The organism is Bradyrhizobium sp. SYSU BS000235 (assembly GCF_049747295.1).
GTDB lineage: Bacteria > Pseudomonadota > Alphaproteobacteria > Rhizobiales > Xanthobacteraceae > Afipia.
In genome coordinates this window covers 1-113,040 of record NZ_JBMHJM010000002.1, presented here as the reverse complement: position 1 = coordinate 113,040, position 113,040 = coordinate 1, and the positions used below count along the sequence as shown (strand labels likewise).

At 57.0% G+C, this 113,040-nt stretch carries 101 protein-coding genes and 5 pseudogenes (1 of these 106 only partly in view); 54 read left to right on the top strand and 52 right to left on the bottom strand.

All coding sequences use genetic code 11. The features are described from left to right. The 4 genes from ACP0KA_RS25840 to ACP0KA_RS25825 form a co-directional block, all read left to right on the top strand. On the top strand, positions 1–973 hold the 3' portion of the coding sequence (locus ACP0KA_RS25840) for a tetratricopeptide repeat protein (protein ID WP_424631817.1). The gene continues 1,073 nt to the left of window position 1, outside the view; 973 of the gene's 2,046 nt are visible here — the last part of the coding sequence; its start codon lies beyond the left edge, outside the window; the stop codon is at positions 971–973. A gap of 34 nt (positions 974–1,007) precedes the next feature. Further along, complete coding sequence (locus tag ACP0KA_RS25835) at positions 1,008–3,212, top strand: glycoside hydrolase family 99-like domain-containing protein (RefSeq protein ID WP_424631816.1); 2,205 nt, start codon at positions 1,008–1,010, stop codon at positions 3,210–3,212. 14 nt (positions 3,213–3,226) lie between these two features. After that, positions 3,227–4,150 (top strand): glycosyltransferase family 2 protein, encoded by a 924-nt coding sequence (locus ACP0KA_RS25830; protein ID WP_424631815.1) that lies wholly within the window; start codon positions 3,227–3,229, stop codon positions 4,148–4,150. 307 nt (positions 4,151–4,457) lie between these two features. Beyond that, the gene (locus tag ACP0KA_RS25825) at positions 4,458–5,672 is read left to right on the top strand and encodes a glycosyltransferase family 92 protein (protein WP_424631814.1); all 1,215 of its coding nucleotides are present in this window, start codon (positions 4,458–4,460) and stop codon (positions 5,670–5,672) included. Positions 5,673–5,883: 211 nt separating this feature from the next. On the opposite strand, the gene rfbB is transcribed toward ACP0KA_RS25825, so the two are convergent. Beyond that, positions 5,884–6,951, bottom strand: coding sequence for a dTDP-glucose 4,6-dehydratase (gene rfbB / locus ACP0KA_RS25820; RefSeq protein WP_424631813.1), 1,068 nt, complete (start codon positions 6,949–6,951; stop codon positions 5,884–5,886). A gap of 15 nt (positions 6,952–6,966) precedes the next feature. After that, positions 6,967–7,842 carry a glucose-1-phosphate thymidylyltransferase RfbA gene (gene rfbA / locus ACP0KA_RS25815; protein ID WP_424631812.1) on the bottom strand — a complete coding sequence of 292 codons (876 nt, stop codon included), beginning with the start codon at positions 7,840–7,842 and terminating at the stop codon, positions 6,967–6,969. A 109-nt stretch (positions 7,843–7,951) separates the two neighbouring features. On the opposite strand from rfbA, the gene rfbC reads away from it, so the two are divergent. Together rfbC and rfbD are read left to right on the top strand one after the other, a co-directional pair. After that, positions 7,952–8,506 carry a dTDP-4-dehydrorhamnose 3,5-epimerase gene (gene rfbC / locus ACP0KA_RS25810; protein ID WP_424631811.1) on the top strand — a complete coding sequence of 185 codons (555 nt, stop codon included), beginning with the start codon at positions 7,952–7,954 and terminating at the stop codon, positions 8,504–8,506. Then, complete coding sequence (rfbD, locus tag ACP0KA_RS25805; RefSeq protein ID WP_424631810.1) at positions 8,506–9,420, top strand: dTDP-4-dehydrorhamnose reductase; 915 nt, start codon at positions 8,506–8,508, stop codon at positions 9,418–9,420. The genes rfbC and rfbD overlap by 1 nt, the downstream gene beginning before the upstream one ends. 82 nt (positions 9,421–9,502) lie before the next feature. On the opposite strand, the gene ACP0KA_RS25800 is transcribed toward rfbD, so the two are convergent. Genes ACP0KA_RS25800 through ACP0KA_RS25790 form a run of 3 tightly spaced genes read right to left on the bottom strand, consistent with a single transcriptional unit; the run spans position 9,503 to position 15,197 of the window. Then, positions 9,503–11,821, bottom strand: a complete 2,319-nt coding sequence (locus ACP0KA_RS25800; protein WP_424631809.1) for a glycosyltransferase family 2 protein — start codon at positions 11,819–11,821, stop codon at positions 9,503–9,505. Between the two features lie 35 nt (positions 11,822–11,856). Then, the gene (locus ACP0KA_RS25795; RefSeq protein WP_424631808.1) at positions 11,857–14,286 is read right to left on the bottom strand and encodes a glycosyltransferase family 2 protein; all 2,430 of its coding nucleotides are present in this window, start codon (positions 14,284–14,286) and stop codon (positions 11,857–11,859) included. Between the two features lie 47 nt (positions 14,287–14,333). Next, a complete protein-coding gene (locus ACP0KA_RS25790; RefSeq protein WP_424631807.1) occupies positions 14,334–15,197 on the bottom strand; it encodes a hypothetical protein in 864 nt (287 codons plus the stop codon). Positions 15,198–15,791: 594 nt separating this feature from the next. On the opposite strand from ACP0KA_RS25790, the gene ACP0KA_RS25785 reads away from it, so the two are divergent. Beyond that, complete coding sequence (locus ACP0KA_RS25785) at positions 15,792–17,108, top strand: glycosyltransferase family 4 protein (protein WP_424631806.1); 1,317 nt, start codon at positions 15,792–15,794, stop codon at positions 17,106–17,108. A gap of 240 nt (positions 17,109–17,348) precedes the next feature. On the opposite strand, the gene ACP0KA_RS25780 is transcribed toward ACP0KA_RS25785, so the two are convergent. Both ACP0KA_RS25780 and ACP0KA_RS25775 read right to left on the bottom strand, forming a co-directional pair. After that, positions 17,349–19,532: an ATP-binding protein gene (locus ACP0KA_RS25780; RefSeq protein ID WP_424631805.1), complete on the bottom strand. Its 2,184-nt coding sequence runs from the start codon at positions 19,530–19,532 to the stop codon at positions 17,349–17,351. 330 nt (positions 19,533–19,862) lie between these two features. Then, positions 19,863–20,114, bottom strand: coding sequence for a hypothetical protein (locus ACP0KA_RS25775; protein ID WP_424631804.1), 252 nt, complete (start codon positions 20,112–20,114; stop codon positions 19,863–19,865). Positions 20,115–20,262: 148 nt separating this feature from the next. On the opposite strand from ACP0KA_RS25775, the gene ACP0KA_RS25770 reads away from it, so the two are divergent. Continuing rightward, positions 20,263–21,240, top strand: a complete 978-nt coding sequence (locus ACP0KA_RS25770) for an acyl-CoA desaturase (protein WP_424631803.1) — start codon at positions 20,263–20,265, stop codon at positions 21,238–21,240. Positions 21,241–21,430: 190 nt separating this feature from the next. Here the strand turns inward: ACP0KA_RS25770 and ACP0KA_RS25765 are convergent, their stop codons facing one another. From ACP0KA_RS25765 to ACP0KA_RS25745, 5 genes are all read right to left on the bottom strand, one after another. Further along, entirely contained in the window at positions 21,431–21,838 is a 408-nt protein-coding gene (locus ACP0KA_RS25765; RefSeq protein WP_424631802.1) for an ATP-binding protein, read from the bottom strand. A 14-nt stretch (positions 21,839–21,852) separates the two neighbouring features. Further along, positions 21,853–23,520, bottom strand: a complete 1,668-nt coding sequence (locus ACP0KA_RS25760) for a Mu transposase C-terminal domain-containing protein (RefSeq protein ID WP_424631801.1) — start codon at positions 23,518–23,520, stop codon at positions 21,853–21,855. 62 nt (positions 23,521–23,582) lie between these two features. Further along, a complete protein-coding gene (locus ACP0KA_RS25755) occupies positions 23,583–24,434 on the bottom strand; it encodes a hypothetical protein (protein WP_424631800.1) in 852 nt (283 codons plus the stop codon). Positions 24,435–24,538: 104 nt separating this feature from the next. Continuing rightward, positions 24,539–24,682, bottom strand: a complete 144-nt coding sequence (locus ACP0KA_RS25750) for a hypothetical protein (protein WP_424631799.1) — start codon at positions 24,680–24,682, stop codon at positions 24,539–24,541. Positions 24,683–24,964: 282 nt separating this feature from the next. Continuing rightward, entirely contained in the window at positions 24,965–25,513 is a 549-nt protein-coding gene (locus ACP0KA_RS25745; protein WP_424631798.1) for a hypothetical protein, read from the bottom strand. A 269-nt stretch (positions 25,514–25,782) separates the two neighbouring features. Between ACP0KA_RS25745 and ACP0KA_RS25740 the strand changes: the two genes are divergently transcribed. Next, positions 25,783–26,874 carry a hypothetical protein gene (locus ACP0KA_RS25740; RefSeq protein ID WP_424631797.1) on the top strand — a complete coding sequence of 364 codons (1,092 nt, stop codon included), beginning with the start codon at positions 25,783–25,785 and terminating at the stop codon, positions 26,872–26,874. Positions 26,875–27,109: 235 nt separating this feature from the next. Here the strand turns inward: ACP0KA_RS25740 and ACP0KA_RS25735 are convergent, their stop codons facing one another. The 4 genes from ACP0KA_RS25735 to ACP0KA_RS25720 all read right to left on the bottom strand — a co-directional run bounded on the left by ACP0KA_RS25735 (position 27,110) and on the right by ACP0KA_RS25720 (position 31,202). Beyond that, a complete protein-coding gene (locus ACP0KA_RS25735; protein ID WP_424631796.1) occupies positions 27,110–29,245 on the bottom strand; it encodes an AAA family ATPase in 2,136 nt (711 codons plus the stop codon). 55 nt (positions 29,246–29,300) lie between these two features. Continuing rightward, a complete protein-coding gene (locus ACP0KA_RS25730) occupies positions 29,301–29,624 on the bottom strand; it encodes a DUF6634 family protein (protein ID WP_424631795.1) in 324 nt (107 codons plus the stop codon). A gap of 12 nt (positions 29,625–29,636) precedes the next feature. Further along, a complete protein-coding gene (locus ACP0KA_RS25725; protein ID WP_424631794.1) occupies positions 29,637–29,903 on the bottom strand; it encodes a hypothetical protein in 267 nt (88 codons plus the stop codon). A 519-nt stretch (positions 29,904–30,422) separates the two neighbouring features. After that, positions 30,423–31,202 carry a metallophosphoesterase gene (locus ACP0KA_RS25720; RefSeq protein WP_424631793.1) on the bottom strand — a complete coding sequence of 260 codons (780 nt, stop codon included), beginning with the start codon at positions 31,200–31,202 and terminating at the stop codon, positions 30,423–30,425. A gap of 241 nt (positions 31,203–31,443) precedes the next feature. On the opposite strand from ACP0KA_RS25720, the gene ACP0KA_RS25715 reads away from it, so the two are divergent. Continuing rightward, positions 31,444–31,854 carry an MbcA/ParS/Xre antitoxin family protein gene (locus tag ACP0KA_RS25715; RefSeq protein WP_424631792.1) on the top strand — a complete coding sequence of 137 codons (411 nt, stop codon included), beginning with the start codon at positions 31,444–31,446 and terminating at the stop codon, positions 31,852–31,854. Between the two features lie 131 nt (positions 31,855–31,985). On the opposite strand, the gene ACP0KA_RS25710 is transcribed toward ACP0KA_RS25715, so the two are convergent. Both ACP0KA_RS25710 and ACP0KA_RS25705 read right to left on the bottom strand, forming a co-directional pair. Beyond that, entirely contained in the window at positions 31,986–32,708 is a 723-nt protein-coding gene (locus ACP0KA_RS25710; protein ID WP_424631791.1) for a sensor histidine kinase, read from the bottom strand. Between the two features lie 43 nt (positions 32,709–32,751). Further along, a complete protein-coding gene (locus tag ACP0KA_RS25705; protein ID WP_424631790.1) occupies positions 32,752–34,356 on the bottom strand; it encodes a GMC family oxidoreductase in 1,605 nt (534 codons plus the stop codon). Between the two features lie 370 nt (positions 34,357–34,726). Here ACP0KA_RS25705 and ACP0KA_RS25700 point away from each other — a divergent pair, with 370 nt between their 5' ends. From ACP0KA_RS25700 to ACP0KA_RS25690, 3 genes are all read left to right on the top strand, one after another. Then, the gene (locus ACP0KA_RS25700) at positions 34,727–37,513 is read left to right on the top strand and encodes a PAS domain S-box protein (RefSeq protein WP_424631789.1); all 2,787 of its coding nucleotides are present in this window, start codon (positions 34,727–34,729) and stop codon (positions 37,511–37,513) included. Between the two features lie 10 nt (positions 37,514–37,523). Then, positions 37,524–37,895, top strand: coding sequence for a response regulator transcription factor (locus ACP0KA_RS25695; protein ID WP_424631788.1), 372 nt, complete (start codon positions 37,524–37,526; stop codon positions 37,893–37,895). A gap of 72 nt (positions 37,896–37,967) precedes the next feature. Beyond that, positions 37,968–38,597, top strand: coding sequence for a response regulator transcription factor (locus ACP0KA_RS25690; RefSeq protein WP_424631787.1), 630 nt, complete (start codon positions 37,968–37,970; stop codon positions 38,595–38,597). Positions 38,598–38,726: 129 nt separating this feature from the next. Here the strand turns inward: ACP0KA_RS25690 and ACP0KA_RS25685 are convergent, their stop codons facing one another. After that, entirely contained in the window at positions 38,727–39,194 is a 468-nt protein-coding gene (locus tag ACP0KA_RS25685; protein ID WP_424631966.1) for a carboxymuconolactone decarboxylase family protein, read from the bottom strand. A 467-nt stretch (positions 39,195–39,661) separates the two neighbouring features. Here ACP0KA_RS25685 and ACP0KA_RS25680 point away from each other — a divergent pair, with 467 nt between their 5' ends. From ACP0KA_RS25680 to ACP0KA_RS25655, 6 genes are all read left to right on the top strand, one after another. Then, on the top strand, positions 39,662–41,065 hold the full coding sequence (locus tag ACP0KA_RS25680; protein WP_424631786.1) for an aldehyde dehydrogenase family protein: 1,404 nt from the start codon (positions 39,662–39,664) through the stop codon (positions 41,063–41,065). A 324-nt stretch (positions 41,066–41,389) separates the two neighbouring features. Then, positions 41,390–42,370 carry a nitrilase-related carbon-nitrogen hydrolase gene (locus ACP0KA_RS25675; RefSeq protein WP_424631785.1) on the top strand — a complete coding sequence of 327 codons (981 nt, stop codon included), beginning with the start codon at positions 41,390–41,392 and terminating at the stop codon, positions 42,368–42,370. 34 nt (positions 42,371–42,404) lie between these two features. Continuing rightward, positions 42,405–42,797, top strand: a complete 393-nt coding sequence (locus ACP0KA_RS25670) for a hypothetical protein (RefSeq protein ID WP_424631784.1) — start codon at positions 42,405–42,407, stop codon at positions 42,795–42,797. 319 nt (positions 42,798–43,116) lie between these two features. Further along, positions 43,117–43,515 (top strand): cupin domain-containing protein, encoded by a 399-nt coding sequence (locus ACP0KA_RS25665; RefSeq protein WP_424631783.1) that lies wholly within the window; start codon positions 43,117–43,119, stop codon positions 43,513–43,515. 67 nt (positions 43,516–43,582) lie between these two features. Further along, positions 43,583–44,005: a GFA family protein gene (locus tag ACP0KA_RS25660; RefSeq protein WP_424631782.1), complete on the top strand. Its 423-nt coding sequence runs from the start codon at positions 43,583–43,585 to the stop codon at positions 44,003–44,005. Between the two features lie 68 nt (positions 44,006–44,073). Continuing rightward, a complete protein-coding gene (locus tag ACP0KA_RS25655; RefSeq protein WP_424631781.1) occupies positions 44,074–44,706 on the top strand; it encodes a cysteine hydrolase family protein in 633 nt (210 codons plus the stop codon). Positions 44,707–44,739: 33 nt separating this feature from the next. On the opposite strand, the pseudogene ACP0KA_RS25650 reads toward ACP0KA_RS25655, so the two are convergent. Then, a pseudogene (locus ACP0KA_RS25650) lies at positions 44,740–44,880 on the bottom strand (heat-shock protein); the annotation flags it as partial. A 356-nt stretch (positions 44,881–45,236) separates the two neighbouring features. On the opposite strand from ACP0KA_RS25650, the gene ACP0KA_RS25645 reads away from it, so the two are divergent. Next, positions 45,237–45,464, top strand: a complete 228-nt coding sequence (locus ACP0KA_RS25645) for a hypothetical protein (protein ID WP_424631780.1) — start codon at positions 45,237–45,239, stop codon at positions 45,462–45,464. 1,146 nt (positions 45,465–46,610) lie between these two features. On the opposite strand, the gene ACP0KA_RS25640 is transcribed toward ACP0KA_RS25645, so the two are convergent. Further along, positions 46,611–46,823 carry a cold-shock protein gene (locus tag ACP0KA_RS25640; protein ID WP_424631779.1) on the bottom strand — a complete coding sequence of 71 codons (213 nt, stop codon included), beginning with the start codon at positions 46,821–46,823 and terminating at the stop codon, positions 46,611–46,613. Between the two features lie 269 nt (positions 46,824–47,092). Between ACP0KA_RS25640 and ACP0KA_RS25635 the strand changes: the two genes are divergently transcribed. Both ACP0KA_RS25635 and ACP0KA_RS25630 read left to right on the top strand, forming a co-directional pair. Continuing rightward, positions 47,093–47,332, top strand: coding sequence for a hypothetical protein (locus ACP0KA_RS25635; RefSeq protein ID WP_424631778.1), 240 nt, complete (start codon positions 47,093–47,095; stop codon positions 47,330–47,332). 1,295 nt (positions 47,333–48,627) lie between these two features. Further along, a complete protein-coding gene (locus tag ACP0KA_RS25630) occupies positions 48,628–48,837 on the top strand; it encodes a cold-shock protein (RefSeq protein ID WP_424631777.1) in 210 nt (69 codons plus the stop codon). A 678-nt stretch (positions 48,838–49,515) separates the two neighbouring features. On the opposite strand, the gene ACP0KA_RS25625 is transcribed toward ACP0KA_RS25630, so the two are convergent. The 5 genes from ACP0KA_RS25625 to ACP0KA_RS25605 form a co-directional block, all read right to left on the bottom strand. Further along, a complete protein-coding gene (locus tag ACP0KA_RS25625; RefSeq protein ID WP_424631776.1) occupies positions 49,516–49,704 on the bottom strand; it encodes a hypothetical protein in 189 nt (62 codons plus the stop codon). 535 nt (positions 49,705–50,239) lie between these two features. Continuing rightward, on the bottom strand, positions 50,240–50,521 hold the full coding sequence (locus tag ACP0KA_RS25620) for a hypothetical protein (protein ID WP_424631775.1): 282 nt from the start codon (positions 50,519–50,521) through the stop codon (positions 50,240–50,242). Between the two features lie 73 nt (positions 50,522–50,594). After that, a complete protein-coding gene (locus tag ACP0KA_RS25615; RefSeq protein WP_424631774.1) occupies positions 50,595–50,861 on the bottom strand; it encodes a hypothetical protein in 267 nt (88 codons plus the stop codon). A 201-nt stretch (positions 50,862–51,062) separates the two neighbouring features. Then, positions 51,063–51,401, bottom strand: coding sequence for a hypothetical protein (locus tag ACP0KA_RS25610; protein ID WP_424631773.1), 339 nt, complete (start codon positions 51,399–51,401; stop codon positions 51,063–51,065). A 66-nt stretch (positions 51,402–51,467) separates the two neighbouring features. Continuing rightward, positions 51,468–51,923: an Hsp20 family protein gene (locus tag ACP0KA_RS25605; RefSeq protein ID WP_424631772.1), complete on the bottom strand. Its 456-nt coding sequence runs from the start codon at positions 51,921–51,923 to the stop codon at positions 51,468–51,470. Positions 51,924–52,270: 347 nt separating this feature from the next. On the opposite strand from ACP0KA_RS25605, the gene ACP0KA_RS25600 reads away from it, so the two are divergent. The 3 genes from ACP0KA_RS25600 to ACP0KA_RS25590 all read left to right on the top strand — a co-directional run bounded on the left by ACP0KA_RS25600 (position 52,271) and on the right by ACP0KA_RS25590 (position 55,784). Further along, complete coding sequence (locus ACP0KA_RS25600; RefSeq protein WP_424631771.1) at positions 52,271–52,888, top strand: response regulator; 618 nt, start codon at positions 52,271–52,273, stop codon at positions 52,886–52,888. 623 nt (positions 52,889–53,511) lie between these two features. Continuing rightward, positions 53,512–54,030 (top strand): DUF2231 domain-containing protein, encoded by a 519-nt coding sequence (locus ACP0KA_RS25595; RefSeq protein ID WP_424631770.1) that lies wholly within the window; start codon positions 53,512–53,514, stop codon positions 54,028–54,030. An 893-nt stretch (positions 54,031–54,923) separates the two neighbouring features. Next, positions 54,924–55,784, top strand: a complete 861-nt coding sequence (locus tag ACP0KA_RS25590) for a universal stress protein (RefSeq protein ID WP_424631769.1) — start codon at positions 54,924–54,926, stop codon at positions 55,782–55,784. On the opposite strand, the gene mnhG is transcribed toward ACP0KA_RS25590, so the two are convergent. From mnhG to ACP0KA_RS25560, 6 genes are read right to left on the bottom strand one after another with little or no spacing between them, the layout of a single operon-like run. Further along, positions 55,781–56,143 carry a monovalent cation/H(+) antiporter subunit G gene (gene mnhG, locus ACP0KA_RS25585; RefSeq protein WP_424631768.1) on the bottom strand — a complete coding sequence of 121 codons (363 nt, stop codon included), beginning with the start codon at positions 56,141–56,143 and terminating at the stop codon, positions 55,781–55,783. The two genes, ACP0KA_RS25590 and mnhG, sit on opposite strands and share 4 nt — an antisense overlap. Further along, positions 56,140–56,421: a K+/H+ antiporter subunit F gene (locus ACP0KA_RS25580; RefSeq protein WP_424631767.1), complete on the bottom strand. Its 282-nt coding sequence runs from the start codon at positions 56,419–56,421 to the stop codon at positions 56,140–56,142. The genes mnhG and ACP0KA_RS25580 overlap by 4 nt, the downstream gene beginning before the upstream one ends. Continuing rightward, positions 56,418–56,906: a Na+/H+ antiporter subunit E gene (locus ACP0KA_RS25575; RefSeq protein WP_424631766.1), complete on the bottom strand. Its 489-nt coding sequence runs from the start codon at positions 56,904–56,906 to the stop codon at positions 56,418–56,420. The genes ACP0KA_RS25580 and ACP0KA_RS25575 overlap by 4 nt, the downstream gene beginning before the upstream one ends. Then, complete coding sequence (locus ACP0KA_RS25570) at positions 56,903–58,531, bottom strand: monovalent cation/H+ antiporter subunit D (RefSeq protein WP_424631765.1); 1,629 nt, start codon at positions 58,529–58,531, stop codon at positions 56,903–56,905. Before ACP0KA_RS25570 ends, ACP0KA_RS25575 begins: the two co-directional genes overlap by 4 nt. Further along, on the bottom strand, positions 58,528–58,869 hold the full coding sequence (locus tag ACP0KA_RS25565) for a Na+/H+ antiporter subunit C (protein ID WP_424631965.1): 342 nt from the start codon (positions 58,867–58,869) through the stop codon (positions 58,528–58,530). The genes ACP0KA_RS25570 and ACP0KA_RS25565 overlap by 4 nt, the downstream gene beginning before the upstream one ends. Then, entirely contained in the window at positions 58,869–61,790 is a 2,922-nt protein-coding gene (locus ACP0KA_RS25560; RefSeq protein ID WP_424631764.1) for a monovalent cation/H+ antiporter subunit A, read from the bottom strand. Before ACP0KA_RS25560 ends, ACP0KA_RS25565 begins: the two co-directional genes overlap by 1 nt. A 799-nt stretch (positions 61,791–62,589) precedes the next feature. Here ACP0KA_RS25560 and ACP0KA_RS25555 point away from each other — a divergent pair. From ACP0KA_RS25555 to phaP, 3 genes are all read left to right on the top strand, one after another. Then, positions 62,590–62,955 (top strand): GreA/GreB family elongation factor, encoded by a 366-nt coding sequence (locus ACP0KA_RS25555; protein WP_424631763.1) that lies wholly within the window; start codon positions 62,590–62,592, stop codon positions 62,953–62,955. Between the two features lie 11 nt (positions 62,956–62,966). Then, complete coding sequence (rnk, locus tag ACP0KA_RS25550; RefSeq protein WP_424631762.1) at positions 62,967–63,386, top strand: nucleoside diphosphate kinase regulator; 420 nt, start codon at positions 62,967–62,969, stop codon at positions 63,384–63,386. A 1,169-nt stretch (positions 63,387–64,555) separates the two neighbouring features. After that, the gene (phaP, locus tag ACP0KA_RS25545; RefSeq protein ID WP_424631761.1) at positions 64,556–65,152 is read left to right on the top strand and encodes a TIGR01841 family phasin; all 597 of its coding nucleotides are present in this window, start codon (positions 64,556–64,558) and stop codon (positions 65,150–65,152) included. Between the two features lie 69 nt (positions 65,153–65,221). Here the strand turns inward: phaP and ACP0KA_RS25540 are convergent, their stop codons facing one another. Together ACP0KA_RS25540 and ACP0KA_RS25535 are read right to left on the bottom strand one after the other, a co-directional pair. Then, a complete protein-coding gene (locus tag ACP0KA_RS25540; protein ID WP_424631760.1) occupies positions 65,222–65,989 on the bottom strand; it encodes an HD domain-containing protein in 768 nt (255 codons plus the stop codon). Positions 65,990–66,223: 234 nt separating this feature from the next. Continuing rightward, the gene (locus ACP0KA_RS25535) at positions 66,224–66,637 is read right to left on the bottom strand and encodes a cupin domain-containing protein (RefSeq protein ID WP_424631759.1); all 414 of its coding nucleotides are present in this window, start codon (positions 66,635–66,637) and stop codon (positions 66,224–66,226) included. Between the two features lie 481 nt (positions 66,638–67,118). Between ACP0KA_RS25535 and ACP0KA_RS25530 the strand changes: the two genes are divergently transcribed. Next, complete coding sequence (locus ACP0KA_RS25530; RefSeq protein WP_424631758.1) at positions 67,119–67,955, top strand: outer membrane protein; 837 nt, start codon at positions 67,119–67,121, stop codon at positions 67,953–67,955. Positions 67,956–68,346: 391 nt separating this feature from the next. Here the strand turns inward: ACP0KA_RS25530 and ACP0KA_RS25525 are convergent. The 4 genes and pseudogenes from ACP0KA_RS25525 to ACP0KA_RS25510 all read right to left on the bottom strand — a co-directional run bounded on the left by ACP0KA_RS25525 (position 68,347) and on the right by ACP0KA_RS25510 (position 70,258). After that, positions 68,347–68,930 (bottom strand): annotated as a pseudogene (locus ACP0KA_RS25525) (HD domain-containing protein). 214 nt (positions 68,931–69,144) lie between these two features. Beyond that, a complete protein-coding gene (locus tag ACP0KA_RS25520; RefSeq protein WP_424631757.1) occupies positions 69,145–69,354 on the bottom strand; it encodes a cupin domain-containing protein in 210 nt (69 codons plus the stop codon). A 5-nt stretch (positions 69,355–69,359) separates the two neighbouring features. Then, positions 69,360–69,683: a DUF3147 family protein gene (locus ACP0KA_RS25515; protein ID WP_424631756.1), complete on the bottom strand. Its 324-nt coding sequence runs from the start codon at positions 69,681–69,683 to the stop codon at positions 69,360–69,362. Further along, positions 69,683–70,258 carry a phosphatase PAP2 family protein gene (locus ACP0KA_RS25510; RefSeq protein ID WP_424631755.1) on the bottom strand — a complete coding sequence of 192 codons (576 nt, stop codon included), beginning with the start codon at positions 70,256–70,258 and terminating at the stop codon, positions 69,683–69,685. Before ACP0KA_RS25510 ends, ACP0KA_RS25515 begins: the two co-directional genes overlap by 1 nt. Before the next feature lie 530 nt (positions 70,259–70,788). Here ACP0KA_RS25510 and ACP0KA_RS25505 point away from each other — a divergent pair. The 6 genes from ACP0KA_RS25505 (at position 70,789) to ACP0KA_RS25480 (ending at position 74,737) form a co-directional block, all read left to right on the top strand. Further along, a complete protein-coding gene (locus tag ACP0KA_RS25505) occupies positions 70,789–71,427 on the top strand; it encodes a cysteine hydrolase family protein (RefSeq protein WP_424631754.1) in 639 nt (212 codons plus the stop codon). Beyond that, positions 71,424–71,648, top strand: a complete 225-nt coding sequence (locus ACP0KA_RS25500; protein WP_424631753.1) for a hypothetical protein — start codon at positions 71,424–71,426, stop codon at positions 71,646–71,648. The genes ACP0KA_RS25505 and ACP0KA_RS25500 overlap by 4 nt, the downstream gene beginning before the upstream one ends. A 125-nt stretch (positions 71,649–71,773) precedes the next feature. After that, positions 71,774–72,031 carry a hypothetical protein gene (locus tag ACP0KA_RS25495; RefSeq protein WP_424631752.1) on the top strand — a complete coding sequence of 86 codons (258 nt, stop codon included), beginning with the start codon at positions 71,774–71,776 and terminating at the stop codon, positions 72,029–72,031. 55 nt (positions 72,032–72,086) lie between these two features. Beyond that, positions 72,087–72,698 carry a cell envelope biogenesis protein TolA gene (locus ACP0KA_RS25490; RefSeq protein ID WP_424631751.1) on the top strand — a complete coding sequence of 204 codons (612 nt, stop codon included), beginning with the start codon at positions 72,087–72,089 and terminating at the stop codon, positions 72,696–72,698. Between the two features lie 185 nt (positions 72,699–72,883). Further along, a complete protein-coding gene (locus ACP0KA_RS25485; RefSeq protein ID WP_424631750.1) occupies positions 72,884–73,393 on the top strand; it encodes a DUF72 domain-containing protein in 510 nt (169 codons plus the stop codon). Positions 73,394–73,567: 174 nt separating this feature from the next. Beyond that, positions 73,568–74,737: a zinc-dependent alcohol dehydrogenase gene (locus ACP0KA_RS25480; RefSeq protein WP_424631749.1), complete on the top strand. Its 1,170-nt coding sequence runs from the start codon at positions 73,568–73,570 to the stop codon at positions 74,735–74,737. Between the two features lie 62 nt (positions 74,738–74,799). Here the strand turns inward: ACP0KA_RS25480 and ACP0KA_RS25475 are convergent, their stop codons facing one another. The 5 genes from ACP0KA_RS25475 to ACP0KA_RS25455 form a co-directional block, all read right to left on the bottom strand. After that, complete coding sequence (locus tag ACP0KA_RS25475) at positions 74,800–75,339, bottom strand: DUF4142 domain-containing protein (protein ID WP_424631748.1); 540 nt, start codon at positions 75,337–75,339, stop codon at positions 74,800–74,802. Positions 75,340–75,674: 335 nt separating this feature from the next. Beyond that, entirely contained in the window at positions 75,675–75,857 is a 183-nt protein-coding gene (locus ACP0KA_RS25470) for a hypothetical protein (RefSeq protein WP_424631747.1), read from the bottom strand. 867 nt (positions 75,858–76,724) lie between these two features. Continuing rightward, positions 76,725–77,471 (bottom strand): 50S ribosomal protein L11 methyltransferase, encoded by a 747-nt coding sequence (locus ACP0KA_RS25465; RefSeq protein WP_424631746.1) that lies wholly within the window; start codon positions 77,469–77,471, stop codon positions 76,725–76,727. A gap of 425 nt (positions 77,472–77,896) precedes the next feature. After that, positions 77,897–78,823 (bottom strand): Ku protein, encoded by a 927-nt coding sequence (locus tag ACP0KA_RS25460; RefSeq protein WP_424631745.1) that lies wholly within the window; start codon positions 78,821–78,823, stop codon positions 77,897–77,899. A gap of 150 nt (positions 78,824–78,973) precedes the next feature. Continuing rightward, entirely contained in the window at positions 78,974–79,132 is a 159-nt protein-coding gene (locus tag ACP0KA_RS25455; RefSeq protein ID WP_424631744.1) for a hypothetical protein, read from the bottom strand. Here ACP0KA_RS25455 and ACP0KA_RS25450 point away from each other — a divergent pair. Then, the gene (locus tag ACP0KA_RS25450) at positions 79,131–79,259 is read left to right on the top strand and encodes a hypothetical protein (RefSeq protein ID WP_424631743.1); all 129 of its coding nucleotides are present in this window, start codon (positions 79,131–79,133) and stop codon (positions 79,257–79,259) included. The two genes, ACP0KA_RS25455 and ACP0KA_RS25450, sit on opposite strands and share 2 nt — an antisense overlap. Positions 79,260–79,839: 580 nt before the next feature. On the opposite strand, the pseudogene ACP0KA_RS25445 reads toward ACP0KA_RS25450, so the two are convergent. Continuing rightward, positions 79,840–80,887: pseudogene (locus ACP0KA_RS25445) on the bottom strand (IS110 family transposase). A 1,708-nt stretch (positions 80,888–82,595) separates the two neighbouring features. On the opposite strand from ACP0KA_RS25445, the gene ACP0KA_RS25440 reads away from it, so the two are divergent. From ACP0KA_RS25440 to sdhD, 4 genes and pseudogenes are all read left to right on the top strand, one after another. Beyond that, entirely contained in the window at positions 82,596–82,817 is a 222-nt protein-coding gene (locus tag ACP0KA_RS25440) for a hypothetical protein (RefSeq protein WP_424631742.1), read from the top strand. 368 nt (positions 82,818–83,185) lie between these two features. Beyond that, on the top strand, positions 83,186–84,025 hold the full coding sequence (locus tag ACP0KA_RS25435; RefSeq protein WP_424631741.1) for a succinate dehydrogenase iron-sulfur subunit: 840 nt from the start codon (positions 83,186–83,188) through the stop codon (positions 84,023–84,025). Further along, positions 84,022–84,405: pseudogene (gene sdhC, locus ACP0KA_RS25430) on the top strand (succinate dehydrogenase, cytochrome b556 subunit); the annotation flags it as partial. The gene ACP0KA_RS25435 and the pseudogene sdhC, both read left to right, overlap by 4 nt. A gap of 43 nt (positions 84,406–84,448) precedes the next feature. Further along, positions 84,449–84,835 (top strand): succinate dehydrogenase, hydrophobic membrane anchor protein, encoded by a 387-nt coding sequence (sdhD, locus tag ACP0KA_RS25425; RefSeq protein WP_424631740.1) that lies wholly within the window; start codon positions 84,449–84,451, stop codon positions 84,833–84,835. A gap of 19 nt (positions 84,836–84,854) precedes the next feature. On the opposite strand, the gene ACP0KA_RS25420 is transcribed toward sdhD, so the two are convergent. Next, entirely contained in the window at positions 84,855–85,430 is a 576-nt protein-coding gene (locus ACP0KA_RS25420) for a DUF488 family protein (RefSeq protein WP_424631739.1), read from the bottom strand. Between the two features lie 165 nt (positions 85,431–85,595). Between ACP0KA_RS25420 and ACP0KA_RS25415 the strand changes: the two genes are divergently transcribed. The 8 genes from ACP0KA_RS25415 to ACP0KA_RS25380 all read left to right on the top strand — a co-directional run bounded on the left by ACP0KA_RS25415 (position 85,596) and on the right by ACP0KA_RS25380 (position 97,959). Further along, a complete protein-coding gene (locus ACP0KA_RS25415; RefSeq protein ID WP_424631738.1) occupies positions 85,596–85,811 on the top strand; it encodes a DUF2945 domain-containing protein in 216 nt (71 codons plus the stop codon). 45 nt (positions 85,812–85,856) lie between these two features. Further along, entirely contained in the window at positions 85,857–87,584 is a 1,728-nt protein-coding gene (locus ACP0KA_RS25410) for a molybdopterin-dependent oxidoreductase (RefSeq protein ID WP_424631737.1), read from the top strand. A 44-nt stretch (positions 87,585–87,628) separates the two neighbouring features. Next, positions 87,629–88,003, top strand: coding sequence for a hypothetical protein (locus ACP0KA_RS25405; protein ID WP_424631736.1), 375 nt, complete (start codon positions 87,629–87,631; stop codon positions 88,001–88,003). Between the two features lie 998 nt (positions 88,004–89,001). Beyond that, complete coding sequence (nhaA, locus tag ACP0KA_RS25400; RefSeq protein WP_424631964.1) at positions 89,002–90,342, top strand: Na+/H+ antiporter NhaA; 1,341 nt, start codon at positions 89,002–89,004, stop codon at positions 90,340–90,342. Positions 90,343–90,634: 292 nt separating this feature from the next. Further along, the gene (locus tag ACP0KA_RS25395) at positions 90,635–91,024 is read left to right on the top strand and encodes an NUDIX hydrolase (RefSeq protein WP_424631735.1); all 390 of its coding nucleotides are present in this window, start codon (positions 90,635–90,637) and stop codon (positions 91,022–91,024) included. Positions 91,025–92,192: 1,168 nt separating this feature from the next. Next, the gene (locus ACP0KA_RS25390; protein WP_424631734.1) at positions 92,193–92,723 is read left to right on the top strand and encodes a PRC-barrel domain-containing protein; all 531 of its coding nucleotides are present in this window, start codon (positions 92,193–92,195) and stop codon (positions 92,721–92,723) included. Between the two features lie 355 nt (positions 92,724–93,078). Beyond that, positions 93,079–94,248: an ATP-binding protein gene (locus tag ACP0KA_RS25385; protein ID WP_424631733.1), complete on the top strand. Its 1,170-nt coding sequence runs from the start codon at positions 93,079–93,081 to the stop codon at positions 94,246–94,248. Positions 94,249–95,592: 1,344 nt separating this feature from the next. Further along, positions 95,593–97,959: a PAS domain S-box protein gene (locus ACP0KA_RS25380; protein WP_424631732.1), complete on the top strand. Its 2,367-nt coding sequence runs from the start codon at positions 95,593–95,595 to the stop codon at positions 97,957–97,959. A 440-nt stretch (positions 97,960–98,399) separates the two neighbouring features. Here the strand turns inward: ACP0KA_RS25380 and ACP0KA_RS25375 are convergent, their stop codons facing one another. From ACP0KA_RS25375 to glgX, 3 genes are all read right to left on the bottom strand, one after another. Then, positions 98,400–99,311, bottom strand: a complete 912-nt coding sequence (locus ACP0KA_RS25375; protein WP_424631731.1) for an NAD(P)/FAD-dependent oxidoreductase — start codon at positions 99,309–99,311, stop codon at positions 98,400–98,402. 121 nt (positions 99,312–99,432) lie between these two features. Then, on the bottom strand, positions 99,433–101,409 hold the full coding sequence (locus tag ACP0KA_RS25370) for an AI-2E family transporter (protein WP_424631730.1): 1,977 nt from the start codon (positions 101,407–101,409) through the stop codon (positions 99,433–99,435). Positions 101,410–101,864: 455 nt separating this feature from the next. After that, positions 101,865–104,090, bottom strand: coding sequence for a glycogen debranching protein GlgX (glgX, locus tag ACP0KA_RS25365; RefSeq protein WP_424631729.1), 2,226 nt, complete (start codon positions 104,088–104,090; stop codon positions 101,865–101,867). Positions 104,091–104,144: 54 nt separating this feature from the next. On the opposite strand from glgX, the gene ACP0KA_RS25360 reads away from it, so the two are divergent. From ACP0KA_RS25360 to ACP0KA_RS25335, 6 genes and pseudogenes are all read left to right on the top strand, one after another. After that, a complete protein-coding gene (locus ACP0KA_RS25360; RefSeq protein ID WP_424631728.1) occupies positions 104,145–104,513 on the top strand; it encodes a DUF2934 domain-containing protein in 369 nt (122 codons plus the stop codon). Positions 104,514–104,609: 96 nt separating this feature from the next. Further along, a pseudogene (locus tag ACP0KA_RS25355) lies at positions 104,610–105,501 on the top strand (SDR family oxidoreductase). A gap of 216 nt (positions 105,502–105,717) precedes the next feature. Then, the gene (locus ACP0KA_RS25350; protein ID WP_424631727.1) at positions 105,718–106,194 is read left to right on the top strand and encodes a DUF2231 domain-containing protein; all 477 of its coding nucleotides are present in this window, start codon (positions 105,718–105,720) and stop codon (positions 106,192–106,194) included. Then, positions 106,191–107,531: a PQQ-dependent sugar dehydrogenase gene (locus ACP0KA_RS25345; protein ID WP_424631963.1), complete on the top strand. Its 1,341-nt coding sequence runs from the start codon at positions 106,191–106,193 to the stop codon at positions 107,529–107,531. The genes ACP0KA_RS25350 and ACP0KA_RS25345 overlap by 4 nt, the downstream gene beginning before the upstream one ends. Before the next feature lie 203 nt (positions 107,532–107,734). Beyond that, complete coding sequence (locus ACP0KA_RS25340) at positions 107,735–108,187, top strand: YidB family protein (RefSeq protein ID WP_424631726.1); 453 nt, start codon at positions 107,735–107,737, stop codon at positions 108,185–108,187. A 25-nt stretch (positions 108,188–108,212) separates the two neighbouring features. Continuing rightward, complete coding sequence (locus tag ACP0KA_RS25335) at positions 108,213–108,473, top strand: GlsB/YeaQ/YmgE family stress response membrane protein (protein ID WP_424631725.1); 261 nt, start codon at positions 108,213–108,215, stop codon at positions 108,471–108,473. Positions 108,474–108,716: 243 nt separating this feature from the next. Here ACP0KA_RS25335 and ACP0KA_RS25330 read toward each other — a convergent pair whose 3' ends face one another. The 4 genes from ACP0KA_RS25330 to ACP0KA_RS25315 all read right to left on the bottom strand — a co-directional run bounded on the left by ACP0KA_RS25330 (position 108,717) and on the right by ACP0KA_RS25315 (position 112,063). Next, entirely contained in the window at positions 108,717–108,908 is a 192-nt protein-coding gene (locus ACP0KA_RS25330; protein WP_424631448.1) for a DUF3606 domain-containing protein, read from the bottom strand. A gap of 133 nt (positions 108,909–109,041) precedes the next feature. Then, complete coding sequence (locus ACP0KA_RS25325) at positions 109,042–109,371, bottom strand: CsbD family protein (protein ID WP_424631724.1); 330 nt, start codon at positions 109,369–109,371, stop codon at positions 109,042–109,044. 221 nt (positions 109,372–109,592) lie between these two features. Beyond that, a complete protein-coding gene (locus ACP0KA_RS25320; protein ID WP_424631723.1) occupies positions 109,593–110,120 on the bottom strand; it encodes a hypothetical protein in 528 nt (175 codons plus the stop codon). A 1,643-nt stretch (positions 110,121–111,763) separates the two neighbouring features. Beyond that, positions 111,764–112,063, bottom strand: coding sequence for a hypothetical protein (locus tag ACP0KA_RS25315; RefSeq protein ID WP_424631722.1), 300 nt, complete (start codon positions 112,061–112,063; stop codon positions 111,764–111,766). Positions 112,064–113,040 lie beyond the last annotated feature (977 nt).

The following is a 113,040-nucleotide window of genomic DNA, read 5'->3' as shown; positions in this document are numbered from 1 at the left end:
GAATATCCGTCAAGCTGCGAAATGGTTCGAACGCGCGGCCGAGAGCGGCCACGCGACCGCCGCGTTCAACATCGCCGTCCTTTATCTCAACGGCTCGGGGGTCGAACGCAACGTAGAGACCGCGATCAAATGGTTCGAGCGTGCCTCCGAAGGCGGCATCAGCGCCGCGCAGGTGCAACTCGGGAGGCTCTATTCGGCAGGCAACGGTGTTCCGCGTGATCACAAGCTAGCAGGGGAATGGCTGAGCAAGGCCGCTGTCGGCGGCGATCCTAACGCCAAGACGGCTTACGCGCTTTTTCTACTCCATCAGGATGGTTCGACGGAGCAGCTTGAGCAGGTGCGATCGCTGTTGACTGAAGCTGCGGAAGCCGGACACGCGCCGGCCGCATTCCAGCTCGGTGCGTTGCGGATGGGCAGGTTCGGCGGCGAGGCTGCGGACGCGCAAGCTGCTGTCCCATGGTTCACATCCGCGGCCACTGCCGGTCATGTCGAAGCCCAGTACACACTGGCGCTTCTGTATCTCGATCCGAACAGCACCGTGAGCGATGCGAAAGCGGCGGTCTCATGGATGACGACGGCCGCGCGCGCAGGCCATGCGGGCGCGCAGTTCCAGCTTGCGGTGATGTATTGCGTCGGTACCGGCGTGGCCGGGGATCTCGCTCAAGGCGTGAGCTGGTACGAGGCCGCCGCGCAGCAGGGGCATACGGTGGCGCAGTACAATCTCGCGGTGATGCTCGGAAAAGGGCAGGGATGCGAGGCCGATCCGAAGAAGGCCGCCGAATGGTTTCAGAAAGCGGCGGAGCAAGGCATGGCGGAAGCACAGCTTGCGCTGGGAGATGCGTTGATGTCGGGCCTCGGCATTGCACAAGACAGGGACACGGCGGTGCACTGGTATCAGCAGGCCGCGCGGCAAAATAATGAAGGTGCCACGCGGCGGCTGAGCGCGATCGGCGTAACGCCGGTCGATAGTTGAGTTTGTTTGAGGGCGAGTGGGAGATCGGGGCGCAATGAATAAGAATGTTGAACGCAGCGTCAAGGATGCGAAGGACGCGCAACCTGTCACCAGTCCCCTTGCACAGGAGGACAATCTCCAAAGCCTGTTCCTTGATCCCGATTTGAGCGATCTGGAATCGGGTGCCCGTTTGCGCGGCGCGATACTCGAGTATTCCGGCCGGCAAATCTCGGGTTGGATCGTCGATGGCCGGTCGCCTGCCGCATCTGTTAACCTTTCTCTCTTTGTCGGTTCTCACGCGATCGAAGAGGCGAGAACGGGCCGCGCGGCTCCCGCGGGGATTGGTTCGCGCAAGGCGATTGGTCGCCCCGGCTTCCGTATCGATCTGGCGAATCCGGGAGCCCGCCGGCGCCTGGCACGGGCTCTCAGAAACACGCTGGCGGACGGCGATCAGCCACAGCTCTATCTTCGCGTCAGCCTGGACGATGGGGAATACTTCGAGATTCCGCTCTTCGATAATCTCGCGCCCGACGAAGTGATCGTTGCCTTGGGATTTTCCAGCACCGATTACAGCGACCTTCTGATTCCGAATAACAACGGGGTTGTTGCGCCGCCTGCGGATCCGGCCGACAAACAGGTGCGCAATGTTTGCTTCTATCTTCCTCAGTTTCATTCGTTCGCGGAAAACGACAGATGGTGGGGGCCTGGTTTCACCGAGTGGACGAACGTCTCCCGCATGCGTCCTCAATTTCCGGCGCATCAATCTCCCTGGCTGCCGGCAGATCTCGGCTTTTATGATGCGAGATTGACGGAGACCCGTCGGCAACAGGCCGATCTGGCGCGCCGCTACGGCATCCACGGCTTCTGCTACTATGTCTATTGGTTTCAAGGGCGCAGACTTCTTGAAAGGCCGCTGGAACTCCTTCTGGAAGATGGCGAACCGAATTTGCCGTTCTGCATCTGCTGGGCGAACGAGAACTGGTCACGTCGTTGGGATGGCTCGGATGCCGAGCTTCTGCTCGGGCAAAGCCATTCTCTGGAGGACGATGTTCGTTTTATCGATGACATGGCGGAGCTCTTGCTCGACGAGCGCTATATCACGGTGGATGGCCGCAAGATCATACTCATCTATCGGCCGTCATTATTGCCTGATAAGCAGCGCCTGTTCGAGGTCTGGCGCGCGCGGGCAATGGAGTTGGGGATTGGGGAGATTCTGATCTGCAACGCCATGACGTTCGGCGAATTTGATCCGCGAGATGTGAGCTGCGATGCTGCGGTGGAATTTCCTCCGCATACCGTCTCGACGATGGAGCTGCCGCTCTCGGATATGGAAGCTCCGGCCGCCTTTACGGGAAAGGTCTACGACTACGTTGATGCGGTGCGTTCGTCGTTGGGAAAGACATATGATTTTCCGTATTTTCCAGCCGTTATGCCGCGCTGGGACAATACGCCTCGCAAGGGATCGAGAGGGCACGTCTTCAACAGGTCGAGCCCGGAGGCGTTCGAAGTGTGGCTGCGGGATGCAACCCGCCGAGCGCGAAACAGCGCATTTGCAGAGCCGATCGTTTTCATCAATTCCTGGAATGAATGGGCCGAGGGGGCTCATCTGGAGCCGGATTCGCGATACGGACGCGCATTTCTCGAAGCGGTGAGAAGGGTGGCTTCGTCCGAGCCGATCTCGATCCAGGTGCGCTCGAATCCGGAGCTGCTCGACTGCCTGAGCCGGCAGGAGCTTGAGCAGGCGATGAAGGAAACAACCACGCACGTCGAACTGCTCGCCAATCTTCATCGATCGGAGATGGTCTATTCGGGCTTGCAGCATACGAGAAATGGGATTCCCGCGGAAATGGAAGGTGCATCTGAGAACCTGGCGGGGTCCTTGCTTGTCATTGAGAACATAAACTCTCAAACGGGCGAACGCGTGGTGGTCGACCCGCGATCGGGTATTCTCGTGCGAGGATGGGTCTGCCCAGGCGGCGGCTTTGAGGCAGGCAGGCAGAGGATGGGCTTCCTGATCCTAGTCTCCTCGAACCCTGAAAAGCAGGATCAGAATAGTTACTGCTTGATCGTGGACTGGCACGAGCGCCTCGATGTCAAGGAATACATGAGGGCAGAAAGCAAAGACTGCTACTTTGGCTTCCAACTTTCATTTCTCGCTCGCGACATACCCGATGGAGAGTACAGGCTCGCAGTTCTGGAGGTCGGTGAGGGAAGCCGTGCGTTCATTATGTCGAGTCATTCGATCATCGTGCGGCGTTGAGCTGAGGATTCCAGATGTTAGTCAGCGTCGTCATCGCTTGTTATAAGCATGAAGCGTACATTGAAGAGTGTCTTGAGACGGTCTATCGCCAGACGTTCCCGGACGTCGAGTTGATTGTTGTTGACGATCATTCGCCCGACAAGAGCTTTGAAATCGCGCAGCGGCTCTTCAAGAAGAAGTCTTTCTGCAAGCGGTTTGTGTCTTGCACGCTCTTGAGGAACCCTCTCAATTTAGGAGCGCACTACACCTGGAACAGGGCGCTATCCCTTGCCAAGGGAGACATGATCTTCTTCCTGAATTCGGATGATGCCTTTTCAAAGGATCGCATTCAGATATTCGCGAGCCAACATGGCGACGAGAAAATGTTTTTCGGCTTTTCGGCTGTTGAACCGATCGATGAACGCGGCACGCCGATAACGACTCATCAATTTCCAACGAGCCTTCGGTATGCGATCGACCGGGCTCGGGTTGCGGGTTCTCCGCTATCCTGGACGTTCCTGGATTCGCAGATTGCTGCTTCCACCGGCAATTTCGTGGTGAGCCGCGAGTTGCTGCGGCAGATCGGATGGCTGGCTGACTTGAAATACTGCCACGACTGGGAATTCGCCTTGCGTGCCGTAACCGTGGTCGAGCCCAAATACGTGGAGGCGGATCGTTATATGTATCGGCTCCATTCCACGAACAGCTTTCGAAATCTGAGCAACGTGGCCGAAAGCGAGACAAGAGCCTGCATGTCGTCGTATTGTATAAACGCAATAGCCCGACGGCCGATCAACAGGACTTGCCTCAGTCCTCTAAATTTTGGCGATGCATTCTACAAATTGATCAGGCTTCATCCCAATTTCAATTACTGGGTGAAGCAATTGTATGCGCCTTATCAGCCGGATCATCGAACTGTTGAATGGAATGATCGGACGATGCCGCTCAACTGGCGATGACCCGGCTTGGTCAGTGTCAGATCAAGCAAACATTCCTCGATCATCGCTTGTTGTAACATTACACAAAATGTGCGTGTTATTGTATCGTTATCGGATTGATTTTCCTTCAGGCAACTTTACAACGATACAACATGGAGTTCACATTGGAGCCGGAGCGGTGATCGTCAACGTAAATCATGCCGTATTTTCGCGGGATCAAGGAACTCCACCGAAGAGTTTCCGATGTGAATCAATGTTAGGGATTCTTTGATCAACTTTGGAGCGCTGTAGGTTGGACACGAAAACTCCGACACGGCCAAGCTTCAGCTTGGACCAGGATGTCAGTGCGTTCTCGCCGAACGAGATCGAGCGAACATTGAGGGAATTCTTTTCCGGCCGCATTGCGGATCCAAATCCGGAAAAGCTCATTCATGCGGTCAAGGAGCTGGAAGGGCGCTTTAGCGGGTTCAGCGAGTATCAGTTCGCAAAGGCTGCGGTTCTTATGCAAGCCTGCGATTTTGCGACAGCACGAGAAATTCTGGTGCGTCTTGGCAAACAATTGCCTTCCGATTCTCGCATTTTGCATCGACTTGCCATTGCTCATTTGAACCTGAATTCGGCTCCGGAGGCGCAAGACACCTATCTTGCCGCGCTAGCCGTGGCTCCCCAGAGCGAGAACCTTCGCCGAGAATTTTCCGGTCTCCTGCGAGTCGTGGAGGCGGGGAAGCTGTATGCGGGAGTGGGCCGCAAGAAGCACAGATTGTCCGTGGTGTGTGCGTTAAAAAACGAGGCGGACGATCTGCTCGAATGGTTGCATTTCCACAAGCTCGTTGGCGTCGATCATTTCTATTTGTACGATAACGAGAGCACCGACGAGACACGAACAGTTATAGAATCATTTCCCTGGCCGGACATGATCACCTATCACTATGTCGAGGGTGACTTCGGTCAGATGCGCGCATTTCATCACGCCATCGACAGCTATCGTAACGGCTCCGAATGGTGCGCGTTTATCGATGCCGACGAGTTTCTCTACCCCGTCGAAGGGGATAGTATCAACGACGTTTTGGAAGGTGTTGGTTCCGCGCCGGCCGTTGCCGTTCACTGGTTGAATTTTGGGTCCAACGGCCACGAAGAGAAGCCGCAGGGCCTCTGTATCGAGTCGTTTTCGCGACGTGCGCCTGACGATTTTCCGGATCACTATGTCATGAAATCGATCGTGCGGCCCGATGCGATCGTGGCCTATCTTCATCCCCATCAATCGCTTGTTCTGGGATGCTATGTCCAGGAAGACGGCGCCCCGGTTTTTCCAATTGGCGGGCGCTGTTCAGTTTCAAAGCACCGGAAGTTGGCTATCAATCATTATTATACGAAGTCCCGGCAGCAGCTTTTGAAGAAGCGGGAGCGTGGAAGGCCCTTGGCGGAGGGCGACCCTCAGCGAATTCGAGCGATGGAATTCTTTACACTTCGAGACCGGAACGATGTCGAGGATTTGACGATCCAGAAGTTCCTGCCTGAACTCAAAAAGCTCGTTCGTAGCTGACCCACGTGAAATAACCGCGGGATGGCCTCTGCGGCATATGTTTTTCCAGAGTGGAAGAAATAACGGTGCCGTCAGCCGTCGCAATTTTTTGCTCGAGACCCCGTGCGGGCGTGTTGCCCACTCCATCACGATCGCCGGCGCATCCGTGCCGCGGTCCTAGGTTTCCGGTCATGAGAGGGAGAGGACGAGCCGCTCCAGGGAGAGCGCTGCGTTACTGGTTGAGGCCCACGCGCTTCGCCGCATAGCCTCGCTCCAGGATTGCCCGCCACCAGAATTGTTCGTCGACATACCAGCGCACAGTCTTCTCGATGCCGCTTTCAAAATTCTCCTGCGCGCGCCAGCCGAGCTCACGCTCGAGTTTTGATGCGTCGATGGCGTAGCGGCGATCGTGGCCAGGGCGGTCGGCGACGAAGGTCATCAGGTGGCGGCGTGCACCTGTTGCGCTCGGCGCGACATGGTCGAGGAGATCGCAGATGCTTTCGACCACGTGAAGGTTGGTACGCTCGTTGCGGCCGCCGACATTGTAGGTCTCGCCGACCACGCCGTGCGCGAGCACCAGTGCGAGCGCCTTGGCGTGATCCTCGACATAGAGCCAGTCGCGGATGTTCTTGCCGTCGCCATAGACGGGCAGCGGCTCGCCGGCGAGGCCCTTGATGATCATGTGCGGGATCAGCTTCTCAGGGAAGTGATAGGGCCCGTAATTGTTCGAACAATTGGTGATCAGTGTTGGCAGGTCATAGGTCTCGTGCCAGGCGCGCACCAGGTGGTCGGAGGAAGCCTTGCTGGCCGAATAGGGCGAGTTCGGCGCATACGCGGTTATCTCCGTGAAAAAGCCGTCATCACCGAGCGAGCCGAACACCTCATCGGTGGAGATGTGGAGGAAACGGAATTGCTCGCGCTTCTCGGGTGAGAGTGACCGCCAATGACGCAACGCCTCCTGCAGGAGGGTGAACGTTCCGACGATATTGGTCTGAATAAATTCGCCGGGGCCGTCGATCGAGCGATCGACATGGCTTTCGGCGGCAAGGTTCATCACCGCGTCCGGCTGGTATTTTTCAAAGAGGCGGCGCAGGCCGAGGCCGTCGCAAATGCACTGTTGCTCGAAGGCGTAGTTCAGGTTCTCGTTTGTCCCAGGCAGTGAGTTGAGGTTTGCGGCATAGGTGAGCTTGTCAATATTGACCACACGGGCATGGGTATTCTGCAAGAGATGGCGAATCACAGCCGAGCCGATGAATCCGGCGCCGCCGGTTACAAAGATAGTCGAAGCTTTGAAGTGCATGGTCGGGTCCGTGCATTAAGCGTATTGTGAGCGTGCAACCGACTTCAGGTATTCGCCGTAGCTGCTTTTCCCATTCTTCTCAGCCGCTATCTCGAACGCCTGAAGCGAGATGTAGCCTTGCCGTAGTGCGATTTCCTCGGGGCACGCGATGCGCAAGCCCTGCCGCTGCTCCAGGATCTGGACGAAGTGGCTGGCCTCGACCAGCGAGGAATGCGTGCCGGTATCGAGCCAGGCAAAGCCGCGGCCAAGCACCTCGACATAGAGGTTGCCGCGCTCGAGATAGGCGTTGTTGACGTCGGTGATCTCGATTTCGCCGCGTGCTGATGGCTTGATGCGCGCGGCAATGTCGACGACGTCGTTGTCATAAAAATACAGGCCTGTGACGGCTATGTTTGATTTCGGCTGTTTCGGTTTCTCTTCGATCGAGAGTGCGCGGCCGGTGTTATCGAGCTCAACCACTCCATATTGTTCAGGTGTGTTGACGATATAACCGAACACCGTCGCGCCTTTGTTGCGGGTGGATGCGGCTGACAACATGTCGGGCAGTCCGTGACCGTGGAAAATGTTATCTCCTAACACAAGGGCAACCGAGTCCGAGCCTATGAACTCGCGGCCGACGATGAAGGCGTCCGCCAACCCGCGCGGTGTTTCCTGCGTGGCATAGCTAAAGCGCATGCCGATCTCGCCGCCATCGCCGAGCAGCCGCTGAAACAGCGGCTTGTCCTGCGGCGTCGAAATCACGAGAATATCGCGGATTCCGCCCAACATCAGCGTAGAGAGTGGATAGTAGATCATCGGCTTGTCGAAAACGGGCAGCAGCTGTTTTGAGACGACGGTCGTTACTGGGTAAAGGCGTGAGCCCGTCCCGCCGGCAAGAATGATACCCTTCATGATCCCCTCACACTCAATGATAACAAAACATAACATATAGTGTTAAGTGCGCAAGTCTGTTATCGAAATGGAGTCGGTGTGTGAGTCTAGAAATTCAAAGTGTCGTAAAATGAATATCGTTCGGACCGAGCTTCCTGAAGTCATCATCATCGAGCCCAAGCTGTTCGGCGATCAGCGCGGCTTTTTTCTCGAAACTTATCAGTTTCACCGTTACGTCGAGCAGGGCGTCAGTCGCCCGTTCGTGCAGGACAACATGTCCCGCTCCGTCTATGGTGTATTGCGTGGGCTGCACCTGCAAAATCCTGTTACACAGGGAAAGCTGGTGACCGCGCTACGTGGCAAGGTTTTGGACGTTGCCGTCGACGTGCGCGTCGGTAGCTCAAATTTCGGACGTCACGTTGCCGTCGAATTGAGCGAGGAGAACAGGCGACAGCTCTGGGTCCCCCGTGGCTTCGCGCATGGTTTTGTCGTTCTGTCCGAGACTGCGGATTTTTTCTATAAGTGCGATGATCTCTACAGTCCGAAGGATGAAATCTCGATACGCTGGGATGATCCAGCAATCGGTATCGACTGGGGCGTCGAGAAGCCGTCGTTATCGACCAAGGATGCCGATGCGCCGCTGTTGACCGACGTGAAGAACCTTCCAGTCTATGGGCAGATCTGATGCGGATATTGTTGACAGGAACCAATGGTCAGGTGGGTGGGGCGCTGCGGCCGCTGCTGGCAATGCACGACACGGTCATCGCTCCGTCACGTAGCGAGTTCGATCTGTCGAAGCCGCAGACGCTTGACGAAGCGCTCGATGGCTTCAAGCCCGACCTGATCATCAACCCCGCGGCTTATACTGCAGTGGATCGTGCCGAGGACGAGCGCGAGCTTGCCTTTCTCGTCAACGCCAAGGGTCCCGAGGCAATCGCGAAATGGGCGGCACGGCATCGCGTGCCGCTGATCCATTTCTCCACCGACTATGTCTTCGATGGATCAGGTGACAAGCAGTGGCGTGAGGATAGCCCCGTGGGCCCGTTATCGGTCTATGGAGCAAGCAAGCTTGCCGGCGATTTGGCCGTCGAGGCGGCGGGAGGGGCGCATCTGATCGCGCGCACCTGCTGGGTCTACGCGGCGAGCGGAGCCAATTTTCTGCGCACCATCGCGCGGCTGGCTGGCGAGCGCACGGAATTGCGCATTGTCGCCGACCAGATCGGCGCCCCGACCGCAGCAAGAACGATCGCCTCTGCCGTCGCCGGCATCGTGAAATTGAATGCCTCGAACCTGGAAGGACTGTTCGCGCGCAACGGCGGCGTGGTCAATCTTGCCTGCGCGGGCGAAACAAGTTGGCACGGCTTTGCGAAAGCCATCGTCGCCGGGTTGAAGTCGCGTGGTGTGCGCGTCGCGGTGGAGACGATCACGCCGATAGCGACAGCCGATTTTCCCACCAAAGCGAAGCGGCCCGGTAACTCCAGGCTCGACCTGTCGCGTCTGAAAGATCGTTTCGGGGTGGCCACGCCGGCCTGGCAGGTCGCGCTGCAGTTGGAGCTCGACACCTTCGTCGCCTTGCAAAGCGAGCCGGCGACTCGATAAGCCGCACTCGGTCACCTCAGGAGAGATGCAATTCCGCGTTGTGGCAGTGCCTTAACCGAGAGAAAATGCTTCTGGCACGTCGTCAGAATCCCAATGGCAGATCGCGCGCGGTCGGCGGGCGATGATAGCGAGGGCTTCGTCGTCCCGGAGGCCAGGCCAGACCGCTATAGGGGACGCTATCGCGTGACAGTTGTGGATTGTAGGCCGGGTCGTCGTTCAGCACGTCGCCCCAGCGCGCGCGCAGCAAATCAAGTTCATGTTCAAACCGGTCTCGCCGATCGACGCGATTGTCCTTTCCACGGCTGGCGGATTCGGCGTGAACCAGCTTCGCGTGCGGCGTGAAGACAACGCGCTTGCCGGCTTCACGCAGTCGCAAACAATAGTCGACATCGTTAAGCGCCACCGCGAAGCGGGCTTCGTCCATTCCGCCGATCGCGAGATAATCGCTGCGTCGGGTCGCAAGACAGGCCGCGGTCACCGCGCTGCATTCGTGCGCCACAAGGAGCTGATTGAGGAAGCCGGGATCATCAGCGAATCGGTCGGTGAAGGCGTGGGCGACCGAAAAGTTCATACCCAGAACGATGCCGCCGTGCTGCACGACGCCGCCGGGCCAGGTCAACAGTGCACCGACGGCGCCGACATCCGGTTCGGTCAGTCGCGTCAGCATCTCCTCGAGCCAGTCGTCGGATGTTGCCTCGATATCGTTGTTGAGAAGACAAAGGACGTCGCTATCGAGCATCGCGGCGGCCCGATTGTTGAGCCTTGCGAAGTTGAACGGCCCTTCGATCCGCAATGTCCGGATGCCGCGCCGGGGCAGGTCCGCAAGAAAGCCGACCGTCTCCGGATCGGTGCTGTCGTTGTCGACGACGAGGATATCGGCGTGGCAGCGCTTGACCGCAGGCGCGATGCTGTCAAGGCAGCGGCGCAAGAGAGAAACGCGGTCGCGCGTCGGGATGATCACGCTTACGCGGTCTTTCGGAATGGGCCGCTTGATGCGGACAGCGGGAAAGAGATGGCCTTGCTGCTCGGTCACGTCCGCTTTGATGCTGCGCGCGCGCAGGTGCGTGCGGCTCGCAGCGGAAAGGTGCGAGGCGGCCTTGGCTGGATTGAGCTTGGGCATGGTCGCCAGTGTTCCGGGCAAATGGAGGATATTTGCCTGCGTCGGAGCGATGTGATCGAGCAGGCAGTTGAAGAGGCGATAGAGGTTGTCCGGACGCGCCTCAAGGGCCGCGATCAGGGCATCGCGGCGCACCGCGAACAGGTGGGCGCAATACCCTTGCTCAAGCATTCTCTCGTAGTCGAACGCCGGAAAGGCAAGCGGCCAGAGGCGGCCGTCGTCAGCGAGAAAGTCGAGATCGCCGTAGAGTGCGACCGCATCCGGGTAGGCATCGAAGGCAGCCGCAATGCGGGCCAGCGCGTTCTGTTCGAGGGACATGCCGGCCATGGTCACGACGACGTGGCGCGCATCGGCTGCGGCATCGTCGAGAAACGCCAGCAGGGCATCGCTGTCGATCACGAGCGGCTGGCCGTCCATCGCACCCGCGGTCCAGTTCTCGTGGCTTTGCGCCTCCAGGGTGGCAAGCGTCTGCCGAGCACCGGCGCTGCCGGCGACGACAATCGCCAGTTGAAGCGCGCTTGGTGCCGGCTTCGGCAGCGGAAAGCGGTCACGCCAATCGGCATAATCGGCGAGCGGGAGTGAAGCGGGAATAAGCCGATCATATAATTTGCCACGCAGGCGCTCGGCGTCGTGGCCGCCGATGGCATCGATCATTCCGGCGAGGCCATCGGGAAAGGCAACGAAGACGGCCGTCGCCGGAAGTTGTTCGCCGTCCTCTTTGCGCAGGACAATCCGATGGACACGTCCGTCTGCAAAGCGTTGCGGGACGTGGACATCAAACGCGCGGGCGTTGCGCGATGCCTGCCCCTCGGCCTCGCCACTGATATGCGTCCAGGCCGTGGCGCGCACCTGTGCGACGGGTTCGCCATCGACGATTGCTTCCAGCGTGACAACGGCATCGCCGTCGATCCAGCCCTCGAAATGCAGGCCACCCAACCAATGCAGCTTGCAGGTCGGCCGCAGATCGGCGGGGTCCGTGCTTTCAGTCTCAAGGTCGATCGGATCTCCCACGGGGGTCCCGAGATTGGCGAGACGCGCCTCAAGAAGACTCGCCGTACGAAGCAGTTCGGGCTCGACGGTCACCGCAAAGCCGCACGTGCTGTTCTGGCCTTGCTGAGTGAGTTCGGGGACAAAGGCATCGGCATAGGTCGTCTTCAGCACCAGGCCATCGAGCAGGATGTCGACCGTAAAGCGGCGCTCCGTGGTTTGTGGATCGAACACGAATCCCGAAACCGTGCCGTCCTGCGCGAGCATCAGCCGGCTGATCAGCTTGGGCTTGGCCATTGGTTCTGTGCGGGCTCGGATGACACGCGCCATGTTCAGCGTCCGATCCACGCAATGACGGCATCGACAAGTGTCGGCTCGTCCACATCGGCAGGAATGGCAAGGTCGCCTTTGCGCGCTTTGGCCGATCCGGCGGACCAGTCGCGATATGCGACAGGGATCGAGGCCTGCCTTGTCATCTCAATGACAGGATGTCCGAAGACCGGTTTGTCGAAATCGATGAGCAGCCAGCCTGGATGATGCGGCGCCAGGACATCGCCAATCTCATCGGCCGCGACGGCGCCCGTGATGAAGACGTTCGGATACGACATCAGGCGGTCGTCGTCACAGGTGGCACCGGCGACGACGATCGATCTGGATGGATCCTGTTGCCCGAGGCGATCCGCCAACCTTCTCATCACGCGCAAGGCGGCGGGCGAGGGCGCGGACGGAACGACGGCAAGCGATTTGCTTGCGCCGGAGATCGGCGCCAGCGTCAAGGGACGGGTGGGCCAATCCTGCAGAATGATGTTGCGGCCGGGCCAGCGGGCTTGCGCAAACGCCTTGGCCGTCTTGCTGGGAACAAAAATCGGCGTGGCCTCGGGAAGTGAGGTGACTGCCTCGCCAAGACCACCTGCTGTCAGCCAGGGATGGGCGGGAATGCCAAGTTTCCGGATCAGCGCGATCAACTGCGGAAGCGGATTCGGTTCGACGATCTCGACGCGGCCAGCGTGCAGCCGTGCAAGGACCGTGGCGGCGTCGGCGATGGCTGCCTCGGTGTCGAGCTTCAACTGGACAGCCTGTGGACTGGTCCCGTCGGCGGCTTTGAGGTGAAAGACATCGCGGTCCCGCAACAGGACAACAGCGCGTTCGCCGCGCTCGCGGAGATGGCGCGCTCGTTCCTCGGCGATGGCGGCGAAGCTCCGTTGATTCCCGACAAGGAGCACGGAGGGCTCGGAAGGCCAGGGTAGGGCGCGATCGAGTCTTTCGCGCGCCGGCCGCAATGGATCGGCGATCTCGAACGCACGACATTCCCGCCGGTAGTTCGGGAATCGCCGGTCCAGAATGTCGAGATTGCGAAGCACCAGCCCCCGCTTCTCGTGCTGAAAGGATTTCGAGCCGTGATGTCCGACATAGACCGACGGGGCGCAGACGTTGCGAAAACCTTTCGCGCGTGCGCGCAAGCAGAGATCGACATCCTCGAGATAGCCTCGTTCAAAATTTTCCGAGAGCCCGCCAATGGCGTCGAGACAGCGACGCGTCATATAAAGACAGAAACCGATGCCGCTCGGCACGTCGATCGCATCACCAGCATGGGCAGTGCTCGCGATCCGATCGATCCCGAGGATCTGCTCATAGCCCTGCATCGGATTGACATCGTTCGGCGTCGGAAACGAAAAGATGTCGCCGTTGTTTGACAGCGGCGTGACGGTTCCAATGTCAGGCGCGGAATGCGCGACCGCTGCCAATCGCTCGATGAAGCCGGGCGGCACGATTGTGTCGGAGTTGAGCAACAAGACGTCGCCCGCGGGCACTTTCTTCAGCGCGCGATTGACCGAACCGACAAAACCCAGATTAGCCGCGTTCACGAGAAGATCGATCGTCCCGGCGGCGGCAAGCGCGTTGAGATCGTGCCGCAACTCCGGCTCCGGGCTGGCATCGTCGATCGCCAGGATGCGGAATTCATTCGAAGCCCGTGCCTTGATGAGGCTGTCAAAGCAGGCAAGCGTTGTCCGTGCATCCCGGTACACCGGAACGATAACGGTGGGTGCGATGTCGGATCGTGGCGCAGCAGAGCGGGGCGCGTCATCTCGCAACTGGGGCGGCAAGGACAGATTGGGAGCCAGCCGCCGAACCTGGAAAATCTCTCCGTCGCTTTTCAACGTCAGCGTCTGAGGCGTTCTGGACGGCGGCCGCCGAACCAGAAAGGCGGTGGCCTGAACGTCCATCCCGGCCAAGGGGTGAAACGAATTGGGTTCGAGCAGGCTGGTGAGAGTGCCGTGCTCGGTTGCAAGGCTGGCTTCGATCGTGGTCGCGCTGGTCCAGGCGACCCAGCCTGTCACGTGATTGTCAAACACCGAGCAGGCGGCCCAGTGCTGCTCTCCTGCACGCCGGAGTTCTGCTATAGCAGCCCGGAGGATCGGCGGATTGCCGTCACGACTGATCAAATTGGCGGCCGCGGTTCGCCGCCGATCGCCCGTGGCCCAGGTGAACATGCGGCGGTTAGCGCCAAGGTCGGAGGGATCGACACGCAGTGCTTCGGCGAGGTCCGCCAGTGCTGCGTCGTTGCGTGCGAGCCTCCAGTTCGCTTCCGCGCGGAGAACAAAGCAATGCGCGGCCGCTGGTGGTTCGACACGGCAACGTCGATCCGCGTATTTGAACGCTGCAGGAAAGTCGTGAGCCGTCAGTGCCTGTGCGGCCAGGCGTTCGAGCGTGATATGTGAGTGAGATCCGACAAGGAGCGGAGGGGCACTGCCGAGAACCATCTGACGGTGCCCCGACCGGTTGCGTCCATTTCATCGGACATGATTTATCAAATGGCGTTCGCTTGGCGCAGCCGGCTGCGAAAGACTCGGACCCGCGCCGGACCGGCGGGCTTCCGCGACCCTGCGGGTGGTGCGATCTGTTCCGCGGTTGCGATGCGCTCGATGCCGATACGAAGACCGACCAGCGGTTCGCGACTGGTCGGACCCGACAGCACCACACGCTTGCCGACCGCGTGCAAGGTCGGTGCATTCAAAAAGCCTGCGTCCGCGACAAACTCCAGGTCATCGGTGCCGCTCATTTCGAGAACCACGCCCGTGAGGGGCAAGGCCTGTCCGCGGGTGCCGGCATAGGTCCCGAGCGGCATCATCCTGCCGCTGCCCGCCTGACCGTTGGCGAATTGGACTGCATAGCGAATATCGACACCCGGCGGCTTGTCCGGCCATTCCAGAGCCACACCTTCCACGCGAGACGGCGCGGTCGGACCCGCGATCCATGCATTGGGACCGACAATGACGTCGCCGCGACCTGCCACGTGGCCAAGTAGCTTCAGGCCTTCCGTTGCAACCAGCGTGTGTAATCCGATGCCATTGCTTGGGTTGGTGGACAGTCGGCCGGCGTTGATGGGCTCGATACGCACCACGGCAGCTTGCGATCCTCCAAAGCTCCTCGGCTGAACCCGGACCTGCAAAGTACCGGGCGTATTGACACGCACCACCAAGCCGGAATTGGGCTCCCGCAGCGTCGCCTCGGTTGCGTCGGGATGCAGGATGATCTCCATGCGCCGCTCATGCCCTTCGGCCGGGGCGACCGTCACATGAGGTGGTGAGAGGGAATCCTCCGCGCTCTTATAGTTTATGAAGAACAATCCGCGGTCGAGACTCGCCATTTTCTGTTGCTCAGCGCTGTTCATCAAACTCTCCGGAACAGATTCATTTTGCGAATGGCAGGGCTCATGACCCGCTCACTCAAGACAATCCGAGAAATGCCTTCGGGTGAGAGGCGGCCACCAGGTTGGCAGCCGGCGAAAGAGAACGCCGAATGTCCTCGGTTTCCATACTGAGCGACACAGCCATCTTGCGAAGCCTGTCGTTCTCTTCTCGCAACAATGCAATGGAGTCTGCGATATTCTCAGCGCTGCTTAAATCGAGATGCTGGATTTGCGCTTGGTCGCCTGAAGGACCTTGTGTGAGTCTGACTCTCATCTCGCGCTTGCCCTTGCATTCCCAGTACGACGCTTACTTTTGAATTCGCGTTCTTGTGATGACAATTGATCAACGACTTTTAGGGCAGGAAGATGTCAGAAAAACGCGAAAGCGCGATGAAGTGCAAATTGCACGGTATTGCAATTCTGCTCTGCAGCGCGCGAAGGGTTAGAAGGAGACGCCACTGAAATCTTCACTGTCGAAAAATTTTTGCTGTAAACGTGGTGCTGAAGCTTCATTGTGTCCTCAATCGACCGCGATATGAAGCGTTGAAGTAGGACGTCGTCTTCGATGAAGATTCTATGTCGATGAAAATTTTATTCGTTCACAATAATTTTCCGGCGCAGTACCGCAATCTGGCGGCGGCGCTGGCTCATGTGCCTGGCGTCGAGCTCGTTGCCATTGGAGCGTCGAATGCGCATCCGATGCCTTCGGTCAAGTTGATTAAATATGCACTTTCCCATGCCGATGTCTCTGCAACCCACCCGTTCGCCCGACGTTTCGATCTGGAGTGCCGCCGTGCCGAGCAGGTCCTGTACAGCCTTTCGACATTGGCGGCGTCGGGGTTTGCGCCGGATGTGATCTTTGCTCATCCCGGATGGGGCGAGACGTTGCCTCTGCGCACGATGTTTCCCAAGGCGAGATTGTTCGTCTATTGCGAATTCTTTTACGGAGCCGAGAGGCGCGACATCGGATTCGACCCGGAATTTCCGATGTCGGGGCTGGACGGCCATATCGGTCTGCAGCTTAAGAATGCGACGACGTTGCTCGCGCTCGCCGATTGTGAACTTGGGATCTCGCCCACCAATTGGCAGCGTTCTACTTTTCCCTCGCACTATCAAAGCAAGATCGAAGTTATCCACGAGGGAATTGATACCTCGCGCGTGCGGCCGAATCCGCAAGCGCGCCTGATGCTCCCGAACGGCCGGCAAGTCAGCCGTTCAGATGAGATCGTGACGTTCGTGGTGCGCAATCTCGAACCGCTGAGGGGGTATCACATCTTCATGCGCGCGCTTCCCGAAATCCTGAGGCGCCGGCCCGAAGCGCAGATTGTGATTATCGGGAGGGATGGGTTGTCCTATGGCCTTCCTCCGCCGGTGGGCAACACGTGGAAGTCGATCTTCCTGGAAGAAGTCCGCGATCGATTGGATCTGTCGCGCGTCCATTTCATGGGCGGCGTTCCATACGACACTTTTATTTCAACTCTTCAGGTGTCATCGGCGCATGTCTATTTGACGTACCCCTTTGTGCTGTCCTGGTCCATGCTGGAAGCGATGAGCGCGGGATGCCTGGTGATCGGGTCTGACACGCCGCCGGTACGCGAGGTCATCAACTCCGGCGAGAACGGCCTGCTGGTTCCGTTTTTTGCAGTCGATGAGCTTGCCGAACGGGTCGTCGAGGCGCTTCAGGGGCCTGAACGGTTCAACGCAATCAGGGACGCCGCCCGTCGCTTCGTGATTGATCACTACGACGCAGACAAAATCTGCGTGCCGCGAGTGCGGCAGCTTTTCGACCTTGAGGCCGCCTCGGCCGCGCCGCGAAGCGTTTGGCCGGGACGACCGGCATCGGAATGGTCAAAAGCCAAGAAACGCGTATCCCGCAAGTCGTCCGCTGTTTGACGCATCTACGTCGCGGAGAGCGAGCGCGCAGACAAATACAAGTGGGACGGGTGTATGAAACGGACGTTTTGGCTCGCTTGGACACTTTCGACATGTCCATCCCGCCGTGGGGCAACGTCACACTTAATAACGTCACACTTAATAACGTCGCACGTAATGTCTTCGCGCGAGGGCAATAGAGTTCGCGTCGACAATACAAACAAGAGCGACATCGACTTAAGATTTGCGAAGCTTGCGTGATCAATCGTCGTGCAGGATCGATCGTAAACGCGCTGCCAATTCCGACATGTAAAATGGTTTGTCGATAAGCGGAAATTCGCCCACCGCTTTATGTCGTTCCAACACTTCTCCCGCATAGCCCGAGACAAGCAGGACCTTGATTCCCTTATTCAATCGTCTCGCTTCCCGCGCAAGCTCAATGCCGTTGATCCCGTTTGGCATCATGATGTCACTTAGCAAGAGATCAAAGTCTTCTGCCTTGAGCATCCGAAGGGCTTCAGCACCGTTCTGGGCGCAACGAACCTGATAGCCCGACTGGGTCAGCATCGTCGACATGAGATCCAGCAGATCGTCGTTATCCTCGGCAACCAGAATACGCTCCGAGCCCGCCACGATCCCTTGGGGCCGGACGTCTTCCATCTCTACGTCGGACTTTTGCGTGGCTTTCGGCAAGTAGAGCGTGACGGTGGTTCCCACTCCAGGCGTGCTTTCTATTTCAACATGCCCCTCGGACTGACGAACGAAGCCGTAGACCATGCTAAGGCCGAGCCCCGTACCTTTGCCAACTTCCTTCGTTGTGAAGAAGGGCTCAAACACCCGAGCCCGAACCTCGGGGGGCATTCCAGAACCAGTGTCTTGAATAGACAGCCTGACGTACGATCCTGGCGAGCATCCCACGACGGCTCCTTCGTTCACGATGATGTTCGCCATCTCGATCTCAAGCAGGCCGCCATCCGGCATGGCGTCGCGCGCGTTCAGGGCGAGGTTGAGGAGCGCGGTGTGAAGCAGCGCCGGGTCGACGTGGCAGAGCCACAATCCATCATCAGTCCGTACCTTAATCCGGCACGTCTCTCCGACGGCTTTGCGAATGAGCCCCTGAAACTCACAAACAAGCTGGTTGACGTCGACGGGTTTGGGATTCAAGACCTGCCGTCGCGAGAAGGCGAGAAGCTGCGCCGTTAGCTTTGCCCCCCGATCGACAGCACGTCGTGCACCCGCAGCGAAGCGCCGGGCTTCGCCAATATCCCGGCTAGCCTCGATAAGTTCGAGGTTCGCGGAGGCGACCGTAAGCAGGTTGTTGAAGTCGTGCGCAACGCCACCGGTGAGCTGGCCGACGCTCTCCATCTTCTGGCTCTGATAAAACTGCTCCCTCGCTTCGGACAATTCGTCGTCGCGGTGCTTCAGCGCATCGGCCATGGCGTTGAATGCCCTGGCGACCCGTGCGATTTCCGAGCTGCCCGGAATGTCCAAACGCTGGCCGAATTCGCCGAGCCGCCAACGGTTCGCTGCGTCAACCAATTGCGCAAACGGGCGCTGGATGAACCGTTCGGCGCCCCACGCCGTCAGGATCAAAACAACCAGGGCACTCGTCAGAATGAACAACACGTCGCGCTGCGTGCGATGTTGGATCTTGGCAAACGTCTGCGCTCTGCCGACGCCAAAGCTGACAAGAAGATCTTTCCCTACCGCGGCGAAGCCGAGAGTTCGTTGCACGCCGTCAACGCCAACCTTGTCCACAACAGTGCCGTCGTAGAGCCTTGGATCTCTGCGGCTGGCCAGGTTCTTGCCGGCGAACCGGGCATTGTCAGGATAGCGAGCCAGACAGATGCCGTTGCGGTCCGTGATGGCGATCGCGGCTCCCTCGGGAACGCCCTTTTTCGCAATGTAGTCAGCGAGCCAATCGAGGCCGAGAGCTGCTACGATGACACCGCCCATGCGGTTCTTGTCGTCGTAGAATGGCAGCGCAAACTGGAGGACGGTGCGACCGGTGTTTCGGCCGATCGCGAACTCTCCGATCGTGAATTTCCCGGTCTTCACGACGCTCGCAAAGTAGGCACGTCCAGCGGCGGTCGATTGCGTATGCTTGCTGAAAGAGTCGCAGAAGGAGTCGCCATTGATATCGACCACGATAAACGCGATGAATTCCGGGTATCGTTTCTTGATCCTGGAAAGGTAGGCATTGCATCCCTCGACGTCCTTCTCCTTGATCGCGGGAAGCTCCGAGAGGGCAATCATCGCCTGACGAACTCCCTGGACGATCTGCTGCTGCTCGGCGGCAGCGAGCTTGGCGAGGCCGCGTACTTCCTCCTGGACTTCAACTTGACGTGTGCGACGCAGGTCGACTTCGTTGTACGCCTGTATCGCGATTGCCGGCAGCATAGCGGCTGCGACCAGCGCGAACAGGCGTGATAAGAGGCTGTTCATTTCGACCTTTTCCTACGCGCGATCGGGAGCAGGCCGACGATGCTCGTTTCACCGACAAATGCATTCCACAAACCGCAATCGGAAAATGATGCCATCAGGCGGTGGCGCTATTGCGAGCTTTCATCGACCTGTTGATCACGTCAAAGCGACCCCAAGCTGGTGCCCGTGGCCGTGCAGACGGGTTGGCTGATGTCGATGCAAGAGGAGGGCAGGGCAAAAGACTGGCGGCAGGTGAACTCACGGCGGCGCCGGTCGGATTGCAGCCTTGCGAACTGAGTTCCACGGCCCAGTGCAGCGTCCTCGGACCGGGCACTCGACATCGCTGAACCCTTATGGCGGTCGGCTGGCCCTGTAGGTGCGCGCTTCCGTGTGAAAATCGAATGTTGCGCTGTCAATCGCGTTTGCGCTTTGCATGTTGAGGCGCCGATAAGAGAATTGTGGCTGAACCTGTTGTCCCGCCACCAATCTTTTGCCCTGCTGCTGATCTTCTGAAGCAGAAACTAGATTGGCCGTATTGCAGATCTGTTTCAGTTCGTTGGCAAAAGATTGCGATTGTAGCCAAGCGACTACGGCGTCGAGCATAGGGCGTCCCTTAGAATTGGCTTCACCTTCATCTGCTCGTGTCTTTTTGGGGCACGGCTCCGCGCCGTGCAGCCGGGTTGAGTCCTTGCCGGAAACAACCCGCACCTGTACCGTTGCGGAAGAATTTTCTATGGGTGGATCATCTAAAATGACCGTGATGCAGAGTTCGGTGCCGGATGAAAGCGTCGGGAGCCTGCCGCCAGGCGTCCTCGTCGAAGGTCCGCTGGTCGATGCCAAGCTTCGCGAATCCTACGTCGTATTCGGGATTTTGATCGCAGGTTCGATCGCAGGGTTGGTCTGGGCATTCACGCAAGGCATCGGCTGGGTGGAGATCTGGGTATTCCTCGGCATGTTTTCGCTGACCACGGTCGGGATCGGCGTCGCCATGCATCGCCTGCTTGTGCACCGGAGTTTTCGCTGCGGTCCGGTCATGAGGGCGTTCTTCTGCGCGATCGCCACGATGGCGGTGCAGGGCTCGGTGCTGAAGTGGGTTTCCAATCATCGCCGGCACCATCTTCACGCTGACAAGCCCGGCGACGTTCACAGCCCTTATTATGACGGCAGCGGCAACCGCTTTGTCAGCTTCGCCAAGGGGATGATGCATGCGCAAGGCGGCTGGGTGTGGGACCATGCCACCACCGATGGCGAATACTACGCCAAGGATATTCTGGCCGACCCGATCGCCATGTTCTTCACCCGGACGCGCTGGTTCTGGTACGCGCTGTCGGCGGTGTTCATTCCCGGCGCCATCGGCTACGCGTTTGGCGGCGTGCACGCGATGATCGGCTGCGTCTTGTTCTCCGGCCTGTTCCGCAGCTACGTCATGACCTTCTCCACCTCGCTGGTTAACTCGGTCTGCCACAGTGACGGTCGCTACGGTTATCGCCGCTTCGAGACCAATGACGGCACGACCAATGAGATGGTGACGAATATTCTCACCTTTGGTGAAGGGCTGCACAACAACCATCATCGGTTTCCGCGGGACGCCTACCTTTCGCACGCCTGGTACGAGGTCGACATCAATGGCCTGATTATTCTGGGGCTTGGGAAACTCGGGCTCGTGCACGACATTTTCGCGGGCGGCGCGCATCAACAGGCTCGACCGGATAGACTTGGCGAGTCGTAAGGCTTCGAGAGAGTGTTTTGAGTAGGCGGCGCTTAATATGCGTCGCCGCAGCGGCTGCATCGTCGTCATTGGCGTATTGGTGCGCCGAAAGCAGAAAACCCGCCGTTTCCGGCGGGTTTTGTTTCTGTCGCCGCGGGTGCAGCGACACGTTGGGATGATTTGTGGTGCTCGTTGGCCGAGTCCGGCCATCCTAGTCGAGACCGTCCAGAATTTCCTCGGCAATGAGTTTCAACGTCGAGGGGCGCGGGGCCTTGATGCGGAGAATTGGCACAGTCTCCGTCATCCCGGTTACGCGCGGTTGGAATTCAGGTCGCGCGGCAATCGCGCGGCCGATACTTCTGGACTTTCCTGCTCCAGTCTCGCCGATCACCGCGAGGCATCGCCGCTCAGATTGAAATCCTGCGGCGGAAACAGCGGCTCCGCCGATCAAAAGTTTTAGCTCCGTCTCGATGTTTTTGTCTCGTTTGGTAGAAAGATAGCGAGAATTGATTTCCGCCATGCGCGTTGCCAATTGGAGCGCGTCAGACTCCATGCGGTCCACGAGGTGGGAGTCAACGATCTCAATGTCATCGGGAAAAAAGTCAGTGTTTCTGTCCATGTATCAATCCTTCCTTAGTTAGAGGTCCATTCGGATTCGCTTCCAAAGCCGTGATCGGTGAGGTAAAGATCATCTTGGGGCGATTGAGTATTTTCCGTGTCCTGGCTGACAGGCCCATTCGATTGATTGGCCATGACAAGGTCCGGGGCAGGCAACGTTCCGTCGGACAACACCAGTTCATCGCCCCATTCGCCGTCATCGGCGAAAGTCAGGCCACGGAATAGGGTGCCTTCCAGTGTTTGGAAGGTCCCCGCATTTACAATCGGATTTTTGATCTCGGCGCGCTTCACGGCCTCGGCCGCTGCGTTGGACAAGTTGCGCACGGCATCGATAACGAAATGTCGTGAGGCGGCCGCCAAATCGACATTGCGTCGACGCAAGTCGCGGATGGCTTCCGTCCATTGCCAGAGGGATACTCCCTCGAGCCCCTTATAACGAGCATTGCAGACGATCCAACCGCGAGAGGTCTTCACGGAGATGCTGGACAAGTCGAACCGGTCGACGCGGATTTCAATAGGTTTCTGACGCGCCTCTCGGCGGAAAAGCTGAAGCGCTTTAGATTGATAGCGAATTCCCAGAACACGAACGCCTGCGTCGCCGATGCGGCGCTGACACGAGACGCCCATGACATGCCGAAGTACGTCGCGATCAGGTGGAAGCGGCAGACCATACTCCTTGCTCAGGCGCAACATGCACTGATACGGAGTTTCGTTAAGCAAACCCTCGTGTGGGTGGTGATGGTAAAGGTCAAGAACACCCCGGAGAAAGCAACGGTTTAGTTCCTCGACGTTAAGCGAAGCATTTGCACTAGAGTCGTAGTCTCCCTTCTCAAGGATGTTGGAGAAGGTTTGCCCGGTAAAATGGGATACGATTTTGGTCTTGAGCGTGCCGAAAAGACGCTCGATACGTGCTCGCATTTCAGCGAGGCCGGCGGGCGGATAGTGGGCACTAATTCCCAGGCGTACGATCCGCGCCATAACGTCATTGGCGGTGTAGTTAGATCCGTTATCCATGGCAATCGATCGCGGCTTTGCGTGAATGTAGGTCGGACTGGCGCCGACGTGCTCCGCGATCCGAGACTTGTCCCTCATTGCAAGCTCAATTGTTGCGAGTGCGCTTTCAATGCAGGGGTCACTGTCAAGAAAGCGCATCGCGACGATCATGCGAGTCCGGGCATCGATGGCGACCGAAAGCCATACGCGTTTTCGCTTGACGGCAATCTTTTTCTTTTCATCGAGCATTTCCCACACGCCTGCATCGACCATAAGGGTCATGAGGCTGACCCTCCATTCATCCATCTCGAGGCGTTCAAACGGCTTCTCAACATCGAGGCCCGTGGTGAGAATTCCCCACTTTCGCAGTGCGACCTCGCGTCCTTCGCGTCCAAGGCAGACGAAGAATGGGTCAAGACGATCGATCATCTTCTCGAAGGCGCGCCGCTTAAGGCGGCGGAGTGGGGCTTTTCCCTCAGCCAAACGAACTTTGTCCGCATCCTTTAGAGCCCCTTCCAATTGGAGAAAGAGAAATGCTTTCTTTGGCTTGTTTCGGCTGGCGTACTTCATCGCGTATTCGTGATGAAGGGCATACGAATCGGCATCCAGCGTCACGCGAATGGTGCCGGGGCCATTGTACCGGTCGATCAGTGCATCGCGATCGAAATCAGCCTCCTCGTAACGCTTCACCCATCGGCGATCGGAACATTCTGCTCAGTTTCTGCGTGTGTGTTCATGTCGGCTCCTCTGATTCAGTGTGGTTTGGAAAGGCCGCTCGCGGGACGGAGGAGCGTCGTCGGACCAATCCGCTCCTTACGAGTGAATTGAAGAATGCCATCGTCAACGAGGCACAGGAGTGCGGTGCGACCGCGTGGCCCGAGTCGACTTGCTTGAACCAGATGATCGAGCATCACTCCGCCGCGAATTCGGCTGATCAATCCGGAAACAATCTGAACGTCGGCTTCGTTGCGGGATTCGCGTGCGTCGAGAATTTCGATCGCGTTGCGAATTTTTGCCTTGGTCACAAAACGTTCCGTAACGATGAACGCGTTGTCGGCGAATCCATGAAGACTTTGCTCACGGATGCACCGGATAGCAGTCCTTAATTGTTCGTCGACGTCGGCTTCTGGGCGAATAGCGTATGCGCTGGTGGAGCCATTCCATTCGTCGATAAGATAGTCGAAGGTGTGAGCGTGCTCCGATCCGTCTCGCAGTTTGTAGTGGCGCGCTGGAGGTTGATCCCAGATACGGTTATGACGGCTCTCGGCGCGCTTGATCAGACGGAATCCCTCTTCGATATTGGATTCTGCTACAAGTTCTCGATTGTCTTCATGATCGTAAGAGCGGATACGAAATGAGCGTTTCGTCCGTTGCGAGATATTTCGCGAAGCGGTGGTCGGTTGACACTCAATCCAGATGAAATCCTCACGATCATGTTCGCCGGGCGTAGGACATTCGTTTGGATTGCCATCGACACGCTCAAAGCGGCCTGCGAACGGTTTGTCGGGCGCCAAATAGATCGGAGTATCGGGCACAGGCTTCAGATAGGAACTGACGCCTGCCTTTCGTTCGTGCAGATATTGGATAACGGTCTTTTCGTTCACGCGTGAGTCCTCGCTCGCCCGCGCCACCATTGTCGCGGGGGGTAATTCAGGCTTTGGCGAAGCCCGAGAGCAGATGACGATGCGGACTGCTGTCCGCTGAGGTGTCAGCTGGCTATGGGCGAGGGGATGCTGGCCGTGCGATGCGCATAGTCATGGGCATCGATCCGAAGCCAGTAAGGCAAAGAAAACGACGTGGAGAACTTGCGCAGATCCGAGGAGTGTTCCTGTGTGTGGTCAAGCGACGTCATGGCGATCTCCGGGCAAAGATGGAGCGCTCCGGGAAACGACTTCCCGGCAACGCGGATCGCTTTTCGGGATCAAGCGATCGAAAGGGCAGTGAGATTGCGGACGTATCCGCGACTTCAGCGCGCTATGAGGTCGTCAGTTAGAGCGGTGAACGTGATCATGGACGTATTCTCCTCACGCCGACGCGGGAGTGCGTCGGATAGCTATCTCTCGGAAGAGGTAATCTTCGGGGATCACCCATGGCCGTGCTGGCGGCGAGCCGCCAAACGATCGGGCCGATATATTTAGAAGTCCGACTTACAGCCTCCTGCCTTGGCAATGGAATTTTTGTCGGAAACGACCATTGCCAATGCTCCGATGGCGTTTTCTGCGTCCCCTCGCGATGTCACGCGGAAGCCAAGGACGCAGCGCGTCGCGACGTCGAGTACCAGGCAAACCTTCAGACGTTCCTTCTTAAGGGCCTTCCGGCCTTCTTCGGTAAGATCATCGGCCAAGCCGAGGTCCGCCGCGATCGTATGAAGCTGGATAGACCATTCGTCGATCTGCACTTGCAGAAGCCGGCGGGGCATGTCCAGTCCCGTACTGGCAATGGCGTACTTCGCGCGAGCCTGGGAGTTACCGTGGCGGCTGGCATACACCTCGAACTGGTTGAGGGCCTTGATCTTGCGAGACAAGGTGGCCTTTGCCGGGCAGATAAGGCGAGGAAGTCCGCTCACTTCGCGTTGGATGTTGAGGCTAGTGATCTCGGCCGCCATCTTTTCGTAAACAGCACTCATGGAAGGGCGACGCACGTCGCAATAAGAGGCCGCATACGTGCTCAGAAGGCGGTGCACGTCGGGATCAATGTTGGAGTAGGGGCTTCCACTGTTACGGTACCCAGTCCGCAACCTCGCGCCCGTCAAGAACGGATCACTTCGGACTCACTCGCTGTCGGAGAGCGGGCCACGTGACGCCCACCCACTCCACCAGCGAGGGATAGCGCCAGCTCCCGCTCACTCACTGACATTAATCTGCTGGCCCCAGCTAGCGCTGGTGGACTCGGATCCGTCTTCAGAAAACCCAACGAAATGCCCTCTTCACCAGAAACTTTGCAGGAGTCGCCGTGACCAAGATGAACATCAGCCCACTCGACCGCATCACCATGGGAGCCGCCGAACTTCGCTTCATTTCCAACTCTGACGACGGATACGTCTTGGCACGTGTTGGATCCGGCCCGGAATTGCACGAAACCTTCTCGCACGACCAGATCAAGCAGATGATCGCCTCAGGGACAATCCGTATTGACCGCAATTGGCACGAAAAAGGACATGCGCGCACCCGGCTGATCGCCGGGGTTAATAGCCTCTCTGATCTTTCGCGCGGAGAAGCTGAGAAACTCATGCGCCGTAAATACTTCATCACCGAGTTCCTGAAGCGCGAGCAAAACGATAAGAACGTCAAGCGCACTGATGCGTCCATTACTGTCGCGCTTCTTTCAATCGAGACATCCCGCACGCTGCGCAATGCGCGTTGCGATCAGACGGTCACCTACAAGAAGCCGCCCTCCGCCCGCACGTTTCGCCGTTGGCTGTCCGCTTACGAGAACGGAGGGTTCGATGCTCTTACGTTGGCATTGGTGATCAAGCGAAGTGAACGACCGTCCGGTAAAATCGGGAATCAGGCTCGTATGCATAGTGCCGAACACTCGCTCGATGTGTCCACGGAGACGCGGCAATCCGGCGGGGGCATTTTCGTATCCCGCCTTGGCAGCGGGGTTCTTGTCGGCAACGATTGCGACAGGAGCTTCAGTGGGTTTAGAAAAGTCCATGACGACCTCCAAGTAAAGGTGGAGCGCTCCGGGAAACGACTCCCCGGCAACGCGGAACGCTTTTCGGGATCAAGCGATCGAAACGGCGGTGAGATCGCGGACGTATCCGCGACTTCAGCGCGCTATGAGGTCGTCAGTCAGAGCGGTGAGGGTGATCATGGACGTAATCTCCTCTCGCCGACGCGGGAATGCGTCGAGCGTCGTCGTCCGGGAATAAGGGGAATTCCCGCATCGGTACGAGATGGTGCTTGGCGGCAAGCCGCCAAAAACGTCAGGCCGATATGCCGAAGAACGCTGAGGATGTACGCGAAGAATTGCAGCCGGAGGCGCATGCGAATGAATTCAACATTTCGAGCCTCCTTTAGTTGGGATCATCATCGGAGATGATCGGGCTGCAGTGCGTTTCGCAGGATGCGAAATAGACCAAACGAGTGCGTTTGGCAGACGGCTCGTATACGGCTCGAAGGGCGTCGGCACAAGATCTGATTCCGTCGGGATGGCGCGTGTTGCCACGTTGGCTTAACGTGAGCTAAAGGCGAAAACTCAAAAACCTAGAAAATTGAAAATGATGTGATTCATCGGCCGAGCACGCGATATGTTGTGATAAGCATTCGAAGAAGCGTTACTCAGTCGACGAATATTCTGTTACGTTAATCTTCGCGAGGTGCGAGGCGCGCTGTTGGCTCATGATCTGCGCTATCGTAGATCTATCCAAATAACCGTTGCGCTTGAGGGCATCTGCAATTGCGAGTGTAGTCGCCCGATTAGATTGAATGATTGCCTGAGCTCGCTGGCGACAATCATTCAGGCGGCGCTTGATGGTCGTTCGCACTGACTTGTCGAGAAGCATCTTTTCCCTAGAAATTGCGGGCAGATGCAACAGGCCATGCTCGCCGAGACCGAAAGCGGATTCGATATTTAGGGCGATCTCTGTAGCGCGTGCCAGATCGGAGTTGTTGCCGCCACCAGCACCGATGGTGACCTCGGTTGGATCTAGAAATGTTCGTTCGGCCGCGCGCCCAGCAAGGAGCGTTGTAATCAGGTTATCCAGTCCGGCCAACGTGTAGACATCGGAGGACTCAAGTCGTCCGCTGGTGCGCCCGCCAACTTGGTTAAGCCAAACCATGTCGGGCTGGTAACAGCCGAGGATCGTGCCGACGATCACATGACCACTTTCATGGATGGCGATCGCATGGCGCAGTTGGGATGGGATATCAGGGTGATGTCCTCTGATCTCCTGCAAGATGTCTTCCGCCGTTAATGAGCGGTTCCGGCGTCGCGCGAGGGATCGGCTGCGGCGGACCCAGGCTTCGACGTCGGCTCCGGTACCGCCACGACCGGCCAGCGCAAGCGGCACGAGGTCAGCGTCGGCAAGGTCTTGCTTGAGATGAAAGCGAATGATTTTGCACAGATCATCTGTATCAGGCCGCTCAATCGTGACAGTTCTATCAAGACGGCCAACACGGCGGATAGCGGGATCAATGCGATCTGGATGATTGGTCGCCCCGATCACGACGACGCCCGAGCGCTCGTCGATTCCGTCCAGAAGTTCGAGTAATAGGTTAACGATCTGGGACCAATACTCGACGTACTCGCCTTGAAGGCGTGCGCGGTCTGAGATTCCATCCAGTTCGTCAACGAATAAGATCGAGGGTGCGAGCTTCGTCGCGCGCGCGAAGTCAGTCCGCATGGCCTGAAGCGTACCTGATAAATGGCTGGCCGCATTCCACTGGGCGACCGACGTTGCTACGATTGGCACGTCGGCGCTGCGTGCTAGCGCTTTAGCGAACTGCGTTTTCCCGACGCCGGGTGGGCCATCCAGCAGGAGGCCCTTGTCGATAGACGCCCAATCCAGCCGACCGCGCTTGTACGCTGCGAGATCAGCCGCCAGGTTTAGTCCCCAATCTTTCGCCTTACCGTATCCGGAAAGTTCCTCAAGCTTTGGGCCGCCGTCATCAGAAATGCGCTTGTTGCGGATGATTTCACTGAGACGCTTCAGGCATTCCTCTGGACTCTGGCGTTTTCTGATCGCGAGGGGGAGGTCGCCGACATCGACGACGCTCACCAGGTCATGATCAATCGGGCCGGTCGGTGTCGTGCCGGTGACAGCCTCGATGACCAGGCGGAGAGCGCTTTCATCTAGATTACCAAGGACTAGGTGTAAGTCCGCGGCGCGCATCAGATCGCGCGGCAAATAACGTTGCGGCTCGGGAGCAATCCCAATTATCTGCCTCAGTTCGTGAATGGCGGATACGACTAGCTCGTTGCCTTTGTCTGGTGTGTGACCACGCTCTGTCCCATCCCTTACGAGCGTGAGCCGCGGGGCACGCTTTCCGCACGACGCAAGGTGTTGCTTTGGCGAGGTATGGACCTCCGTCGCAAATACGCACGTCCGAAGGACCCTGGCGACAAGTCCAACCAGTTCAGAATTGCGGGTCGCAATCGTGACGGAAAGGGTGCCGCAACGCATTTCTTCAAGCAGGCCAGGTTCGGCCTCAATACTCCGGGCCAAGAGGACCGCAACGGCTGCGAGATCAGAACGTACCGTCAATCTATCAGCTGGAACAACGACGGCGGACGGGTCATACGAAATTGTCGCGAATGGATCGTCAGGAATTTCGATACCCGGAAATAAGTTGTCTTCGGCGATAGAACTCCTTGCAAGCTGTTCGAGGAAAACGCGCGCGAGCGCATCCGACGATGGTATGGTGCTTGTGCCTGTCGGGCTGGTGCTGCTTGTAGCTTCCGAAGACCACATATCGAGGTCCGTCCTTGGCTAGTTTTGATGCTGAACTGGAAATCTTCCACCAGATTTAGTGGCGCGAAGCGCCTCGATGCCGCCTCCCGAGGCGATAGAACCTGGACCACGTGCGGGCCCATCCACCCTCTGGGTCGAGCGCGAGAAGCTGGCTGGTGTGAACCCGGGGACGATCGCCCAGTAGAGGATGACCAGTTACTTCGCCAATCAGGCACGGCGTGTACACGGCTGCGAAGGACCAGTCCTCGAGATGAGGCGCGTCAACTAGAGACGATGGACTTGGTCGACCACGAACACAGAGGTCATTGATGTCATCAGAAATGGTGGCCAAAGCATTTTGAAGATCGATGAGGTTCCGGAATGGCGTCTCGATTGTCATTCATCTCTCCAATCAGACAGTGGCAATCAACCATTGGTCGCTGAGCAAGCGGCAGCTGGGATCAATTTTTGACCGCCTCCTCAGTGCGGAAGAGATGAGAATTCCTGACGTGACATCGTGGTCGAGGGCACAGGCAAGCATGGCTGAGAGAGCCAAATCGATCTCAGGATGATCGATGGGGCGAGCCTTAAGACGCCTGACAGCAATATTGATCGCGGTGGTCACTTTACCAATCACTGCATCAGACCAGTAAGCCTCTCCGGCCATACGGTGCTGCATCAAAGTCCATCGCAGGACAGCGACGTCTTTCCCGGTGAATTCGCTCGGAGCCCGCGTTCTCCACCAGATCAACGGGCCATCCGAATGGTTCTCGCCGCCCGAGAGTGCGGCCGCCGGCGTCCTTGTAATCGGAGGCGATCCGGAACACTCGGCGACATCGAAGGTGCGATTGGTCGTTGCGCGCATGCGTCATCCTCCCATTAAACAGGATCGAAAGGGCTGGTTTCAGTGTTGCAAGAACGGGTAGGGATAGTCGGTGATGAATCCTGCCGCACGGACGGAGGCCCAGGCGTCGCCGTTGCTATTTAAGGATTCAAGATCAAAGCAGTTTGTGTCGTCGAGTTGTCGATGTTGATTTCGCCCGCCCGGCCGAAGGATTCATCAAACTTGAGACAAACTATACCATGTCCGTCGACGCAACGCCGGAGGGGTTCCGGGAATATGGTAAACGGCAGGCCGGCTATCTAAAGGTTCCGGCCACCTCTGAGCCTCTCGGGCGATCGGTGCAGCAAACGTCGCTCAGCGCATCTGAGTCCAGGCGGTACCCAGGCCCCGGTCGATGCATACCGGTTCTACCTGTACGACAGAGCCGTATTCGTCGGTCGAAAAGAATTCAATCGTCTCTCGCGCGATATCAAATGTTGCCATCGAGAGGATATCCGTATCCCATGCGTGGGTATCCAGCGAGATTCGATTTTCGGTGATCACCGGGCGCGGTGGAGTGACAGGGGTATGTCCATGAACGATAACGTGTGACAAAATCCCGACGTGATCGAGAAATCGGCTCCGAATCTGAATGCAGTCCGGCAGTTGCTGCTCTGGTATGGGTACGGCTGGGTCGATCCCTGCGTGGACAAAACCATATGGGCCGAACGTTTCGATTAAGGACGCTTCGTGGAGTACACGTACGTGCTCCGGGAAATCATCTCGGATAGAGATCAAGATCTCTGAAGGATCGTATTCGGGTGTTCTCGAGTAAGAGGCGAGCGTCTCCTGACCTCCATTTCGAAGCAGCCATTTGAGAATATCGTGCCTCTGTACCGTCAACGCGTCCCGGAACATGTAATCGTGATTTCCCAAGATCAGCCGACTGCCGGGCCAGCGTTGGATAGTGTCACACACGATTTTCATGGCACCGCAGCTGTCGGGCCCTTTGTCCACGATGTCTCCAAGAAAGAAAACAAGTGGCCGGCATTCGCGGTTCAGTGCATCCTGTTGAACGAATGCAACGATGCGGTCCAATAGGTCGGACCTGCCATGGACATCGCCAATGGCATAGATCGTAGATGCGTCGCGCAAGAGTTGGATGCCTCCGAGTTTGACGGCAATTTAGGGATGGGCTGTGAACAAATCGTTTGAGTGGCGTCGAGGCTGCCGGGCATCGCCATATTCCGCCGCCTGATCGACCTGCTCATGACACCTTTTGGTTTCAAACTCGTTGAACTATATTTCGGACGTCTGGCGGCTATGCATGACGGCCTTGAGCAAAGCGCGCGCAACCTAGTTTGAGCCGAGCAACTCAATAGATTAGGGCCTGCTTATGGTGCACGAGATTCAACAATCAGTTGCGTCGCCTGAGACGGGGAGGATTACAGGGGTCGAAGCAGAGGCGATGGCGCGCGCCGTGGTCAGATTATTCAACAAATGGAGATTAGGTGACGGAGATGCGCGCGAAATTCTTGGCGGATTGTCGGCGCGGACTTACGCGCGATGGAAGGCCGGCAACCCTGGACGCATTGACAGGGATCTTGCAACGCGCCTGTCGCTCGTGATGGGCATCCACAAGCGGCTGCGCGTCATCTTCACGAGCCCTGAGCAGGGGTACGATTGGATCGGAAAACCGAATTATGTATTCGGCGAGCGTTCGCCTAGAGAGATTATGGGGCAGGGCGATATGTTTTCTTTGGCTCGCGTGCGCGCTTATTTGGACGCAGAAGGTGGCGGCGGGTAATCAGAAAAGGCCAATCCGTCGCACAACAGTCGTTATGGCTCGGAACGTTCAGTTGAAGACAAGGCCATCTGCGCGGAGCTCCGCGTCAAATCGCTGCGGAGTCCTGAACGAAACTGATGGCCGCGCGCAGACTATCTGGTTGCGCCAGCATCTCCTGGAGCCGGTCTCGTTCTCGTCGCACTGGCGTCGATAAATGGTGCCTCACCCTGCACAGGGAACCTCAGTAAGGATGTGGCGCCCTCAGGTCCGAATTTATGGCTAACCGAGCCCCCTAGTTCCTGCGCTAACGCATCAATGATCTTCAGTCCGTGGCCGATCCTGCATGGACGTCGAACCGAGCCACTATCCCTGACACAGCATTCCATCGACGAATCTGAAGCAGATAGCAGAACCTCAATGCGGCCGCCTCGATTGCCAAAGGCGTGCCGGGCGCTGTTTGTGATCAGCTCCGAAATGATCAGACCTAGCTTCCAGCAACGCTCTGAGCTCAACTTGAAGGGGCGCGACACGAGCACGAGTTCAATTCCTTGAGGATCGAGCCGCGCGCGCTTCAGTGAATGACAGAGCGCGCTAACATATGCAGATGCGTCAATCTCCAAACTGTGCGATGGCATCTGCAAAGCCCGATGCACTTCTGCAAAACAATGGAGGACGGTTGTTAGCTGGGCGATCGCTGACTTGACTTCATGAGAAGTCGAGCGGTTAGCAATCGATCCGGCGAGCCCTATCACTGATGTGAACTCATTGTTCACCCGATGGGTAAACTCTCGGACGAGGAGGTGCTCGATGGAAGCTGATGCGAGGGAAAAGTCAGCGCTCGTTTGGGCGCCACGGGGGGAATGGATCGTCTGCATATGCTCGACCTCCTCAAATATGAATTTGATATAAAACTCGGGCTTACGAGCTCGCTCGGATCAAATCCGCAGCCTTCTCGGCAATCATAATGGTGGGAGCATTGGTGTTGCCGCCGACTATGGTTGGCATGATGGACGCATCGACCACGCGTAACGCGTCAACGCCCCGTACCCGAAGCCTTGCGTCCACTACGGCCGTCGGGTCGCTATCCGGGCCCATCTTGCAGGTGCCGACCGGGTGATACTGCGTGTCAGCACGGCGGCGAATATCCTTTTCTATGCCGGCGACATCGTCGACCCGCGTCGGGTAAAGCATTTTCCTGCGGAACCGCTCGAAAGGAGGAGATTCGATAATTTTCTGTTGGACTTGGGCTCCCTTGACCAAGAGCTTCAGATCGCGCTCGTCGGAAAGGAAGTTGGGATCGATACGGGGCGCATCCCGGGGGTCTGGGCTGTCTAATCCTACGGTGCCCCGGCTGTAGGGGCGCAAGACATCAACATGACAAGAGATGCCATGACCTGTGTGGAGTTTGCGCGCGTGATCGTCGACGATCGCGATGACGAAGATCAATTGAAGGTCTGGAATTGAGACTTCCGGCGACGAACGAAGGAAGGCTCCCGCCGTGCCGTAGGTGGTTGTCACGAGGCCGGTACGTTTCTTATTCCATTCGAATGCCGCGCGTGCGAGCTTCAACGCTCCTCGAAGTGAAATGCCAACCGTTTCGGTATCGCTTGGCACGTGCCACGATTGAACGTAGTCGATATGGTCCTGCAAATTTTTGCCGACGCCAGGCAGGTCATTCACCACCGCAATGCCAAATTTTTTTAACTCGTCGCCGGGACCGATGCCGGAAAGTTGCAGCAGCTGCGGCGAACCAAACGTTCCACTTGCTAGTATCACTTCTCGTCTGGCTTTAACTTCCTTCAGATCTCCTTCCTGGTAGTAAGACACGCCAGAGGCACGGCGATCTTCCAGTATTATTCTTGCAGAGAGAGCACCGGTGAGAACCTTGAGGTTTTTGCGTGACAGGTTGGGAGTAAGATAAGCCTTGGACGCGCTGCAGCGTTCGCCGCCCTTATGGGTGACCTGGTACTCGAACGCACCCTCTTGCTCGACTCCGTTGTAGTCGGGATTTAGGCGAATTTGATGCAGCGTTGCGGCTTGGAGGAACAGCTTAGTGAGCGGGCTCTCGTGTCGTGGATAAGTAACGTTTAAGGGACCGCCTTGTCCGTGGAAATCATTCTCAAATTGTTCGTTGTTTTCGGCTCGCTTGAAGATCGGTAGGACGTCATCATAAGACCAGCCTTGATTTCCAAGGGAGGCCCAGTGGTCGTAATCCCATCTATTTCCTCGCACGTAGAACATCGCGTTGATCGAGCTTGAGCCCCCGAGGGTCTTGCCGCGCGGCTGATATCCGCGGCGGCCGTTTAAGGCTGGCTGCGGTACAGTCTGAAACGCATAGTTATTAATTTTCGTTGGCACCATCGCAACTAAGGCCGCGGGGGCGTGAATCAAGACGCTCGTATCTTGCCCACCAGCTTCCAGCAAGCAGACTGTAATGTTCGGATCCTCAGTGAGACGCGAGGCCAACACGCACCCAGCAGAACCCGCGCCAACGATAACGTAGTCAAACTCGCTCTGGTCCATGGACCACTCCAGCAGTTAAAGTGTTTCGACTCGGCTTAGGGAAAAGAACGACATCGAGACGTTGTCTCGTCTGTTGACTCCAAGTCGCGCAAATCGGCCCGTGAATCCATTGCACCAAGGTGTCGTCGAGAATTCGTTTCAAGTAACTTCTGGCGCGAAACCGTTGCGGTGTGTCCACGTCGCGAGCCAACTCTCACAGCGACAAATGTCGGAGCTAGCGAGCGAAATCGTCTGTCGATCGATCGGGTTGGAGAGTAGGGTACTCGACGGTAGCTAGGTGCCAGTCGTCCAACCGACACCAAGGTATCATCGACGGTCGGTCGTAATCTGGCGCATTGTTTTGGCACGCGACTGTCAGGAAAGGGCCCCGATGGAGAAAGACCTCAGTCCACTCCTTGATGAGCTTCCCGGTCTGGTTTGGACAGCGCTACCCAACGGACATTTGGACTTCGCAAGCCTTCCTTGGTGTGAGTACAGCGGACTTGGGCTTGGTGAGCTGTATGGAGAAGGTTGGCAGCGTGCGATCCATCCGGAAGATTTACCCGAGCTGCTCAAACGCTGGCGATCCATTCTGTCAGCCGGCGAGGTGAATGCGATGGAAGCGCGCCTGCGACGCTTCGATGGGGGGTATCACTGGTTCACTTTTCGAGTTCGACCATTGATCGATGCGTCCGGAAGGATCGTCAAATGGCTCGGACTGAATGTCGATATAGAGGATCGAGGGCGATCTGGTCGTGCGAGCGAAGGTCTTTATCGCTCGATCACTGACACTATTCCGGCGATGGTCTTCTTTATGACGCCAGCCGGCGAGCTAGAGAGCGTCAACCAACACGTCCTGGAGTATGCCGGCAAGACGCTTGAAGAGCTGAAGGATTGGAGGTCGGGAAATTTTGTTCACGCCGACGATCTTGCGTCAGTGATTGCCGCCTGGGATCGATCGGTAACCACGGGGGAACCTTACGATATCGAGCAGCGCATGCGCCGTGCTGACGGAATCTATCGATGGTTTCATGTGCGCGGAATGCCTCGAAGGGACGTGCGGGGAAATATCGTTCGATGGTACATGATCGAAACCGACATAGATGACCGAAGACGAGCTGAAACTCTGCTCACGGGAGAGAAGCATCTGCTGGAAATGACGGCCGCGGGCAGTTCGATGTCAGATATTCTCGCGGAGCTCTGCCGATTTGTCGAAGCATCGACGGACGGATGCTACTGCAGCGTTGTCCTCTTAGACGCCGACGGAGCCCGGCTTGAACAGATATCTGCACCGAGCCTTCCAGTCGGCTTCATCAACTCAATCATTGGTGGGCCTGTAAATATCGAGTCAGGGCCCTGCGCTATGGCAGCGTATTTGAACGAGCAGGTGATTGCTCCTGACCTCGCGTTGGAGACCCGCTGGGCGTCGCACGCGTGGTGTCCTATGGCTGTAGCACATGGACTTCGGGCGTGCTGGTCAACGCCGATCTTATCAACGATGGGTAAGGTCGTGGGCGTTTTCGCGATTTATTACGACACACCCCAGACACCCACGCCGGAGCAACAGCAGCTCGTTGCCCAGTTCTCGCACGTCGCAAGCATAGCCATTGAACGCGCGCAAAGCGACGCAAAGCTGAAGCAAGGCGAGGCCCGCAAGGCCGCGATACTGAACGCGGCGCTCGATTGCATCATTACGATAGACCACGAAGGGCGGGTCATCGAGTTCAATCCTGCTGCTGAACAGACCTTCGGCTATCCCCGCAACATGATTGTGGGGCGGCAACTGGCGGATGCCATCATTCCACCAGCCATGCGGAGGAAGCATCGGCAGGGAATGGCCCGATACATAGCTACGGGCGAAACGCGATTGATCGGCCGAAGGGTTGAGATGACTGCACTACGCGCCGACGGCAGCGAGTTCCCGGTCGAGCTTGCGATTTCTCGCATCCCGCTTGAGGGAGCGCCGTCGTTCACCTGCTATCTGCGTGACATCACGGAACGCAAGCAGTCGGAAAACGAGCTTCAACGAAGCGGGGCGTTTCTTACCGAAGCCCAGCGTTTAAGTCGAACCGGTAGTTTTTCATGGTGCGTGCCGACCGGGGAGATCATCTGGTCAGAACAGGTTTATCGCATTTTCGAGCTTGATCAGGCGATTCCCGTTACGCTCGATCTGATTGGCGCGAGGGTTCACCCTGAGGACATCCCGTTGATGCGGGACATGGTTGCCCGGGCGGAGGCGGAAGCGGAAGACTTTGAGTACGAGCACCGGTTGCTGTTGCCTGATCGGTCGGTCAAGTACCTTCACCTTGTGGCCCATGCAACGCGGAACCGAACCGGCCAGATTGAATACATCGGCGCCGTGCAGGACGTGACCAAGCGACGACTTTCCGAAGAAGCACTCGAGGAGGTCAGATCGGAGCTGGCGCATGTTGTGAGGATCGCGAGCCTCGGGGTTCTAACGGCATCGATCGCGCATGAAGTAAACCAACCATTGTCAGGCATCCTAACGAATGCCAGCACCTGCCTGCGGATGTTGGCCGCCGATCCTCCCAACATCGATGGAGCGCGTGAAACTGCGCGGCGCACGATACGCGACGGTAATCGTGCCGCTGACGTAATTGTTCGACTGCGAGCGCTCTTCGGCAAGAGAAAGCTTACGATGGATCCGGTTGACCTGAATGAAGCGACGCAAGAGGTCATCGCCCTGTTGACGAACGAACTCAGGAGAGACCGAGTCAACGTTCGGACGCAACTTTCCGATGAGCTTCCGCCTGTCTTGGGCGATCGCGTTCAGATTCAACAGGTTATCCTGAACTTGGCCCGAAATGCACTAGATGCAATGGTTGATGTCGATACTCGGCCTAGAATGTTAGTCGTCAGAACCGAACGAGATACTGACGATGGCGTTCGCCTAACCGTGCAAGATGCGGGGGTGGGGTTCAATTCGATGGACGCCGACAGAATGTTCGATGCATTCTTTACGACGAAAGAGAATGGCATGGGCATCGGCTTGTCAGTTAGCCGCTCAATTATTGAGAGCCACCATGGTCGGATCTGGGCGCAGCCGAATGACGGCTATGGTGCTTCATTCTCATTTTCCATTCCTCGTCGCCTTGAGAATCCGGATAACCACGAGCATCGTATCAATTCGGGACCTGCTGTGGGGGGTAGGACATGAAGGAGTCGTAATGGTGGTTCGGTTGCTCGTCTGTATTGTCGATGATGATGAGTCTGTACGTGAATCGCTCCCAGACTTGGTCAGGGAGTTCGGATTCGCGGTAGAAGCGTTCTCGTCGGCTGAAGAGTTTCTTGTTTCGGATCATGTTGGTAAAACCAGTTGCTTGATCCTCGATATGGCTATGCCAGGAATGTCTGGGCCGGACCTCCAGCGAGAGCTTAAGCTGCGCCAGCAAGACATTCCGATCGTTTTCATCACCGGTCACGGCGACGAGACAACTCGCCCCCGCGCTCTGGTGGAAGGCGCCGCGGAATGTCTTCTCAAGCCGTTCAGCGACGCCTCGTTACGGGAGGCGCTGGACGCTGCGCTTAATATAAGGTGAACGTTACACGGTGCACTTACTGCAAAGAAAGCACGTAAAGCCATAGACCCATGTTTATTGGAGTCAACATCCATGTCGAACATCATGCCGATTGTATTCGTTGTCGACGATGATGTTTCGGTCCGAGACTCGCTGGAGCTGATGATCAGCTCATCTGGTTGGAAGCCGGAGATATTTTCTTCGGCGAAGGAGTTTCTTTCCAGTCCACGGGTACAGGCTCCCAGTTGTCTCGTGCTTGACGTCAATCTGCCGGATCTTAATGGCCTTGATCTTCAAACGCGTCTCGCTGGGGATCGGTTTGATATGCCGATCATCTTCATCACGGGATATGGGGACGTTCCGATGACGGTGCGCGCAATGAAGGCGGGTGCGGTCGAGTTTCTAACAAAGCCATTCAGCGACGATGTATTGTTGGGCGCAATCAGTCACGCCATCGAACGAAGTCGCGCCATACTTTTGCACGAGGCGGAAATAGAGAGTCTTTCCGATCGCTATGAAACGTTGAGCTGTCGCGAACGGGAGGTGATGGCCTTGGTCGTAACCGGTCGACTGAACAAGCAGGTCGCTTATGATCTGGGTATCAGCGAGATCACGGTGAAGGCGCATCGAGGTCGGGTAATGCATAAGATGCAGGCAGGGTCTCTCGTCGATCTTGCATCAATGGCCGAGAAACTTCGCCTGTCACAGGCGCCCCGATGTTGACTGCGGTTGCGCTACAGCCGCTTGTGCCGCGTCGACCGCAAGCTTTCCGATGGTGCCTCTTGCAAATCTGAGAGAGGGCGCATCTTAAGGCGTCCCCTCAGCAGATCGTTTGCGGTTACGTTCAATGATTTATGCCGCGCTTTTTGCCTCAGCGACGGCCGCAGGCGGTGTGCGGAACGAAATTGACAGCCGATTGAAGGTGTTTATCAAGCCGATTGCGTAGGTTAGATCGGCAAGCTCTTTGTCGCTGAATTCGCTTGCAGCCGATTCATAGTCTACGTCGGGAATTCCTGTTTCGGCGACATTCGTCACCGTCTCCGCCCAGGCGAGCGCTGCGCGTTCCCGGATGCTGAATAATTCCCCTGCATCGCGCCACACCGGTATTAGCACAAGCTTGTCGACCGGGACGCCGAACTTGAGCAGATCGCGAGAATGCATGTCGATGCAATAGGCGCAGCCATTTATCTGTGAAACACGCAGATAAACCAGATAAATGAGATCTTTTGAAAGGCCGCCGTTCAGTAGGGAGACGTGTAGTCCTCCTAGAGCCTTGTAGCCTGCGGGTGACACGTTGGCATAGTCGATTCGGTTGGTCATGATGGTTCCTTTCATTGATGCATTTCTATGGTCTGATCCATGCGCTGCCCCGTAAGCGGGGAAGCCTCCATTCTTGTCCTGTAGACGGCGTCGTCCAATCGTCTGGCGATAGCAAGAAGGTTCGCTCTTAATCGGCTGAGTAGTTGCACATGATTTTAGCGTCCGGGAATAGTGGACCATTATTGCGCAGCGTCGATTGTCCTTTGGTGCCGGTTCTTGGCGGGTAGATGCTTTGCTTAAGCAGTCTTGTCCGAGTTCGACGCCGATCGGCCGCGAGTGATCTGTCGGGACGGTGAGGGGGCCGTGAAGTCGTGCCAGGCAATCCTAAGGGGTCGGCGACACCTTGGTCTGATAGGGCCGTCGCCAATTTGATGTCATCACGTGTGTGTTGAACCTCGCGAGAAGACTTCGTCGCCGGAGTCGCCATCGCCAATTCCGATTAGCTCTAACGCGATGAGGAGAGAGCAATGAGAGAATTCAATTTACTGATCAACGGACAACTCGTATCAGGTGCCGCAAGGCTGAATGTTATCAATCCTGCAACCGAAGAGGTGCTCGCACAGGCGCCGCGAGCTGATCTCGCCCAACTTAACGAGGCAATCGCCGCCGCAAAGGCGGTGTTTCCCGCTTGGTCGGCCAAGCCAGTTCACGAGCGCGGCGCGCTGCTGGTCAAATTGGCGGATGCATTAGAGGCGAGAAAGGACGAGTTCGTGCGGTTGCTAACTCTTGAACAGGGTAAGCCGCTTTCTGAGGCGCTTTGGGAGATCGAATTTACCATTGAGATTATCCGTCACCATGCGACGCTCGATCTGTCGGACAAGGTCTTAAGGGAAGACGCTTCACATAAAATCGTGCGGCAGAACATGCCCCTCGGCGTGGTGGCGGCTATTGTGCCGTGGAATTTCCCGGTGCTTCTGCTCGTCATTAAATTGGCGCCGGCGCTGCTTGCCGGCGACACTCTGATTGCGAAGCCAGCGCCGACAACGCCGTTAACAACGCTTCGGTTTGGGGAAATCTGTGGTGAGATCCTGCCGCCAGGCGTGGTCAACGTCATTGTCGACAACAATGATTTGGGTGATGCGCTTTCTAGTCACGCCGACGTGGCCAAGGTTGCTTTCACCGGCTCCACAGCGACCGGTAAGAAAGTGATGAGCGGAGTGGCTGGTTCGCTGAAACGGCTAACCTTGGAGCTAGGCGGCAACGACGCCGCGATTGTGCTTGATGACGTCGATCCGATCGAGGTCGCTCCCAAATTGCTCAATGCTTCAATGATGAACGCTGGTCAAATATGCCTTGGCGCGAAACGGATCTACGTCCATGAGTCGCAGTATGGTCAAATTTGCGAAGAGCTTGGACGTTTGGCAAGCGAGTGCGTAGTCGACGACGGACTTAAGCAGGGCACGCAGATGGGGCCGCTCCAGAACAAGGCTCAGTTTGAGAAAGTCAAAGGCTTCCTCGAGGATGCCAAACAGAACGGGAAGATCGTTGCTGGGGGCGAGGTGCTCAATCGCAAGGGCTATTTCATTCGGCCGACGATCGTTCGAGACATAGCCGATGATGCACGGCTCGTGAGAGAGGAACAGTTCGGACCGATCGTTCCGATACTGCAGTATTCTGACATTGAGGACGCGATAGCGCGTGCCAACAACTCGGATTATGGGCTCGGTGGAACGATATGGGCGAAGGACCTCGATCGCGCGTTTGAAGTGGCAACCAAAATCGAAACCGGCATTGTCTGGATTAATACGTTTCTGGATGTGTCGCCCGACATCGCTATTGGCGGTGCCAAACAATCAGGCATCGGCTCTCAATTGTGTCGGGAAGGGCTTGAAGCATTTACGCAATCCAAGATCATCAATATGGCGAAGTAGCTTTCGGGATTCGTTCGGTGTGCGGGGTTGACTCTTCGCGCACCTCCTAGGGCCTGATCCACGTGCCGAGCATGTCGGAATGCGCGAAGAAGCTGGTTGTCTGAGAAAAAGCGGATGTTCTGTCTTCATCAGCGTGTGGCGGCAAGTTACCCGGCGGATGTCGATTCCGGGATTCCGATTACGTTCCGCGGCGTGAAACACGCCAACTGATCCGAAGGTATCGACGACACCATGGTGCAATAGATTGATAGTCGCGTTTCCTGCATCTGCATAGCAGCAACAAGACGAGACCACCTATTACCAAACATCGGAAAGGTAGACGCCATGACGATCATCAAAGCTGCCGCCGTCCAAATCAGTCCCGTGCTCTTCAGCCGGGAGGGCACCGTGAACAGGGTTGTGAGCAAGATCATCGAGCTCGGTCGACAAGGTGTGCAGTTCGCAACGTTTCCGGAAACAGTGGTGCCCTACTATCCGTATTTTTCCTTCGTTCTGCGGCCGTTCGAGATATATGCGGAAAACCGGAGGCTGCTTGAACAGGCGGTGACAGTGCCTTCGGCTGCAACTCGGGCGATCGGTGACGCCTGTAGACAAGCCAACATGGTTGTTGCCATTGGCGTCAGCGAGCGCGATGGCGGGTCAATCTATAATACCCAGTTGTTGTTCGATGCCGACGGCTCCCTGATCCAGCGCCGCCGCAAGATTCTCCCGACCCATCACGAGCGCATGGTATGGGGTCGAGGCGACGGCTCCGGGTTGAAGGCGGTGGACAGCGCCGTCGGACGCATCGGCCAGCTGGCGTGCTGGGAGCATTACAGTCCGCTCGCCCGTTACGCTCTGATGGCAGATGGCGAGCAGATCCACGCCGCTATGTATCCCGGTTCATTCGGGGGCGACATCTTCTCCGAACAGACGGAAGTCAACATCCGTCAACACGCCTTGGAATCCGGCTGTTTCGTCGTAAACGCAACGGCCTGGTTGGATGCGGACCAGCAGGCCCGCATCATGAAGGACACGGGCTGTCCGATCGGTCCGATCTCCAGCGGCTGCTTTACGGCGATCGTCTCACCGCAAGGCCAATTGATGGGAGAGCCCCTGCGCTCCGGCGAAGGCGCGGTGATTGCTGATCTCGATTTCTCCCTGATCGACAAGCGCAAGCGCATGATGGATTCACGCGGCCATTACAGTCGCCCAGAACTTCTCAGTCTGTGGATCGATCGGACACCCTCCGCGTATGTTCATGAGCCGCGCGCTCAACCTGTGCAGGCCATCCTAGATGACGTTGATTACAGCGTCGTGGCGTAATCATTATTGAGCGTCCGAACCGTGGGAGATGGCAATGGGACACGACGCGATCCCCAGCGCGGAACTGCCGGAGTTGGTCAAGGTAAGTTCCGAAAACATTTCGATTGAAGATGTTCGAATTATTTCCGGGAAACCCTTCGACGACGTTCGGGTTGCGCTAGAGAAGCCTCCCAGATTCGATGATAGAATTCGCGCTCTTTTGCACTATGGAGACATTACGCGCGTTAAAGCGGAGCTGAATAGAATCCAGGGTGACGCCGGCCTTGTCATCTTTTCCGTCGCGGCCCACGGAGACTGGCTGCAAATCCGTTCGGGAAAGCGCAACGCCGCGCAATATGTCATCGGCAATGTGCTGATCTCCTCGGAGATGACGCGACACGAGCTGGCAGCAGGACTCTATGCGCCGCTGAGGGTCATTCTCTACTAGAACGAGGCTGGCACCGGGACCTTTGAATACGATCCGCCGTCCACGCTGTTTGGTCAATATGGCAATGACGGAGTGTCGCGGAAGACCTCGATCAAAAGATCTACGACGTTCTGATCAAGGCCGCAAAATGAAGCGCTATCTCAGATCAGGGCCAACCCCGTTATGAAGAGCCTTTTTAATACTGCTCGCCCGGAAGGACTGACTTGGCCTAGTTCACGAGGCACATCATGGCGCTAACCAATCAGTCCAAGAAGTGTAACGATCTTGGCCATCTGAAGCATAGCCAATTAAAGGGAAGGATCAAAAAATGAGGAGATTGATGCTCGTTCTGTCGCTTACGCTTGGCGCGACAGTTCCACTTACCTGCGCGGACGCTGGGACCGGAACAGCGACAACATTGATGACCAAAGAGCTTCCAGATTTTCCTGGGAAGGAGGGAATGGTCGAAGTCGTTGACTTTGCTCCCGGTGAAGTCTCGCAACCGCATCGACATAATGCGGATCTCTTCGTCTATGTCTTGGAAGGAGGAATCGTAACGCAGGTGGAAGGTGAAGCCCCCAAAACCGTTAATGCCGGTGATGTCTTCTATGAAGGGCCCACTGACGTGCATATCGTGAGCCGCAACGCCAGTGCGACGAAACCTGCAAAATTACTTGTCTTCTATGTGAAGGTTAAAGGCGCTCCTCCAACTGTCCTTATCGGGCACGAGCATAAATAGGGGGCATGGCGCCGGGCGAGGGCGTGCGCGCCCTGATGGAGTTCACCTTAACATCACGAGGCGTTGAATGAATCATATAGGGCGCTGCCTTTGCGGCGCGGTTGCATTGCAAGTTACGGGAACACCAGAGGCCATGGGATACTGTCATTGTGCAACCTGCCGCGCTTGGTCCAGTGGGCCGATCGTTGCCTTCACGATCTGGAAGGCGGAAGCCGTCACGGTTATCTCTGGGGAAGAGCATCTCAAAAATTTCGCGAAAACCGAGCGAAGTCAGCGCAAATTTTGTGAGCGGTGCGGCGGGCAATTGATGCTCGCCATTCCGACACTAGGCTCGGTGAACGTATTCGCTACGACGCTTCCGACGCTCGCGTTCAAGCCATCCCTTCATGTCAACTACGCCGAAACGGTTCTGCCAATTCGGGACGGCTTGCCAAAATTCAAGGACTTTCCGGCGGAGGTCGGAGGATCAGGCGAATTGTTGCCAGAGTAAGGGGCGATCAACAATCGACGTACGGATCTTTTTAAGAAAGTAAGGGGCGCAATGCATCAGAGGCACTCATGAATACTACCTATGACCCAAAGATAACGGCTCTTCTTTGCATCGACTGTTACAACGATTTTCTAAGCGAGGGCGGAAAGCTGTGGCCGTGGGTCGAAGAGATGGCGAAAGAGGTCAATCTTCTCGACAATTTGCGCACTATCGTCTCAACAGCGCGAAAGGCAGGCATCAAGATCTATCACGTTCCGCACCATCGGTGGGAGCCTGGAGACTATGTGGATTGGAAGTATCCATCGCCCTATCAGTTGGGCGCGGGCGAACGACAGGCGTTTGCGAAAGGCACATGGGGAGGAACCTTCCACGACGACTTCCAAGTTCAGCCGGGCGACATTCTGGCCACTGAACATTGGGCGTCGAGTGGATTTCCAAACACTGATCTCGAACATCAGCTGAAGCGTTATGGCAAGGAGAGGATCATTTGCGTTGGTTTACTTGCAAATACATGCCTTGAGGCTACAGCGCGTATTGGCATGGAGTTGGGTTTCCACGTTACGCTTGTTCGCGATGGGACAGCCGCCAGGTCAAAGGAAGCGTATCACGCCGCTCTCGATATAGACGGTCCAACCTACGCGCACGAAATTCTCACCACGGCGGAGCTAGTAAATGCGATCCAGGCGAGCAGGGAGGCGTAAATTGCAAGATCGAGAACTTCTCGTCGGTCGATTCTGGAAGCGACTTTCGTCGAGACGCTCGATGTTGTAATGGGGATAGTTATCTTCCGTGGTCCGCTGAGCCTCATCGAAGACATTGAACAGACGGTCAAACCCAATTGTCGACCGCCACAATGGGCTCCAATCATACCTCATAGCCAAATCCTCCTTAGAGCAAGTTGGGTACGAGCCGGCACCGAACACCCGCCAGCGTCCGTCTGTCCTGATTGAGGCACCCAGATCGCTCTCGGCGACGGAAAAACTTCGAGAATCCCAAAAAAAGTTTCAAGGGTTGCTGTAAAAATTTTACGAGGATGTTTAGGGCTCTCTCGCGGTTCTTAGGTCGTCATTGCCTTTACCGGTGCTTTGCCCCCACAGGTGGACGGTGAGGGCCACCAAGGGAAAGTGGCTACGATTCTCTTGAACGCAGGAATCCTTTTGATTATTTTTGCGGTCGGGCAGGGCCCAATTCCAACCCGTAAAGGACACTTATGACCGTCTAGGTGACGATGATGATCGACGAAAATCTAGCCCTCATCCGCTCGACAATTAACAATATCAGACGTTGCCGCCGCTTGCTGGAAAACCAGCTGACCGCGGCCGAGCGACAGTTCGTTGAGCGCCGCCTCTCAGAGGAGAGAGCCACGCTCGAGGCGCTCCGCGCCGAAACATTTCCCATTGCATTCCGGCTAATTCATAACGGGTCCGAAAATCGGCAGCTCGGCCGGTATCAGGAATAGAGAGCGGCTATGAAAACTAGGACTCCGGAGGAATATCAGCGTTGGTTGGTTGAGCAGACTCGAGACTGCCTAAGCCAATCGAATCAGGCGATGGATACCAAATTGACGGAGGCGGTCGAAAACGCCGCCCAGGAATACGCTCAGACAATTGATCGGTTGATAGCCAGCAGAAAGAAGACCAACTCAGGTCCAGAGGAATAAGGCATCGGCTAACAGCTCCGGTACCTTTCCGGACAATGAGTCAGACGGCGCGATGGCGTCATCTGCCGTGGTCTCGTTCTTCAAACTTTTCGGGACGGTAATTCAGAAGTTTCAGCTTGGTACAATGCCGTCAGCACCTGGTAAAATGGAGAGCCCCCGGGCTCAAGCTTCCGGATGTCATTCGATGTCTGTCCATTATCGGAAAAATCGATCAGCTATGCCAACGCATCACGCCCCAGACCATCGCTATCACCACGATGGCAGAAGCGATTACGATCCACGGCATGTCTTTTCGCTCGCGAGGGGTCATCAGTTTCCAATACGGGGTCGATGCATCGGTTCAAAAAAACGCGGCTCAGAACAACGTTTCACTTTGTTGTCATGGCCAGTTCCTCAGAGGTAAAGCGCGCGTCAACTCGATGGTGGTCCTCCCGCCCATAACAATCAGGAAAATTGAATGTTCCTCCGCACCTGCCTTGCGGTCGCGGGTGCTGGCCTGTTTTAACCCATAGTGGCCTGTTTTGGTTTTGGCAGTGGCCTATTTGAAAAGATCTTCTGTCCGGTATCGAACCGATGCTGCACATGCTAGTTGATGAGCAAATCACCGCGACGAAGCGGAAGTCATGTGTGAGAAGTGCGATGAAATGGACCGGAAGGTCCTTCGATACCACCGTTTGCAACCACAGATTACTGACCAGCGCACGCTTGATTCCATCAAAAATATCATTGACGACGTGAGGGCATCGAAAGCTGCGCTTCACCCGCCAATCAAAGAACAAGCCCGACCATCATGAGTGATAGTTTCGCTTTTGTGCGATCTGGCCGCGCGTTATGAGCCCGCGCCCTAGTGCCAAAAAAGAGCGAAAGCGAAGAGCATTATCGGCAGCGCTCCTAGAACTGACACTGTGAGGAGGAGCCGGCGCCTTGTGTGCATTCAATAGCCGTTCAGGATTGGTGCAGGTTGATGGCCTTGGGACCTTTGCCCTTTTTGTCGGGCTCGACATCAAATGTAATGCGCTGTCCTTCGGCCAGCCCGTTCCATCCAGCTCTTTCGACTGCGGTAATATGAACGAACACGTCGGGACCGCCTTTATCGGGCTTGATGAAGCCATAGCCGCGGTCTGCGTTGAAGAATTTAACTGTCCCTGTGGCGGACATCGAAATGCTCCTCCGAAATATAGTTTAACGAACTAAAATATGATCGGTCCTAAAGGTTGATATTACCATTGATCGAACACTTGCACTAGATTGCAAGGCGAACCATTCCCCAAGATCGGGCAAGGCCTCCGGCGCTCCTTAACGGGGGCGACGTTTCTATTCAGGCCGCCCGTATTGATGGTCGGGTAGTCCCTTCGCGTGATGGGAGGAACTGTGACTTTCTGATAGGATTACCTTAGCAAAGAATGTCCAGCCTCGAGGAGGACGCAATGCAACAGGGCAAGCTCAACCATCTCGACGAGGCCGCCGAAGACCGCCGCAAATTCCTCGCTGCATGCGGCAGGTTCGCCGTGGTCACTCCGCCCGCTATTACGCTTCTGCTGTCGACGTCGTTAAACTCTACAGCCGTCGCCAATTCGAACGGTGGCAATGGCAAAGTTAAGCCCGGCAACAATGGCTTCGGCAATGGCGGCGGTGATGGTGGTAACAAGCAAGATGTATCCCGCTAGCCTTACAGCTTCGCCCAGGTTATGTGGCCGCGCACCCCTAACCCGGGCGCGGCTTTTCGTTTTGAACATCTAGGATGAACGAAGAAGGGCCGTTCATTGAGGCGACCTCTACGTTTCGATTAAGGCACAGTTGCCTGATTTTTTCCCTTTTTACGCAACAAATCGGAAACATAGGAGTCATCGGAGCATCGCCCTTGGCGAGGAAGCAAAATGCTCGGGAAACTCTATCAGCGGGTGCGCCTGTGGATCTACCCGGAGCCGCAGGAACCAATCGACCCCCACGAGGATCACTCGTCCCTTGCGACGCTCGTTCGCCTTCTCCAGGAGGAGGACACCTGCGGCGGAGAACCAAGCTAGGTTCGGGCGCGCTACGCAGCTCTGAACCGGCTTCTGGGCCGGGATAGCTTCTCAGGCGGGATCTTTGCTTCTGGAATTTCGGTCTTCGTCTCTCCAACCCGGGTACAACTCGGACAGAGAAAAACATGCTGGATTAAGGCGGGGTTCTCGTCCTGGATCAAGCTGGAGCGTGTCCACCTCATCTCTATCTGACATGTCGGACAGATGGGGGGCTCCAACTCGTCGATGGATTTTTTAAGCCTATCCATTCCGCCTTTTTAGCGACGGCGACCGAACGCTGCAAGATCGTCCGGTGGCATGGATTGGGCGAGTTAACGGGGCGCAGCTTTCAAAATTTCTAGATAGTCATTCCGGAAGCCTGCCGATGAAACTCCGCCCAATACTCGCTCGCCATTAGTTGCAGCATTTCTGCGATTTCAGGGGGCGCTGACTGTGCTAAGCGTCGACATCGGACGATCTAAACCAGCAACGATGAGGGATAGTCGGTAGTGATCTGATTCATTACGTGGGATCCAGCTCGTCTAGGCACTGGCTGAATGCGAGTCCTGTCGGAAGTATTGGAGTGAACTTGCGGCTGCGGCGCTTGTTCCTTCGACACCCCAAAACGCGCAGAGCCGGCTGGGCGTTAGGGAATCGCAAGCCCAGCCGGCCCTTGCCGCAGTCCGTGAGAGACGCGGCATCTTTAAGCCGTAGCGTCTTCCAAAGAGTCGTGGGAGTCTTTTACGCCATCCGGGCTCAATTAAACTTGTGGCAGCCCAAACCCGCATAATTGAGTAGTGGCGTTTCCGGCATGACCTGCTATGGTGCATGCATTCGATTGCTGGCACTGCTTTTTGTTAACGCGTCCTGCGGATCCCTTTCCAAAGACATCGCTGAAATTGGATAGGTTCGCGCAATGTTGCGCGACAACGCGCATGCGTGCGCTTAGAGGAAGCAAAATGACAACAGGTACAGTGAAGTGGTTTAACGGCCAAAAGGGCTTTGGATTCATTCAGCCGAACGGCAGCGGGGCCGATGTATTCGTTCACATTAGCGCGGTGGAGCGTGCCGGCCTGACCGGCCTCGCCGAAGGCCAGCAGGTCTCCTACGAGATCAAGACTGACAAGATGCGCGGCAAGTCCAGCGCGGAAAATCTCTCCCTGATCTAACACAGCTCTTCGAGCGCATTCCGCGGATGTACCGGACTGTGCTCCTTATGCTGCTCAAAGTCGCTTCACGGATGTACTGGAGCGATTTGATGAAACCCCGTCAGCAGTGGCGGGGTTTTTGTTTTCAATGGCGGCCATTATTTCCTCTCGGCCGTCACAAGAATTTCGAAGATGGGATTTGCGAACTCGTCGGTCACTTCCATTCGCCAGTCGTGACCGGCTGACCTTCAGGTGGTCGCCTGCGCGGCTTCCTACGCGAGTGATTTGTTGTCTAGTTCCAGACCATCGTAGTAAGCCCGATCATGGTGAATGTTGAAGTAGTACCGCGGCATCGCCACCTCATTTTTCGGGAAATGTAAATGCCGATCGGTGGGCAGCGTTCCAGCGAAATCTGGCGCGGTTAACGCGGCGGCAGCGGCCCAGTACTCTCGTCTCGCGACGCCTCGAACCTGGTCGTCGGTTCGCACCTGAACAATCTGAACTTCGGATTTGACCCATGTTTATATCTGAGGCGAGGCGTTGCTTCTCGTTGTTCTGTGTAACCTTTGCTCGGGCGGCTCTCTATCCGAAAGCAAACCAGCCAAGCACCACGATAACAGGGACTGCCATCACTCCAATAACGAGCGGAGAGGGATCCATCAGGTTCTTCTCTGGCTGCTGATCGTCGTCCGTCATGGTCTAATCTCTTGGGCTTTGATTTGTCGGCGCCAGCGATAAGCCCTCCGCCGCAACCTTATCCCGAACCGAATCCTCGGTCCGGCCGAGCTTCATCGCAATCAGTCTGGTCGGCGTGTTCTCGGTAATGAGCGTCTTCAGGGTATTGAGATCGTCGCCGCTCCACGGCTTGCCGTCGTTCTCGTTTGCCATTGTGCACCTCCGTCACGTTGGCAACCGTGGAGCATCAATGTAGTTCCGCCTTAGCGGGGCTCGTACACGGTCGGGTAGACGCCAGCACCGCGGCGATTCCGCTTCAATTGCCTCTCGTCGGGGAACGGACAGCCGAGTTTCTTTGCCTGGGCTTTCACGCCGGTGACGCTACGGCGGAACGCCACCGATGCCCGAACCGCTGACACTCCTGATCTAACCATTTCCTCCAGGCGCTTGATGTCTTCGGGCTTCCAAGTGCGATTAGTGACGTGGGTACTCATTTCCCTTCGACCTCTGGCGGTGGAATTTTTCCAAAACGCTCGTCGAAGGTTTCGGTTCCGACGCCCTCACCACCTCCGCGTGGGCGTTCCAAATATTTCGATGAACTCGCCGCCGCTCGCATCATGCAAATGCTTGCCAATGTTTTCAGCCTTTCGCATGTCGAAGCTCTCACCGCATACGGTGCACGTCGTCCAGTGGTCCCCCTCGTAAGGTTCCCATCCTGCCGGAACACCATCGCTCGGTTTGTCGTCGGTCATCGAGGCAACCTCTTGCCGATCTTAACAACCTTCTTTTCGCGCATTAATGTCCCGTCGGGCTTCCCGTGGACAAGCTGGATCATGCCAATCTGAGCATGGAGGAGAGGGCCGGTTTTCGTCGCCGCCATCAAGAGAGCTTCCGTCGCGGTCAAAACGGGTTCGGTTTTTCGCTGCGCTTCAGTGAGGGCGAGAATGTAGTCGCGGGCATCTGCCAGCGTCTCTAAAGGCTTTCCAACTGGCACTTCTATCGGCCGCTCGAACCGGTCTTCCCACGACACGACGCTACTCCGGAACGCTACTAACCGGATTTAAGATCGGTCGAATCCTTATGTTCCGCAGAACGCTTGGAGATTAGGTGGGGGGCGCGGTGTCGGCGATAAAGATACGCCCGCCGCCGTCGATCGTCCACCAGCCTTCCGCCTTCCCGAAATCGCGGCCCAGGCCCCATTCCTCGACAGAGCCGCCAGACTTCCAGACGAACTCGTGGTTCGTGATGCCGGCGTAAGTATGCTTCAAGGTCGGGTCGTTCTTGGCCGCGATGGCTGCGCGGAATATCCGCAACATCTCCATCGCGGCCGCTTTCGGATCGGCAAAGGGCCTTGCTTGCTTGTACTTCATGCCGGGTGTTGGACGCGATTCCGGCGAAGTTGGTCAAGTCCTAGGCGCTCCTTGATCCGGTTTGGTTTAGATCTTCCGGATCGCAAAAGATGCTTGCGCGCTCTCCAGACATCCACTTCCTGCTGAAGCTTCGCAGCCCAACGTCGCTCGATATTGTCGACGATATGATTTGGAAGTTTCATTATCTTTTGCCTCCCCTAGTTAGGCTGCCATTGCGCGGGAGGCGGAACGGATGCGCTGCGCTTTGCCGCCAGGCGGGAGGGGCGGCCCGCCATCTAATTCGCAGAGGGCTTCGAGAATGTCGTCTATTGAGACGGGCGCGGTTAGCCCGGCTGGTGCACGTAATCTGGGACATGACGCGACCGCGGCGGCGTCCGAAGCCCACGATGCCAAAATAGCGCGCTTTTCACCGAGGGTGAGATCGGTGCTTCTCACGACGTCGCGGGGGTGGTTGAAAACCCGTGCCGGGTGCAAAAGAGCATTGATGTCGAATACGTTGTGGTCCGAACGAAGTTCATCAGGTGCGGTCGTCGGCCGCATGGTTGCCTCCATTGTCTGACGAGTTGATGATGGAAAGCTGCCGCGCTGGGGCGGCAGCCCCTCTTGTTAGGCGGCTTTCGCCTCGATCCGTTCGGGCGTCATTGCCTTTTCGGCGTTGATGGCGATCTGACGCGGCTTCATCGCTTCAGGCACTTCGCGCACCAAGTCGATCACAAGCAGGCCGTCCTTGAACTGGGCGGACTTCACCTCGACATGGTCCGCGAGCGTGAATTGGCGCTTGAAGGACCGAGTTGAAATCCCGCGGAAGAGGTAGAGCCGGTCGCCGTCCTTCGCGGTCTTGCGACCCTCCACGGTTAGGACATTCTGCTCGGCGGTCAGCGAGATCTCGTCCGGGCTGAACCCGGCCAACGCCAGGGAAATCTGGAAGCGATTCTCGTCCATCCGCTCGATGTTGTAGTGGGGGTAGTTGTCTTCAGTGGTCCGCTGGACCTCGTCGAAGACGTCGAACAGGCGGTCAAATCCGATTGTCGACCGCCACAGGGGAGTCCAATCATACCTCATAGCCAAATCCTCCTTAGAGCAAGTTGGGTACGAGCCGGCACCGGACAACCTGCCGGCGCCCGTCTCATTGCTGGGCCCTGATTGAGGCGCCCAGATCGCCTTCCAGCGACGGCAAAAAAATCGGGAAGCCCAAAAAAAGTTTCAAGGGCTGCTATGAAAATATTTTCCGAGGAAGGCGAGGGCTCTCTCGTGGTTCTTACGGTGAGGGCCACCAAGGGAAAGTGGCTACGATTCTCTTGAACGCAGAAATCCTTTTTATTATTTTCGCGATCGGGCAGGGCCCAATTCCAACCCGTAAAGGACGCTTATGACCGTCTAGGTGACGATGATGATCGACGAAAATCGTCATGATGCCTGGTAGCCTGCGTAGCCCGGACCTGGCACGAAAAGCCAAGGAACGATTGCGCAACGTCGCGGTACTCTTCACATCCGGCTATACGCAGAACGCCATCGTGCATGGCGGGCGGCTTGATCCCGGGGTGGAGCTTTTAGCCAAGCCATACACACGCGAGGCGCTTGCCCGAAAAATCAGACACGTTTTGGCCAATCAAGATCAAAGGCGCGTCGCTCAGGGATCGCAACACTCGGCGAAGGAAAAGACTTTCGAAGATGCGACGGTGTTGCTCGTCGAAGACGACGACCTCATCCGCCTTACGACGATGGACATGCTGAGCGATATCGGATGCAAGGTGAAAGAGGCCAGCACGGCTCAAGAGGCTCTGAAGATCCTGGATGAGCAACCCGTGGACGTCCTGCTTACGGATGTCGGTCTCCCTGGAGTTTCCGGTCTTCAGCTCGCAAGGGACGTCCACGCACGCCGGCCCGGTCTACGCTTAGTTCTCGCGACAGGCGACAGCGGGGGTCAATCTGAAGCCGCGCGATTGGGCGCGATATTGCTCGTGAAGCCTTACACCCCGCAATCTCTTCGCCAGGGTTTCGAACATGCGCTGAAGAAGCGTCGCTGAGTAGGTGGTCTCGTTTAGTGTTCGAAGGAGTGCTGAGCGCTTAAGCTCGATCGGCTTTCAACAACGGCCCTCACTGTTTAAAAGTCCGCTGAATTACAGAGGGCCGCGGCAATGTCTGCTGATTGGCCCTCGAGGTCGTTGAGTTTACCGTCCAATCGTCCGGCACGTGGCAGCTTTTCGCGAGCGACCGTCTCGTTGTCGCGTCGAAGGGAGCGTCGCGGGTGAAACAAGCCTTTTCGCCGGCGCGTGCTGGGTGGCCGAGTGCGCGTCAACAAGGCAAAGAGGAAAACGCTTCCGTAGTGTCTGCGGCGAATCTGGATTCAAGTCCGACTGTCTGATCGATTAGTCCATGCGCGGACGGGCCTCGTGGCCGCCGCTCGTGGAACATTCCCAGGAAAAGCGCGATCAACTTGAGCCCATGGGAAATGAGGACGCCGACAGTAAGGAAGCCTCCGTCACGCGAGCCGGCACATGCAATGCTATTCGCGGGACCTCTGTTTACCGACTCCTTGGCAGCGGATGGTGTGAAGGCGACGAATTACTGCACCGCACTGACCTCTTGAAGGAACCAGCAGGATCAGTGGAAATTGTTCCGGCAGATCGCTTTGAGAGGGAGGTTCCCCATGAGCGTCAATCCTGCAAGCAGAGCAAAGCTCGGCACGCACCCGCTACATCCCATGCTGGTTCCGTTTCCCGTCGCCTTCCTGGTCGGAGCCTTTGTGACGGACCTCGCGTTCATTGGAATGGGCGACGGTTTCTGGGCGAGAGCCTCGGTGTGGTTGATCGGCGCCGGCGTTGTGATGGCGCTTCTCGCTGCCGTGGCCGGGTTTATCGATTTTTTCAGCGAGCCTCGCATCCGCGCACTGAACGATGCCTGGTATCATATGTTCGGTAATCTCACCGCAGTTGCCATTGCAATCGTCAACTTTGTCCTCCGGTATAATGAGGGCGCTGAAGCCGCGATAAGACCGTGGGGCTGGATTCTTTCGCTCGTGGTCGTCGGCATTCTGCTGTTCACCGGCTGGAAAGGCTGGGAGTTGGTCTATAGCCATCACGTGGCCGTTCTCGACGCACCGGGCCAGACCAGTTCTGAGCCTGTGGTGACGGACCACCGTGGCGGCTCTGGACGGCGCGCCGCTTAGGCGGCCTCGGCCCTATCGATGGCCGGACCATCAGGCTGCTTCCGTTCTTGAAGCTTGATATCGGGCTCAAATGCTTTGCTCGACGCGCGCAGACAGCCAAATGGTGATAATCATGGTGACCAGCCCGCCGTTCCGCTAATAGTGCGGTTCATCAGGTGTTCCGTTCCTCGTCGCTCCTGTCGTTCTCGGAGTGATTTGAGAAGCTGGGCTACTACGCGTGACTTTTGGCGGATCGCTGGCCGGGAATGTCTCCTCGAGCTGACGGTTTAACTCGTCATCAACTTCTCGCTTTTCACGCTGTTGGCGCGTCTCCTTTTCGTTCGGCATTGCGCGACCTCCGTTTTGAGTTCCTAACAGCACGACGATAAGTCAAGCGAATAGAGCGGGCTATCTGGTCAGAAGCAGCGCGTCTCTATGGCCGCCAAGCACATTTTGCTCGGAGGTGAGCGCCCTCGAAGGACACGCGCCGATATCTAGACGGGCACATTTAATATGTTGCTGCGGCGAAGCGGGCCGAGCGGTAGAACGCGAGATGACTATCAAAAGCCTAAACCCATCGGACGTGGTTTGCCAGCGAGAACCCGAACAATGAACCTTCCGTTTCCGCAACCGTGAGCGTTTCCTATTGATTCCGTATCGTCGCCGTATCCCAAAAGCATTGCGCACTTTGGAAGAATGTTCCGCTCCATGCACAACGCAGCGAAAGGCAAGCACATGAACGTTATCTGACGCAGCACACGGGCTCATATCCATAAAGCCGATACCTCCTGGCAAAAGCAACCAGCGACAAGGGGACGCGCTGCGCGCTTCCCTCTAAGGCTGGAATTCCGATTTTAATGAGCCAAGTGATACAATGATCGGGCCTGCTGAATGGTCTTTGCGTGGAGTGTGCAATGTATATCCTGGCAGCGACGGATTTTTCGACACGGTCTCAACGCGCCTTGCGTCGAGCTGGCCAATTGGCTCGAGCTGCCGCCGCAGAGCTCGCACTCGTTCATGTGGTGGATGATGATCAACCGCCGCGATTTGTCGAGATGGAGACGCGGGAGAGCGAGCGCATGCTTGCAGAACTGATCAGCGCGGTGTCAGAATTGCGGGGCCTGCGTTGCCACCCCATGGTCGCGGTCGGAGACCCATTTGACGCCATCTTACGAACCGCCGCGGCTCACACCGCTGATCTCATCGTGATGGGGGCGCATCGCAAACAGCTTCTGCATGATATATTCGTAGGCACGACAATCGAGCGGGTCGTACGTACCGGATGCCATCCCGTGCTTATGGTGAACAACGAAGTGAACTCGCCGTATGAATCTGTGCTCGCTCCTGTCGATTTTTCGGACGCCTCCGCGAACGCAATCAAGGCTGCCCGAAATCTTGGACTTTTGAGCGGAAACCGTCTTGAGATTCTTCACGGATTCTCACCCTTCGCCAAGGGCAAGATGTCAATGGCGGGTCTCGATCAGCCCGACATTGACGACCACGTTCTGAGTGAACGCCAGGAGGTGACTGGAGAACTGACAGCCTTTTTGGTTCAGAACGATCTCGCCCGCCTTAGAGCTGCCCTGCGCGTTGAGGAAGGGGCCTCTTTTGAAGCAATCTCAGCGAGAATCGATAAAATGCGGCCCGATCTTTTAGTCATGGGAACGCATGGGCGTTCTGGATTACTGAAGGTACTGCTCGGAAGCGTCACCGAGGAGGCCTTGCGTTCTCTGAACGTGGACATTCTGGCTGTGCCGCAGAGCAAACGGCACTAACCTCCGTCTCTTTTGTGGTCGCGATCGAGAACGTCGGTTGCATTCTCGGCCGTGTCGCGAAACTGGGCAGCCCCAACTAAGATAGTCAGGGCAACGGGCGTCGTCACAACACCCAAAGCAATTATCAAGAGCTCGTGCATCACGGGACGGCTTTGGAGAACCGAGAAGTAAACCATCGAAGCGAGTGCGATGAATCCGGTCCCCAGCGTGGTCCCGAGCGTTGGCGCATGGACCCGTTCATAGAAGGTCCGGAGTCGTACCAAGCCCAGCGAGCCAATCAATGTGACGACGGCGCCCATCAACAGTAGAACTGCTGTGAGTGTGGCAGCCCAGGCTGGAACATCTTCATCGCCATTCATTCGATGACCTCGCCGCGCAGCAGGAATTTCGCCAGAGCTACCGTGCCCACAAAACCCAAAAGGCCGATAGCAACGGCCGCCTCGAAGTAGAGTGTGCTGCCCGACCGAATCCCAAAGGTCAGAAGCAACAGCATCGCGTTCACGTACAAGGTGTCGATCCCGAGCACACGATCCTGCGCCCTTGGACCGCGAAAAATGCGGATAGCGGCGCAACCCATCGCCATCGCCAGGAATACCTGCGCTACCGCGAGTGAGTATTGTAGAACGAGCAAACTCATGGGAATATCTCAAGCAAACGGCGTTCGTAGCGGTCTTTTATCGTGCTGATCCAATCGCCTTCATCGATCAAGTCGAGAACATGGATCATCAACGAGCCCTTCTGTTGATTGAAGTTGACCCAAAGGGTGCCCGGAGTGGCCGTGATGATGCACGCTAATGCCGCCAATCCGTAGGGATTACGGAGGTCGAGAGGAATGCGTACGAAGCCCGATGTTCGATGTCGCCTTCCCAAGCCAAGAATGATCCGGCCAACTGCGATGTTTGAGTGGATGATGTCCACCAACACCAGGAAGAACAATTGGAGGAGGGTGCCCGGCCGTCGGACGGGGGCTCTTGGCAACTGCAACCTGACGAGCATCCACCCGCCGGCAAGCGCGAGTATGCAACCGAGAAGGAATTGTCCCAACGAAGTTGTTTGGTTAAGTAGCAACCACAGCACAAGAAGCCCGAGACTGAGGAATGGAAAAGGTATCAGTCTAGTCATGTGTCTCCAGCCTTTCTCATATGTCTCCTGCTCGTCGCGAGGACGTCGCCAATGTAGTTCGATGGGGAGTGCAGCGATTGCGCCGTCGCTTGCATGAAGCGCATGACGGGTCCTGCTTGTACGGTCTGCAGAACACAGATCATCAAGAGAAACAAAACCGGTGCCATCTCGATCATCCGGACGCGCGGCACGGTGCGATCCGGCGACGCCCAGAAGACACGGATCCCTGCGCGCGTCAGTGCGATCAAGCTGGCAAAACCGGATGAAATCAAAAGGACGAGCAGCGTCCATCCCTCGCCAGGAATTGCACCTCCATGATGCATTCCCGATGGATTAAGGGCGGCGGTGAGCAGAGCGAATTTCGCGATGAAACCTGACAGCGGGGGCAAGCCGGCGATAACCAGGGCGCACCCGATAAACGCGATGCCAAGCAGACCCATCGTCGCAACAATTGCTAGCCCAATTTCTTCTTGCTCGTGCTCCTCGTCATGTTCCCCATAAGCTTCTCGTGTGACGGCGATCATGTCTGCCCCTGGCTCACGCCCGCGCTCAATTAATTCCACAAGAAGAAAAAATGCGCTGATGCCGAGCGTCGAGCTAACCAAGTAAAAGAGTGCTCCACTGGTGACACCGACTTGTGCCATCCCGGTGGCCGCCAACATCGTTCCGGAGGATACGAGCACTGAAAATGCGGCCAGACGGGCCGTATCCTGCGAGGCCAAGGTGCCGATTGCGCCGAATAAGATCGTCGCCAGGCCGCCCAGGAACAACCACGTGGTGCCGAAACCAGCTGACGCGCCAGCGTCCGCACCAAAAAGCAATAGCGATAGGCGCAGAACGATATACACGCCGACTTTTGTCATGATCGCAAAGATGGAAGCGACGGGCGGACTCGCTGCCGCGTAGGCCGTCGGCAGCCAAAAACATAGGGGCCACATTCCGGCTTTGACCAGGAATGCAATCGCCAGGATGCCAGCACCTGCCTCGAACAATCCGCGGCTCTGCGAGGGGATGTCGGGTATTCGCGCAGCAAGGTCCGCCATGTTGAGCGTCCCAGTCACTCCGTAGATGAGACTGACGCCGATCAGAAACAGCAGCGATGCCACCAGGTTGACCACGATGTAGTGCAGTCCGGCCTTCACTCGCGTGAGGCCGGAGCCGTGCAGCAGAAGGCCGTATGATGCCGCTAGCAATAACTCAAAGAAGACGAACAGGTTGAACAGGTCACCGGTCAGGAAGGCGCCGTTGAGGCCCATCAACAAAAACTGAAACAGCGGATGGAAATGGGCACCTACGCGTTGCCAGCGAGCGAGGGAAAATACCACTGCGGCTAAGGCTAAGATGCTGGTTAGGAGCAGCATAAGCGCGGAGAGGCGATCCAGAACAAGCACAATCGCGAATGGTGCTGGCCAATCGCCCACGCGATAAACTTGGCTTCCATCCGGAGCGCCCGCATCCGATTCTCTGACCAAGGCAATCGCCGTGCAAACGAGTGCCAGAGTTGCAACCACATTGATCGCAGCAATAGCGGTGCGGTGACGTTCTCCGCTAAGTAGGAGCATGCTTCCACAGGCGAGGAGGGGCAAAATGATCGGCACGATTATCAGGTTTGTGGCGCTGGTCATGCATCCGGCTCCTGACCGTCCACGTGGTCTGTTCCGGCCAGGCCCCGCGACGCCAGGAGAACAACCAAAAAAAGCGCCGTCGTCGCGAAGCTGATCACGATCGCAGTCAGGACCAGCGCTTGCGGGAGGGGATCGGCATATTGCGACGCGTCTCCGGTTTCTGGAGCGGCGAGCACTGGTGCTCCCGTCCGCAATCGCCCCATCGCCACAATGAAAAGGTTGACGGCATATGAGAGCAGGGACAGACCAACAATGACCTGGAACGTGCGCGGGCGCAGGATCAGCCACACACCAGAGCCAGCAAGCGCACCTATAGCAATGGCCAGGACGACTTCCATCATCCGACCTCGTCTTTCGTTCGCTTCGCAGACACGCGATGCTGTCTCGGGAGAGTCGAGTCGGATCGCCGCAGGGATTGATGCGCGATTGCAATCAGCATCAACACTGTCGCTCCTGTAACGAGCGAGAAGACGCCAATATCGAAGACGAGGGCGGTGGCGACAGGGACGCGCCCTATCAGAGGTATCTCCGCATAGGCAAAGTATGAGGTCAGGAAAGGGCGGCCAAGAATGCAGGCGGTCACGCCGGCGCCCCCTCCCAATAGAAGACCGACGCCCATCCAACGTACAGGCAGAACGCGTAGACGCGTCTCCACCAATACGGTGCCGCGAGCCATGTACTGCAGAATAAAAGCCGCCGCCATGGTGATGCCAGCGACGAAGCCCCCGCCGGGGAGGTCGTGCCCTCGCAAAAGCAGAAAGATAGCGGTTACGCCGATAACCGGAAACAGCAGTCCCATTATCAGCGCTGCCGTTGCCATTGTATCTTTTACGCTGTCGCCCTTTTGGCGATCCGGATGCGCATGATCGAAAACGTCTTGGGCTTGCTGCTGTTCGGGAATGGGAATGCTTTCGCGGGCCGGACGGAAGCGGCGAAGCAACGCATAAACGGTGAGAGCGACGACCGCGAGCACGGTGATCTCGCCTAGTGTGTCGAAACCACGGAAATCTACGAGGATGACGTTCACGACATTCGTTCCGCCGCCCTTCGTATAGCCATTCTCGACGAAATATCCCGAAATACTGTCGGGTGCAGGGCTCTCCATAGCCGCCAGTGCAAGGGCCGCCAATCCAACGCCTGCGACAAGTGCTATCGCGAAGTCGCGAGTGCGATACCAACGAATTTTGCCCGCCGCGTTGCTTGGTTTAATGTCCGCGAAGCGTTTTGGAAGCCATCGCGAACCGAGTAGGAGAAGTACCGTGGTTACGGTCTCAACCACGATCTGCGTCAGAGCGAGATCGGGAGCAGATAGCCAGACAAAACTGATGCACGTGACGAGGCCCGCGCCGCCGAGCAGGATCAAAGCCGCGAAGCGATGAAATTTAGCCTGAAACGCCGCGCCTAGCGCGCAGGCAACTCCAACCGTCCAAAGTAGTCCAAACGCGAGGTCGAATTGTCCCGGGGGCAAAATGTCGATTGTCATTCCACGTGCGTAAAGCGGCATCAGCGCCGCCACGAAGGCAGCTCCTGCCAAAAGCCTTAGCTGTGGCTGTAGCCGCTTTGTCCCGAGATTGACCTCAAGCCATCGTGCAAATCGCCATGACAATGTAACGAATGCCCAATCAAAGATCCGCTTGCCATTGATACGGCCCAGCAGGGGCGGTCCCTCCTGGGTTAGCAGATATGGGCGCAGCATCAGATACACGGTGAGCCCGCCGATCATTGCGACAAAGCTCATCAGGAGTTCTGGCGTAAAGCCATGCCAGATAGCCAGGCTGTAAACTGGCATCGATGAGCCGAGAACGGCTCGGGCGGCTGTCTCGAGGATTGGACCTACGGTAAACGAGGGGGCGACGCCAACAATGAGACAGGCGAGCACAAGAAGTTCAGCCGGAAGTCGCATGAGTAATGGCGGCTCGTGCGGAATGCGCGGCAGACCGGTAGGAGGCGGACCAAAGAATACATCTCGGATAAATCGGAGCGAATAGGCAACGGTAAACGTGCTTGCGAGGGTGACGATGTATGGGAGTGCACGATCGACGAAGGAATTGTCGTGAATTTCGATCGTTTCGGCAAAAAACATCTCCTTCGATAGAAAACCGTTCAGCAAAGGTACGCCTGCCATTGCCGCCGCGGCCACCATCGCCAACGTTGCGGTGATCGGCATGAATGCGTATAGCCCGCTGAGACGGCGGATATCCCGAGTGCCCGTTTCATGATCGATGATCCCCGCCGCCATGAAGAGTGATGCCTTGAAGGTGGCGTGGTTGACGATATGAAAGATAGCCGCGATCTGTCCGAACGGCGTATCGAGTCCCGTCAAAAGCGTGATCAGCCCGAGATGGCTGATCGTCGAATAGGCCAAGAGGCCCTTTAAGTCCTGCTGGAATACAGCGAGAAACGCGCCCAGAAAAAAAGTGACGAGCCCAACCGATCCGACCAGCCATAGCCATTCATTGGTGCCACCCATCGCTGGCCAGAGCCGCACTAAAAGGAACACTCCGGCCTTCACCATTGTCGCTGAGTGAAGGTAAGCCGAGATAGGCGTCGGGGCGGCCATCGCATGGGGCAGCCAGAAATGAAATGGAAATTGAGCACTCTTCGTGAAGGCGCCGAGAAGGATCAGGATGAGGGCGGGAAGATACAGGTGATGCGAGCGGATTACGTTACTTGACGCCAGGACCCGATCCAGATCGTAGCTGCCAACGATGTGTCCAATCATGAGGACGCCGGCAAAGAGACAAAGGCCACCACCTGATGTGACAGTTAGCGCCATCCGTGCCCCGTCGCGAGCGGCTGCATTTTGATGCCAATAGCTGATCAATAAGAACGAAAACAGGCTGGTTAGTTCCCAGAAGAAGACCATCTGCAGCAAGTTGCCGGAGAGCACGATGCCTAGCATCGCGCCCATGAACGCAAGCAGAAAGGAGAAGAAGCGTGGAACAGGATCGCTGGGAGACATGTAGTAACGCGCATACAGAACGACTAAGAAGCCAATTCCGCTGATGAGCATGGCGAACGTCCATGCGAAGCCGTCTGCTCTCAATACGAATTGGAGACCGAGGTCTGGGACCCATGCAGCTCTCGTGTGGATCACGCCAGCATCGTCGATGCTCGGATAGGCAGCAGTCATGAGGCTGAACGCAACAAGTGTGATCGAGCCTGCGAGCCATGCCTCCATGTTGCGGGCATTGACCGGTAGGATGGCGGCGATGCAGCTTCCGGCAAAAGGAAGAACGAGGACGGCAAGGAGGAGCATCTGCGTTCGTTTACTCCCTTATATTGGAAAGAAGACCGGAACGTTCGCCTGTGATCATCGCATAGCTGGAGCGAACGGACACCTGGATTCACACTGACGATCATGCAGGTTCGGTGCACTGCGCCGCGACAAAATGTTGAGAAGAACTGATCAGCGTTAGCCATTATCGAGTTGGCCAAGCCCAAAAAGGCAGAGTACCAATAGCCGCCGACAATGCGGCTACGACAGCACCCAGCAAAATATAGAAAGCTAATACTCCGATCAGCCGCCAGCCGCTCGTCACGGCCGAACGGCCTTCAACTCGTCTGATGTCTGGGTTGTCCCGTTCATCAGGCCCTGCTTTTGTTCCAAGTCGTCGCGTTCGGAACGCCAGATTACGCGAGACTATCAATCTGGTCCGGCAGAAACACGGCACGACCAGGGTTTATCGCGGCGCGCGTTTGCGCCTGTCGACCGTTGGAACTGGTGCGCGCATTCGTCGCAATGTTGATGACGTCCTACGAGACTATCTTGTGTCTTATGATGACCTTTGTTGACATCGATCCACGCATTGCGCGGTTATGTCTGCACGCCGGACGCCTGCAAGTTCGCATTTTGCCGGGCGGTTGATCGGCGCCGTCCGGATTCTCTTCCGAACAAAATTGATCACGGCTTCCTTGGAGAGCCGTTTCACCTTCGACAGAGGGAATGTGCTGTGGTGTCTCTTCCTAAGGTCATTGTTTCAGCGTCAGAGTATCCACGCCTCAAGCGACTTGCGTGTCTTGCGTCGCAACGAGGGGATATAGGTGGGATATTCCTGATGGCGGAAATCAACCGCGCTGAGGTAGTTCAGAGCGATGCGGAAAACATTCAATCAACTGCAACGATTGGATCGTGGATCACGTATTCGGCGGATTTTGATGGCCTGCGGAAGACGGTGCAGTTGGTCTGGCCGGAACACCGCAGATTGTATCGTTACCAGATATCGATCTTGTCTCCACTGGGAGCCGCATTGATTGGTCTTCATGTCGGCGACAAGATGCCTTACCTCAATGACGGCCGCTTGCATTTTGTGCGGATCGAAAGTCTGACGCGGCCGGATTCCAAGGTCATACCGCTGCCTAGTGCTCCTGCGTTTTCAGATCACCACCCGATCGATGGCGATCCGGGACCAACTGCTGCCTGATGAGGATTGCTATGAACAAGATGAGTCACAACACTGTATCCGAACTGCCGCCTATCGACATTGCGGGTGAAGAGCTTAGCCGTCTGCAAGTGCTTGTGAACTCGAGCATGGGTCGTTTCCCGGATGTTTCCGAGTACCTCGCGCGCGAACTGGAACGGGCACGCGTTATCCAAGACGACCGCGAAATGCAGAGCGTAGTTCGAATGGGATCGACGGTCAGTTATCGCGATGAGAAGACCGGTGAGATCCGCGAAGTCGTGCTGGTTTATCCGCACGAAGCCGACATCTCGATCCGGCGGATTTCGGTACTCACTCCGGTCGGCGCAGCTTTGATTGGTCTGTCGGTTGGACGGGTAATCGAATTCCAGACACCAGATCAAGAAAGTCGAAAATTGACAGTTCTTCAGGTTTCGCAGCGTGAGCAGGCGTAGCGGGACATCCTTTCCATGTCCTGGGGATCTCAGGGTGAAGCCATTCTGGTAAGCACGTGTGGAGATAGGTGGCGATTGATCGTTGGGAACGGCCTCAAGCCATCGTATATCGCCTGCGATTTAACCGATCCCTGTGCGGTGCTTGGCATTCGCGTTGCTGGCCTGTTGTATGTCATTTGCGGCCTCCATGGTCGACTAGTGGCCTAACCCTTTTCGCTCGCCAAAACCCGGACCTCTGTTCGACACCAGACATTTCAAATCATTGAGTCGCTACGTAGGTGCTTTACTTGATCAGTCGCACCGCGCGCCGTGCTGGCGCAAGCAACATCTCGACTTTCGCCGGGCCTCGCTCGTTCGCCGAGCGACGATGTTTAATCTTCTCAACCTTGAAACGTCCGTTTCCTCCCATTCTGACGAACGTTAGGGCGCGGGCGGCAGGTAAGCCGCGCTCCACCTCCACGGAGAGTGCGAGCCATGAGTAATCTTGGCTCAGCTGCTGCCCGCATTTGACCATATCAAATGGGATAAATCCGAGCTGATGGCGTGTCGCTCACGCTTGAGAATGTGGTCATCCGGAAAAGCGAAGCCGCATTTCTTGGCCTGAGATTTGACGGCGACGACGCTACGTCGAAACGTCACGATGCACGAACGGCCGATACAGCGGATTGCTCATTTCCTCCGAGGCTTGTTGTCTTCCGGACTCCAAGTTCTCTTAGCGATGAGTGTGCTGTTATAGAAAACGCGCATCGGAGCAGCCAGAAGCGCGCACATGAAGCTGCTGAATATGTTCTCTCGCCATCGTCGTCATGGTCGGTGTGTTCGTGGTCGCGGTGGGCGGATGATTCTATTCCTGCCTGGGCCGCACGAGTGAATGCTATACGTCGTATTGTTCATCACGCGGCAACGCGCTGTTCGTCAACGAACTGTTCACGATCGCCACCGGATCTACCCGATCTAAATCAAAAAGAAGTGGGGCAGCTGAGATCAGCACTCCCCGGAAAACATCGCGACGTTCGAGCCCATCACGCTGACCATCCAGGGTCAGAGCTCGCGTGCGGCGGCGATTCAAACCAAGATAAAAATGGCCCGCAAGGAACTGTCGCACATCGATTGTGTTGCTCGGCAAGGGACTGAGGCAAAGTCGTCAACACACTCGCCGGAGAACCAAGATGGCAAAGCCAGACCCAGACCATAAGCAACGTATGGAAGAGGCAGCCCAGGAGGCAGCCCACCGCGTCGAGCAGGCTGCTGAGCAAACTACCCATGCTGCCGAAGCCGGGCAGGAAGTGGCTCGTGCAAGTGCGGATATGCTGAAACAAAACGTCGAGACATTACAGACCACCTGGCGCTCCGGTCTGGAAGCGGCGACTTCGGTCATGGGACGGTCTGGCGAGCAATTTGGTCGTACGCTCGGCCTGTCTGGAGAAGACGCGGAAAAGTCAAAGCGAGCAACCGAGCACTCAGCCCGCAACGCGCAAGCGCTGCTGTATAGCGGTACGGGTGCCGCGAAAGTGATGGGTGGCATTTCTCAGGAATATTTTCAGATGGTGCAACATCAAGCCGAGAGAAGCTTGGAGCACATCAACAGGTTATTGACCTGCCGGACTCCACAGGACTTTGTGGCCGCACAAAGCGACATTGTGCGGGAGACCGTGGAAACCTCTTTGGAAAGCAGCCGTCGGATGGCCGACATGTCGCTCAAGATGGCAGACGAAACGGAAAAGCAGATGAAGCAAACCATGGAGCAGATGCGACGCGGCCCTTAAAGCCGGGTTCGAATGGCACGAAAAGCATTCCGTCCGTCCGTTCGATCCGATACCGATCGCTGGCTTCGGTTATCGTCCGCCAGTCCAGGGCGACTTTCGCATCAGAAGGCTGAAGTCCCTGCGGTGGAAACTAGGGTCCTTGTAGGCCATGACGTCGGCCAGACCGGTCCCTTGGGTGGTCTCAGGACGGTGCTTGAGGCTGTCGTAAAGCTCTTGCAGGAAACCTTCGGCGAATTGTGCCGGGCGCGGATAAGCCGCCTCGACAGCGCTTCGCTGCGCCTGAGTGAACTCGTGAAAACCGGCGCCGACGAGATCCATGTTGGCTCCTTGGGCAAGCAATGCAGCGATGGGATAAAGGTGCGGGGAAATCCCATTTGTTGTATGCAGCGCGATCGCAAGCCAGACGCTCTGGCTATCAGCTTCTGAGATGCCGTGGCTCCTCAGAAAGTCGCGTGCGGCGTTCGCGCCGTCCACCTCATAGCGCAGATGGCTGTCCCCATAACCCGCCGTCAAACCATAATCGTGGAACATGGCAGCTACGTAAAGAAGTTCCGGGTCAAAGGTCAGACCCTTCCGTTTTCCTTCCAAGGCCGCCCAACAATAAACGCGCGCAGAGTGCTGATACAGCAAATCGCTTTCGCTCTCATGAATAATATGCGCAGCGTCGCGAGTCATTTTTGTGTCGGGAACTTTGACTTCTGAAATCTCAGCTGTGGCGTTCGAGGCCGCTTTATCGCCGCTCGGCGAGACCGGTTCGGCCTGACAGTTTGATGCAAAAGCCGATCCGGCGATCACCATCGCGAGGGCGGCAGACGCGAGAGCGGAACGAAGCTTCATGGCCGTCTCCTTTCTGGCGAAACTAGGTCTTTTCGTTTTTGCTTCCTAAACCCCTTAGAGTCTGGTCTGCCGTGCGGACTGTGCGGCGTGTTGCGAAGCCGATGGCGATGCGAGTATAATCGTTTATCACACCGATCGCGAGCGTGAGAGCCGACATCTCCTTCTCGTCGAACCGACGCGCCATTTGCTGCGATCGGTTGTAGTGAGCCCCCACAGTCATCGGTCTGTCGCTTTTTACTTGAGGGGGGTGGTGAGCGTCTTGTCGGCGGAATCAACGACAAAGACGGCGAGGAGCTTTGCCGGGTGAGTCCTGCTTGCGTTGCGGCTGATCTGATGGACCGCGCTCGGCGGTTCAGACCAGCTCTCGCCAGCCTTGTAGATGCGGGTATCACCATCATTCACCTTCGACTCGATTTCACCTAAGAGCACATACGCGTAGATGAAGGCGGACTTCGCGTGAGTGTGCGCCGGGGAAGCCGCGCCCGGTGCATAGTTGACTTCCACGACGACAAGCGACTTACCAGGGATGGTCGGAATCGTTTGATCGAACTTAGGCGCGACCGTTTCGGTTTGACCGCCAAACGCTGCAGGAGCACCTGCAATCGCAAGGGCGGCACCGACTGCTATTACGATTCTCTGGATGCTCATGAAGTTCTCCTTCTGCCAGCCAGAAGATGTCAGTTCCTGGGATGGAGAAAAGCACCAAGAATCTATCAAGATTGTGTACCGTTGAAACGATATCCGGTACGAAAGCGCCGTCGCTCCTGCGGCTTACCTCTCCAGTACGACTGTGTAGACGCAAGCAAGAGTTGATGGGCCTCGAAGTCACGAACGCGACGACCTATGGACTGACTGACCCTCCTCATTCAGACGATATGGCCGGCATTGTCCGCTTCTAGGAGCAGAGCAGACATAGCCTGAACGGCCGGGGAATTTGCAAATGACCCCGAACGGACATCTTCTTCTGGTTTCGCGGGAGCACGCACTGACAAAATCAGTCACTTACGAGACTTCTGCGAATAACTCATCAATGGTTGTGTGCTGTTGTTTATGGGGCACAGACGCGGCTAAACAGGTACGGCATACAGATCAGGAAATTGTTTGATTCCGCCCTGTTTGGAATGCCCATATGAAGAGACTCTCTTTCGCCCTTTCCGCCCTTGTCATTGGTGTCGGGGCAGCCTCGGCTGCGGATCTTCCAGCAAAGATGTATACAAAGTCGCCTTCGCCAGCGGTCCCAGTCTACAGCTGGACAGGTTTCTATGTCGGCGGCAACATCGGCTACGGTTGGGGTAATGGGGATACATCCTTCAACCCATTGCCAACTGCGGCTGGATTTGGCAGCCTGGCTCCGACCACTCTCGGTCCCAATCCGAAGGGTGTGCTGGGCGGAGCGCAGATCGGCTACAATTGGCAGACTGGTGCGTGGGTGTGGGGAATCGAGTCTGACATTCAAGGAGCGGACATAAACGGCTCTGCGATGCAGTCGCCAATCATTCAATTCAATGGCACCCCATACGGTCCCGGGTCTGCGCTTTCAACCAGCGAGAAGATCGACTGGTTCGGGACAGTGCGCGGCCGCGTAGGATTTGCCGCAGCACCCCAAGTGCTCCTGTATGCGACAGGAGGTTTGGCCTATGGCGATGTAAAATACACGGCGAACTCAAACTTTCTGCCTGCAGGCAACCAAATGTATCCCGCGAGCATTTCGGACACCCGTGTTGGCTGGACAGCTGGCGGCGGGGTCGAGTGGGCATTTGCTGGCGCCTGGTCGGCCAAGTTCGAAGGTCTCTACTATGATCTTGGCACGGTCTCCACAACTGCAAATGGCATTCCAGGTCTTCCTGCAGGAGCTTGCGGTGGGACTGGGCTCTGCCAAGTTGGTTACAGATGGAAGACGACGGGTGCGATTGCTCGCGTTGGCATCAACCACACGTTCGGCGGACCGGCTGTCGTGAGGTACTGATCTCTTCTCTTAGCGCAAGGTTGAAAGCCCCGGACGGTCCGGGGCTTTTTGTTGAGCTACGTCACCAAAATACGCCGCGTCTCTTAGTGACCGATTGTGTTGAAGATCCTTCCGTGGACAGGATGCACGTCGGCGGCGCAGTGAAGCCTGCGTTGGAGCCTTGCATTCCAGCCGATCGAGCTCTCGCCGCCCGGTACGGGAGTGCGCCGTCGAATCCAATCTCAGCCAGCAGGAAGAAAGATCTTTTCCTGGCAAATCTCGTAGAGTTCGGAGAGGAAAAGGATCGGGGCCGCCACCGGCCTGACGGCATCCAGGGTGAGGGGATGACAGCCGATCGGACAGCGCAAGTCTTGACGGCGTCGCGCTGGCCGACCTTTGAGACAGGTCGCGGTCAGCCGGGCCAGCGTGACTGCAATATGATTTTGCAGAAGTCCCCGCGCTTGAAATTCGGGTCGCAGTGAGCGAGGACGTCATCATTGACTGTGCCGAATGTGCTATCCGGCCTGTGCTTCATCCCATGATAAAACGCGCCAATAATGTTGTTCTTGAAGGAATTTCCGCGAGGGTAGGCTGTCAGCATTTCATTGCGCCTCGGTGAATTGCTCGTACGCGGGACCCATCTCGACGCCGGACGTCAATAGAGCTACTTCGGGCCGCTTGTGTTCAGGTATTCCGGGTGTGGTGTGTAGCGAGATAGCATCCCACACCGTTTCGACCTCCCGTTCGGGGATCGCATATCCCCGCAGGAAATCACGTGCGACGTTCGCACTATCGACCTCGAAGCGGTTTTGCGAGCTCTGATATCTGTCGGTACGACCCATATCTTGAAACATTGCGCCGACGTAAAGAAGCTCTGCGTCGAACTTCATCCCACGTCGTTTTCCCTAAGGCTCCGAAAAGATAAACGAGGGTGGAATGGTTAAACAGAAGGTCGGTTTCCGTATCGCGGACCAACTGCCTTAGATCCCTGGCCATTTTGCTGTCTGGGATACTCGCGCCATCGATCGCGACGGCTGCGGCATCATGAGCAGCTCATTTGGTTCGCTTGTCGACATCCTCGTTCCTTTCAATGCAGAATTGTGGAAGTTTCCAGGTCCGTTTGAGAATTCGGCCAAATATAGGCGGAAAACCCGCAGATTCCGGCGGGTTATGTTTCCTGAGCTTTGACGCAGTCGGTACCTGTATTGCTTCACTTCTTTGTTGGATCGTCCGCGGGATTTTCATAGATTGTGTCGGTAGGTCCGTTACCAGTGAGCAGTACGATCACTGGTTCGTCGCCGGTCATTGCGAAGTGCGGCGCCTTATCGGGTTCTGTGTAAACCGAGCCGACCGGTAGCGTCTTCAGCTTGCTCTTGTCGAACTTGTCGCCGAAGCCGAAGTGCCAGGTGCCCTGAAGCACCGTCCCTAAAGACCGCCAGCAACGACCAGCCAGCCCACAAGAGCCACCAGCGTCGCTGCGAGTGCATGAAGGTGCGCACGCACTAGATTATGACAGACGAGCACGCTGTAGACAGCAAGCGCAACGGCTCCAATCCCCATGCTTCGGGTTTGCACGGCGGCATACAGCGGACCGTGTTGGACGATGGCGATGGCAAGCGTTGCAAGGGCAACGGACGGCGCGGCGCCAAACAGCCCTGCGAAGCTTTTAGGACGGAGTAAGTCGCCAAGCATTGCAAATGCGGAAACGACAAAACCGCCCAGAACAAAGCGAATGGCGTATTCGCCCATCATCCGCTCCGCCGTCTGGTTCCCGGCGGTGATGGGAAGCGCGTGAAGGGCCGCACAAGTCGCTCTATCACGGCACCGATACCGAAGCCAACAATCACGTCACTCGTCCAATGCGCGAGTATAAGGATGCGTGAAATGGAAAGCCCAACCGTCGCGGCCCACACTACGTTGCGATATTTCGGTCGCAGCATGGTCGCCGCAGAAGCCAGAGCGCCCATGTGCACGGCATGGCCGGACGGAAAAGCATCGTTCGCATGGCCGGAGATCGGAATGCCGCGCCGGTGAGCGGCGACTACGTATCGGTCCGGGCGCGTCTGATTGACGTATGCCTTCAGGAAATGCGGAAGTATCGACGTCACGAGGGTGACCCTTAAGAGATGGTCGGCTGCGGGTCGGAGACTAGGCTTTCTCTCGCGGGCGTAGATCCACACCGCGCCTGCAAGCGCAATAAGAAGCTTCTCGTCCGCGCCGTAGGTGAGAGTCCGCGCGACTGACTCGGGCAGCGGATGAGCATGGTCGGCGACCACATTCGCTACTACTATGTCAAAATTTGTTGGTGAGACCCTGATTGGCATGTTCTCTCACTCGTGAAATCTCATTGAAAGTCTAGGAAATCAGTCGGCCAAGTCTGCGAGCTAGGCCGGGGGCATGGAAGCATTCGTCGCAACGCGGACATCGCTAAAACAGAAAAGTTTTGCGTCCGTTCCGACAAACTCCCGGTGCTCATAGCGTTCGACGTCGACTGAAGGAGATGGGCTTTTCCCCGGTCACCGAAATGGCAACGACCTCAAGTATGCGGGCAAGGTTGACTACGGCTTTTCGGGTGCGCCGCCATCTGCGCTGTCGACCTTGCCTCTAGGCGTCCTGGTGGACTGCAAGTCTCTTCGTCGGGACCGAAGATACGCCCCCTTGGCGCATCAGGAGGGGATTTCGCCTACCGGCCGTCAAGGGGCAAAGCGCGCTCGCGCTCTGGAGCAGCCCTTAACTGTCTATCCCCGCAAATTCCCGCGGGGCTAGTGAGGTTGCGTTGCGCCCTGCAACCCTTCTCGAAAACAGGAACTAACCTTAAAAGACTCCGTTGGAGCTGGTTTTTAAGGAGATCGCGATGTCAAAGAACGACGAGCTCCGCTACGGAGCGCCGGGAGAAAATACGGTCCATATTTGCGTCGACATGCAGAGAATGTTCGCGGAAGGCACCGAATGGCAGATGCCATGGCTACCCCGCGTCCTGCCGAACGTCGTGGCAATTGCATCCGCCCATGCTGAGAGGACGGTCTTCACGCGTTTCATCCCCGCCGCGAAGCCGGGCCACGGCGTCGGCATGTGGCGGCACTATTATGCGCGCTGGGGATCGATGACTATCGACCAACTCGGCCCAGAAATGGTCGGCCTGGTCCCCGAACTAGCGCAGTTCGTCCCGCCAGCCCGCACCTTCGACAAGCATGTTTATTCGCCATGGACCGGGACCGACCTGCATCGGCAGCTGCGCGGAGCGGGAGTCGAGACCATCATCATCACCGGTGGTGAGACCGATGTCTGTGTACTCGCGACTATGCTGGGCGCAATCGACTGGGGCTTCCGTACCATTCTCGTTACGGACGCACTGTGCAGTTCGGCCGACAAAACCCATGACGCGACGATGGATGTCTACATGAACCGCTTTGCCCAGCAAGTTGAATGCGTCACGACCGGAACCATCCTTGACAGTTGGCCCGGCTGCGCGCGGGCAGGGCAATTGTCATGAGCGTATCCCACCTCATCCAGATCCTTTTGCCTAAAGAAGCCGGCAACGGTGAACCCGTCTCGCAAGCCTGGTTCGAAGGGCTTCTGAAAGAGCTGACCGGCAGGTTTGGCGGCGCGACGAGCTTCGTGCGCGCTCCCGCTCAGGGACTTTGGCGCAGCGGCGGCGAAACGGAGCGCGACAACATCGCTCGTCGAGGTGATGACGGACCGGCTCGTGCCTGAATTCTGGCGATCTTTGCGCAAGAGGCTGGAAGCCGAGTTGAGTCAGGAGGAGATCGTCATTCGCGCGCAAGAAATCCTTCAGCTGTGAAGCCTTCGGACAACATGGCACCGATCAAGGAGCGCTTATGGATGGGATGATGCTGCTGAGGACGTTTGCAGCCGTGGCCACGGTCTTTGCCGCAGCGCTTGTGGCCGCCAACTGGAATGCCCGTGTCATGGTCTCGGGGTTTTCAATCTTCATTGTCGCATCCGTCGCATGGATGGTCGACGGCTGGCTCGAGGAGAAGGCCTCGCTCGTCATCCAGAACGTCATTCTCCTCCTGATCAATATCCTTGGCATCTGGCGCTGGTTTCCCAGAGCTGAGAAGGAAATGACCGGGTAGGCGGGCAGAGGCATCTGACGCGGAACCAGAGGCTGCCGCGGAACATTGGAAGCCTATGGCGCGGAAACTCAAGGTCTATCAGACATCGCAGGGCTTTTACGATCTTGCCGTAGCGGCGCCGTCGATGAAGGCGGCGCTCGAAGCCTGGGGCGCGGGCAGCAATCTATTCCATCAGGGTTTTGCAAAAGAGTCCGATGACAGCAAAGTCATCGCGGCGGCAATGGACCAGCCCGGCGTCGTCCTGCATCGGCCCGTGGGATCTGACGCGCCTTTCCGTGAGCATGCGGATTTGCCAACGGCCGTGTCGCTCGACGCCCGTCCGCGCAAGGCCAAAGCCAGGGCGGCGAAATCAAAGGCAGGCAGGACACTGACGACCGATAAGAAGTCGGAGCGCAGAGCAGCAGCCGCGTTCGAAAAAGAACGCGCGCGCCGCGAAAAGCAGCGGCAGAAGGAAGAAGCCGCAGCGGCAAAGGATCGGGCGCGGAGGAAGGCCGCACGGGAAGCAGCAGAGGCAGCGTCGGAAAGGGAAACGCAGGAGCATGAAGAGAAAGCGGCGCAGATTGAGAAGGATCTTGAGGCGGTCCAACGCCGTGCCGAAGCTGAAGATGAGCGCTGGAAGAAAGCGAAGCACCGGCTGGACGCAGCCGTCCGCAAGGCAAGCAGTTGACCATGCCCCGTGCAAGCACACATTCCGAGAAGAGGGAACTAACGCCTGAGGAGCGTCGTGAGCGGCGTCGGCTCGGGCGCGAGAAACAGCGAAATGACAATATCAGACGTGCCGCGAAGATGCATTTCGCGCGGCGAAAGATGGAAGCGAACGGGGTACATACTTCGCATGAGTTGGGAAAATCGGTGTTCGTTGGATGCTCGGGCTGGCGATACTGGAAATGGCGGGATTCGTTTTACGCAGACGTGCCGCAACCGGGCTGGTTCGGCCACTACTCGAACGCCTTCGACACCGTCGAAATCAATGCTTCATTTTATTCCTGGCCCACCGTTGCGAACGTTCAGGCCTGGCGCCGTCAGTCGCGTGACAGGGAGTTCGTTTACACGGTCAAGGTCTGCGAACTCATAACTCATGTGAAGCGATTTAAGGGAACTAAGACTCTCATCCGCGATTTTGGCATCATCGCTGATATTCTGGGGCAGCAGATGGGGTGCTTTCTCTTCCAGCTGCCCCCCAGCTATCACTACACGAAGCCGCGCCTCAATTCGATTGTGAGCCAACTCGATCCGGCGCGCCGCAACGTCGTGGAATTCCGGCACAAGAGCTGGTGGAACGAGGAAGTTTATCGCGCCTTCAAGAAAGCGGGCATCATCTTCTGCTCCTGCAGCGAAAAAGCACCACCAGCCACGCAATGAGGCCCGATGCCACGGCCAGAACGAAATCTGGAGAAAGTGGCGCGCGTCGTATCCAATCCCAAATCTTCTTCAGCGGATCACGAGGCATCGAAATCACTCGATTTTGGTGACTAGCGTCCAATAGGTGGAACGTGCCGTGAATAAGTCAGTTGGCGTCTCACAAGGAGAAACGCCATGCGAGCATTATGTTGGCACGGAAAAGGCGATGTAAGGGTCGATACTGTACCCGACCCAAAAATTCAGAATCCCCGCGACGCGATTATCAAAATCACTGCATGCGCCATCTGCGGTTCTGATCTCCACCTCTTGGACGGATATCAACCGACCATGAAGAGCGGTGACATCCTAGGCCATGAAAATATGGGTGTGGTGGTCGAGGTCGGGGGCGAAGTACAAAACCTTAGAAAAGGGGACAGAGTAGTTGTCCCATTCACTATCAGCTGCGGCCAGTGCTGGTTTTGCGAAAAGGGCTTGTATTCTTGCTGTGATCGCACCAATCCAAACGCTGAAATTGCAATCAAGGCGATGGGACATTCGCCGGCCGGCTTGTTTGGCTTCAGCCATATGCTCGGCGGTTATAGTGGCGGACAGGCTGAATATTTGCGCGTTCCGATGGCTGACGTAGGCCCCATCAAGGTGCCCGACAGTTTAACCGACGAACAGGCCCTTTTCCTTTCAGACATCTTTCCGACCGGTTATATGGCCGCAGAGAATGCTCAAATTCAGAACGGAGACACCGTTGCCGTCTGGGGGTGCGGTCCCGTCGGGCAGTTTGCGATCCGGTCGGCTCACATGATGGGGGCGGGCCGTGTAATCGCAATCGACGAAGTGCAAGAGCGCCTTGAAATGGCGCGGACAGGAGGCGCGGAGACAATCGATTTTTCCAAGACCGACGTGTACGACGAATTGATGATGCTAACCGACAAGCGCGGCCCGGACAGTTGCATTGATGCCGTGGGCTGCGAGGCAGCCGGCCATGGTGCGGCCGATGCCATTTTAGATAAAGTGAAAGCTGCAACCATGTTGGCGACGGATCGCGTGCACGTCTTACGCCAAGTAATCATGTGCTGCAGAAAGGCGGGGACGATTTCAATTCCTGGCGTCTATGTAGGGATGGGCGACAAAATCCCGATCGGCGCGGCCATGAACAAGGGCCTGACCATTAAGACCGGTCAAACGCATGTCCAATCGTATACCAAGCCTCTTTTGAAGAAGATCGAAGAGGGCGAAATTGATCCAAGTTTCGTCGTGACCCATCCAGCGAGCCTGGAAGACGCGCCTGCTATGTACAAGAAGTTTCGCGATAAGGAGGACGGCGTGATCAAGGTCGTCCTTAGGCCCTGACTGTCCGCCGGTCAAAAAAATCCGCGCTTAGAAGGCGCGGACTTTTCCTGCTAGGGTAACGTCTATTTGGTCGCCTGCTTTTCTAAGCCCTGTGCCATCTCAAGATGATGCTTGAGCGCAGGAAGAGTCTTACCCGCCCAGCTCTTAAGTTCCGCGTCATCGCCGCCCTTTGCGTACCGCTCAAAGAGGTCAACTGCGTCCTTATGTGCATCAACCTGCATCGTGCGATAATTGGAGACGAAATCGCTTCCGCTTAAGCCTTTAAGTTTGTCGAGCTTGGTTTGATGCGCGCTGTCTAGCGCGGTCGGCAGCTCGGCCTTCACCTTACCTGATGATACAAGCGTCTTCAGTTCGGTGCTGGTTTTAGTGTGATCAGTCACCATTTGCTTCGCGAACGTTTTGTCTGGACCAGTTCCCTTTTCTTCACCTACTTTGTTGGACTGAATCTCAAACATGTCGCTTATTGCGACCTGTTTCACAAAATCCGCTGTAGTAGGGCTAATGCCCAAGGTCGAATTGACGCCAGTCTTTTCGCCGACCGACTGAGCGGACGCCGCAGTCGCGAGGCCAAGGCACGCAATAGCTATTAAGATTCGATACATTTCAATGTCCTCCGAGAGAGACCTCCCAAGGACGGTTTTTGCGTTTGTTCCAGAACGGCCTAGCTCGGGTGCCCCCATCGAGCCTAGATGCAGGAGGATTACTCTAATTTAAGATAAGCTCAGGACGCCGCGCTTTCTGCATCAAAATAGAGACGCGCTAAACAACTGCGGTCCAGACCGATAGCGCCGGAGAGGAGGGTAAAGTCTTTCGGGGGCCTTCATAAGATGTTGTGGCGAACGCCAGCAAAGCGAAGGCGTGGGCTTAAGGTTTAGCGACGTGAAAAATGATCAGATGTCGCGGGGGTGGGATGGCTCAAGCAATCATCTGTCACCCGTTAATCATTTTGGCGTTTATCTTCTTCCGCATAAAGAGCCTTTGTTGCCGCCTCCGTACGTTGGACATCCTTAGGCATGCGCTGGCGATTTCGCATGACGCCATAAACTATAGCGGCGCCAAGCAGCACGATAAGGATCGCCCCTATCCATTCGGGATTCCAAAGTGGCGATGTAAAAGGCATGCGGTGTCTTTCTTAGATGTACCGGGCCAATTATCGGAACGGAACGGAGTTCCTTATTGCCGCATGAGGCAAAATGTCCATCGTCTGCGTACCAAGTGGATGACTGGGTAGGAAACGGAGCGCCGCAGATAACGATGCGCCGGACCTCGCCAAGCTGCAGGAACGTCGCAGGCAACCTTTGACGCCCAGCAGGCCGAACTTCGGCGCAGGCCGATGCTACGGAAACGCTCGAGGACGCAATTGCACCGCTGTAAGAGGGATCGCCATGATCTCGGGAATGAAGGCAATGGAAGATGAAATCGAAAAGCTGGTGAAGTGCTTAAGAGTCGCGAAAATGAACCCGTCGATTCCTGTCGCCGAATAACGGCAGATAGACCGGCCGTCGCGTCACAGCGCTAGAAGACGACTTCCGCGAACTGCGGAAGCAACGGGTGGATAACAGGGCAGCGCGCGAATCTTGAAAGGGAATACCGATGAGCGGTCCGGCCATCGACACGCGCAACGATCCCGCAAAACAGAAACTTGCGGCCCATCCCAGAGCGCTACGGTCAGCCGCTAAACGGAAAGCTGTACGGCAGGTTCCAAAAAAGCGGCCAGCTCCTGCACGGACTGGCCGCTTGAAGTTCGAGCCGTTGAGAAGGGGTCACAAACTCAACGGCGCCCATTGAACGCACTCTATACATAACAGGAAATCCCATGTCCCGCATTGTCGTTGTGGTCGCACTTCTGTGTGCGCCGTCGCTTGCCTGTGTCAAAGGCCTCGCCAGGGCTCGCCGCCGAACGCTGTCTTTGTTCGCCAAAGTGCGATGACCCGGGAGTTAAATGAGCGAGCGGACCGGCAGCAAGGGTAAGCCAGCCGGACCGACGCTATTGACCACGCAGCTCGTAGAGAATCATCGACTCGATGTAGAATGAGCGCTCGTAGGCGAGGCGTGCGCGGAAGCCGGCCTCGTCAATCAGCCGACGGAACAGGTCGAGATCGGAGTCCGACGATACCATGACGTAGAGACGGCCGTCGGGCTTCAGCCGCTCGCTGGCCTGCTTGAACAAGGCAGCCACGTCCCGATATTGAGGGCCGGCGTGCCAGCCGCGATCCGCGAGGTCGCGCGGCTCGCCAGCATGCTTGGGTGGGCTTGATAATATCACATCGAAAAGCGGGCGCACTGGAAGCGCGGCGAGGAGGTTCATACAGGCGACGCTCACACGGTCACCAAAGCCGTTCGCCTGCGCATTCTCCAGCGCCGAGAGAGCCGCATGGGGATTGATGTCGAGCGCCAAAACCTCCGCCGCGCCGGCGCGCGCGGCCGCCAGAGCCAAGATGCCAGACCCTGTGCCAATATCAGCCACGGACTTGCCGCTCAGGTCGAGCCCGTCGAGGAACTCCGCAAAATACTCGCTACTCAGAAAGAAGCGGGGGTGGAAGACCGTCGGCCGTACGCGCAGGCGGAAGCCCGCCGCGCGGGTCGTTCGGATGTTCTGGCGGCTAAGGATGAGATGATATGAGAAGAAATGAATAAAGTGGCGCAAAAGACGGCGGAACGGCCCGTGCGGCGTTCCGCGCCAATTGAGAACGTTGAAGTCGCTGTCGACTGAGCGGGGGATTTGGTTCGTCAAGGAAGCCTCCTACTGGGGAGCGACGAAAGCGCGGCGCAGTCAGCGATGCCACAGAGTCAGTCGACGGAAATCCTGCGCGGGGCACCTTCGGCGGCCGCGTGGGCGACGTGCCGAAGCAGTCGCAGGACGGGAGACCGGCCACAGCCTCTCATGCGGCAATGTATCGAACTGCTCGGCCCACTCAGCCAATTCATCCGGAAGTCGCAGCGCGATGATCGCTTCCAAGTGTAGAGGCATCAGTCCCTCCGCGTTGGCGGCCCGAAGGTTTCGACGAATTCCACCTCGCTTACATCATGTAGGTGCTTACCGATGTTCTCCAGCTCCCGCATGTCGAACCGCTCGCCGCACACTGTGCACGTCATCCGGTGGTCGTCGTCGTTGAACGGTTCCCATCCCATAGGAACACCATCGCTCGGTTTGTCCACCTAACTGACCTTTCGCGTGCGCGCAGGCGATCGAACTGGGTTTCGCTGATTTCTTACGGCCTTCGCCTTCCCGCTGATTGGCAGTAGCATTTCCTTTTGGCCGGCCGCGCGCTTCTTACGCTTCTTCGCTGCGAGCGCAGTTTCAGAGCCCCCGCGCGCGAGGCTTTTTCGCAGAGCATCCATCAGGTCGATCACATTTCCGCTCGTGCGTGATGTGGCAGGCGCTTTAATCGGCTGTCCCGCTCGCTTCTGATTGATTAGCTCGACCAGGGCGGTCTCGTAGTGGTCCTCGAATTTCTCCGGCTCGAAGTCGGCGGATTTTCCTTCAACAATGTGCTGAGCGAGATCCAGCATGTCCTTCGTGATCTTCACGTCCTGAATGTCATCGAAGTAGCCCTTTTCATCACGCACCTCGTTCGGGTACCGGAGTAGATTGCCAATCAATCCCTTACCCAGAGGTTCGAGGGCAATGATGTGCTCGCGGCTAGTCAAGACCACGCGGCCGATCGCTACCATGCCCATTTTGCGGATGGTCTCCCGGATGACCGCGAAAGCGTCATGGCCGACCTTGCCGTCGGGCACCAGATAGTAGGGGCGGATCAAGTAGCGAGTGTCGATGTCGTCCTTGTGCACAAACTCGTCGATGTCGATCGTTCGTGTGGATTCGAGCGCGATGTTTTCGAGTTCATCCTTGGTGACCTGGATGTAGTTGTTCTTGTCGATCGGGTAGCCCTTAATGATGTCGTCGTTTGCGACTTCTTCGCCGCTCTCGGCGTCGACCTTGAGGTAGCGAACTCGGTGGCCAGTGTTCTTGTTGATCTGGTTGAAGCTCACCTTGTGAGCGTCCGACGTCGCCGGATAAAGGGCGACCGGACATGTCACCAATGACAGTCGAAGAAAACCCTTCCAATTGGCGCGGGGGGCCATACGCGGAAACTCCGGTTTTACGCCTACAGAACCGGGATTCAAGCAAGTAGGTCTGCTGAGGTTCCTTGCAGAACGAAGGGACCCTTGTGCCGGTGTCAATGCGGAACGGGCAGCAATCCTGCACCGCCGGCCGCGCCGCCTTCTGGAACATCAGGACTTTCCGAAGAATCCGGCATTCAGAGCCCAGTGCGGCCCGCGTGGTGTGATGAAGTGTCCGTCGCCGTCGCGACCGACACGCCAGGCGACGATGCCCGTTCGGTCCTGGCAAGCAGATGCGAGGATACCCTGACCGCTGACCAAGAAGCGCATGGAAACCATCGACGAGGAATTCCTTGACGCCACGAACGGCTTCATTGAGCGGGCAAATCGCGACAACAAGCCTTTCTTCGTGTGGTTCAATCCTAGCCGCATGCACATCTGGACGCGCCTGGAGTAGCTTCATCGCATCCGCGCATTGTAGAGCGACGGGGTTTTCAAAATGGCCGTCTGAATTATGTAAACGCGCGATAGTCGCGCATGAGGGCGCTCCCTGGTTGAGCCGGGAGCGCAAAACTCAGAATCACCAATAGATGCCGAAAGCGGTGCGGTGATGTTCATTACATGGGGACTGGAGCCGCTCAACTAGGCTTCAGCCGAACGCCGCGCATCGTGCATGCGGCCGGAGAATGAGGTTGGGAAGAGGGTTGAGCCTCGACCACTCTATCTGAGACTAGCGCCATCCTCGGCGACAACTGCCTATGAGCTTTTGGCGCAAAGGGAAGGTTTCCCGAAGTCCGCTTCTGACCCAAATGTATGGACCGGCTGCACTTCGCAAGTGAAATGTGCTGGCGGAAGTCGCTGATATGTATCCGGCCTGTTGATCGGCTCGCGGGCCGTGGCCTTGATGGGAGTACGCACGCACCGTGATCTCATTAGCGGACAGGTTGCGGAGCAGCCATTTGGGTCACCAGATTCAGAGTGCGTCTATCAATCCGTTCCATGCAGTTGTCGCTCGCGAACTCGGTTGAGGTGACAGCTCAGATAGCCGCAGCCTCAAAATGATTGTCGAAAGCTCTTTCTTTGCGCAGGACACTCCGGGCGATGCGAGCGAGCTTGTTGGCCAAGGCGACAGCAAGCTTGTTCCTGTGCAATCGCTCCGCCGCAGTTTTGAGCCAAGCGCCAAAGCTATAGCGGTCCCAGTTTTGCGGACGCATCAGAAGGACCTTTGCGGCCTGGATAAAGAGTGTCCGGAGGTACTTGCTGCCGCGCTTTGAGATGCGTCCCAGGATTGAGCGGCCGCCTGTGCTGTATTGTCGAGGGACGAGCCCGAGCCAGGCACGAAGTCGCGACCGCGTTCAAAAGCTTCGCCTGTCCCGATCGCGGCCACCAAGCCTGTCGAGATGATCGGCCCTATCCCGGGTATGCTCATCAGTCGCCGACAGTTAGCTTCGCTCTGGCTAAGCTCTTCGATCTCCCCAGTGACGGCTTCGATACGTTGATCCAGCTGAGTCCAATCTTCATAGAGTCCAGCAATCAGCTTGGCCATTCGGAGCGAGATCTCGTCTTTGCGGTTCCTCAGTATCTCGAACAGGGATTTGCGAAGGGCGCTTGTGCCAGACCTGACCGCAATGCCTTGCTCCAAGAGGAACGCCCGTATCTGGTTGATTGTCGATGTCCGGCGAGAGACGAGCCGGGACCGGACACGATGACAGGCCTGCAGATCGAGTTGATCTTGAGTCTTCTCTCGGACGGTTCGTAAGTTGGGGCGCAATGCGGCCTCGGCTATGGCCTCGGCATCATTGTAATCGTTCTTCTGCCCCTTCACGAAGGTTTCACATAAATTGCAGGAATAATCCGCGGCTCATGCCCGAGCTGACGCAAGGAGCGGCTGACGAAATGAGCGCTGAGGCACGCTTCCATGCCGACGATACAAGGCGGAAGTTCCTTGAATGCTGCAAAAAGCGCAAACCGCTTGATCTTGCGGCGGAAAGCAATCTTACCATCAGTACCGAAGCCTACGACGTGGAAAACTTCCTTGCCGATATCAATGCCGATCGATGCGAGAGGGTGTGGGGCAGTGTTCATAGGTGCTTCTCCGGGTTAATGCGGAGTAGTCTAGGCAGACTGCTCCGACGGGGAAGCAGCCGGTCCATCCCATTAGCGGACATTCCTGTCCAGACGGTCTATTCGGTCCAACCAGCCAACAGAGGCAAGGGACGGCAACTGGATACAGACCATGCCCGGTAAAGGCGGACACTATGTCGCGGGACGCGGCCTCAATCAGAGGCGCATAGTCGTTGTTTACCTGTTGCCTATTTCATGACGTTAGCCGCGCTCCTTCACCGGGCGCGGCTTTTTCATTTAGTGCATGGCTCGCTTCGCACGAGTACGGGCCTTGCGAAGTAGAACCAGACACTGTTGCGCACGCAGCAGGAATTCATCGGCAGGAAGGTCTGGCGAACGATATCCATCCCTCATCATTCCGCGCAGCAGGAGGCAATGTCGCAAGATATCGCTTCTCCGGATCGCGAGGGATTGTAATGGCGGCAGAGTACTAAGCCACCTGACGTGGGCCAGGGTCTTTTTGGTGTACCGATAAGCTATCTCTCTTTCCCGCGACGCCATCAGTTTCTCCGCCGAGTGCTTGGCTGGTGGTGAACAAAGGTGATGAAGGAACGATCCACCCGCGACCGCTAAGACGGATTTATGTCTCGGTGTTCCGCTTTCCAAGCTCGCCTTTCAGCCAGCCAAGTGCTTCGTCGGAATGGAGAGGATCAGGCTGGCCACATGTTTCGCATTGGAATTTGCGACCGCCGCCTTTGACGAGCATGAATTTCATTGGCTTGTGGCACAAGACGCAATGCGGCGTCGGATGGACTGTTGTCATGTTGCTCTCCGTAATCAGGCGGGAGCACAAAACTCTCAGTCACCAGTAACTGCCGAGGGCACGCGGGTGATGGATTCACTGTGCGCTCGTTGACCTACACATAGCGAGTCATTAATCGCCGCGGCGCCGATAGAGTGATCCACGAGCATTGGGCTTATTGTCGCGGGGCGGTCACAGCGGAGCGCGCATAGTGGCTTTTTCGAGTTGCCTTAATTCGTGACGATCTTGGTCGGCAGTGTTTCGGTGCTTAATTTAAAAGCAGCACTCTACCATTGTAATCAGGGTCACAGATCCACAGTTACAGGGTGCACGTATCCGTTTCCCGAAGGGAGATACCTGTGCGATTTTGCGGCCAACCAAATGAGGCCGCTGCCCGAGCGAAGATAAGCTCGTGTCCTTTAAGACATTACAGCACAGCCGTTCTAGCCGGCGGCGAGCACGCCTGCATAATTTGCCGCTGTGGACAATGAAGAGCTTGGCAAATGCGGGCTCGGGAGATTTAGCTATGTCAAATGAAGCGCCATTCCGCCTCCGAGATTGGCTCGTTCCGCCGATTATTATTCCCCTGTTCTGCGGCTTGGTCGTTGTGGTTATGGCATTGCGTTTATGACGCCTGATCGGCGTAGGGATTCTCCGTCTACGGCTGCAAAAGAATATCTTCCGTATCCCGGAGACGGCTTCGGGACATATGTCGTTGTCTCGGCCGCGGCTTTTGCCGTTGGGTTATTTTTCTTTGGTAAGTTCTATGGCGTAAATATCTCCGATCATCCCATCCTCGCATTCGTTGGGGGCGGCTTAATCGTCTGTCTGTCATGTCTTCTCCGCTGGCGGAGAGTGAAGCGGCACAAAGTCAATCAGAACTGAACACAAGCTGAGCGTTGAATCGTTGAGCGACCGAGGATAATCATGAAGGGCAGTGATGAGGTGAGCCGAGGCGGTGTGCCACCAATAAGGACCGCGCCCAACTTCGACAAGCTGTTGACGGTGCAGGATTTGATTGCGGAGTTGACCGAGTGGGACGGTGATGCCCAGGTTATATTCCGCTCGACGTCAGATGGCGGCGCCCTGCGTTTTTATTGTTTCAGATCGCCAGAGCCTGGAGTCCTCGAGATAAACCTCAACGAATAGGTCGGTACCGTTGCCAACCGAACGCAGTGCATCGGCGGCCTGAGAATGCGGTTGAGAAGAGGGTTGAGCCTGGACCATTCTATCTCAGACTAGCGCCACCCTCGGCGACAACTGCCTATGAGCTTTTGGGAACGTTTCCCGAAGTCCGCGTCTGACCCGCAACAGACTTGGCCGAGTTCGGCGTCATAGACAAAGTTGAGGAATCCGCCAGACTAGCCGTCCCGTTCTCCCGGCGACAATCACCGATTTATCTCGATAAGGGCGGACCGGAATCTATTCGAACATGGAACCAAGCGGACGCCGGCAGTTGAAAGGTGTATTGTGCTCTACGCTGGCGCGGCCTAATCGTGCTAAAGGCAAGATCCACAATGATCATCGAATCCTCGGATCAAATATCTCGCCTCTCCTGGCTCAAGCGGTTTCCCATTCCGCGAAACTTCAAGGTCACGCCGGAATCGCGGATCGAGAAGGGGCGCACATGGTCGGCACCCGCTGACGCAAAGCGGGTAAAGGCGTTCGAGATCTATCGCTACGATCCCGACTCCGGCGGCAATCCGCGTCTCGACACGTTTCACGTTGACGTCGACGACTGCGGACCGATGGTTCTTGATGCATTGTTCTGGATCAAGAACAAGGTGGATTCGACGTTAGCCTTCCGCCGCTCGTGCCGCGAGGGTGTCTGCGGTTCCTGCGCTATGAACATGGATGGCACCAACTGGCTGGCTTGCACGCGGTTCATCTCCGACATGGGAACGAACGCAACAATCTATCCGCTCGCCAACTTGCGGATCATCAAGGACCTCGTTCCCGACCTGACGCACGTCTTCGCACAGTATGCAGCGATCGAGCCTTGGCTTCATTCCAAGACGCTGGAGCCCGAGAAGGAACGGCTGCAATCCCCCGAGGAACGCAGCCAACTCGACGGTTACTACGAGTGCATCCTCTGCTTCTGCTGCACCTCTGGATGCCCGAGCCACTGGTGGAACGGCAATCACTTCCTGGGACCTGCGGCACTCCTGCAGGCATGGCGCTGGCTGACGGATAGCCGCGACGAGGCGAAGGGAGAACGGCTCGATGCGCTCGAAGACCCGTTCCGGCTCTATCGCTGCCATACCATTCTTAATTGCACCCGGACCTGCCCCAAAGGATTGAATCCTGGCAAGGCCATCGCTGAGATCAAGAAGGCGATCGTCGAGCGCGAGAAATGATCAAGAACGGGACCACAGATGGCAATTCGACGCCGGCGCGGCCACGCCCGCTTTCGCCCAATATCCAGATCTATCGGCCGCAACTCACATCGGTGTTGTCGATCGCCAACCGCATCACCGGGCTAATTCTGAGCCTCGGCGCCGTGGGCCTAGTGATCTGGCTTAGCGCTGCGGCGGCTGGTCCCCAGGCCTATGGCGTCGTTCAGAGCGTGATAGGATCCCGGGTCGGTCAGGTCGCGCTGTTCGGCTGCACCTTCGCCTTCTTCTTGCATTTGTGCGGTGGCATCCGTCATCTCGTCTGGGACACGGTCAACAGCTTCGCACCTCGGTCGATCTACATTTCTGGATGGACGGTCGTAGTGGCCAGCGTAGCGCTCACTGTGACCGCATGGAGATCAGGCTGTTGGTCGCGGGTTGGCCCCAATGAATCGCCGTTCGTTCCGCTCGCCCCTGGCTCGCGCCCTTGGGCTCGGTTCGGCCAAAAGTGGCGTCCGGCACTGGTGGGCGGAACGCACCACAGCAGTCGCGCTTGTGCCTCTGTGCTTATGGTTCGTCGCCTCAATTGTCGCTCACTCCGGGAGCGATTACGCGGCCTTCATCGCCTGGATCAGGTCGCCGCTTGCCACCAACTGCATGATCCTCTTGTTGATCGCACTATTTCATCATTCCGCGCTAGGTCTGCAGGTGGTGATTGAGGATTATGTCCATTCAGATGTCAGGTTTGCAGCAATAGTCGCGATCCGGCTCGGCTGTTACGGTCTCGCCGTGATCGGCATCATCGCCACTCTGCAAATTGCCTTCGGCGGTTGAGCCCACGGAAGCCCTTGCCTCAATCCGGTTGCGTATCTTGAGCGGGATAGACCACCGTCCTATCGTTGCGAACAACGGCGCCGGGTGTGAAGCTCGCCACATCGACATGCGATTTCCCGAGAATGTGCATCACTTGCTCGCCTGCGGCCAGAAGGTAGTCGGCGATGATCCGGCGGTGGCACCGCCACCAGACGGCTTCGGCGCACATGACCGCGCATCGGTGCCGACCGCCCCGTTCCCGCAGCCGCGCCAGGCCGGCCGCGAAGGGCGCCGTCAGGGCATAATCTGCGTAGTTTTGAAAACTTTGAACCCGCCAATAAGAATTGGGCGATGGCCCGGCGCCGCGTGACTTTCCGCGGCGGCCGCCGAGCTCGGCGATATGCTCGTAGCCGATCTGCCAGGGCTCCAGCGTCACCTGGAGTGTTTCCCGATTGAACTGAGGGTTGGTCCGCGACCGGGGGATCGACCTTACGTCGATAACGAAGTCGGCGTCAGACTCCCGCAAGAGATCGGCAAACTCGACGATCGTCCTGGTTGAGTGCCCTATGGTGAAAAAGATATTCGTGTGGGCTGCTCCCGACCGACCAAGACACATGATGAGCCAGCATTATCCATGCGCGGGGTCCCAAACACCAGAAGTGCAAGGCGGGTAAACACTGCGACGTAAATACTGCGACATCGGGGAACCGGTAGAGCGCGCAGCGGTTGGGATGTTCATGCTGCTCTAGGAAAAACGGGGGATGGAGCCGATCGAACGACCATGCCGAAGAGCTTCAAGATCCATGATCGCGTAAGCTGGAATTCCGAGGCGGGCCGCGTCAGCGGCACGGTTATCCGCATCCATACCCGCGATTTCAAGGTCAATGGCTACACCCACCATGCGACCCCGGACGAGCCGCAATACGAGATCAAGAGCAGCAAGACGGATCATATCGCCTTCCACAAGGCTTCCGCGCTTGCCAGGCTTGGCGATTGACGTCCCCATTGTCAGGTGTGCCCGATGATAGACAAAGATCGGTCGATGCACACGGGTTCAAAATCATTCCCGGTTGAGCCGCTCCGTGCAAAACTTAGCGATGCCGACGATCGCATCCGCCTCAATCACTGGATGCCGCCACTACAGGGGATCGCACCCCGGATTCGCATTGGCCGGCGCTGGATCAACACGCTGTGGGGTCTGCCGATTGCAGCCGCGGCGCTGCTTTGTCTGATTGCCTTGGCTCAGAGCCTGCGTGAACTTCCCGGCGTGGAGGCCTTTATCCAACAGCATCCCGGCATTGCCCAGGGCGCGCCGTCGGTCGATTCGGGATTCCCGTGGTGGCTGCAGCTCCAGCACTTCCTGAACATGTTCTTCATGCTGTTCACCATGCGGGCCGGACTGCGAATTCTGGCCGATCATCCCCGGCTCTATTGGGGCCGCGATTGCACGCCCGGAACCGACTGGTTTCGCTTCCAGGTACCGGTGCCGAAGGGCCGCGTCTGGACCGCCAAGGACGACTCCGTCACCCTGCCGACCTGGTTCGGCATTCCCGGCCTGCGCCATACCCTAGGGCTGTCGCGCTGGTGGCATTTCTCGGTCAACCTGCTGTGGCTGATCAACGGCGTCGCCTTCTATGCGCTGCTGTTTTCCACCGACCAGTGGCGCCGGCTGGTGCCGCTGACCTGGGAGGTCTTCCCGGCCGCGCTGTCCACGGCGATCCAGTATGCGTCACTGAACTTTCCGGTCGATCATAGCTGGACCCGCTACAACGGCCTCCAGCAGCTCAATTATTTCATGTTCGTCGCCGCGCCGGTCTCGATCGCCACCGGGGTGATGCATAGCCCGGCGATCTCCAACGCGCTCGGTTGGTTCGGCAGATTGTTCAACCGGCAGGCGATGCGGTCGCTTCACTTCATCTCCTTTGCCTGGTTCGTGGGTTTCATTCTGGCGCATGGCGCCATGGTGTTCGTCACCGGCATCAGAGAGAACACCAACCACATGTTCGGCGGCGTGGATAACGCATCCTGGACAGGTTTTCCGCTGTTCGTGCTGGCGATGGCAATCCTGACGATCGCCTGGCTGCTGGCTTCGCCCTTCACCATCCGGCACGCCCGTCTGGTGCAGCGCGCCGGCGCGTTCATGATCGGCTGGATCATGGGACTGGCGGAAAGTTGGGATCCGCGCTCCCAGCTCACGAAGCAGGATATCTCGCTTTACTTCTGGCCAAACGGCACGATGCCCGACTCCAGGGAGTTTGACGATCTCGTCGCGGAGGAGTTTGCCGGCTACAGGTTGCGGATCGGCGGGCTGGTCGAGGCGCCTCAGGAATTCTCTCTCGCCGACCTCAAGGCGATGCCGAAACAGGAGCAGATCACGACGCATTTCTGCATTCAGGGCTGGTCGGGTGTCGCCGAATGGGGCGGCGTTACCATGCGCGACATCCTCGCTCTGGTGAAGCCGATGCGGGAGGCTCGTTACGCCGTGTTCTATTCGCTGGCCGATGGCGCCGATCGCGGGCGCTACTACGACGTCCACAAGATCGAGAACATGCGCCACGCCCTGACGATCCTCGCCTACGAGATGAACGGCGCGCCGGTTAGCGTGCTGCATGGCGCGCCGTTGCGGCTGCGCTGCGAGAATGAATTGGGTTTCAAGATGGTCAAGTGGATCGCGGCGATCGAATTCGTGCACGATTTCGTCGATCTCGGCGCGGGTCAGGGCGGCTACAATGAGGACCACGAGTTCTACGGCTATCGGATGCCGATCTGATCGCCCCGGGATGACGAGTTCGTGACCAAATGAGGGAGCTACGCATGCCGCGAGAAAACTCCGATACTTCCAGCGACTGGAACCAGCGTCAACGCGCTCTGTCCAGATGGGACAACGAAGGAGGCGCGGGGCCTGAGGGGCCCGCCACGGATTCGTCGCCCGACGCTGAGCGAATTGCAGTCCCCGATCTGACCAATGCCGAACTCGTGACGCTGCGTATCCGTGTCATTGCGTTGGAGAATCTGATGATTTCCCTGCTTGCAACAGCATCGGATGACCAACTCCGATTGGTTCGTGAAATGGCAGGCTATATCTCCCCGCGGCCCGGCTTTACCCAGCATCCTCTCACGATTCATGCGGCCGCTCACATGGTAGATCTCGTCGAGCGCGCCAATCATTTTCGAGACTCTGACTCTTGATTGATGTGCGCCGCTATTCGCGTCAGCCCAACTCGTTCGATAGATGTCTGTTGTTAAGGCACGAGTGAACTCAGCGCGACCAGCCAATTGGTTGCAGGAAGGAAAGCAGACATGGAGCGGAGAATCCATTTCGAGGCAATTGGCCCTTAACCACCTTCGCCAACTTGGTGCACACGTCGGCTTTCAAGGGAAGAGCTGACGTAAGATCATTAACGGCTTGAGGTTGGCTTTTGACCCGTATGCGACGAACCCGACCCTTGTGACCGCGTCTGCTCTCAGGGCTAGATCGGGCTTTATCTAGACGCGGAAAATCGACGCGAATGACCCAAAGCGGGCATTGCCCGGAAGCAAAGCGCTTGAACGCTAATTGAGAGGCTAGCGACGACCGACGCGGTTAACTGGACCGCCGCGATTTATTGCCGTCCCGTGTGTCACCGACCCGCGTACAGCGCGCGCAACCGGGCGCGGCCTGAGCACGACGCCGGGTCTTACGACGCAGCCCGCCGGATAACTGACGTATTGGCAGTACACCACGGCATTTGCGGTGTCCGTGCCCGCCGCCATGAACCCGATTGTTAGAAGGGCGAATGACGCGACAGCAATTCTTGCTTTCATGGTCTCCTCCACGTCCGCGCGAAGTTCTTTGGTATTTTCAGCAAACCTACAGACGCGGACACCTCGTTGATCTGGATCAATTTGCATTGGCGGTCGCGAGCGGATCGGGCAGTACGCCGACGAATCGATCAAATAACGGACGCTCTTACTGAGACGCAAAATGACGCGATTGGCCCCTTCCGGAAGAGATAGATGGAGTTGATAGCTCTTTGGGGTGAAGCAGACTCAACGACGACGCGACGCCACGGCCGAGTTGGCGACGGTTCATCGTTCCAAGGTTGAATTGTCGCCATAGCGATGTATAACGGCGTTCGGGTGCTCGCTGCATTGAGCAGCGACAGGTTAAGCGATGGTCGGGCCGCCACGCGGAAAGCGTGCGCCCCATGAACGATAGCTCTTCATTTGACGATCTGCCGAAAGCCCAGCGGCTGGCTGAGCAGGCCCTCAGCACCCTTTATCGGTTCCTGCATGTCGAAGCTGTCAGCGGTGCCGTGCTTCTCGTTGCGGCCGCCGCTGCACTGATCTGGGCCAACTCTCCGTTCGCTCATAGCTATCACGACTTTTGGAACCTTCCGCTTACAATCGGTGTCGGCGAATACGTCTTTTCTCGGTCGCTGCATTTCTGGGTCAACGACGCGCTGATGACAATCTTCTTCCTCGTCGTGGGCATGGAGATTCGGCGCGAGGTGCATGAAGGCGCACTGAGCAGAGTGGACCAAGCAATTTTGCCGCTGGTCGCAGCAACTGGTGGCGTGATCGTCCCGGCGCTCATTTATGTGAGCCTCAACAGCGATCCGGCTGGAGCGCAGGGCTGGGCCGTGCCAACGGCGACAGACATCGCATTTGCCGTTGGGGTGCTCGTGCTGCTTGGACGAAAGATCCCGGTCAGTGTGCGGGTCTTCCTGCTTGCTCTGGCGATCATCGACGACATCATTGCGGTACTGATCATTGCACTCTTCTACACCCCCAGTCGTCAGCTTGGCGGTTTCGTCATCGCGTTGATCGGCGTTCTCGCGGCTTTAGGATTTCAGCGGATTGGGATCGGTTCTGCGCTCTTTTACATATTGCCCGGCTCCTTAGTTTGGATTGGGTTCATGGTAGCTGGGATCCATCCAACCCTTGCAGGTGTGTTGCTCGGTCTGATAACTCCGGCACGCCCGATACCGATGCGGGAAACGCCGCTGGAAATAGTGTCGCGAGTGCTCAAACAGTTGCGAACTAGCGATGCGGTGAAGGCAAGGGATCCGCACCTGTTGGAGCAACCGCTGCGAGACCTTCGCGTAGCTCGCCGCGAGATGTTGCCGCCGGTGTCGCGGGTGCAGATGGCAATGCATCCGTGGGTGGCTTACGGCGTCATGCCGATCTTCGCGTTGGCGAATGCCGGCGTCAGCTTAACGGGCGCTGATCTCTCCGCCGGGGGCTATCTCGTGATGATGGGCACTGCGCTTGCCTTGATCGTTGGGAAACCACTTGGCGTAGTCGGCGCGACTTGGATCGCGGTGCGATTGGGCTGGTGTCGGCTTGCTCCAGGAGTTTCGTGGGGTGGCGTCTGTCTGGTCGGCCTGCTGGCTGGCATCGGTTTTACCATGTCGATCTTCATCTCGATGCTCGCGTTCTCCGATCAAGAATTATTGAGGGCGGCGAAACTGGGCGTACTCTTCGGTTCGCTTGTCGCCGCCATACTCGGCCTTGGCTGGGGCGCCACCTACGTCCGACGTCAGTGAAAACGGTTCCAAGCCTTTCAAAGCTCCGCACGTATCGTTCTTATCATTCGCCGTTGAATCGCCATGCTCAGGAAAGCGCCCGAACGAGCCGCAGCTGCGGCCATCAGACCACCAACGGACAGCGTCACCGAGGCTACCGGTCTGCATCGACAAGCCCACCTCAATCGGCGGGTCCCAGTTCGACCCAATTGGCACTTTCAACGATTGACCAACTTCGGACATCGCTGCTGGAGAATCTCGTCGAGCATCTTATAAAATCGTGCGAATGATTCGATGTTAGGGCAGAATAGGAATGGCAAAGTCATCAAAACTCGTTGCGGCAAAGCGCGGGCGGGTCTTGTTGGTGAGAAGAAGACGCGACCGGTTATGGATGTTCCCGGGGGGGCGCAGGCGCGGGCGGGAAACGGAAAAAGATTGCCTGCGTAGGGAAATCCGGGAGGAGCTTCCAAAGCTCAAACCGGGGCGGTTGAAGCTCTGGAAAGAAGTCAGGGCCAAAAACCCCAGATCAGGACGCAAGATGAGCGATGCTATCTTCATCGCCGATAAAGCCTGCGGTCGTCTCGCCATCGGTGACAAGCAGGAAATAGACAAGGCGGCGTGGCATAAACCGCATCAGCGCGGCATCCGATTAACACCGACCTCCCGCTACATCCGCGACAAGCTGTTCCCCAAGCGAGGCTGACTACTTCTCCGATTAACTGACGCTGAGAATGTCCGCTATTCGGCGAAGACAGGAGTCGAGCAGCGCGCGGTCAAAGTGCCGCGAGTTACCCGCAGCAGGCGTTCGGTAAGTCGCGAGCGGCTATCTGGCACCTTGAGCAACTGTTCCTATGCGCCCCGGATGCTGGCCCAACCCTTGATCTAGATCAAAGAAATCTAGTCTGCCGTGAACACTCAGCGAACGCTCTTCCATGTCAGGCCACCCTGCGATGTCGCTCATTGGCCCCTTTGAGACATGCCCGCATATTCTGAGAATGTTCGTTCACCGGGATAGAGCGGAAGTCTCCGTGGTCCGGTCAAACCGATGCGAATGACCCAATGCAGACTAGGATGGCAAGGCCAACCCTCTCGGTCCCGGCAGTTGCGGGGCCGAGAGGGCCTTTGATGACTTATTGAGCCGTCAGGGTTGAAATGCTTTGAGCTTTTGTAACCGGCGTCGGGTTGCACTTGGGCGTGAGCGCCTCGGACTTCGGAGAGTACATGCGCAGCAACGAATTGAATGGACTTTCGGCGCATGCAGCCAATTGGCTTCCTGATCGCGAGTTGTCCTTTTTTGTACGGCATTGACTTGAGCCACGGCGCGGCACGGGCAAGTGCCGCTCGCATGCGCAGGAAGCTAACCGCGACCGCATTGCTAAGCAGATATGATGGATGTCACGAGCAAAATGGGAGCTATCCGAGGGAAGAGAATACGTTTTGCACGTCAAACAGGATAATGTGCGCTCCAGCCCATTGGCAGCGTACCGTAAGGGCTGATGATACTGTGACGATCGTCGAGAGGCGGGAGACAAGGCGATGATACGGGATGAGGAGCTTCAAAGGATAATCGAGCGCGCTATTCAATCAGCTTTCGTCGATTTTCCTGACGCGGGAAACGGGACGGTGTGGCCGAAAACTTACAAAGAGCCCAAAGAATGCAAGACTATCGCAACAGCCATCCTCTCAGCTCTTAAAACTGCAGGCTACAAAATTTCGCTCGATGGAAACTGAGACATCACTGGAAGCCAGCATAGAGGGGCCGGCTGGAGTGCTAGTCCGCTTCTCACAGACCCTGTGAGATGATTTACCGTTCCGCTGCCGGAACCAAAATCACACCGCGTGATTGTTCCCCAAAACAATGGAGGAACATCATGATTTCCAAATGCCTTGCAATAGCATTCCTGGCTATCGCGTCGATGACCAGCGCGGCGACGTCGCAAATAGCCACAAACCAGGGGGCTTCGACCACCAGTGCTAACACGCACAAGGAGGGTGAATGGCGCGCGTCCAAGCTCGCCGGCGTCGATGTGTATAATGACGCAAACGAGAAGATCGGCGATATCCACGACGTGATTTTGGATAGGTCAGGCAAGGTGGCCAATGTCATTCTGGGTGTGGGCGGCGTTCTCGGCCTAGGCGAGCACTACGTGGCGGTTGCCTTCGATAAGCTGAAGTGGGTTGACCAGCCGGTGACCTCGACAACTGCGTCAACAACGTCCGCACCGGCGAGCGCGCCGGCAACTACTTCCGCTCCAGACGGCGCGACGCGAACCACCACCGGTGCTGCAACTACCACCACGACCACCACCACAAGCAGCGCCAGTCCGCGTTGGTATCCCGATCACGCGGTGTATAACGCCACTAAGGACGAACTGAAGGCCATGCCGGAGTTTAAGTACTAACTCTCGACACACGCATTTTTTGACCGGAAGCGGCACTTCGACCCTGGCATATCTAGGTGAGTTTGCGTTTTGGCTGTCAAAACTCTTCGATGGCGTCTGACTCGGAACACGGCCATCCGGACGCTCCTTACGGCGACTGCGGACCGAGCGGAGCGAACTCGCCCTTGGCGGCCAGGGGCGCAGCCCTCTTTCCTGCCTGAGGGATCGTGAACTAAGAGAGGTCGGGGAACCATCGCATGTACTCAAGGCTTGGGCACTCTAGAAAATTGATCAGAGGCTTCGCAGATGGATCGACGAATAGCGTTCTCGCGAAACTACGCTAAGTTGGACCCAATCATGTGCCAAGGGGGTGGTATTGAGCAATTCCAATACTATGCCTGAGCCGCAAGCGCACGAACGCCTGGCGGACTTCATTCGCCAAAACGAGGCCGCTATCGTTAAAGAATGGATAGAGTTTGCGCGAACTCTGTCGCCTGCCAGCGATCAGATGTCGAAGCTGGCTTTAGAAGATCATATCGTCGATCTTCTTGGCTTTGTTGCGGATGACCTCGACACTGCACAAACGCCGCGAGAGCGCTTTGATAAATCGCGCGGCGACGGCCCCAAAGACAGTCCGTTTTCTCAAAGCGCGGCAGAAATTCATGCCGCTCTTCGCCTTGCTGATGGGTTTGACATCGATCAGATGGTTTCGGAATACAGGGCGCTTCGGGCAAGTGTCGTCAAGCAATGGCTGGCGCACCATCAGGTGTCGGCCAATACTGATATCGAGGATCTGACGCGGTTCAACGAAGCTATCGATCAGGCAGTAACGGAGTCGGTAGCTCACTATACTAAGACGATTAATAACTCCCGGAATCTGTTTCTAGGCGTGCTGGGTCACGATCTGCGCAATCCCATCGGCGCGGTTTCAATGGGCGCTCAGTGGATGGAACGGTCCGGAACGACGAGTCCGAAGCAGGCGAAGGTGATTTCGGAGATCAGGACGGCGGCGGGCCGGGCGACGCAAATTCTAAACGATTTGCTTGATCTCACGCGCTCGTCTTTCGGTACTGCAATCCCGGTTGCAAAAACCAAAATCGACATCGCAGCGCTCTGTCAAGAAATCGCGGACGAGCTTCGTGCCATCAACGGGGACCGGCACTTTAGAGTCGCGCATGAAGGCGACCCAATAGGTTCATGGGACTCCGCGCGCTTAGGGCAGGTGTTATCCAACTTGATGGGCAACGCTATCCAGTATGGCGATGTATTAAGCCCAATCACGGTGAGGGTCGCAGGCAACGATCCTGAGAATGTCACTATAACCGTGCACAACCTGGGTTCACCAATTCCCCCTGAAACGCAAAAGTTGATTTTCCAGTCCTGGATGCGTGGTCAGGACGTCAAGAATCCGCCCGAGCACAGTACACACCTGGGCCTCGGCCTCTATATCGCAAGACTAATCGTGGAAGCCCACGGCGGCGATATTTCTGTCACTTCCAACGAACAGACAGGCACGACCTTCTCCCTTCGGCTTCCGCGCAGCTGACCGCCGCATGAATGGAGCTGAGATGAGCAAGCAAGCAGCGGTCTTATTGGTTCAACAGGCACGATGCCGCCGACTACCGCATGCGACCAATGATCCCGAAACGAGTTCGGCGGATTCAAGCATGAAGTAGCGTAGCTTCGCTTTTATATCGGCCGCGCCGTGCATCCAACGCTCGTTGCATCGGGCGATGCCACTTCAGAACGAAATACGCAGGTGAGGCTGAGACGAAAGTCGCAGCGGCTGATTTGCTGAGCCGTTTCCATAGCGGCGGCGCGCTGGATGATCACTGTTCAAGATTTGAGTTGGTGTTCTTGGCGGTGGGCGAGGGCCAGTTGTGGCAGGTTAGCTTCGACTGTCGAAGTAGGCAAAACGCCTGCTGCGGCGCGCGCAAGGCGGATACACGCCCATGCAACGTGAGGTCTACGATCCTCATGATCGTCAGAATGGTTGGGCTGTAGGTTCGCGCGTTTCAAGCCAAGTGAAGAGCTGGGTGACGAGATTCAAGAGCGGAGGCACTTATTCGCTTGCGCAATGTGCTTGTCGGAATATCCGTTCTGTTTCGCCCACGCATAGGCAACGTGCATGCCATGCTCTGCGATCTTCGCTCGGATAACCTCGCAAGTCACGCCCGGGGGAAGCTTCGGAGTGAAGCCTGGTGGAAGCTTCGGTTGTTCAGCGGCGAGAACAGTTGTCGCCGCGGCAGTGAGCACAAGGCATGCAAACGCGGCACTCAATTTTATATGGGACGGTGTTTTCAGGGATCTATGTGTTTTCATTTTTCGCAAGCCTCCTGCCGATACGGAGCTTCTTTTTCCCGGCTGCGTAAACGCGGCCGCTTCACATGAATCAACTAGATCACGAGCACGTAGGATCGGGCCGGTCTTTGCTGTCGCCATCAGAGGTGGCGGTTCTTAACCGGCTGGGTGTCGCGCTGTTTGGCCGCGGAGTCGGGGATCAACTTCCTGGCGTCGGCTAAAGGGCGTCGCTGGAAGGTCAACCGGGCGGTCTAACCCGACATGTTGCTTGCAACTTAGCACAATGGGAGGGGCAGTTGGAATCTATGAAGCGATTTCACGTTACATAAATCGGGCTCGGCTCTGACGAGCGTGGCGGAACGCCTGCAAAAAAGCGGCAGCTCGGCGGTGCCCTCCGCCCACGAGGCCGCAAAGTGGACGTCTGCAAATGACCGCTATGACCCGTTGCGGACATTGAACGCTGTAAGCTGGTCCGGCGAGCACAATCCGCGTCCATCTCCCGCAATACCGCGGTTCAACGGAACCGAATCGATTGAGTGGTGTTTTCAGTAGACTGCGTCCCAACCCATGGGGCTGGGATAGGATTCGTATGGAAACGCCAAACCGCCGCTTCGAAGCCGCTCAGACCATCGACGGCCGCTACCGGCTCCTCGTCGAAGCGATCACTGATTACGCGATCTTCATGTTGGATCGCGAGGGTCGCGTGACCAGTTGGAATCCTGGCGCTAGGCGGTTCAAGGGCTATGAGGCGGATGAGATTATTGGTCGGCATTTCTCGACCTTTTACACCGACGCCGAGCGGGCACAGAACGTCCCTGCTCAGGCGTTGGCGGAGGCCGAGCGCAACGGCCGCTTCGAGCGCGAAGGTTGGCGTGTCCGCAAGGACGGCACGCAGTTCTGGGCCCATGTTGTAATCGACGCGATCCGCTCGCCCGAGGGGGACCTTGTCGGCTTCGCCAAAATCACTCGCGACTTGACCGAGCGAAGGGCCGCCGAGGCAAAACTTCGTGAAAGCGAAGAACAGTTCCGACTGCTGGTTCAAAGCGTTACAGATTACGCCATCTACATGCTGGATGCCGGTGGCCACGTGGCGAGCTGGAACGCCGGTGCGCAGCACATCAAAGGCTATGCCCCTGAAGAGATCATTGGCCGGCACTTCTCCGACTTCTACACGGAAGCCGATCGTGCCGCCGGGCTTCCGCGTACCGGCCTGGAGACGGCGACCAGAGACGGGCGCTGGGAGCACGAAGGTCAACGGGTCCGAAAGGACGGCACTGCGTTCTGGGCACACGTCGTGATCGACGCAATCCGAGACGACGCCGGCAAGCTCCTCGGCTTCGCCAAGGTGACACGGGATATCACCGAACGCCGCGAGTCGGAGGCGGCCCTCCGGGCGGCGCAGGCGACTATGATCCGTTCGCAGAAGCTGGAGGCGATCGGGCAACTCACCGGCGGCGTCGCTCACGACTTCAACAACTTGCTGCAGGTCATCAGTGGAAACCTCCAACTGCTGAGCAAAGATGTCGCTGGCAATGCTCGAGCCGAGATGCGGGTCCAAAACGCCCTCGGAGGTGTTGCCCGCGGTTCGAAACTTGCCTCTCAACTGCTTGCCTTTGCGAGGCGGCAGCCTCTGGAGCCAAGAGTGGTGAACGTCGGCCGTCTGATCAAGAATATGGATGAGATGCTTCGTCGCGCCCTCGGTGGGGAGATCGACGTCGAGACGGTCGTCGCGGGTGGACTGTGGAATAGCCTCGTCGACCCGGATCAACTGGAAAATGCGGTCTTAAATCTCGCGATCAATGCCCGCGACGCCATGAATGGCGAAGGCCGGCTGACGATCGAAGCAAGCAATGCTTTCCTCGATGACGAATATGTCCGGCAGCATGACGAATTGTCTGCAGGACAATACGTGATGATCGCTGTGACCGATACGGGCACGGGCATTCCTCCGGACATCCTGGAACGGGTCTATGAACCATTCTTCACAACCAAGGCGGAGGACAAGGGCACTGGCCTGGGCCTCGCCATGGTTTATGGCTTTCTCAAGCAGTCCGGCGGACACATCAAGATCTACAGCGAGGTAGGCGCTGGAACCACGGTGAAGCTATACTTCCCGCGAGAGGTGGCAAGTGAAGACACTCTGGTCGGGGCTCCGTCTAGCGAGATTAAGGGCGGAGAGGAAACCGTCCTCGTGGTTGAGGATGACGATGAGGTTCGCGAGGTCGCGGTCTCCATGCTCGCGGAGCTCGGCTACCGCGTGGTCAAGGCGCGAGACGCAGCGAGCGCACTGGTCGTCGTCGATAGCGGCATCCCCATAGACCTGATCTTCACCGACGTCATGATGCCCGGCGTGCTGCGCAGCCCGGAGCTGGCGCGAAGAGCCAGAGAACGATTACCCAACGTCGCGGTACTGTTCACATCCGGCTATACTCAGAACGCCATCGTGCACGGCGGGCGGCTTGATCCCGGGGTGGAGCTTCTGGCTAAGCCATACACACGCGAGGCGCTTGCCCGAAAAATCAGACACGTGTTGGCCAATCAAGCTCAAAGGCGCGTCGCTCAGGGATCGCATCACTCGGCGACGGAAAAGACTTTCGAGGATGCGACCGTGTTGCTCGTCGAAGACGACGACCTCATCCGCATTACGACGACGGAGATGCTGAGCGATATCGGATGCAAGGTAAAAGAGGCCAGCACGGCTCAAGAGGCTCTGAAGATCCTGGATGAGCAACCCGTGGACATCTTACTTACAGATGTCGGCCTCCCTGGAGTTTCCGGTCTGCAGCTGGCAAGGGACCTCCACGCGCGCCGGCCCGGTCTACGCCTAGTTCTCGCGACAGGTGACAGCGGGGTGCAATCTGAAGCCGCGCGATTGGGCGCGATATTGCTCGTGAAGCCCTACACCCCGCAGTCTCTTCGCCAGGGTTTAGAGCATGCGATGAGGAAGCGTCGCTGAATAGATGCGTGTCGTTTAAGTGTTCGGAAGAGTGCAGAGCGCCAAGGCTTTTCTCCCATCGGCTTTCAACAACGACCCTCACATAATGCTTTGAAAGTCCGAGCTGATGCTGGCTGGCGTCAGCCTTTGGCGCCGAATGAGCCAAACGCCGCGCCGAATTACAGAGAGGCCGCCGCAATGTCCGCTGTTGGGCCCTCAACGGACATCGAAGCAGATCGATCCACCCCGGGGAAGGGCGCGTTCCGTCCACCGCCGTCAAATGAGCGATGCAGAAGCATCGTCAGCGGATGGAAAAACAAGGTTCAGTCGTCTCTCGCCCATATTACGCCGGCCGGAATGCTGGCAAGGCAGCATCGCAAAATGGCGGAGCCCGGCACGGCCGGTTCAAAAACTGAGCCGTTAGAAGAGGAAGATGGTTAAATTCGCGACGTATCGCAGGGTCAAACCAAGTTTCGACTAAGATTATTATGAATGTGGGTCGCCGCGATGGCCGCGTGGCCCGTGCCGACTGCCATCTGGTGCAGATCGGAAACCACGTCCCCGATTGCATAGATGCCATCGACGGCTGTCCTTTGGTGATTGTCGGTTTCCAGACAACCCACATCATTATGTCGCGCACCAAGGGCGGTGGCGAGTTCTGATCTTACCGAACAGCCCAACGCAGGATAAACGACATCGAAGATCTCCTCAGTTTGATTGCCAAGGTTGAGAACGATGTCGCCATCCAGTCTTCGGATGTCCAGCACGGCTGCATTTATCACGCGCACCCCCGCGCGTGTTAAGCGTTCAGCGATAATCGAGTCGCAGGGAGTGGAATCCGGACAGAGAAGTGTGACATCCCGGGAGTAGGTCCTCAGGAACAGGGCCTTGTTCGAAGCATCTTCCGCTCTCCCGATGACACAAATGCGCTGGTTCATTGCCTCGTAACCATCGCAAATTGGACAGTATCGAAGCAGACCCTCGTCGATAGCACTTCGAAGACCTGGAACTGGCAGATCTTTGTCAATCAGGCCCGTTGCGAGAATAACGCGACGCGCCAGGATGGGGCCGAGCGTGCTCTCTGCAGTAAAAGAGCCAGATGGATCGGTCGCAATTGACCGGACAAGCCCTTGTCCGACAGTGATGCCGTAAGCATAAGCTTGCTTGCGAAGTGTCTTGAGCAAATCTGGCCCTGAAATCCCTGATGCGAAGCCTGGATAGTTATGGGTCTTGGGAATAAGCGAAGCCCGGCTATCGTTACTGTCGATTAGTACAACATTTCGTCGGTAGCGGCCTAAGTATATGGCTGCCGTTAAGCCAGCCGGTCCCGCGCCCACGATGAGACAATCGACAACTTGTTCTCCGTCCGACATTGCGACGATCCCTCCGATGTTTGTTGGTGCGTTTAATTGCACCGCACGTTGCCACGATTTGGTCCTGCGCAGCGTTCGCGTAGCGCGCGACGCTGCCACGGTCGCCGCAGAGGCGCCTGAGCTAAACTATCGCCCTGATTGCTGAAGGCGTTTCCTGCTTTGAGACCGCTTCTTGCGGTCGTGCCATAGCGCGGCAAGTCGCTATGGCTTCGCGCAGGCTGCCTGCAGCTGTATCGGCTTTCGCCGCCGCCCGCAGTGCTTCCAGCGCCTCGCTGTCGAAGTCCCCGTTCCAGCATCCAATCATGATCGTCGCGTTGGGCAGCTTGCGACGAAGGCGTTGGACCGCATAACGCATGTGAGCGGGACTGCTGACGTCAAGATAGGACAGGCATACTAACGCAACGCCAGCCGTCTCAAGCCGAAAAATGTTTGCTGTCGAAAGCGCTTCGGCAGGCTCGATCCGAGCAGCTAGTCCATGCGCATTCGCAAGTTGCCCAAATAGTCTCGCCGCAGCTTCATCAAGCGGCGTCCGTGCGGCCACACATAGCACGGGGCATTCACCCTGCCAGTTTGGTTCGAGATCTTGTTTCCGAAGCGCCGGTAAATTGGCGACGGCGACGTCTGAGATGGACTCAACGGCAGCTGCAGCTTCCGAATCCTTCGTGTGCGCTGTCACATCTGGCTCGAAATCAACCTGATCGGAAAGGTCGCTGGCGAATTCATCGACCGCATCGCGAATTTTGGACATGCGAGTGTAGTCTAATGCCCCTCGCTTGGCGTCAGACTGCGCCAGCTGCAAGCCCTTGATCGCGACCTCGTCAAAGTAAGCGGATAGAGATTTTTCCTTCAAGAATGCTTCAGCTTTTTCGGCAGCTTCAGTCGGATCGCCGGCAAGCATCCGCTGATAGAACATCTCCGCAGGCGAGAGGGCAGGCTTATCGCCGAAAATCACGTCAAGAAATTCCAGGCGCTCGATATGCCGTCCGAGGACGACAAGGCAGATGGTCAGGGGCGTGGCGAGGACAAGTCCAATCGGCCCCCACAATGCGGTCCAGAACGTTGCCGAGGCAACAATAGCGACGGGAGAAAGCCCGGTACTCTGTCCGTACACCATAGGCTCAATGACGTGACCAACTATGGGCTCTACAACGAAGAATAGCGCCAGCGTCCAGAGGAACATCGACCAGCTAGGGTCGACCGCAGCCGCTAACGCAAGAGGGAACGCAGCGGAGATGACTGCACCGATGTAGGGAACAAAACGAAGCACACCGGCCAGAACGCCCCATAAGATCGCACTTGGGACGCCGATAAAGGATAGACCGACCCCAATAATTAAGCCAAAAGCCGAGTTCAGTAGCAGCTGGATCAGAAGTAAGCGACTGAGGCGGCTGGCAGCATCGTCGAGCGCCGCCGTGGTTCGCTGCAAGTCATGTGAACCTGCGAGCCTGATGAGACGATTTCGCAAATCCTCTCGCTGAAGCAGGATGAAGATGACGAAGATGATGATGATACCAGTTGTCGCCAGCGGATGGAGGAGAGGCGCGATGAGTGCGCGGATGCTTTCCAGGGCTCCTGGGTCTGGCTGGCGCACTTCAACCGGTACAGGTTTGACAGGCGCAGTCGTCGGCGCTCCGGCACCGTCTTTTATCGATTTCGCGCCTTTTGGCTTGTCGAGTTCCTTGCTTAGTTCCTGGAGCATATCCGCCGCGCGCTCGAGCGTTCCGCTGCTTGCCGTGGCGCCGCGCACCGACTTAATTTTCTCCCGCATCGTCGCTTCATAGCGTGGCAGGTCTCCTGCCAGCTGGGTCAATTGTTGTGCCACCAAGCTACCCAAGCCGAAAATGGCAATGAACGCGAGCAGAACCACGCTGATGACGGCGAGGGCGCGTGGCACCCGCACACGCTGCAAAAGCCCCACAACAGGTGCGAGGACGAAGCTCAAAAGTATCGCAAGCGCCAAGGGGACGAAGATTTCGCGACCCAAGTAGAGGGCCGTAATGAGAAGCGCGGTAACTATTGCGAGTGCAACCGAACTCAGTAGGGCGATAGCCTCCTCAGGGGATCTTCCAGTTACGACCTTTCGGACTACAGAGCTCATTGCGCTCCTCTATCGACGCCTCGGAGTTGCGGTTAAAGAGGACGTCGCTGCGATCTCGCGCGCCGATCCACCGAAAGCTCGATCCTCACCTTAGCTCAATAGCTATTTGATAGGTCTGTTCCGTGCATACCATCTCATGGCCGAGAATCCTCGCAGATGGATCGCGGACGAAGTTACTTATCGTGCTTCTTTGCTTCTTGAAGGAGACGTTCTAGGTCTTCGATTAGCGATTGGATTCGCGCCGCCGTCAAACCGTCGACCTGAAGTTTCATACGTCGGTATTTGGCAATTCGCGTCTCGAGCTCTTGCCTGCTGCTCTCCTGCGTATTCGCCATTCGTTGCTCTGACGGCTTGAGTATGCAGCAACAACGAACGGGTTGAATTGGAGTTCATTCTGGTTTGGGACTTGAGGCGATAGCCCGCGAACAAAGGACTTGGCTATTCAGTGCGTAGCTCTACTTCTTCGGCGGGGGCTGTGCGGCATCAAGGGCGCCCTCACGCAGACGACGGCCAGTGCTGTCTTCCGACGAGAGGGCCAACATCGCCATTGATCGACCGTTGATCGGGTAGATTTCGCCAAATCCGAAAGTCGAAAGAGTTTCTTCCGGTTTACTGGTATCAATCAGCCCTTGCCATTCTCGTCCCTCAGGTACCGAGGGAAGTGTGAAGTTTATTGGCTCATAATGGGCGTTGTAGATCATGAGGAGGGTCGCATCCGATCCCCGCCGTTTGATCCCGCTTTCCTGAGCGCGCCCATCCAGCAGCATGCCTAGGCATCGCGCGTTTTCATCATGCCATTGGTGGGTCGTCATTTCGTCGCCAGTGGGCGCAAGCCATGAGACGTCTTTGACGTCGAGTTCCTCATTCTGAGAGCCAACGACGAAACGGCTTCGGTAAAGAATTGGAAATGCCTTACGTGTGGCGATGAGCTTGCGTGTGAACTCGCGCAAAGCGCGCCCTCGCGCGCTGCTGCCCATCCAATCGAGCCATGCGATTTCGTTGTCTTGTGCGTATGCGTTGTTATTTCCGTTCTGCGAGTGACCGATTTCATCTCCGGCAAGCAACATCGGCGTACCGTGTGACAGAAATATCGTCGCCAGGAAATTTCTCTTCTGCTGTTCGCGAAGGGCGATGATCTGCGAGTCATCAGTCAGACCTTCGACACCATGGTTCCAGGAGTGATTGTTTGAGTGGCCGTCTCGATTGTCTTCGCCATTCGCCTCATTATGCTTGTCGTTGTAAGAGACAAGGTCGTGAAGATTGAAGCCATCGTGAGCCGTTACGAAATTGACGCTCGACCACGGTTTGCGCCCGCGCTTGTTGAACAAATCGCCCGATCCAGTGATGCGTTTGGCGAAGTCCGGCAGGATCCCTGCGTCGCCCTTCCAAAAGCGGCGTGCAGTATCGCGGAATTTGTCATTCCATTCAGCCCAACCTGGCGGAAATTGTCCGACTTGATATCCGCCCGGGCCTATGTCCCAGGGCTCCGCGATCAGCTTCACCGCCGATAGCGTGGGATCTTGCCGGCAGGCATCAAGAAAACTGCCCCCTTCATCAAAGCCGTAGGGTTCGCGGGCCAGAATGGTCGCGAGGTCGAAGCGAAAGCCGTCAACTCGCATTTCAGATGCCCAGTAGCGGAGAGAATCCGCCACCATCTGCAAGACTCGTTGATGTGAAAGATTGACGGTATTTCCCGTTCCTGTGTCGTTTATGTAGTAACGCTTCTGGTCGGGCAGGAGACGATAATAGCTCGCGTTGTCGATCCCTTTAAAGGAGAGCGTCGGGCCAAGTTCATTACCTTCGGCCGTGTGATTGTAGACCACATCGAGGATGACTTCGATGCCGTGGGCATGGAATTGATTGACCACGGTCTTGAATTCACTCACAGAAGGGGACTGTTGGTATCTTGGTTCAGGCGCAAAGAAGGCGAGCGAGTTATAACCCCAATAATTCCGCAGGCCTTTCTCCACCAGATAGCTGTCATCGACAAACGCGTGGATCGGCAGAAATTCAGCGCTTGTGATGCCGAGTGACTGCAAATATTCGGTCACTTCTGGCTGTGCGAGCGCGGCAAAGGTCCCACGTAGTTCTGGCGGGACGAGGGGATGCAGTTTCGTGAAACCTTTCACATGCATCTCGTAGAGGATCGTTCGCTCCCAAGGTGTCTCGGGCTTGCGCCCTGTGCCCCAAGTGAAGGCGGGATCAATGACGCGGCACTTTTGCATCAGATCGGCACTGTCGCGATCGTCGAACGACTTGTCTTTGTCCGCATGGTTCAATTTGTAACCAAACAGCTCGGGTCCCCATCGCAAGGCACCGACCAATTGTTTTGCGTATGGGTCAAGCAAAAGCTTGTTGGGATTGAAGCGATGGCCGGCATCGGGCTCATAAGGACCATGAACTCGATAGCCGTAAACAGTGCCGGGCCGGGCGCTCGGCAAATAGCCGTGCCACACCTCGTCTGTGTATTCGGGCAGTTCGATGCGCTCGAGCTCGGTTGCCCCCGTGTCATCAAAGAGGCACAGCTCGACTTTCGTCGCGTGAGCGGAGAATAGCGCGAAATTGACTCCAAGCCCATCCCAGGTTGCGCCAAGCGGAAACGGCTTTCCTTCACGTATGCGAGACCGCCGCAGCAACTGCGTGGCCTCGGCAGGTGAGATGCTTTGCACTGGCTTGTCCATGAGATCACCCGCGTGTGAGAGCGGGAAGAAGTTCCAAAGAACCAAACAGTTCCGATGTGTCAAAGAAGATACGCGCTAAGTGTAAGTGCCGAATCCAGCGGTCAGAAGCGATGTTGGATGATGACCAATTTCGCACACGCCTGTCCGCAGTTGGACGGAACTCGCGGTGGGAGTTGGCGTTGCTGCGAAGGAGGGCATTCGCAATCGTCCGGAAAGCGAAAGCGCAAGATAAGGACTGCAAGCGTGGATCCGAGAGAAGAGCGAATACGACGTCGCGCATACGAGCTTTGGGAGCAGAACGGAAAACCGGAAAGCGGTGAAATGGCCTTCTGGTTGCAAGCCGAGCAGGAGATTGATGCCAGTGGGCAGCAGGGTAAGGTCCCGCTAACACCGCCCGATACGCTCAAAGGAAATGTTGAGTAGACCAGCCTGCTTTCTTGGCTCGATTTCAGTGGCTGTTACGGTTAGCGCCAAACCGCTCGCAATCTTTTTGAGCGACCCTCCCAGCGGAGATACAAAATGCCCCCAGAGAATTTGCAGGATCCCCGCGGGAAATATCCTAAGCCCCCTTACAAGAAGCAATCCCAACCTTGGCCCGGGCTCGCGAGCAAAATGGATCCCCGGCCCGACCATGGTGAGGGGACCTATCGCGGTTCCGGACGGCTTGCGGGCCGAAAGGCACTCATTACTGGGGGAGACTCCGGAATGGGTCGAGCAGCGGCGATCGCCTATGCGCGTGAAGGGGCTGACGTCGCCATCAATTATTTTCCCACCGAGGAGCCCGATGCGAAGGAAGTCATCGAACTCATCAGAAAGGAAGGCCGGCTCGGCCTCGCGCTGCCCGGAGATCTGCGAGACGAGGCGTTTTGCCAACGGCTGGTCGCCGATGCTGTGAAGGGATTAGGGGGACTTGATATCGTCGTGAACAACGCGGCGCGTCAGCAAACCCGCGCATCCATTTTGGATGTCACGGCCGAAGACTTCGATGCGACGATGAAGACCAATGTCTATGCCCCTTTCTGGATTATCAAAGCTGCATTGCCTCATCTGATGCCAGGCTCGGTGATTATTGGCACGTCGTCGGAGCAAGCTTACGATCCATCGCCCGAACTTTACGACTACGCGCAAACCAAGGCTGCAACGATGAACTACGTCAAGTCACTAGCCAAGCAGCTCGCCCCAAAGGGAATTCGAGTTAATGCCGTTGCACCGGCGCCGATATGGACGCCGTTACAAGTTTCAGGCGGAGCAACCATGGAGAAGACTGGAGAACTTCGGTAGCCAAACTCCTTTGGGGCGCGCCGGGCAGCCGGCCGAGCTCGGATCGATCTACGTTCAACTTGCTGCGGCTGATGCGAGTTACGCAACCGGTCAAGTGTATGGTGCTGCAGGCGGCTCAGGCCAACCTTAACTCGCTGTCACACGTTAATATCGGCACCGGCTTTCCGGGTATTCCGAAGCTCAATGAGCGTGTGGGATTTGCGTCCTGCAGGTGAGCATTACTACAGTAGCGATCGAGCGCGGGAGTGTATGTTCGGGACTTCCTGAGTGCGGACCCCATCAGTGTGCGCGGCGATACGGAACATCGTCATGCTGTGCGGGTTGGGGAGGTACTTGGAGACCTCTTATGCAAGAAAAAGTCCAGTCTGAATCTTTTCCGCGCCAACTTCCTTCCACAGCAAGCATCGAATTTCATCCTCTTCACGCGATGCTCGTGTCATTTCCCATCGTCTGCTTCGTTGGTGCATTTGTAACGGATGTCGCCTACTGGCGAACAGCCGAGATGATGTGGGCTGACTTATCCGCATGGCTCCTTGCCGCTGGACTGGTAATGGGCGTCTTGGCTGCAATAGCGGGGATTATTGACTTCGTTGGTAATCGAGAAATCCGAAAGATCACACCGGCCTGGATACACGCAGGAGGGAGCGGACTGGTTCTTGTCCTCGCGTTCTTCAATTCGTTGATTCACAGCCGAGACGCGTGGACATCCGTCGTTCCAGCCGGCCTGATTTTATCAGCGCTTACTGTCATGGTGATGGTGCTAACGGGATGGATGGGCTGGACCATGGTTTATCGGCATCGGGTTGGAGTGATCGGTTCATGACTGTTGTTCTTCGTCCTCGGCGCTGGAGCTATTTGCGGCTCGCTGCCTGCTTGATCGCGTCGCTCAACGTGGCTGGATGTAATGATGCGGGTTCTGATCCAAACGTCCAGATTGGCGCGAAGCTGAATCTCCCGCAGCTACAACAATTTTTACTTCCGCCAATGCATATCGCGTCGGTTGTCGGTTGGAAGGAAAACGAAACACCAACGGTCGCCGATGGGCTTCAAATCAAGGCGTTGGCGTCCGGGCTGCAGCATCCTCGGTCGCTCTACGTGCTTCCTAACGGCGACGTTCTCGTTGTTGAGTCGAAGGCGCCGGGTACCGAGCCCATCAAGCGCCCTAAGGATTTCATCATGAAGTGGGTGGAGTCTTGGGCAACCTCAGGCGGTGACACAGGTAAGAGCAATCGAATATCGCTGCTGAGGGACGCAGACGGAGACGGTGTGCCGGAGGTGCGGACGGTATTTCTGGATCATCTTCGATCTCCGTTTGGTGTCGCGCTTGTCGGAAACGATCTCTACGTGGCGAACACCGATGCCATTGTCCGGTATGAATATCATACTGGCGAGACGCAGATTACGAAGCCCGGCACGACGCTAACTGAGTTGCCAGGCGGGCCGATTGACCATCACTGGACGAAGAGTCTGGTCGCAAGTCCGGACGGCTCGCTGCTCTATGTCGGCGTTGGTTCGAACAGCAACATCACAGAGAATGGAATTGAGGCAGAGAAAAACCGGGCAGCAATTTGGGAAGTTGATCGCACTACAGGACGATCGCGTATTTTTGCCAGCGGGCTTCGCAACCCCAATGGACTGACCTTTGAACCGCAAAGTCATGCATTGTGGGCCGTTGTCAATGAGCGCGATGAGATCGGGCCCGATCTCGTGCCGGATTATCTCACGTCCGTTAAGGACGGTGCCTTCTATGGCTGGCCTTATAGTTATTACGGGCAAAACGTTGATCCCCGCGTCCAGCCGCAACGCCCGGATTTGGTGGCCAAAGCGATCCCTCCCGACTATGCGCTAAGCTCTCACGTGGCGCCTTTGGGTCTGGTCTTTTATACAGGCAACAATCTTCCGGCGTCATATCGAGGCGGGGCATTCGTGGGCGAGCACGGCAGTTGGAACCGTCCGAACTTGAACGGGTACAAGGTCGTCTTCGTGCCATTTGCCGACGGCCACCCGAATGGTCCTGCCAAGGATGTCGTGACGGGATTTTTGAACTCGGATGAGAAATCGCGAGGCCGGCCCGTTGGGCTTGCAATCGACAAAAGCGGTGACCTGCTGATCGCCGACGACGTGGGTAACAAGGTCTGGATGGTTTCGTCAAAAAAATAGAGCTGCTTCAGCCCTGGCCGGGTGAGACCTTCTTTCACGCGTGCGATCGCGAAGCTTCTGGCCATGAGGGGCCAACTGCTACGACCAGATGGAGGATGACTGCAAACTTTCGGCCCCTGATCTGTTGCGGCTGACAGTTTAATGCGGAACCCACGCGGGAATGGAACGTTGCCGCCGCAGTCATACAGCGTCAGGAGCTAAACATGTCACGCGGCTTCCCATCGATGACGGCGTTGTTGGGTTTGCTCGCTCTGGCGGGTTATCAGAATAGGGACAAGCTCGCGGAGTTGCTGAAGGGGGCGGGCAATACCCAGCCCGGTGCAAGCAACGAGAAGGGACCGTTGGACGGAGTGCTTGGTAATTTGAGTGGCGGCCTTGCGGGTACTGGGATCGGAGGACTCCTGAGCGGCGGTCTCCAAGAACTACTGGAGCGCTTCAAGCAGAACGGTCAGGGAGATGCCGCAGAGTCGTGGATAAATAAGGGACCCAATAAAGAGCTTCCGGCCCCTCAGCTGAAACAGGCCATCGGACCAGACGTGTTAGCTGCGCTGGAGCAGCAAACCGGCCTGTCGCAAGAGGAGCTTTTAGCGCGACTATCGCGTGAGCTTCCTACGGCTGTCGATCAATATACGCCTGACGGCCGGCTCCCCCACTAGACAACTAATATCGAAGGATCTGCACATGGGCATTATATGGACGATCATCATCGGCTTCATAGCCGGCGTCATCGCGAAGTTCCTAATGCCGGGAGACAACGAGCCGACTGGCTTCATTCTCACGGCCATTTTGGGAATCGTGGGAGCGTTTGTCGCGACATTTCTTGGCCAAACACTCGGTTGGTATCGCCCAGGTGAGGGGGCGGGGCTGATCGGTGCCGTGGTTGGCGCCATTATCGTTTTGCTTGTTTATGGCATGATCGCAGGACGTCGACGCGTTGTCTAATGGAGCGCAAGTCGAACAATGGGCTATCTGCAAAACGGGATTGAACACCTGAATCAACTGGCATCATTACTCGCGATAGCAGTACCTTTTCTGATCGCGAGTATTGCCGGTTGGTACGTGGGCAGTCTCATCCATTGCTTCCGCCGATGACGCCGAAGAGAACCGGGCTACACCATCGGCACTGATATCAACGGCAGGCCAATCGATCCCAACTACCCATGGAATAAGGGAGCGGCGCTGGGCCTAATCACCGTGCTTCTTGTTTTGGATGTAGTCCTCGACTGCTGAGACCCCTACACCAACCGCGCGCACAGCTTTTTGAAGCTCTTCCTCTGTGCACCGCAGACGATCGGTCCAGTACTTCACTTCATGGGGCTCATCGATATTGACCTTACCCCGGTCCGGCGCTCCTCGATTATTTCGGTCGTCTGGCATCGTGCTTCCTCCTTGGCCGAACCTGACAGTACTCCGATAGGCCAGGGCCGAGCCAAAAGTTCACAGCCTGGGAAGCGTCGAGACATGCGCAGCTGTTCGTCGCGCCGCTCGGCAGCTAAACTCGACAATCTCCTTAGCGAGTGTAGTCGTCGCGGAGGTCTCGTCGCCGAGGTGATCTATTGAGCATCAACGCCAGCATGAAGCCTACGGCTCCTGCTACGAGTAGTGAACCGAGAGGTCGCTCCTCCACAGTCGAGGCGAGTGCGCGGCTACCTTCCCGATAATATTCGGTGCCGGTGTCCATCGCATCCTTCGCGATGTTACTCGCAGCTTCGCCAGCATCGCGCGCGACGTCTTTGGCCTGACCATAGAGGTCCTGCACAACACCGATTGCGGCATCGCCCCTTCCCTCGACTTTGCCTGCTGCATCATTTGCAGCGCCTGCGATTCTATCGTTGTTCATAGATCATCCTCCTGATGTGAAGGCTAACTGGCGTCGTTTTTGGTGCCGTCGACCGGATCGGATCATCACCTCGGCGCAGATTTCCGAGACCGCTCTCCCAGTGTGCTCGCTGCTGGGCCCAGAGTAGACTAAGCGCCGACCGCAAACGTGTCGGGCCATGCTATCCTTGACGTTTCCTCGGCGTCGGCTGCGTAATTGTCCGCATGCGGCGTCAGTACAGCCTAATGCAGGGTGGCTTTCGTAGCGTCAGGGGATGCGGTGTCCACGGCTTCCTGTGTGATCTGCAGCATGCGCCGCGGTTCCTCGGCATACTGGGTAAATGCGTTCTGCCAGAACTCGCTGTAGGCCTGCTGCAAATCCGGAAGTGACTGGCAGCCCTGAATGGTCTTGATCAGATGCATCTGCTGGCGCGTCCGCTTGCCAAAGAACTCGAACCACTCATGGACGAAATCCTGAAGAAACATGCCTCCCTGCAGTTTCGTGCTTTCCGTCAGCGCGTTCTCGTTCAACTCGCTGGGATTTACGCGGCCAAATGAAAACTTTTCCGCAGATACGGGGGGAGTGCCCTGACTAACCTGCTCTGCAGATGCTTTGAGGGTACCCTGTGGGATCTTTTCCGTAGATTCGTCGCGCTTTCTCATCGTTTTCCGAGCGCCCTTATCGCTAGTTCTCGCAGATGCGTTGAGAGCTCGCTTCTTCATCGTTCCTCGAACCCCCTTATTGCTCTTTCTCTTTGATTTAGCTGTCATCGTCTTTCTTCTTCTCGGTTTGCTTTAAATCTTGATCTCGTGCGCCGGACGATTGGCGGTCATTTCGTTACGCTACGGCACGCTCACGATCGCTTCTGTGGCATTGGCCGCCTCTGAGGAGAGTTGCCACCATCGCAATCGAAAGCTAACTGTTCTGTTCCCTACGGGACGATTGGTCGCGCCTTGTTCATTACAGCGAGCGCCGTTCAAGCGCGTTCAACGCGTGGCTCGCGGGCAAGCGATCCTCAGGAGCGTCTATCAGGCCCCGGAAATTTATGTCTTGAAAAACACAAACCAGACAATCGCTAAAAGAAAGACGGATCCAACTGTACTCGTAGCTAAAATGCCAAGGATTGTTGGCCCACGTTCTCCTTGCCTGGCTTCTGTTGCTGTTTCGACTGTCCGTGAATGGTCGTCGATATGTTCCGTTTTAGGCATCGCACCCTCGCTAGTTAGATTGAGGCATCTCGTTAGAGGTCGAGTCCAAGAGTTTTCCGGATCTCAGCTTCACGAAGCCGCTGCTGCCTCTTGACGTGTCTCCGATCCGGGAACGGAACGCCTGTCTCTTTGGCTTTCATTTGAACTGATATGGCTGATCGCTTTAGCCGTGCCGCAGCTTTAATAGGGGATGCGCCGGCCTCAACGAGTTTTTTCAGTACTTCGATGTGTTCGGGCAGCCATGTGCGACTCGTAATGTGACATGTCATTTCCACTTCCTTTCGGGCCGCGTAGGCCAGACGAGCTTGCCCAACCTTCGGTAATAGCCGCTAACTCGATGTTATCGGCGCGAACCGTCGCGCGCTGGTTCCGGCGGAAGCGCGAGCCGCCTGTCGCACAAGCATAGCCTGGGCTCGCAATTGTGCTTGCGTTGCAGGTTGGGTCTTTGACATGGAAATGCTCCGCTGTCGGAACACGCGGGAGCACAAGTATCTCTCTGTCACCGATAAACGCCGAGGGCAGTGCGGTGATGTTTAACAAGTCGCAAGGCGACACCAAGTTCAAATCAACCAAAGCCAGCCCAGGACCGAGCGAATTGGGAACACAGGTCAGGCGGTCTGACACTTTAAATACGCCCTAAAATCGCAAAGCCGAATGCGAAATGACTTAAGCGCGGCGCAACGCACATAATCGCTTTCCATGCCTTCCCTTATTTCATGACGCAAGCCGGACTGTTTCACTGGGCGCGGCCTCGTTAGCTTGTGGTCCAAAAATCCCGGCTAGGTCGAACTAGCCGGGAAGTTCATTGGAGCCAATGCCGGACTGGGCGTTGGTAACAGTCAAACCTAATGCTCGGCTTGCCGTTCCACGACATCTACCGCCCGTGCAATTTAACTGCTCGATCGTCTGGAAAGCGGTAACCGCGCTTTTCTCCGCGTGGCCTTTGGCGGTCGGGCCAGTGCTCTGAGGTTGAAGAAGAGCCGTCGGTGCGCACGGAACAGCTGTGGCATCCTTTTAAAGGGCGAGAGAACAGATGTTGTTACTAACCGAAAGCGACTCAAGCAAGGATCGTTACGACTGGGAGAGCCCTAACATCACGATCGGAGAAGGACCCGTCAGGTTCTTTGCGTGCCGCTCGGCATTATCATAATCGTTCATAGCAAGCTCCGTTGATTTGCTGGTGGGTCGACGACGCGACGCACGTTTCAATGCAGCGCCCGCTTCGCGATAGCGCGTTCCTCGCGCAGCGAAAGCAGACTTTCTTGCGCGCGCAGTAGGAACTCGTCGGCAGGAAGATCCGGGGAGCTGTAACCATCCCTCATCAGTTCGCGGAGCAGGAGGCAGTGACGCAAGATATCGCGCCTTCGGACCGCGATGGAGTGTATTGGCGACAGAGATCTAAGCCATTTGATATGAGCAAATGTTTTTTTGGTGTACCGATCGGCAATTTCTCTTTCACGTGATGCCATCAGTTCCTCCGCTGGCGATCCGAACGTCTCAATCATCTCGACCTTCCGGCCGTGAAGGTGCGCCATACTTCATCAATCGTGCGCATTCAGCCATTCCAGAGGATGAGTCCTACTGGAAGGCCAGCCTTCGTCCTTTGCCACCACGTCGTATTGTGGAATGCCCATCTTAGTCCTGCGATGAGCGAATCAGACGGGTGAGGCGTCGTATAGTTCCCGGATGGAGTTAATCGGTGAGACCGTACGATCTTAGGGCGTAAGATCCACGTCATCCACGGCGATAGTTAACCACTTTGCTGGGTCCTTTGCCTTGGACAACTTCATTCTTGCCACCGCTTCGATCAATCGGCGGTGTTTCAGGAATAGGCGCGTCGCCTGATCTAGCTCGGTGGTGAATGGGCAAGATCCCTCTAAAGCCGCGAGAGCGCGGAGTGACACTCGGCAGCGCTGTGGGGGTCTGCCGGACAGGTCTACAAGGAAATGAACATATCGTTCGCTTGCAAAGACCATAGTCTCACCGGTCGCATAACTCCTACCTTGGCACTGCCGTTCCTCAGTGCCCGACCTCTGGAAAATGGCCTTCTGCTTCTGTCCTTGCTTCAGCCATGAGCGAACGCGAGGCGGGAAACCTTTTCGGTAGGAGCGAACCAGCTCCATTGATAGGTACTACGGCGCGGGCGTCTAGATTCCGACGGGCGTCGGGGTCAAGTGAGCAACACATAAAACGCGCGACCGGTTCAGCCGCTAAATCACGAGTACGGATCCGCGCCTATGCTTGCGAAAAACGACGCGTCATGGTGCCGCAGGTGGGAACACGCGCATCAGTGGCGGTTCGCCTTATTGAGCCTTGCGCCTGATTGGGAGCGAAATCGAGACGGAGATTCGCCATGACATCGGTACCAAGTGATAGAGATATACCGCGCGTATCATCGGTAACGCCGTCGGAAGACGTTCGAACAATCATGGTGCACGAAATCTCATGGGGCGCCGTGTTCGCAGGCGCCGTGATGACGCTC

What these genes read in the sequence shown, in the direction of transcription:
- ACP0KA_RS25375 (WP_424631731.1), bottom strand. Translation starts at nt 99,311, where the DNA reads ATGTCGGACGGAGAACAAGTTGTCGATTGTCTCATCGTGGGCGCGGGA.
- ACP0KA_RS25340 (WP_424631726.1), top strand. Translation starts at nt 107,735, where the DNA reads ATGTCACGCGGCTTCCCATCGATGACGGCGTTGTTGGGTTTGCTCGCT.
- ACP0KA_RS25640 (WP_424631779.1), bottom strand. Translation starts at nt 46,823, where the DNA reads ATGTCCGCCACAGGGACAGTTAAATTCTTCAACGCAGACCGCGGCTAT.
- ACP0KA_RS25535 (WP_424631759.1), bottom strand. Translation starts at nt 66,637, where the DNA reads ATGAGCATCCAGAGAATCGTAATAGCAGTCGGTGCCGCCCTTGCGATT.
- ACP0KA_RS25790 (WP_424631807.1), bottom strand. Translation starts at nt 15,197, where the DNA reads ATGAACAGCGCTGAGCAACAGAAAATGGCGAGTCTCGACCGCGGATTG.
- ACP0KA_RS25455 (WP_424631744.1), bottom strand. Translation starts at nt 79,132, where the DNA reads ATGCGCTTCTTGGTCAGCGGTCAGGGTATCCTCGCATCTGCTTGCCAG.
- ACP0KA_RS25600 (WP_424631771.1), top strand. Translation starts at nt 52,271, where the DNA reads ATGATGCCTGGTAGCCTGCGTAGCCCGGACCTGGCACGAAAAGCCAAG.
- ACP0KA_RS25415 (WP_424631738.1), top strand. Translation starts at nt 85,596, where the DNA reads ATGCCGAAGAGCTTCAAGATCCATGATCGCGTAAGCTGGAATTCCGAG.
- ACP0KA_RS25690 (WP_424631787.1), top strand. Translation starts at nt 37,968, where the DNA reads ATGTCGAACATCATGCCGATTGTATTCGTTGTCGACGATGATGTTTCG.
- ACP0KA_RS25435 (WP_424631741.1), top strand. Translation starts at nt 83,186, where the DNA reads ATGATCATCGAATCCTCGGATCAAATATCTCGCCTCTCCTGGCTCAAG.
- ACP0KA_RS25530 (WP_424631758.1), top strand. Translation starts at nt 67,119, where the DNA reads ATGAAGAGACTCTCTTTCGCCCTTTCCGCCCTTGTCATTGGTGTCGGG.
- ACP0KA_RS25370 (WP_424631730.1), bottom strand. Translation starts at nt 101,409, where the DNA reads ATGAGCTCTGTAGTCCGAAAGGTCGTAACTGGAAGATCCCCTGAGGAG.
- ACP0KA_RS25655 (WP_424631781.1), top strand. Translation starts at nt 44,074, where the DNA reads ATGAATACTACCTATGACCCAAAGATAACGGCTCTTCTTTGCATCGAC.
- ACP0KA_RS25835 (WP_424631816.1), top strand. Translation starts at nt 1,008, where the DNA reads ATGAATAAGAATGTTGAACGCAGCGTCAAGGATGCGAAGGACGCGCAA.
- ACP0KA_RS25350 (WP_424631727.1), top strand. Translation starts at nt 105,718, where the DNA reads ATGCAAGAAAAAGTCCAGTCTGAATCTTTTCCGCGCCAACTTCCTTCC.
- ACP0KA_RS25695 (WP_424631788.1), top strand. Translation starts at nt 37,524, where the DNA reads ATGGTGGTTCGGTTGCTCGTCTGTATTGTCGATGATGATGAGTCTGTA.
- ACP0KA_RS25360 (WP_424631728.1), top strand. Translation starts at nt 104,145, where the DNA reads ATGTGTCAAAGAAGATACGCGCTAAGTGTAAGTGCCGAATCCAGCGGT.
- ACP0KA_RS25670 (WP_424631784.1), top strand. Translation starts at nt 42,405, where the DNA reads ATGGGACACGACGCGATCCCCAGCGCGGAACTGCCGGAGTTGGTCAAG.
- ACP0KA_RS25405 (WP_424631736.1), top strand. Translation starts at nt 87,629, where the DNA reads ATGCCGCGAGAAAACTCCGATACTTCCAGCGACTGGAACCAGCGTCAA.
- ACP0KA_RS25440 (WP_424631742.1), top strand. Translation starts at nt 82,596, where the DNA reads ATGAAGGGCAGTGATGAGGTGAGCCGAGGCGGTGTGCCACCAATAAGG.
- rfbA (WP_424631812.1), bottom strand. Translation starts at nt 7,842, where the DNA reads ATGAAGGGTATCATTCTTGCCGGCGGGACGGGCTCACGCCTTTACCCA.
- ACP0KA_RS25505 (WP_424631754.1), top strand. Translation starts at nt 70,789, where the DNA reads ATGTCAAAGAACGACGAGCTCCGCTACGGAGCGCCGGGAGAAAATACG.
- ACP0KA_RS25510 (WP_424631755.1), bottom strand. Translation starts at nt 70,258, where the DNA reads ATGCCAATCAGGGTCTCACCAACAAATTTTGACATAGTAGTAGCGAAT.
- rnk (WP_424631762.1), top strand. Translation starts at nt 62,967, where the DNA reads ATGAACAAGATGAGTCACAACACTGTATCCGAACTGCCGCCTATCGAC.
- nhaA (WP_424631964.1), top strand. Translation starts at nt 89,002, where the DNA reads ATGAACGATAGCTCTTCATTTGACGATCTGCCGAAAGCCCAGCGGCTG.
- ACP0KA_RS25735 (WP_424631796.1), bottom strand. Translation starts at nt 29,245, where the DNA reads ATGTGGTCTTCGGAAGCTACAAGCAGCACCAGCCCGACAGGCACAAGC.
- ACP0KA_RS25625 (WP_424631776.1), bottom strand. Translation starts at nt 49,704, where the DNA reads ATGGCAAACGAGAACGACGGCAAGCCGTGGAGCGGCGACGATCTCAAT.
- ACP0KA_RS25795 (WP_424631808.1), bottom strand. Translation starts at nt 14,286, where the DNA reads ATGGTTCTCGGCAGTGCCCCTCCGCTCCTTGTCGGATCTCACTCACAT.
- ACP0KA_RS25500 (WP_424631753.1), top strand. Translation starts at nt 71,424, where the DNA reads ATGAGCGTATCCCACCTCATCCAGATCCTTTTGCCTAAAGAAGCCGGC.
- ACP0KA_RS25320 (WP_424631723.1), bottom strand. Translation starts at nt 110,120, where the DNA reads ATGACAGCTAAATCAAAGAGAAAGAGCAATAAGGGGGTTCGAGGAACG.
- ACP0KA_RS25710 (WP_424631791.1), bottom strand. Translation starts at nt 32,708, where the DNA reads ATGCAGACGATCCATTCCCCCCGTGGCGCCCAAACGAGCGCTGACTTT.
- ACP0KA_RS25380 (WP_424631732.1), top strand. Translation starts at nt 95,593, where the DNA reads ATGGAAACGCCAAACCGCCGCTTCGAAGCCGCTCAGACCATCGACGGC.
- ACP0KA_RS25315 (WP_424631722.1), bottom strand. Translation starts at nt 112,063, where the DNA reads ATGATTGAGACGTTCGGATCGCCAGCGGAGGAACTGATGGCATCACGT.
- ACP0KA_RS25480 (WP_424631749.1), top strand. Translation starts at nt 73,568, where the DNA reads ATGCGAGCATTATGTTGGCACGGAAAAGGCGATGTAAGGGTCGATACT.
- ACP0KA_RS25590 (WP_424631769.1), top strand. Translation starts at nt 54,924, where the DNA reads ATGTATATCCTGGCAGCGACGGATTTTTCGACACGGTCTCAACGCGCC.
- ACP0KA_RS25325 (WP_424631724.1), bottom strand. Translation starts at nt 109,371, where the DNA reads ATGAACAACGATAGAATCGCAGGCGCTGCAAATGATGCAGCAGGCAAA.
- ACP0KA_RS25800 (WP_424631809.1), bottom strand. Translation starts at nt 11,821, where the DNA reads ATGGCCAAGCCCAAGCTGATCAGCCGGCTGATGCTCGCGCAGGACGGC.
- ACP0KA_RS25660 (WP_424631782.1), top strand. Translation starts at nt 43,583, where the DNA reads ATGAATCATATAGGGCGCTGCCTTTGCGGCGCGGTTGCATTGCAAGTT.
- ACP0KA_RS25410 (WP_424631737.1), top strand. Translation starts at nt 85,857, where the DNA reads ATGCACACGGGTTCAAAATCATTCCCGGTTGAGCCGCTCCGTGCAAAA.
- ACP0KA_RS25450 (WP_424631743.1), top strand. Translation starts at nt 79,131, where the DNA reads ATGGAAACCATCGACGAGGAATTCCTTGACGCCACGAACGGCTTCATT.
- ACP0KA_RS25390 (WP_424631734.1), top strand. Translation starts at nt 92,193, where the DNA reads ATGATTTCCAAATGCCTTGCAATAGCATTCCTGGCTATCGCGTCGATG.
- ACP0KA_RS25570 (WP_424631765.1), bottom strand. Translation starts at nt 58,531, where the DNA reads ATGACCAGCGCCACAAACCTGATAATCGTGCCGATCATTTTGCCCCTC.
- ACP0KA_RS25335 (WP_424631725.1), top strand. Translation starts at nt 108,213, where the DNA reads ATGGGCATTATATGGACGATCATCATCGGCTTCATAGCCGGCGTCATC.
- ACP0KA_RS25675 (WP_424631785.1), top strand. Translation starts at nt 41,390, where the DNA reads ATGACGATCATCAAAGCTGCCGCCGTCCAAATCAGTCCCGTGCTCTTC.
- ACP0KA_RS25780 (WP_424631805.1), bottom strand. Translation starts at nt 19,532, where the DNA reads ATGAACAGCCTCTTATCACGCCTGTTCGCGCTGGTCGCAGCCGCTATG.
- ACP0KA_RS25665 (WP_424631783.1), top strand. Translation starts at nt 43,117, where the DNA reads ATGCTCGTTCTGTCGCTTACGCTTGGCGCGACAGTTCCACTTACCTGC.
- ACP0KA_RS25560 (WP_424631764.1), bottom strand. Translation starts at nt 61,790, where the DNA reads ATGCTCCTCCTTGCCGTCCTCGTTCTTCCTTTTGCCGGAAGCTGCATC.
- ACP0KA_RS25830 (WP_424631815.1), top strand. Translation starts at nt 3,227, where the DNA reads ATGTTAGTCAGCGTCGTCATCGCTTGTTATAAGCATGAAGCGTACATT.
- rfbB (WP_424631813.1), bottom strand. Translation starts at nt 6,951, where the DNA reads ATGCACTTCAAAGCTTCGACTATCTTTGTAACCGGCGGCGCCGGATTC.
- ACP0KA_RS25725 (WP_424631794.1), bottom strand. Translation starts at nt 29,903, where the DNA reads ATGCAGCACCGTATGGCCGGAGAGGCTTACTGGTCTGATGCAGTGATT.
- ACP0KA_RS25495 (WP_424631752.1), top strand. Translation starts at nt 71,774, where the DNA reads ATGGATGGGATGATGCTGCTGAGGACGTTTGCAGCCGTGGCCACGGTC.
- ACP0KA_RS25515 (WP_424631756.1), bottom strand. Translation starts at nt 69,683, where the DNA reads ATGGGCGAATACGCCATTCGCTTTGTTCTGGGCGGTTTTGTCGTTTCC.
- ACP0KA_RS25605 (WP_424631772.1), bottom strand. Translation starts at nt 51,923, where the DNA reads ATGAGGTATGATTGGACTCCCCTGTGGCGGTCGACAATCGGATTTGAC.
- ACP0KA_RS25630 (WP_424631777.1), top strand. Translation starts at nt 48,628, where the DNA reads ATGACAACAGGTACAGTGAAGTGGTTTAACGGCCAAAAGGGCTTTGGA.
- ACP0KA_RS25575 (WP_424631766.1), bottom strand. Translation starts at nt 56,906, where the DNA reads ATGACTAGACTGATACCTTTTCCATTCCTCAGTCTCGGGCTTCTTGTG.
- ACP0KA_RS25460 (WP_424631745.1), bottom strand. Translation starts at nt 78,823, where the DNA reads ATGGCCCCCCGCGCCAATTGGAAGGGTTTTCTTCGACTGTCATTGGTG.
- ACP0KA_RS25395 (WP_424631735.1), top strand. Translation starts at nt 90,635, where the DNA reads ATGGCAAAGTCATCAAAACTCGTTGCGGCAAAGCGCGGGCGGGTCTTG.
- ACP0KA_RS25765 (WP_424631802.1), bottom strand. Translation starts at nt 21,838, where the DNA reads ATGGACAGAAACACTGACTTTTTTCCCGATGACATTGAGATCGTTGAC.
- mnhG (WP_424631768.1), bottom strand. Translation starts at nt 56,143, where the DNA reads ATGAATGGCGATGAAGATGTTCCAGCCTGGGCTGCCACACTCACAGCA.
- ACP0KA_RS25540 (WP_424631760.1), bottom strand. Translation starts at nt 65,989, where the DNA reads ATGAAGCTTCGTTCCGCTCTCGCGTCTGCCGCCCTCGCGATGGTGATC.
- ACP0KA_RS25555 (WP_424631763.1), top strand. Translation starts at nt 62,590, where the DNA reads ATGGCGGAAATCAACCGCGCTGAGGTAGTTCAGAGCGATGCGGAAAAC.
- phaP (WP_424631761.1), top strand. Translation starts at nt 64,556, where the DNA reads ATGGCAAAGCCAGACCCAGACCATAAGCAACGTATGGAAGAGGCAGCC.
- ACP0KA_RS25580 (WP_424631767.1), bottom strand. Translation starts at nt 56,421, where the DNA reads ATGAGTTTGCTCGTTCTACAATACTCACTCGCGGTAGCGCAGGTATTC.
- ACP0KA_RS25680 (WP_424631786.1), top strand. Translation starts at nt 39,662, where the DNA reads ATGAGAGAATTCAATTTACTGATCAACGGACAACTCGTATCAGGTGCC.
- ACP0KA_RS25345 (WP_424631963.1), top strand. Translation starts at nt 106,191, where the DNA reads ATGACTGTTGTTCTTCGTCCTCGGCGCTGGAGCTATTTGCGGCTCGCT.
- ACP0KA_RS25490 (WP_424631751.1), top strand. Translation starts at nt 72,087, where the DNA reads ATGGCGCGGAAACTCAAGGTCTATCAGACATCGCAGGGCTTTTACGAT.
- ACP0KA_RS25475 (WP_424631748.1), bottom strand. Translation starts at nt 75,339, where the DNA reads ATGTATCGAATCTTAATAGCTATTGCGTGCCTTGGCCTCGCGACTGCG.
- ACP0KA_RS25330 (WP_424631448.1), bottom strand. Translation starts at nt 108,908, where the DNA reads ATGCCAGACGACCGAAATAATCGAGGAGCGCCGGACCGGGGTAAGGTC.
- rfbD (WP_424631810.1), top strand. Translation starts at nt 8,506, where the DNA reads ATGCGGATATTGTTGACAGGAACCAATGGTCAGGTGGGTGGGGCGCTG.
- ACP0KA_RS25775 (WP_424631804.1), bottom strand. Translation starts at nt 20,114, where the DNA reads ATGCTCGACGCCGTAGTCGCTTGGCTACAATCGCAATCTTTTGCCAAC.
- ACP0KA_RS25615 (WP_424631774.1), bottom strand. Translation starts at nt 50,861, where the DNA reads ATGAAGTACAAGCAAGCAAGGCCCTTTGCCGATCCGAAAGCGGCCGCG.
- ACP0KA_RS25565 (WP_424631965.1), bottom strand. Translation starts at nt 58,869, where the DNA reads ATGGAAGTCGTCCTGGCCATTGCTATAGGTGCGCTTGCTGGCTCTGGT.
- ACP0KA_RS25715 (WP_424631792.1), top strand. Translation starts at nt 31,444, where the DNA reads ATGGTGCACGAGATTCAACAATCAGTTGCGTCGCCTGAGACGGGGAGG.
- ACP0KA_RS25785 (WP_424631806.1), top strand. Translation starts at nt 15,792, where the DNA reads ATGTCGATGAAAATTTTATTCGTTCACAATAATTTTCCGGCGCAGTAC.
- rfbC (WP_424631811.1), top strand. Translation starts at nt 7,952, where the DNA reads ATGAATATCGTTCGGACCGAGCTTCCTGAAGTCATCATCATCGAGCCC.
- ACP0KA_RS25470 (WP_424631747.1), bottom strand. Translation starts at nt 75,857, where the DNA reads ATGCCTTTTACATCGCCACTTTGGAATCCCGAATGGATAGGGGCGATC.
- ACP0KA_RS25420 (WP_424631739.1), bottom strand. Translation starts at nt 85,430, where the DNA reads ATGTGTCTTGGTCGGTCGGGAGCAGCCCACACGAATATCTTTTTCACC.
- ACP0KA_RS25635 (WP_424631778.1), top strand. Translation starts at nt 47,093, where the DNA reads ATGCAACAGGGCAAGCTCAACCATCTCGACGAGGCCGCCGAAGACCGC.
- ACP0KA_RS25730 (WP_424631795.1), bottom strand. Translation starts at nt 29,624, where the DNA reads ATGACAATCGAGACGCCATTCCGGAACCTCATCGATCTTCAAAATGCT.
- ACP0KA_RS25645 (WP_424631780.1), top strand. Translation starts at nt 45,237, where the DNA reads ATGATCGACGAAAATCTAGCCCTCATCCGCTCGACAATTAACAATATC.
- ACP0KA_RS25595 (WP_424631770.1), top strand. Translation starts at nt 53,512, where the DNA reads ATGAGCGTCAATCCTGCAAGCAGAGCAAAGCTCGGCACGCACCCGCTA.
- glgX (WP_424631729.1), bottom strand. Translation starts at nt 104,090, where the DNA reads ATGGACAAGCCAGTGCAAAGCATCTCACCTGCCGAGGCCACGCAGTTG.
- sdhD (WP_424631740.1), top strand. Translation starts at nt 84,449, where the DNA reads ATGAATCGCCGTTCGTTCCGCTCGCCCCTGGCTCGCGCCCTTGGGCTC.
- ACP0KA_RS25750 (WP_424631799.1), bottom strand. Translation starts at nt 24,682, where the DNA reads ATGACGTCGCTTGACCACACACAGGAACACTCCTCGGATCTGCGCAAG.
- ACP0KA_RS25770 (WP_424631803.1), top strand. Translation starts at nt 20,263, where the DNA reads ATGACCGTGATGCAGAGTTCGGTGCCGGATGAAAGCGTCGGGAGCCTG.
- ACP0KA_RS25700 (WP_424631789.1), top strand. Translation starts at nt 34,727, where the DNA reads ATGGAGAAAGACCTCAGTCCACTCCTTGATGAGCTTCCCGGTCTGGTT.
- ACP0KA_RS25705 (WP_424631790.1), bottom strand. Translation starts at nt 34,356, where the DNA reads ATGGACCAGAGCGAGTTTGACTACGTTATCGTTGGCGCGGGTTCTGCT.
- ACP0KA_RS25685 (WP_424631966.1), bottom strand. Translation starts at nt 39,194, where the DNA reads ATGACCAACCGAATCGACTATGCCAACGTGTCACCCGCAGGCTACAAG.
- ACP0KA_RS25610 (WP_424631773.1), bottom strand. Translation starts at nt 51,401, where the DNA reads ATGCGGCCGACGACCGCACCTGATGAACTTCGTTCGGACCACAACGTA.